The following is a 115,343-nucleotide window of genomic DNA, read 5'->3' as shown; positions in this document are numbered from 1 at the left end:
GACACGCAACCCCGCATTGCTCTCAAACACCGTAGGGCCGGCATGATCGAGAAAACACCAGGCGCCAATAGTGCGCCGCTGCCTGGAGGGCATCAGCCGATTGATCGCAATCCCACCGCCCACCTGTGCAGTGCGCGCCGTAATACGCTGAATCTCGCGAACACCCTCAGCCCTCGGGCAATCAGATGACGTGGACAACTGATTGAATGGCTCCTGATTACTCATAGCTGCTCCTTTACCGCCAATTGACTTCGGATGCTGACACTGGCGCTCAGCAATTTATAAATCGGGCAAGTATTGGGGACCGCCAACAAGACTGATAAAGCTCTGCGTGCAATTCGATGCGGCGCAGGATTTGCGCAGCGCGCGGCTCCTGCACAACACGCCACTCGACATTAACTCTTTCTATCGAGTGCCTTCTTTCAGGCCCAACAGTTGCCACTCCCAGCGCAACCCTTGACCAAAGGCACCGCCCAGCTCAGCAAAGAGCTTGGCCACCTCACCTGCCGTTTCTTCATGGGACCAGTCGCGTTGCAACTCACTGATGTAGACCGCCGCCGTCAGCGGCCGGGCACCGGCTTGTACCATGCGTTGTACACCCCGCTCATGGCCTTCGGTGCTGCCCCCGCCCGCGGCATCGGTGACGATATACACCTCATACCCCGCCGCCAGTGTGCTCAACACCGCGAAGCTCAGGCAGACCTCAGTCCACAAGCCCGCAATCACCAGCTTTTTCTTGCCGGTGTCCTCGACCCACTTGCGCACCCGCGGGTCATCCCAAGAGTTGAGGCCAGTACGGTCGATCGGTTGCTGTTCGGGAAACACCGCCTGCAGCTCCTGGAAAATCTCCTGGCGCTCGGCGTAGGCCGTGGTCAATAGCGTGGGAACATTGAAGATCTTCGCGCCCTTGGCCAACAAGGTGGTATTGGTGACGACCGTATCCGCCGAGTGAGAACGCACTGCCAACAGCTGAAGGTACTGATGGTCAATCAACAGCAATGCGTGATTGTCAGCGTTCAATAGCGGGTCATTGGCTGGAATTTGGTGGTGTTTTTGCATCTGGACGCTCCTCGTCTCGGGCTGAAGTGGAGGCCGCCTCTCGCAGCGCAGCCCCCACGCCTGGGCTTACTTGCCCTCGGTCAACGCGTTGTAGCTGGTGAACAGGTTGCGATAGTCCGGGATGTGGTTGGAGAACAAGGTCCCCAGGCCTTCGATATCGTTGCGCCAGTCGCGGTGCAGCTCGCACGCCAGGCCGAACCAGGTCATCAGTTGGGCGCCGTTGGCGGTCATGCGGGCCCAGGCCGATTGCTGGGTCAGTTCGTTGAAAGTGCCGGAGGCATCGGTCACCACAAACACGTCATAGCCTTCGGCCAGGGCCGACAGTGCCGGGAACGCCACGCACACCTCGGTCACCACGCCAGCGATGATCAGTTGCTTCTTGCCGGTGGCCTTGATGGCCTTGACGAAGTCTTCGTTGTCCCAGGCGTTGATCTGCCCAGGGCGGGCAATGTACGGCGCGTCCGGGAACAGGGCCTTGAGCTCGGGCACCAGCGGGCCGTTGGGGCCGGTTTCGAAGCTGGTGGTGAGGATGGTCGGCAGCTTGAAGTATTTGGCCAGGTCAGCCAGGGCCAGGACGTTGTTCTTGAACTTGTCGGGCTCGATATCGCGGACCAGTGACAGCAAGCCAGCCTGGTGGTCAACCAGCAGGACAGCTGCGTTGTCTTTGTCCAGGCGAACGTAAGGTTTAGACATCATGATGCTCCTGATAAAAAAGGTGCTTGCCCAAATGGACCGCACCGGGGAAGGTCAGCCGTATTTACTTGCGCTGGGAGTCTAGCTCTTCGTGATTGTTTGCCACTTCCTGGGCCTTGATGTAGCTCTCGATCAGCAGCTGGTAGTGCGGCATGGCCTGGGTGTAGACGTTCGCCCACTCCTGGGCATCCGGACGGTTCCACGAGCCTTGCAGTTCCGACAGGGTGCCCATGATGTCGATCGGCACCACGCCGGCCTGGGCCAGGCGCGCGACGGTCAGGTCGGTGGCCAGTTTCGAGTGGTTGCCCGACGCGTCGACTACGGCGAACACCTTGTAGCCTTCATGCACCGCCGCGATGGACGGAAACGCCAGGCACACGCTGGTCAGGGTGCCGGCAATCACCAGGGTCTTCTTGCCGGTGGCCTTGACCGCCGCGTGGAACTCGGGGTTATCCCAGGCATTGATCTCGCCGCGCCGGGCCACGTACTGGGCATGGGGCGCCGCCTCGTGGATCTCCGGGATCAACGGGCCGTTCGGCCCCTGGGGCACTGAAGCGGTGGTGATGACCGGGATTTTCAGCAGAGTCGCGGCCTTGGCCAAGGCAATGGCATTGGCGCGCAATTGAGGAACATCAATGTCCTTGACGATCTGGAACAGGCCACTCTGGTGGTCGATCAGCAACATGGCGGTGTCGGTGGGGTCAATCGTCGGCTTCTGACCATTAAAGTTTGCAGCGTTACTTGAAGCGCTCATTTGCATTTCCTCTTGCGTGGATGAACCTCCCTGGCATTACTGCCTGCCAAATGCCCGGCAGGCTCTGCACGTCCTGTGCAGATATGAATGGGTTACGACTCGCCTGGTTAGTTCGCTTTCGGACCTCAGGCCTCGAAGCGCCTGGCAACAGCTGACAATTCCAACAATGGAACGCCTGCGCACAGCAATTTTTGTTAGCGCAAGGCGATCATTTTTTGCATTCCTGCAGATCTACCCCCAACGGAGCCAACGCTCATGGACCACCCGAGCCAGTCCAGCCCACCGAGTGCCAGCCCATATGCCCCCTACCGCTACCGTCATTCACTGCGCGTGTGTGGCCTGAAACAAACAGCGGCTCCACCTTAGTCATCACTCTAGGTGTTCGGTAGTGGTTGAATTAGACTTCACCATCTCAAAATTGGAACGATGCACATGTTCGACCTGAATGAACTCTTCCTCTACGCCAAGGTGGTGGAGCATGGTGGCTTCGCGGCGGCCGGTCGGGCACTCAACATGCCCAAGTCGACCTTGAGCCGCCGGGTCAGCCAGTTGGAGGCGCGGCTGGGGGCACGCCTGATACAGCGCTCGACCCGGCAGTTCCAGGTCACCGACATTGGCCTGGCCTATTACCGCCACTGCGTGGCGATGACCGCCGAGGCGGAGTCGGCCGAGGACCTGATCGCCTTCAACAAGGCCGAGCCGCGTGGGGTGATTCGCCTGAGTTGCACCACCGCCCTGCTCAATTACTGGGTGGCGCCGATGCTGGGCCAGTTCATGGCGCAGTGCCCCAGCGTCGAGCTCAACGTGAAGAGTTTCAACCGTAAGGTCGATGTGATCAGCGAGGGCTATGACATTGCGCTGAACCTGTGCTTCCCACCGTTGGAAAGCAGCGACCTGGTGATGAAGCTGCTCGCCAGGAGCACCCAGGTGCTGGTAGCGAGCCCGGGGTTTTTACAGGAGCATCCACGGCCCCTGGTCCCTGCCGATTTGTCAGGACTGCCGACCATCTGCTGGGGCAACCCGACAGCGCAGTACGTCTGGGGCCTGACCGGGCCAGCAGGCGAGACGGCCGAGATCTGCCACGCACCACGGCTGATCAGCGATGACATGCCCACCCTGAAAAGCGCGGTGCTCCAGGGCGTGGGTGTCGCCAACCTGCCGCTGGCGGTGGTCGAGGATGAGATCAGACACGGGCGCCTGATCAGCCTGCTCCCCGATTGGCACCCCACCGAAGGCGTGATCACCGCCGTCTTCCCTTCAAGGAGGGGGCTGTTGCCGTCGGTGCGCACGTTGATCGACTTTCTGGCGCAGGCGTTTGCCGCGCAGCAACAGCAGCACAGCTGAGGCCGCGCCCAAGGTGACGAAGTGTGACCGCGACCACCAACCGTGTTTCCAGGCCCCCTGCTCGGCCCACATCCTGCGTACCTCCCACGGCGTGAAAAGCACTGCACCCCGGGCAACCTCCCTTGATCGCCCCCGGCGTCTGTGACTGGACGCCAGTGGGGGGAATTACATCAGCGCAATAAACGTTATGTATAACGACCAGTTAACCATGTCGCGCATTCTGTAGGATAAGTCGTCTATCCCCCGCTTTACACCATCGTAGTTACCGAACAAGAATGAACACCCCACGCAGTACCATTAACTAATTCAACCAGAAAAACATTTTTCCGGAGAATACAGAATGGCCAGCGAAAACTATGCAAGCAATGGCGTCGCAACTGCCCCATTAACTTCCGTGAATCAGGCACTCAACTTTGGTCGTGACTATTCGCGTCTAAAGAACTACTACGAGACCTGGTCAGCCGATTATGACAATGATGTCTCTGAAGAAAATTACTGCGGCCCCAGCATGCTCGCAGATCTCTTCGACTCATTGCGCCGAGCCCCGCGGGAGCGCCAGTCGCTGCGTATCATGGATGCCTGCTGCGGCACTGGCCTGGTGGGTAAAGAGCTGATGCTACGGGGGTTTGCGCCGGTAGACGGGTGTGACCTGTCGCCGGCCATGACCCACCTGGCGCACAAGACCCAGGCCTACGCCAGACTGTATGGCGGGGTGGACCTTACGGAATACAATCCATTGATTGCAGATAACCAGTATGACGCGACCTTTTGTTGCGGTGCGTTTATCCAGGGCCACTTACCCATCGAGGCGATCCATGAACTTATGCGCATTACCACTCAGGGTGGAGTGATTCTGTTCAGTACTCGCTGTAGTTTTTATCAAGACGAACACTTTGACAAATTCCTGGACAAGTTAACCGCCTCTGCACAACTTTGTGCACTGCCCTCCTTTATGAACGCTGCTTACTTAAACGACGTGCAAGCCCACTACTTGGCGTTCGCCGTCAACAAATAATCAGGAGTCGAACATGGATGTGCTCAAAAGTATCTCCCTTGAGCGCCTTGCATCGACCCAAGCAGATTATGAAGTCAGCCGTTTGCGCGATTGTTGCGTCAATGATGGATTCTTCTACCTGGCCGATCATGGTATCCGGCTCTCGTTGATAGAGGATGCCTTGGCCACGGCGCGCCAGTTCTTTGCGCTGCCACTGTCGATCAAAAAGCAGTTTGGCCAGGACCGCCAAGTAGTCAGCCCCAAGACGTGCCGTGGGTATGTCGATACGTTTGGCGAGACCCTGCATGCGCCCACCGGCCCCGACCGCAAGCAGCATTTCGACATGGGCCGGGAAGCACCGGCCTGCGACTTGCCTTTTACCGGGCCGAACCTGCTGCCCAGCGACGACCAGGCGCCCGGATTTGCCATGGCCATGCTGGCTCTGCAACACGAAGTAATGAGCCGCGTAGTGCCCGCGCTATTGCGCGGCCTGGCCCGGTCCCTGGGGCTGGATGGCGAATTTTTCCAGGGCTTTTTTTCCGACCCGGTGTTGATCCAGCGCGCCCTGTATTACCCGCCGTCGGGCAGCGGCGCGGGCAAGCACACCGATAACGGCATGTTTACCTTGCTGTTCCAGGACCCGCGAGATGCCTGCGCCCTCAGTGCGTTTTCCCAGGGGCGCTGGATCGACGTGCCGTGCCGCAAACACGAGGTGGTGGTCAATCTCGGCGATATGTTGATGAAGTGGAGCAACGGCCTGTTCATCAGTACACCGCACCAGGTCATCCACCGCGCCAGCACCGCCAGAGTGTCGTTGCCGTTTTTTGTGTACCCGAACATCGATGCGGTGTTCACGCCCCTGGGCGGCGACGCAACGGTCGCCTGCCAACAGGTGATGCTCGACAACTTTAATTCCATCTGGGTGTCCGGCCAGGGTGCCGGCAGGGCGCGCGAGTTCGCTTGAAGCAGCCCCACAGGAGAAGCGATATGGACAGCGCAACGCCAAGCAAAATCGCCTTCATCGGCGTCGGAAATATGGGCCGCCCCCTGGTGGAGCGCCTGCTGCACGCCGGCTACGCCGTGCAGGTGTATGACATCGACGCGGCACACGCACGCTCGGTGATCGCCGCCGGTGCCTGCTGGAAGGCCACCCCGGCACTGTGCGCCAGTGGCTGTGAGGTGGTCGTGACCTGCCTGCCTCTGCCCCATCATGTACTGGAAAACATGACCGGGCCGCACGGCGCGCTGGCCGGGATGGCGGCGCATTCGGTGTGGATCGACACCTCCACCACCGACTACCACAACACCCGCTACATCGCCGGGCTGGCCCGGCAAAAATCCATCTACAGCCTGGAAGCCCCGGTCAGCAACCTGTCGCACATGGGGGTGGATTTCGCCAACGTGTGCTTTTACATCGGGGGCGATGAGCGCGGTTATCAATTGAGCCGCAACGTGTTGGAGACCATGGGCCGCAAGGCGTTTTACGTGGGCGAGATCGGCGCCGGGCAGTCCGTCAAGCTGCTGACCAACCTGCTGTTCTACGCTGCGACCGCCGTGTGGGCCGAGTTACTGGTATTGGCCAGGGCCCATGAGATCCCGCTGCATTGGCTGTGGGATTTCGTCAAGACCTCCCGTGGCAACTGCTTTGTCAGCAACCAGTTGACTCCCTTTATGCTCGACGCCAGCTATGACCATTCCTGCACCCTGGAGATCACGGTCAAGGACATGAACCTCACCGAGGCGCTGGCCGATGAGCTGGGAGTGGCGATGCCGTTGGGGCGCATCGTCGCTGAGCGTTATCGACAGGCAGGCGCACAGTTCGACAGCCAGGACAATCACGTCAAGATCGCCGCCTTGAGCGAACAGGAAAATCGCATTGCCCTTGCCCTGCCGGGCTTCCAGGCGCCCTCGCCCTACGGAGCCAATCGCGCCTACCGCCATAGCGGCGCCTTTACCGAGGATGCCTTCGGTCGCATCACCCCCACCCTGCCGCACGCGTTCCATTGCGGCATCACCTTTACCGACAATCAGAAGATCAAGCTGGCGGCGCACCTGGTGGAGTTTCTCGCTTGCATCAACCGGGTCATCCTTGGCGAAGCGGCTGAGATCGGCAGCGCCATGGGCCTGTCACCGACGCTGATCACCCAGGTGGTCAACTGGAGCTGTGGCCCCAGCTGGGTGGCCGAACACCTGGACAGCTACGAGCCGTGTTTCGACAGCATCGCGGTGGTCGAGCAAAAACGCCACGCGCTGCAACTGAGCGTGATCAACCGGATCTTCCAACAATCGATCCTGGATGCGGCCATCCCACGCCGGATACCGGGCCTGGCCCTCGCCGAGGGGGTATGTGCGCCATGAAAATAACGTCGATCAAGGTCTATCAGTTCGATGTGCCGCTCAAGGAAAAATACAGCCTCAGCGGCGGGCGCCTGCACTATGCCGCGCTGGACTCCACCGTGGTGGTGATCGGCACCGACAGCGGCTTGCAGGGGGTGGGAGAAAGCTGCCCATGGGGCGCCACCTACCTGCCGGCCTATGCCAAAGGCGTACGGGCGGGGATCGCGGAACTGGCGCCGCACCTGCTGGGGGAGAACCCGCTGTACCTGGAGCAGATCAACGAGCGCATGGACGTCATGCTGCCCGGGCACCCCTATGTAAAAGCGGCCATTGACCTGGCCTGCTGGGACATTCTGGGCAAGCACTGCCAGTTGCCGGTGTATGCCTTGCTGGGAGGCAAATTCCAGGCCTCGATTGCCTTGCAGAGCAGCATCCCCACAGGTGATCCCGAGCACATGGCAACGCACCTGCAAGCCGCCCGCCAGCAGGGTTATCGTACCCATTCGTGCAAGGTGGGTACCGGTGTCGTGGAGGATGTCGCGCGGATCAACAGCCTGATCGAGCAACGCCTGCCGGGCGAGGTGATCACCTTCGATGTCAATCGCGCCTGGACGGTGGCCGATGCCGTCGCGGTGATGAACAGCGTGCAGGATCCCACGGTGTGTTTCGAACAGCCCTGTGAGTCCATGGACCAATGCCGCGCCGTGCGCGAGCTGACCCGCAACCCGATCATCCTGGATGAGTCCATCGTGACCCTGGCCGACCTGGTGTACGCCCAGCGCCATAACATCACCCAGGTCATCGGGCTGAAAATCGCCCGGGTCGGCGGCTTGACCAAGGCCCGGCAACTGCGCGACTTCTGCCTCCATCACGGGATCCAGATGAACATCGAGGACGTCGGCGGCACGCTGGTGTCCGACAGCGCCGTCATGCACCTGGCCACCGCGACGCCGGCGCGTTTTCATCGTGCGAGCTGGAACTGTTGCCGCCACCACGATGTGCAACTGGCCACGGGCGGGTTCGATATTCGCCAGGGCCGCGCCTATGTGCAGGACAGGCCGGGGCTGGGGCTTGACCTTGACCCCCGGTGTTTCGAATCGGCGCTCGCCCAGTACAGCTGAGCCCCCCACCCCTTTATCCCCGTTGATCCATGGAGGTTCCATGTCCAGCGCCCCATCGTCCCCGCACCTGGCTCGAGGCTTTGCCGCCGACCCCTTTGCATCCTTCACCTTGCCCAGCGAACACTATGTGGACAGCGGGCTGTTCGAGCAGGAAATGCAGCTGATTTTCTGCAAGACCTGGCAGTACGTATGCCACGTGTCAGCCCTGGCCCAGGTCGGCGACTATTACGTACGCGACCTGGGCCGCCAGAGTGCCCTGGTGGTCAAGGACCAGGATGGCGCCTTCAAGGCCTTCCACAATGTGTGCCAGCACCGTGCACATCGGCTCGTGGAGGGCCGCGGGCATGTGCCCGGGCTGCTGACCTGCCCTTACCATGCCTGGGCCTACAACACCCAGGGCCAACTGATCAGTGCGCGCAAGTCCGAACACGTCAAGAACTTCAGCACCGCGCAGGTGCAACTCGCACCCGTCCGCCTTGAGGTATTTTGCGGGTTTATCTTTATCAACTTCGACAGCCACTGCGCCTCCATGCAAACCCTGCTGCCCGGCCTGGAGGACTCCATCCGCGCGTTCGCCCCCGCACCGGAACGCTTGGTCCATGCCTACTCCAAGGACTACAGCGTGCAGTCGAACTGGAAGGTTTCGGTGGAGAACTATTCGGAGTGTTATCACTGCCCGATGTGCCACCCGACGCTGTCCATGGCCACCCTGGACCTGAAGAGCTACCACTTGGCGATCCATGAGCATTACCACGCCCATGTCAGCCACGACAGCGGTGAGAACCAGGGATATACGATGAAGCAGACCTCAGCCCAGTCCCGCCAGTTTGGCGCCTGGTACCTATGGCCGAATTTTTGCCTGGAGGTTTACCCAGGAGGCTATATGAATGTGCTGCATCACATCCCGCTCGCGGTGGATCACACCGTGCAGGTGGTCGAATGGTTCTGCGAGGCGGCCACCCCCACGCGCGAAGAACAGGAAGTCATCGACTTTGTGGCGGTGATTCGTGAAGAAGATGTGCCGCTGTGCGCCAGCGTGCAGCGCGGCTTGAGCAGTGATGGCTACCAGCAGGGGCGCTTTATCGTCGACCCAGGCCTGGGCGCCAACAGCGAACACGCCGTGCATGACATCCAGAAAAAAACCCTGGCAGCCCTCGGCCTGCTGCTCGCCGAAGATCGCTAAGCCCCGTGTAGGCCGATGCCCCCTGACTGAGCCGGCTTGCCGGTTCAGCCAGGGCACAAACGCTCCCCCCATGTGCTGGGCAGCGCTTAGCCTCAGTCGGCGAACGACGACTTCAACCATTCCAGCAACTGCCGGGCTGCCGGGCCCAGGTTGGCGTCTCGCCACTTGTAGACGCTCAGGGCTTGCGGCAAGTGGGTCGATTGCGCAAAGGGCCGCACCAGCTCACCGCTGGCCAGCATTCTTTCAGTGGTCCTGCGCCACCCCAGGGCAAAACCGAAGCCCGCGACGCAGGCCTGCATCATCACCGGATAGCTGTCGAAGAACTTGCCCTTGGGGTCGCCCAGCTTGATGCCGTACTCCAGCAACCAATCGTTCCAGGTGCTCCAGTCCTGCGGCACCGCGACATGGTGCAGCAGCGGCAGGTTGGCCAGGTCTGCCAGGGCCAGCGATGTACTGCCAAAGGACGCGAGATAACGGGGGCTGCACACCGGGTAGATTTCGTCGCTCAAGGTAAACAACCGCGTGTGGTCACCAGATGCCCGGCCCGAGGTCTGGATGGCGATATCAAATTTATCCGCGGTTTCGGTAATGGGCTGGGTCGATGCGTTAAGCCGCACCTCGATCTCGGGGTGCTTGTTGTGCAACGCGGGAATATTGGGAGTCAGCCAATAAAAGGCTTCGCACAGTTGCGCTACCAGCACCACTTCGCTGTTGTCCCGGCCTTTTTTCAGGTCTTCGGCTTGCGACGCAATGCCCAGGAAGGCGGTGCGCACGGTATCGCGAAATTCGACCCCCGCCGCCGTGAGGAACACCGCGCGGTTTCTACGGGTAAACAAAGCAACACCGAGAAATTCTTCGAGGGCACGGACCTGTTTGCTGATGGCTGCCTGGGTCAGGTGCAACTCTTCTGAGGCTTTGGAAAAGCTCTCAAGTCGCGCCGCCGCTTCAAAAGGCACAAGGCTGGACAGTGGAGGCAGTGAGCGTTTGAAATTATCCATAATTTTCAGTCCTTCTGCGTAACCATAAGTCACTTTAAATACAACCAGTGCTCACCCAGAATCCTTACTGCAGGCCAATCAAGGAAAACTCATGTCTGGAAGCACTACGATAACCGCCACCGATAACCGACAAAGCATTCTTATCGTGGTGGGTTCGGTATTTTTGCTGTCGGTGTCAGACGCCATCATCAAGGCGACCAGTCCCGATACGTCAATGTGGCAATTGTATGTGATCCGCTCCGTCCTGGCCTGCGCCATTCTGCTGGCGTTAGTGGTGCACATGCGCGGCGCCGCGCAGTTGCGCCCACTGTCCCCGCTGTGGGTGGTGATAAGAAGCCTGCTGCTGTCGTTGATGTGGATCGCCTTTTACGGCGCCCTGCCCTTTATCAGCCTGACCATCGCTGCCCTGGCAATCTACACCACGCCCCTGTTCATTGCGTTGTTCGCGGCCCTTTCATTGAAGGAAGACGTGACCCTGCGCAAATGGCTGGCGATCGGCCTGGGGTTTGTCGGGGTCTTGATCACCCTGGCGCCGAGCACCGAAGAATTCAATACCTATGCCCTGCTGCCGGTACTCGCCGCCATCCTGTACGCCCTCGCCGTGGTGGTGACCAAGGGCAAATGTGCCGATGAGGACCCCATGCTGCTGGCACTGGCCATGAATGCCGCGCTGCTGGTGATCGGTGTGCTCGGCAGCCTGGTGGTGATGCAGACCGGCCCGCATTTCCCGAGCAATGAAGGTTGGCGCTTCCTGATCGGCGGCTGGTCGACCATGGGCCAGGCCGACTGGTGGATCATGATCGTATTGGCGGTGTTGATGGTGCTGGTCAGCATCGGGATCGCCAAGGCCTATCAAATTGGCGAGACCTCGATCATCGGCGCGTTTGACTACACCTACCTGATTTTCGCCATCGCCTGGGGCGCCCTGCTGTTCAACGAAATGCTCAACGGCCGAACCGCCACCGGCCTGGTCCTCATTCTGCTCTCGGGTTTCCTTGCGCTGAAAAAACCCGCTGGCGAGCTGTAGATACCTCACGTGCACAGGCCCTGCCCAGGAGCTGTTTATGCTGACGTCATCTCATCTGCCCAATGTGATTGTGTGGGCCGTTTCCAGGAGCCGCTCAACCGCCTTCGAGCGCGCCGTGATGCAACACCCGGGCGTGAAGGTGCTGCATGAACAACTGTCGGAGCCGTTCCTGGCCCGACACTTCCCGGCAAAGCATGCGCTGATCGAGCGCAACCGCCAGGCCGCGCAAGGCCCTGCGGGCATCACCCACTACAGCCAGGCGCTGGCCCTGCTGAGCCAACGTCCGGCCGAACCCCAGCACCTGCAATGTGCCAAGGAGATCGCCTATTTCTTCGACTTCCAGGCCATCGATGGCGCCTGGTTGACCGCATTCAAGCATGTGTTCCTGGTGCGCCAGCCGCTGGCGGTCATGCAGTCGCTGTATCGCGTCAGCCAGGGCGGCGGCACCACCTATTTCGATGCCGACGAGTCGGGTTTCGATGAACTGGCACGCATTCATGGCCTGGTGCTGGAGCATTGCCCCAGCGATCACGTGCTGTACCTGGACAGTGACGCCGACTTGATGGCAGACCCCCAGGGCACCCTGCTGCGCTTCTGCGATTTTGCCGGCATCGAGTATTCCCCAAGGCTGTTGGCGTGGCAGCCGGAACAGGTCGCGCAATGGCAGTTTTTCAAGGGCTGGCATGATGACGCCGAGCGCTCGTGCGGGTTCGCCCAGGTGACGCACCCGGCCATGGATTTCCCACCTATCGTCGAACAGACGGCCCGGGACAAGCAGGTGACTTATCGGTTTTTCCAGCTGTGCGCCACCTGGCAACGCCAGGCTGATACAGCCGATCACCTCAAGTGCCTGCATGAACCCGCCACCACGCGGCTCCAGGTGCTGTTACTGGCCCACACCGACGAGCAGTGCCAGCGCGCCCTGCAACTGGCGGCGCATTTGCCCGACGACTATGCCCTTTGGCTGCTGGACAGCGCCAGCCACACCCTGAGCGACCAGACCCTGCGTGAACTGGCGCTGTTGCAGGACGGGCCGCTGGTGCTGCTGACGGCCAACGAGCACTTGACCTATTGCTCGCCCGAGCAGGCGCGCCAGCGGTTCCTGTGCCTGGTGGCCCCGGATACGGCCTCGGCCAGGGCCCTTGGCCTGCCACTGATTACCCTTGAGCCAAACACCCCTGCTGCACAGGGGCCGCGAATCAGTGCTCAGTTGGCCACCCTTGCGCGCAACGCAAGCCTGCACAGCCGCGCACGCCAAATCGCCAGCAACCGCTACGCCAGCGCGGCCATCGCACCGGGCCTGTCGTGGCAGCAACATTTCTTGCGCCTGCTGGAGCAGGCTCCCGAAAGCCTGGTCGCGATGACGACCCACAGGCAGCTAAATGCGCGGCAGCTACACGCCCATGCCGTGACGCTGGCCGAGCGCCTGTCGAGCCAGTGTGCCCACGGCGGCTGGGTGGCGATCCGCCTGGACAAGGACCTGCGCAGCCTGATCAGCATGACCGCGTGCAGCCTGCTGGGCTGGCCCTACCTCGACATCCCCCATTGGTACGGGCTGGAGGCCACTGCCAAGGCCCTGGCCAATCTGCGGCCGGTGGTGGTGATCGGCGACAGCAGCAGCCTCAATGACCTGCCGCCCGGCTACCCCAGCCTGGTGTTCGATGAACTGCCCGCCACGCCCGCCCGGCCCGCCACCTTGCCCCACCGGGTACCGGGGACAAATGACCTGGCCTACGGCCTGCTCACGTCCGGCACCACCGGCACGGCGAAGATCGTCACCATCGGCGAGCACGGCCGCCTGGACTCCCTGGCGTTGTGGCAACAGCACATCCGCCCGGGTGATCGGGTGGGCCTCAACGCCTGGATGGCCGGGTATGTGTATTACCCGATTTTCAGCGGCGCCACCGTGTGCCTGATTCCCGACGCCATGGTGCTCGACCCCCAGGCCCTGCGGGCATTCGTCGAGCATGGCCAGCTCAGCCAATTGATGATCACCCCCAGCCTGGCCGCAGGCCTGATGCACGATGAGCCCGCGTTCAAACAGGCCTTTGCCGGCGTGCGGTGCCTGTGGCTGAGCGGCGAACAACTGCCGCCGTCCACGCGGCAGAACCTGGTGCGCTGCCTGCCCAATTGCCGGGTGATCGACCTGTATGGCTCCAATGAAGCGGGCGACGTCGCGTTAGTCGCCCTCGACGGCCATCTGCAATGGACCCCTGGCACCCAGGCCTACGTGCTCGACCCGGCCCTCGATTGCACCCCACTGGGTGGCCACGGCGAACTGTACGTGCAGACCCCGGGGCTCAGCGTCGGCTACCTGGAGGACGATGCGGCCAACCGCAGCGCATTCGTGGCCAACCCACTGGCCCAGGAGTGCCCAGCGCTGGCCCCGCGGCTGCTGCGCACCGGCGACAGGGTCCGCCTGGACGAGGCCGGCGAGGTCTACCTGATCGGGCGCGCGACCACCCACCTCAAGGTGCGCGGCTTCAAGATCTTCAGCGCCGACGTCGAGCGCGTGTTGATGGCCCATCCCGAGGTGCGCAGCGCCCTGGTCACCACCCGTGGCGAAGGCCCGGACTTGCAGCTGGTAGCGTTTATCTGCGCCGTGGACTCCGGCAAGCCCCCCACTGCCGGCGCCCTGCGCCAGTGGGCGGGCCAGCACCTACCCGCCTTCAGCGTGCCGCTGGGGTATTTTTTGGCCGCCTCGATTCCGGCAGGTGCCAGCCAGAAGCGCCTGGGCGCCCAGGCCCTGCTGCAACAGCCACTGACACCGCTGGCCGACGAGCAACCGCCGTTGACGCCGCTGCAAACCCGCCTGGCCCGGTTATGGGCGCGCTGCATGAACCTGCAAGGCGTCACCCTGGGGCCGGACAGCGACTTTATCGAGATTGGCGGCAGCCTGTTGCTGCTGGACTTGATCAATCGCATCAACCGCGCGTTCGACACCGACCTGACGATTGCCGACATCACCCGTGACTCGACATTGGCCGGGATCAGCCGGCAGTTGGCCCATCGGCTGCAAGGCGCGCCGCTTTTGGAAGTGGCCTTTTCGGTCGCGGCACACGCCAAGCGTTATCTGGCGCACTTGAACACGGCCGTGGCGAACCTGCCCCAGGTGCCACCCCGCCTGGCCCGACGCACGCTGCTGGTCACCGGCGCCACCGGGTATCTGGGGCGCAGGGTGGTTGCCGAGCTGCAACACAGCGCCGGGGTGCAGACGGTGTTGTGCCTGGTGCGCGCCGATGATCCGGCCCAGGCCCAGCGGCGCATCGCCGAACTGGGCCTGACACCTGGCAGCGCACGAGTCGTGGGCCTGGCCGGGGACCTGGCGCAACCACGGTTGGGCATGTCGAGCGCGGCCTATCAAAGCCTGTGCCAGGAGGTGGACTGCATCATTCACTGCGCCGCCGACGTCAACTGGCTAAAAAGTTATGAACGCCTGGCCCAGACCAACGTCGGTGGCGTAGTCGAGGTATTGGGCCTGGCCGCCGCCAGCGGTGCGGCCGTGGTGTTCGCCTCGACCCTGCCAGAGCCGGTCCCCTCCACCGGCTATAACCGCGCCAAGCTGGTGGCCGAACAACTCGCGCTGGGTTTTTGCCAAAGCCGTGGGCTGTGCCTGAACATCCTGCGCTGCGGTGACATCAGCGCCCCCGCCAACCCGGGCAGTGGTTCATCGATCAACCAGGAAGACTATGTGGGGCTGCTGATTCGCAGCTGCCTGGCGCTCAAGGCCTGGCCTGACGAAGCCCATTGGTCGCTGAACCTGACCCCCGTGGACTATGTCGCACAGGTGTTCACCCACACCGCCCTCCACGGCCAGGCCCTGGGTTTGCCGCCGCTCCAGCACCTGTACAACCCCGCACCGAACCTGCCCTGGACGCAGCTATGCGCCTGGATGCAAACGCTGCTGGGCCACGCGCAGTTCGCGCCCCTACCCCTGGCGCAATGGCAAGCCCGACTCAAGGCGCAGGCCCCGGGCCAGGCCGTGCTGCAACGCACGCTGCTGATCCTGGCAATGATCATCGACGACTTCAGCCACTTCCACCCGCCACCGCCGCTGCTGCTCGATCACCTCAAGTGCCCGGCAATCGACGCCGAATGGACCCAGCACTATCTCGCGGCCTTAACCCTTACACAGGAGTGACCCCATGACACGCACCACCCACGGCTGGGCCGCCTATGGCCCGGGCTCGCCACTGGAACCTTTCACCTACCCGCGCCCGGACCCGGGGGCCAACGACGTGGAAATCCAAGTGACCCATTGCGGCGCCTGCACCAGTGACCTGCACCTGATTGAAGGCCATTGGGGCGAAGCCTCCCAATACCCTCAAGTGTGCGGCCACGAGGTCGTGGGGCGGGTGGTGCGTTGCGGCTCGGCGGTCACCCACCTGGCTGCCGGCCAGCGCGTTGGCGTGGGCTGGTACAAGGGCGCCTGCCTGGCGTGCGAATGGTGCCTCAAGGGCGAGGAGCAACACTGTGCGGCGGTGGTGGCGACCTGCGCCGATGGGCAAAAAGGCGGGTTTGCCGACTTCATGACCTGCGACAGCCGGTTCGTGTTCCCGATCCCCGACAACCTGCCCTCCCATGTGGCTGCGCCGTTGTTCTGCGCCGGGCAGACCGTGTTCACCGCGCTGCTGCGCGGCACCCGCCCGGGCATGCGCGTGGGGGTGCTGGGCATCGGTGGGCTCGGCCACCTGGCCATCCAGTTTGCGGCCAAGTTCGGCTGCACCGTCACCGCACTGTCGAGTTCCACCAGCAAAAAAACCCAGGCCTTGCAGTTGGGGGCCCGTCATTTCCACGGCCTGGACCCGGCCACCTTGCAGGCCCAGGAAAACACCCTGGACTTCCTGCTGGTCACCGCCTCCAACGACCAGGACTGGGAGCGCGCCATCGCCCTGCTGCGCCCCCACGGCACCCTGTGCTTTGCCGGGATGCCCGGCCCGGTCACGCTGGATATTGCGGCCATGACCTACAAGACCCTGACCGTCAGCACCGCCAATGTCGGCGGGCGCCACGACATGCTCAAGATGCTGGAATTTGCCAGCGAACATCATGTGTGGCCCCTGGTAGATATTTTTCCCACGGCGCAGATCAACCAGGCCCTCGACGCCCTACGCAACAACACCGTGCGCTACCGCGCGGTGATCGAGTTTTGACTGGCGTGCGCGCCCCCAGGAGATGCCCCTGATGCCTCCCTTCGCTCGCCCCCGGGAAACCCCGGACCTGGTGCCCCACCCGTTCGATGTCGAGCGCCAGGCCCAATGCAACCTTAAAGGGCATCGCTCATTGCTGTTGTGGTTCACCGGGATGTCGGGCGCCGGCAAGTCCTGTATTGCCAATTGCGTGCAGGCCAGCCTGCACGCGAAACAGCTGCACACCTGCCTGCTCGACGGCGACCGCCTGCGCCAGGGCTTGACCGCCGACCTGGGCTTTGCCGACAGCGACCGCAAGGAAAACATCCGACGCACCGCCGAGGTCGGCAAGTTGATGGTGGATGCCGGGGTCATCACCCTGGTGTGCCTGATCTCGCCCTTCGAGCAGGAAAGACGCATGGCCAGGGCGCTGTTCGCCCCTGGCGACTTTATTGAAATCTTCATCGACGCGCCGCTGCCGGTCCTCGAACAGCGCGACCCCAAGGGCCTTTATGCCAAGGCCCGCAAAGGCTTGATCAAGCACTTCACCGGCATTGACTCACCTTACGAGCGCCCGGTAGCCCCCGACATCGTGATTGACAGCGCCAACACCTCGATCGAACACGCCGCCCACACCATCGAGACGTTTGTCCTGCGCCAACGGCTGTGGACTTGACCCACCAATGGCCACCCCTGCCAACTGAGGCGTATTGACCCTCGCCTGGTGTTTGAGACCGGTCTTATGGTCGCCGTGGCCATGGTCACGATGAACCGCGCCAACTGGCGTAACTCGCGAAAGAAAAACACCACCATGACACTTTACGCACCGCAAATAGAGGTCAGTTGATTGGGGGCGCAATAGGAGTTAGAAGGGTCGGGGCAACCCCTAGGACTTGTCTCAGTCCGGCCCAAGGGCCGGCTTGAATCGACGAACGGCCCCCCCCAGTGCAGGAGCTGGCTTGCCAGCGATGGCGTCCGGCACGCCAGGTACCTACAGGCCCGTCACCTGCTCCAACAACCATTGCTTGAACGCCTGCATCGCCGGGGTTTCGGCGCGTGATTGCAGGCGCGTCAGCCAGTAGCTACCCGTGGTGATGCCCACGTCGAACGGCTGGCGGATCACGTCCTGGGCCAACTGGCGGGAGAACATCAGTGCCGGCGCCAGGGCCACGCCATTGCCCTGCAAGGCCGCTTCCATCATCGCCAGGGACGAGTCGAACACGATGCTGCGCGGCACCAGGGTGTCGGCGGGCAAGCCCGCGGCCTGGAACCACAGGCTCCATTCATCCGCCCGGTAAGAGCGCAACAGCGTGTGCTTCAACACATCGCCCGGGCCTTGCAATTGGCGGGCAATCGCCGGTACGCACAGTACGGTCAGCGGCGCCGCCAGCAACTCACAGGCGTGGGTGCCATGCCACGCGCCGGCGCCGAAGCGGATCGCATAATCCAGGCCTTCAGCCGCCACATCCACGCGGTTGTTGTGGGTCGACAAACGCAGGTCGATAAACGGGTAGCGCGCCTGGAAATCCGCCAGGCGCGGCAGCAACCAGCCCACCGCAAACGTGCCCACCGCGCCCACCGTCAGCACCTCGCGGTAATGCCCGGCCTGGAACTGGCCCAGGGTCTGGGCGATGCGATCGAAGGACTCGCGCAATACCGGCAACAGCGTCTCCCCTTCGCGGGTGAGCATCAGGCCACGGGGCAGACGCTTGAACAGGGTGACGTTGAGTTGGGCCTCCAGGCTCTTGACCTGGTGACTGACCGCCGCCTGGGTCACGCACAACTCGATGGCCGCCCGGGTAAAGCTCAAATGCCTGGCAGAGGCTTCGAACGCGCGCAGTGCGTTAAGGGGTAAATGGGAACGCAACATGGTCTTAACCCAAATTTTTCTAATGACTGGTGCGAGATATCATCGGTTGTCCGGGACCGGCAAACTGCCTATCTTGGCGGCGCCTGCGCAGGCCGTGATTCCCCCGACAATCCTCAAGGAAGCGACCTCATCATGTACCAACACGTGCGCAACGTCACGATTCTCAGCCTCTTGCTCGGCGCCGGCAACTGCCTGGCCGCCACCGACCTGCGCCAGGTGGTGGACGCCACCGTCAAGCCGCTGATGCAGCAGCAGGCAATCCCAGGCCTGGCTGTCGCCATCGTACAGGACGGCAAGGCCCGATACTTTAACTACGGTGTCGCCGCGCAGGACAGCCAGCAGCCCGTCAGCGAAAACACCCTGTTCGAGATTGGCTCGGTCAGCAAGACCTTCACCGCGACCCTGGCCGGCTATGCCCAGGCCACCGGTAAGTTGAAGCTCTCTGCCCCGGCCAGCGACTACTTGCCAGCCTTGCGCGCCAGCCAGTTCGAGCACATCAGCGTACTTGACCTGGGCACCTACACCGCAGGCGGGCTGCCGTTGCAGTTCCCCGGCGAGGCGGACAATGCGCAGCAGATGATCGGCTACTTCCAGCACTGGAAAGCCACTTTCGCCCCCGGCACCCACCGCCAGTATTCCAACCCCAGCCTGGGCCTGTTCGGCTATCTGGCGGCGCAGAGCCTGCAGCAACCGTTCGACGTGGCGATGGAACAGACCCTGCTGCCCAAGCTCGGCCTCAAGCACACCTATCTCAAGGTGCCCAAACCCCAGATGGGCTTGTATGCCCAGGGCTACGACAAGGCCGGCAAGCCGGTGCGCGTCAGCCCCGGAGCGTTGGACAGCGAAGCCTATGGGGTGAAGACCAGCCCGGCAGACCTGGCCCGCTACATGGCGCTGAACATGGACCCGACATCGCTGGAGCAGCCGCTACAACAGGCCATCGCTACCACGCATACCGGTTACTACACCGTGGGCACTACCACCCAGGGCCTTGGTTGGGAGATGTACGCCTACCCGCTGAGTGTTGACGCCTTGGTCGACGGCAATTCCACCCCCATGGCCATGGAGCCGCATCCGGTCCACTGGCTGACCCCGGCACAGCCGTTGCGCGCCAATACCCTGGTGAACAAGACCGGCTCGACCGGCGGTTTTGGCGCCTATATCGCTTATGTACCGAGCAGAGGCATCGGCGTGGTGATCCTGGCGAACAAGAACTACCCCAATGCCGAGCGGGTGAAAGCCGCCCACGCGATCCTGCGGGCCATGGAGCAATAGCCCAGCTTTTTTGAACCCGTCATCTTCCCAATGTGGGAGCGGGCTTGCTCGCGAAGACGTCGGCCCAGCAAACATTGATGTTGACTGACACACTGCTTTCGCGAGCAAGCCCGCTCCCACAGGGGATCTGCGCTTGACTGACTGGCATTAGGGCTTGCCCACTCCCACAGGGGCGCAGCTACGTGGGCTTGATCTTCAGGCGGCCAGGCCCTTGCCGGCTCGTTCCAGGTTGCGCCACAACCAGGGCGGCAACACGTCTGGGTCGAGGCTGTCGATCAGATTCTTCAGGCTCAAACCCAGCTCCGTGTCACCCTCGATCACCAACCGCCGGCGGAAGAACAAGGTATCCGGATCCTCCTGGCGGCTGGCCAATAACAGGAACTCGCGCCAGTTGCCGCTGATGGTCACCTGGGCCTGGGCCTGTTCGGCGATGCGCAGTCCGTCGCGGCCCAGGGTCAAGTACCAGCGCAAGCCCAGGTCGGGAATGCGCAGGCACATCCAGCGCCCGCGCAGCAGTTCAAAACCGCCATCGCGCAAAGGTTCGGCCAGGCAGCGGTTCAGCGCCTGTTGCAAGGCCAGGCGCTGCACCACGAACGGCACCTTGCGCATCAACGGCAGTAAGCGGTCGGCGCCCTTGAGCAGCCATTGCTTGCGATTCAGCACAGTCCCACCTCCTCGACCCGCAACATCCCGGCCTGGCCATGCCAGTAGCCATTGCAGCCTTCGACAAACACCGGCGGCGTGGCGCCCTGGCGGACCCGGTCAAAGGCTTCGACGATGCCCACCATGCCTTGCGCCCGTGGGCTCAGGCGCAGCAGATCGGCGCCGCAACTGATCAGCCCCGGGTAGTCGGCCAGCAGGTTGGTGACCTCCGCCGACAGAGTCTGGATACCATTCAAGGTAAACAGCGCCTGCCCTTCCTGGCTGGTCAAGGCCATGCCATCGGGGTAGTTGAGGCAGCAGAACTGGCAGTCATCCTTGGGCCGATTTTCCGCCCGCGCCGTAAAGCAGCGCGCCGAATAGGCCAGGGGCAGATGCCCATAGGCGAAGACTTCGACTTGCGGCAACGGCCGGCCCAGTTCACGCACCTGCTCCAGCACATCGCCAATCAGCGCCGCCGAACACTCCACCGGCGGCACCCAGCGCATCATCCCGGCATCCAGCAGTTGCACCAAGGCATGGCCGTTATACAGATTCAACGCCGGCCCACCGACAAAGGGCAGCTTGCGCTCGGCGAGCAGTTGCACGGCGCCCATGTCATTGGCCTCGACCAACACCTCGCCGTTGTCACACAGGCGACGCAGGCTCGACAACTCCGAGGCGGCCTCGATCAGGGTCAGGCTCGACAGCACGATTTGCGCATGGCCCGCCGACTGCAATTCGCGGCCCAGGCCCAACCACTGGTCGAGGTTGAACGCGCGGCGCTTGGAGCACACGGTTTCCCCCAGGTAGATCACATCCAGCGGCAGGCTGGCCATCTCGCTGTAGAACTGCCCCAGTTGTTGCTTATCCCAATAAAACAGCACCGGTCCCAGGCTGAGTTTCATGTACGGCTCCTCATTGCCACGAACGATGGTAGGCGCCCAGGGTGGTCTGGCTGCCTTCGGATAGACCGGCCAGCACGCTGCGCCACTGGTCCTTGACCACAAAGCGTTGCGGCGCGCTGCGGTGCGCGTCCAGTGCCGCACGCCAGACCCCGGTGACTTGCTCGACATACGCCGGGCTGCGCTGGCGGCCTTCGATTTTTACCGCTTCGACGCCCATGGCGATCAACTCGGGGATCAAGTCCAGGGTGTCGAGGCTGGTGGGTTCTTCGAGGGCATGGAAGCGCTTGCCATCGACCATGAAACGGCCCTTGCACAGGGTCGGGTAGCCCGCCGGTTCGTCCGGTGTGTAGCGGTCGATCAGCACTTCGCTCAGGCGCGCGCTCAGGCCGTCGGCATCTTCGCTCCAGCGCACCGCCTTGGCCGGCGAGCACACGCCGCACAGGTTCGGTGACTCACCGGTGATATACGAAGACAGGTGGCAACGGCCCTCGGCCATGATGCACAGGCTGCCGAAACCGAAGACTTCGATGGGCACCGAACTGCTGGCGGCTACGTGTTTGACCTGGGCCAGCGACAGCACCCGGGGCAACACCGCGCGGCGGATGCCATAGCGCTCGGCGTAGAACTGCAACGCCGCCGCATGGGTCGCCGAACCCTGCACCGACAGATGCAAGGCCATCTGCGGATGGCGGCTGCTGGCGTACTGCAGCACCCCCGGATCGCCGGCAATCAGGGCATCCACGCCATGGTCGGCAGCACGGTCCACCGCCCGTTGCCAGCGCTCCCAGCCCTTGGGCTGCGGGTAGGTGTTGACCGCCACATACAGCTTGCGCTGGTGCTGGCGGATGTGGGCGACGGCGCCGTCGAACTGCTTGTCGTCCATGTTCAGCCCGGCAAAATGCCGGGCGTTGGTGTCATCGCGAAAACCCACATACACCGCATCGGCACCTTGGCGCACGGCGGCTTTAAGCGCAGGCAGATTGCCTGCCGGGCAGACCAGTTGCATGGTTGATCCTCATCAGAAAATTCATCATCAACACCGCATATCCCTTGTGGGAGCGGGCTTGTGTGGGAGCGGGCTTGCTCGCGATTACGGTGTGTCAGGCAATTTAAATGTTGACTGATCCACCGCTATCGCGAGCAAGCCCGCTCCCACATTGACCATCACCACCATCGGCACCGCCGGCAGTTATTGCATCAGTTCGGCAAAAGACACGAACCGCACCAGCCCGCCCTTCTCCACCAACTGCTCACGCTCCACAATCGCCAGGCCATCGGCCCAGCACGCTGCGCTGAGCATCGCCGAGCTTTGCCGGGGGTGCAGCGTGACCCGCGCCTGGCCGTCGATGCCCGGGGTCAGGCGTGCACGCAGGTATTGGCGGCGGCGGTTGCGCTGGGCCCAGGTAAAATCGGCGGGCAGCAGCATCGGCACCGGGGTGACGTCAGTCACACCCTGGGCGCGCAACAGGAACGGGCGCACCACCACCAACGCGGTAATCAGTGCCGCCGAAGGGTTGCCGGGCAAGCCGATCCACGGTTTGCCGGCCACATCGCCAAAGGCCAGGGGTTTGCCCGGCTGGATTGCCAGGCGCCAGAAATCAACGCGCCCCAGCTCCTTGATCGCCTGCTTGAGGTGATCTTCCTCGCCCACCGACACCCCGCCAGACGTCAGCAGCAAGTCGCATTCCGAGGACGCCAGGGTCAACGCATCGCGGCTGACGGCCAGTTCGTCGGCCATCACCCCATAGTCATGTACCTCCACGCCCCAGCCTTGCAGCAGCGCGGCCAGGCAATGGCGATTGCTGTTGTAGATTTGCCCCGGCGCCAGATGATCGCCCGGCTCGCGCAGTTCATCACCACTGCTCAACAGGCACACCCGCAACGGCCGATAGACCTTGACCTGGGCCAGCCCGGCCGCCGCCAGCAGGCCCAGCTCCTGGGCGCGCAGGCGCTTGCCGGCCGGCAGCAGCAAGGCGCCCTGGGTCACTTCTTCACCCTGCTTGCGCACATGCTCGCCCGTGCGCATCGGCGGGCACCAGATGCGTTGGCCGTAGACCCGGCAACGCTCCTGGGGCACCACGGTGTCAGCCCCGGCCGGCAAGGGTGCGCCGGTAAAAATGCGCATGGTCTGCCCACTGCTCAACGCTGTGGCTGCGCCCTCGCCAGCGGCGATGCGCCCGGCCAGGCGCAGGTAGCCGCCCTCGGCCGGCAGGTCGGCGGCGCACAGCGCGTAGCCGTCCATGGCACTGTTGTCCCAGGCCGGCAGGTTGACCGGGGAAAAGATATCGCTGGCCAGCACCCGGCCCAGGGCCTGGGCGGTTTTCACCTGCTGGGTGGACGGTGGAGGGGGTGCCTGGGCCAGCAGGCGTTCGATGGCCTCGTCCACCGGGATCAGTTCGCCGCTTTCACACACCGAGGTGCTCATGACCGCGCCTCGCAGGGTTCCAGCGCTTGCGCGGCCTGGGCCTTGAGGTGCGGGGCGAAGTTGCACGGCCCGGTGCGGCTGTCCAGTTGCCCCAAGAGGATCTTGTCCCAGCCCGTGCGGCAGGCGCCGGGCGAGCCGGGCATGCAGCACACCAGCACGCCGTTGCTCATGCCGGCCAGGGCACGCGATTGCAGGGTCGACATGCCGATCTCTTGCAGGGACACCTGGCGAAACAGCTCGCCAAAGCCTTCGACATGCTTGTCCAGCAATGGCAGCACCGCTTGCGGGGTGTTGTCGCGCGCGGTAAAGCCGGTGCCGCCGGTGGTGAGGATCACTTGCACCTGGGGATCGGCAATCCATTGCGAAATCCGCGCGCGGATCTGGTAGATGTCGTCCACCACCAGGGCCCGGTCGATCAGCGCATGCCCGGCCCCTTGCACGCGGTCGCACAGGGTTTGCCCGGAGGTGTCGTTGTCAAAGTTGCGGGTATCGCTGATGGTCAATACGGCGATATTCAGTGAGACAAAATTGCGTTGAGTCAGATGTGCCATGGTGAAAATCCCGGGATAAATGAGCAATGGCCCCAGCCTGCACCGCAAAGGCCGGCGGGCCTATTCCTCCGAGGAGGTACCTCTAGGCGGATTCAGGGGGCCAGGCGGCTGCGCTGCCAGGTGCCGTCGTGCCGGCGATAGTCGAGGCGGTCGTGCAGGCGGTCGGGGCGGCCTTGCCAGAACTCCACGCGCTCGGGTTGCAGGCAATAGCCGCCCCACTCTGCCGGGCGCGGCGGTGATTGCCCGGCAAAGCGTTGGGTGACATCACGCAGGTGCCCTTCCAGCTCGGCGCGATGGGCCAGGGGCTGGCTTTGCGGCGACGCCCAGGCGCCGATCTGGCTGGCCAGCGGCCGCGAGTGGAAATACTCGTCGGACAGCTGTGGCGCCAGGCGTGCGACCGTGCCTTCGATGCGTACCTGGCGCTCCAGGCCGGGCCAGAAAAAGGTCATGGCCGCGCTGGGGTTGCTCGCCAGTTCCTGGCCCTTGGCGCTCTGGTAGTGGCCGAAAAAGGTAAAGCCCTCGGCACCAAAGCCCTTGAGCAAGAGGATCCGGCAATGGGCGCGGCCCTGGGCATCGACCGTGGCCAGGGCCATGCTGTTGGCCTCCACCGGCGCCACTTCGGTCTTGCGCGCCTGCTCCAGCCACTGGCCGAACAACACGAGGGGATCGTCCTGTACCAGGTCATCCCGCAAACCGTACAGGGTGTAATTGCGGCGCATCTGTGCCAGGGAAAGGGGCATGGGGCGAACCTCCGGTCAATTCGCCACAGTCTGATCAGCCGACGCCCTGCGCACCTTGATCGCGATCAACTGCGCGCCGCGGCATGGGGTCGCAGCCCGGCTACTTGAGCCCCAGGCGCCGCGCCAGTTTGTGCAGGTTGCTGGAGTCCAGGCCGAGCATGCGCGCAGCGCTGGCCCAGTTATCGCCAGACAGGCTCAACGCCTGGCGCACCTTCTGGCGCTGGCAGTCGTCCACCGCATCGCTCAAGGTCTGGAATGCCGGCGCCGGCACTTCAGGCACAGGGGCCTGGGCCAAGGTGGCGCTGTCGAGATCCAGCAGCTCGGCTTCCAGGGTCATGATCTGGTTGCGATTGCCGCCACGGCTCAACTGCTTGAGGGCAGCGCGGCTGATCACGTGTTCCAGCTCGCGCACATTGCCCGGCCAGGCATAACCAAGCAGGCTCTGCTCGGCTGCCGGTGACAGGCGCAAGCCGCGCAGGCCCAGGCGCGCGCGGTTGAGCTCCAGGAAGTGCCCGGCCAGCAGCAGCACATCGTGGCCGCGCTCGCGCAATGCCGGGATCGGCACCGGGTACACCGACAGCCGGTGGTACAGGTCGGCGCGAAACAGCCCTTGGCGAATGCTCTCGGGCAGGTGGCGGTTGGTGGCGGCGATGATCCGCACATCCACATGCAACGGCTTGTCGGCGCCCAGGCGCTGGATCTCACCGTTCTGCAAGGTGCGCAGCAGTTTGGCCTGCACACTCAACGGCAACTCGCCCACTTCATCGAGGAACAGCGTGCCGCCGTTGGCCGCGTCAAAACGCCCGGCACGGTCGCTGGTGGCGCCGGAGAACGCGCCTTTGACATGCCCGAACAACTCGCTCTCGGCCAACGACTCCGGCAGCGCCGCGCAGTTGACCTGGATCAGCGGCTTTTTACTGCGCCGCGACAGGCGATGCAGGCGCCGCGCGAACAGCTCCTTGCCGACCCCGGTTTCACCAAGCAGCAACACCGGCAGGTCCGAATCGGCGAGCACATCCAGCTCGTTGAGCAACTGGTGCAGGACCGGGCTCTGGCCGAGGATTTCGCCATCTTCGACCCTGGGCAAACCCGCCAACGGTTCATGGCGTGACAGGCGCAGGCTGCGGTTCTCCTGCTCCAGCCGCGTGACCCGCACCGCAGCCTCGATCTGCAACGTACAGCGCTTGAGTTGCTCGCGGGCATTGGCGTCGAAGGTCCCGGCGTGCAGGGCATCCAGGGTAATCGCGCCCCAGGGCCGGCCTTCGACGAACAGGCTCACGCCCATGCAGTCATGCACCGGCAGCGGTTCGCCGACCTGAGTGTCCAGCAGCCCGTCGTACGGGTCCGGCAGGCGGCTGTCGGGCTCGAACCAGGTCGGCTCGCGGGACGCCATGATCGCCGCCAGTCGTGGATGCTGGGCAATCACAAAACGCCGGCCGAGGGCCTCATGCACCAGCCCCACCGTGGCCACCGGACGCAGGCTGTCGTCGCCATCCAGGCGCAACAGGCCCACGGCGCCGCTATGGAAATATTCGCGCAGGGTCTGCACCAGGCGTTGCAGGCGCACCGCGTTGGGCAATTCGACAATCAGGTCGGCCGACAGACTTTCACGCAACATGGTCATTACTACCCTTGTATGGTCGGTTCTACCGTGCAGCATCAGGGTGATCCTGACCACTACAAAAAATTAAATGCGGTTTTTCAATGGGTTGGCAATGGCACACGGCATGCAATCAGCGGTGTATCTGTTCACTTGATGAGGAAAGCCGATGAACACCATCGCCCCGGACAGCCTGCCCCAGGCGCAACTGATCGAACATTTGCTGGAGCGCTACCACGCTCGCCACCGCGAGCAACTGCCGGAACTGATCCGCCTGGCCAGCCGTGTGGAGCAGGTCCACGGCCATCACCTGGCGTGCCCCAATGGCCTGGCCGACCTGCTGCGGGATATCGAACAGGAATTGGAGGGCCATATGCTCAAGGAGGAACAGGTGCTGTTCCCGATGCTGCAAATGGGCATGGGCCCCCAGGCCGCGCCGCCGATCCAGGTCATGCGCTATGAACATGAACAACACGGCCAGGCCCTGGAGCAGTTGCTGGCGCTGACCCATCGCATCCAGCCGCCCGCTGACGCGTGCAATACCTGGCGTGCCCTGTATCACGGGCTGGAGGTGTTTCATGGGGATTTGCTGGAGCATATTCATCTGGAAAATGACGTGTTGTTTGTTCGTGCGCTAACAGCCTGACCCCTGCCTGTAGGCGCGAGCTTGTTCGCGCCTACAGGACTCAGCGCAGCATCAGCTTGGCCAGGATCACGATCAGCACCATATGCCCAAGGATGCTGCGGCGGATCCACACCGCCCGCAGCGGGCTCAGGCGTTTTTGCGTCAGCCAGTACGCGAGCAACAGGTAATGCCCGATGATGCTCAGCGCCAACACGATCTTCAGGCTCAACATCGCCGAAAACTGGCTGGCCCAGGGCGCGCCCAGCACACCGCGGTAATGCCAGGCCAGGCCGATGCCCGCGCCATACAACAGCACCACCACGCCATGCAGCACCTGCCGCGAACGCCGGGCAATCGCCTGGTCGCTGGTGAACTGCGCCGACCACGCCAGCTCGTCACGAGCGCGGTGCCAGATAACCACCTCAAAGAACAGCGTGCCGATAAAGGCGATGGCCGCCAGCAGATGCACGATCAATAACCACGAATAGAGCATTCCCGTTCTCCTAGCCCGGATGGCCGTCAACCCGCGCACGCCACAGCATTGGGGCATAGCGCCATAGATACACACCCAGGCCCAGGGTCCAGCACAGGCCCGCCAGCCACAACGCGGCATACGGCCAGATCAGCACCAGCAGCACCCGGCTCAGGCAGGCCAGGTTCAATAGGCTGAAGGCCAGGGTCATGCCCTTGGGTGGCGTCAGTGGGCGGCCGGTATGGCCCAGGCTGACCCGCGCGATCATCGCCAGGATCAACCCGCCCATCGCCCCCACCGTCAGCGCATGCACCGCCAGGCTCGGGTTCAGCGGCACGCCGAAATGCCACAGCGCCATGCCCAGGCAAGCCACGGCCAGCCAGGCATAGGCCAGGTGCAGCGACCACAGCAGCGGCACGCGCCACAGGCCTGGGTCGTGCCAGCGCACCAGGCGCAGCAGATGACCGAGCCCCAGCAGGGCAAACACCAGGCCAACCCAAAGGCTGGGCATCAGCGCCACACCGCTGGCATACAGCAGCGCCACCAACGCCGAGCCTGCCAACAGCAGGTAATCCAGCCACGGCCAGGGCTTCACTGCTTCAGTGCGCCCCAGGCCGCGCTGGGTGAAGAACGGAATCACCCGCCCGCCGATCAAGCCCATCATCGCCGCCACCAGCCACAACCCGGTCAACACCGCCTGGCGCTGCCAGCCTTCGTCACCGCGCAGCAGGCCATACAGGGACAGGCCATCGGCCAGGGTCAACAGCAGCAGGACCAGCACAATCGGGTAGTTGCGTTGTTGCCGCACTTTCCACAGGGTCCAGCCCATCAGCCCGGCGACCGCCAGGGGAAAGCTCAGTTCCAGCACAGCCAGCAACGGCCATGGCAGGTTGAACAGCCACGCCAGGCGTGCGCCCAGCCATAACCCGGCCAGCACCGCGAGGGGCGCGCCACTGATGCCGGGGCGGCCGGTCCAGGTCTGCACCGCCGTCAGCAGGAACCCGCCGATAATTGCCAGGGCGAAACCGAACAGCAACTCATGGCGATGCCACGCCAGCCAGCCACCCGCCGGCTGCCAGCCCGCATCGCCGGCCAGGGCCAGCAGCCACAAGGGAATCGCCAGCAGCGCCAACAGGCAGCCACCGAGGAAAAATGGCCGGAAAGCCAGGCGAAACAACGGGGTTATCGACATGGCCTTGCGTCGATCCAGCACGTGCATACCACCACTCCTCAAGTCATTGCCGGCCCGATCATCCGGGATTGCCCGCCCCTGGCCCTTGTCGCAGATCAAGCAGGGCTCCTGGGCGGAGCAATATCCTTGGGGCCGTCGCGCAATCAGTGTTGCAAAGGCCGGGCCGAATTCCCCGGTGCGCCGCCCTACACCTGTAGGAGCTGGCTTGCCTGCGATGCAAACACCTCGGTCTGGTGGGTACACCGCAGCGATGCCATCGCTGGCAAGCCAGCTCCTACAGGAGGTTAGCGTTGCCTAGGAGGGTTTAAATGACCATTAGAGGGTTATTTAAACCCACAAAGGCAGGGTCATTTTGACCATGTAGGCGCTACAGCCCAGGTTTTACACGGCCCGTGCCTTGGCCCAGCTCTTGCTCTAGCCGGTTATCCCTTATTACTGCCCCCACGGAGTCCCCATGAAAAAAGTCATCCAGCCCCTGGCCTGGTTCGTGATTCTCGGTTCGATGATGGCGGCGGCCAGTGGCCTGTCGTTGTGGCTTGTATGATCAGCGACACGCCGAGGGTCCTGCACCGCGTGCATCATCAGATCCTGCGCAGCCATCACCTGTTCGAGCCGCTCAACGAAGAGCAGATGGACGAGCTGATGGCCAGCAGTCAGTTGCTCAGTGTCGACAAGGGCGAGCCGCTGTTCCGCCAGGGCGAGCCGGCCGATGGCTTTTACTTTGTGATTGCCGGCGCGGTGAAGATCTACCGCCTGACCCCGGACGGCCAGGAAAAGGTCTTTGAAGTGATCGGCGAGCGGCAGACCTTCGCCGAGGCGATGATGCTGATGGACACGCCCAACTATGTGGCCTGCGCCGAGGCGGTGTGCCCCACGCAGTTGTATCGCCTGTCCAACGCCACCTATATGCGCCTGCTCCACAGCAACAGCCGCCTGACCTTCGCCCTGCTGGGCAAGTTGTGTGTGCGCCTGCACCAGCGGGTCAACGAGATCGAGACCCTGTCCCTGAAAAACGCCACCCACCGCGTGGTGCGCTACCTGCTGACGCAACTGGTGCGCCTGCACAGCGTCGACAGTTCGTTCGAACTGCCCATGGCCAAGCAGTTGATCGCCGGGCACTTGTCGATCCAGCCGGAGACGTTCTCGCGGATCATTCGCCGGCTGATCGATGAAAAAATCATCACCCAGGACGGTCGGCAGATCGCCATTCTTGATCGCCTGCGCCTGGAGCAATTTGAATGAGCGCAGCGCGAGTCTGCCTGTATTGCCAGCATGCCAACCCGCCACCCCACGCGGCCTGCGAACGCTGCGCCATGCCCCTGCCCGCCTCCACCGCCAGCCTTGAGGCGCGGCGGCTCAAGCGCTTCCAATGGTTCTGCCTGGGGCTGGCGGTGTTCTGCATCACGATGTTCTTCTGGCTGCCCCGGGACTTTTACTGATCTTCGGTCAACTGCCGGTAGAGCTGCGGCAAGCGCAGCGGCAGTTGCTCCGGCTGGCGGATCAGGGTGTAGCCGTGGGCGCCGAACATGTACGGCAGGTACTCCCCGGCCTGTTTATCGATCGTGATGCAGAACGGCACCAGGCCCTGGCGCCGCGCTTCTAGCACGGCCTGGCGGGTGTCCTCCACGCCATAGCGGCCCTCGTACAGGTCCAAGTCATTGGGCTTGCCATCGGTCACAATCAGCAGCAGTTTGCGCCGTTGTCTACAGGCGCCCAGGGTCTGGGTGGCCTGGCGGATGGCGGCGCCCATCCGTGTGTAGTAACCCGGTTTCAGGCCCTGGATGCAGCCGCGGGTGTGGTCGTCGTAGGGCTGCTGGAATGACTTGAGCTGTTGCAGGCGCACCTGCTGGCGACGCAAGGACGAAAAGCCATACAAGGCAAACGCATCGCCCAGGCCCGCCAGGCTTTCGCCAAACAGCAGCAGGCTGTCGCGGATCACGTCGATGACCTTTTGCGTATCGTTCAAATGGGCGTCGGTGGACATCGACAAATCGGCCAGCAGCAAACAGGCCAAGTCGCGCCGGGTGCGGCGCTGCTCCTTGAACAGGCCGCGCTCGGCGCATGCGCCGTGCTGGCGCTCGACATAAAAATCCAGCCACGCCTGCAGGTCCAGTTCCGCGCCCTGGGGCTGTTGGCGCAGCCATTGGCGGTCGGTGCGCAGTTGCTGGAACTGGCGGCGCAAACGCGCGGCCTGGGGCAGCAGGCGAGCCGGCAGCGGCTGGGGCGCGCTGTCGCGGGGTTGCAGCAGTTGCAGGTTGACGAAGTTGTCTTGCAGGCGCTGCTGACGGTAGTCCCACTCTGGCAGCTTGATGCCTGCGCCCAGGGGGATGTCATCGACATCGGCCGGCGGCAAATCCAGGTGCAGCTTGAGCCCGCCGCTCTGGCGCACGCGCTGGCGTGACAGGCTCAACTGGTCGAGGTCTTCGGCGACCCGCGCGGCATCTTCGTCTTCGGAGTCGTCGGCCCAGCGGTCCAGATCGACGTGCTCGGTCCAACTGAACAGGTTTTCCAGGCGCACCACCAACAGGCCACCGTCGCGGCTGTTGTCGTCGACCCGGTTGGCCTGCTTGGGCGCGCCCTGTTGTTCGCCAGGCCGCGTCGTCAGGTCGTCGCCCTCGTCGTCCTGATCTGCGGCCTGTGGGCTGTGCAGGTGCAAGGGTGGATACAGCCACAGCGGCAACGGCCAGGCGGCGCGCTCGCTGCGGGGTAGCTGGCGCACGCTGCCGGGTTCAAGCAGGGCCTTGCGCAAGGCCTTTTCCACGGCGGCTTCGGCGGGGTTGAGGGTAGCGGGATCGGGGCGCAATTGCAGGTGGGCGTCCACCAGGCGCTGATAGCTGGGGAGCATGGCCGGGTAACGCTGCAACAGCAGCCAGGTCCAGCGCTGGTTATCCCGGGCCCAGTGGGTCATCGGCCCGGCATGGGCGGCCAGCAGCGCCAGCCAGCGGTACAGCTCCAGGTTCAGGGCCACCGAGGGAAACACCGCCAGGCTTGCCGGCAGGCGCAGGCGATGGCCGTCGCACGAGGCCAGGGGCGCCTGCCGGCAGGTGCCGGCGATGCGCATCAACAGGTTGCGGCGCAGCAGCAGGTCGCGCTCGCTGGCGGCTTCCACGGCTATCCCATGGGCACCGCCCAGGGCGCGGAACAACAGGGCCAGGCTGCGCTGGCGGTCGACCAGATCGACCCGCGCCTCGGGGAAGTCGGCACTGGCGCGACGGGTGATAAAGCGGTGCCAGACACTGCCGACCCACTCTTCCAACTCAAGGGTAAAGGCCATGTGAAGTGCTCCAGACGTAAAACGGCCCGCAGTACCTGCCGGGCCGCCCTCTTGGGGATTAACGTTGACCGCTCAAGCGGTCACGGGGGTGGCAGAGTCCAAGCCTTTGCCCCGCTGCCGGAAGCTCCACAGGTAGCAGAGCAGGCCCAGCAGGAACACCACGCCACTGGCCAGCCGTGCCCAGAACAGCACCGTCAGGTGGTCCATGGTGGCCATGAACGGCAGCGCCACACCGTCCACTTGCCAGCGTTGCAACCAGACCTGCACGGCACCGGCAGCGGTGAGGAACAGGGTGATCATCACCATCGACAGGACCATCATCCAGAAGCCCCAGATCTCCAGGGTCTGGGAGCGTGCATCCGGTGCTTCACCGATACCGCGCAGGCGGGGCATGGCGTAGCTGATCAAGGTCATGACGATCATGGCGTAGGCGCCGAAGAACGCCAGGTGGCCGTGGGCGGCAGTCAATTGGGTGCCGTGGGTGTAGAAGTTGACCGGTGCCAGGGTGTGCAGGAACCCCCAGACCCCGGCGCCGAAGAACGCGGTGACCGTGGTGCCCTTGGCCCACAACGTGGCCGCCCGGTTCGGGTGCTGGCGCCGGCGCTGTTTGACCATGGTGAAGGCGAACATCACCATCGCCAGGAACGGCAGCGGCTCCAGGGCCGAGAAGATCGAGCCGACCCACAACCACACCTCGGGCGCACCGATCCAGAAGAAGTGGTGACCGGTGCCGATGATCCCGGTGATCAGGGCCATGGCGATGATCACGTACAGCCATTTTTCCACGACCTCGCGGTCGACGCCGGTGACCTTGATCAGCACAAAGGCGAGCATCGAGCCCATGATCAGCTCCCACACGCCTTCAACCCAAAGATGCACCACCCACCACCAGTAGAACTTGTCCCGCGCCAGGTTGCCGGGGTTGTAGAACGAGAACAGGAAGAACACCGCCAGGCCGATCAGCCCGGTCATCATCACCATGCTCACCGTGGTCTTGCGGCCCTTGAGCAGGGTCATGCCGATGTTGTAGAGAAAGCCCAGGCACACGACCACGATGCCCATCTTGGTGATGGTCGGCTGCTCCAGGAACTCCCGGCCCATGGTTGGCAGCAACTCGTTGTGGGTCAGCTTGGCCAGGGCCGCATAGGGCACCAGCAAGTAGCCGAGGATGGTCAGCACGCCGGCGGCGGCGAACACCCAGAACAGCAGGATTGCCAGCTTGGGGCTGTGCAACTCGCGGTCGGCCTCTTCCGGCACCAGGTAATAGGCGGCGCCCATGAACCCGAACAGCAGCCAGACGATCAGCAGGTTGGTGTGGACCATGCGGGCCACGTTGAAGGGGATCAACGGGAACAGAAAGTCGCCGACCACGTATTGCAGGCCCATGATCAAACCGAACAGCACCTGGCCCAGGAACAGGATCAGGGCGAATACAAAGTAGGGTTTGGCCACGGCCTGGGATTGGAATTTCAGATATGGATTGACGGTACGCATCCCTTAGCCCTCCTTGTTTGGCGGCCAGCCATTGGTGTTGATCTTCGAGCTCCATTTGAGGAACTCGGCCATATCGTCCACCTCCTGGTCGCTGAGGTTGAATTGCGGCATCGCACGCCGGCCGGGAACGCCCAAGGGTTGCATCTTCATCCAGGCGTGCAGGAATGGCTTGAACGCTTCCTCGCCGCCGCGGCGGTTGAACACATTGCCCAACTCCGGCGCAAAGTACGCACCCTCGCCCAGCAGGGTGTGGCAGCCGACGCAGTTGTTGCGCTCCCAGACGCCCTTGCCGCGTACCACCGATTCGGTGAGTTGGTCCTGGTTACTGCGCGAGGGAAAGGTTTGTTCGGTGTGGTAGGTCAGGGCCAGGAATATCAGGAAGAAGAACACGCTTCCTCCGAAGTAGATATTCCTGGCCATGCCCTTGGTGAAGGTCTCTGACATGGTCGCTTCCTCATTGCTTGGCAGGGGCCATGATAGAAAGCTGGGGGGTAAAAGCTGCTTGATGGCGATCAAGAAATGCCGATGGTTTTGGTCGGGTATTGATTGTCGAGACGTACGTGCCCCTGTAGGAGCCGGCTTGCCGGCGATGGCGGCGGCCCAGTCAATACCTGTGTCGACTGATACACCGCCATCGCTGGCAAGCCAGCGCCGACAAAAGTTTTGTGCTGCCCGCTGAACAGCCACTGCTGCTCAGGTGTTGCTACAGACGCAATCCCCACATCGCTCCTGCCCCCCATCCGCAGGCATCCCCCCGCCCGCAGGGGCCGCAGCCGCCATGGCATGGCCGTTGCACTCGCTGCTGCAACAGGTCCTCGCACCTTGCATGACTGAATCAGGAGCACCCATGAGCACTGAATTTTTCTGGCGCCTGCCGCTGGGCACCGATGGTCCGCAGTTGACCACTGACAAACACAACCGGGGCAATGCGCAATACCGCCCCGGCCATATCGCCCCGGGGCGCTTGCCCAATGGCGAGCCGGACGGTTTCACCTACATCGACTACATCGCCCAGGTGGCCAAGGCCGCCGAGTTGGCCGGCTTCGAAGGGGCATTGCTGCCCACCGGGCCCGAGCCATGGATCGTCGCGGCCGCGCTGGCCCGGGAAACCCGGCGTATCAAGTTCCTGATTGCCTTCCAGGCCACCTGGACCCTGCCCGCCTACGCCGCGCAGCAAGCAGCGATCCTGCAGAACCTGAGCCGGGGCCGCCTGGACTGGAACATCATCACCGGTGGCAACCCGGCCAGTCAGCGGGCCAATGGGGATTTCCTCGAACACGACCTGCGCTACAAACGTACCGGGGAGTTCCTCGACATCATCCAGGGCCTGTGGGAGCAGGAAAAGTTCTCCTATGACGGTGATATCTACCAGTTGGAAAACGGCGCCCTGCCCCCTGGCCTGCACCATGAGCGCAAACCGGGGGTGTACTTTTCCGGGTTCTCCGATGCCGCTCTGGACGTGGCCGCCAGGCATGCCGATGTGTACCTCAATTGGGCCGAGCCCATCGACAAGCTCAAGCCGCATATCGAGCGGGTGCGTGAGTTGGCCGACAAACAGGGGCGCAGCGTGCGCTTCGGCCTGCGGGTCGACCTGTTTGCCCGGGAGACCGAAGAGCTGGCCTGGAAAGACCTGCGCCGCCAGTTCGACAAACTCGAAGGCCAGGGCAGCGTGCTCGCCAAAGGTTTCACCAACGGTTCGGATTCGGTGGGTGCGGCGCGCCAGACGGCCTATCACCAGAATGTCGACCGCTTCGACGACCTGATCATCGGCCCCAACCTGTGGGCCGGGTTTGCCAAGGCCAAGCCGGGGCCCACCGTGGGCCTGGTGGGCAGTCACGAGAACATTGCCGAGCGCCTGGTGGAGTACCGCGACGCCGGGTTCTCGACCTTTATCCTCGCCGGCAACCCGCACCTGGAAGAGGCCCTGCGCATTGGCCAGGAAGTCTTGCCGCTGGTGCATCGACAGGCCGCCACCCAACCTTTGCGCGCCAGCGCCTGACTGCTGCGGGAGACCCTGAATGAGCCAACACCTCGATACCCTCTGGTACACCCGCTGCCCGGTGCCCACCGGGCTGGGGATTGCCGTGCAAAAAGGCTGGCTGCAAGAGACCGTCGGCGCCCTGGGCGCCGAGGTGCAGTCGCTGCGCGAGTCCAACGACCAGGCCGTGCGCGAGTCGCACTTTGATCACAGCTTGCGCAACTCGGTGCGCCATGGCGGCAATATCCCGGCGATCTGGGCCCGTGCCCAGGGCCGCGAGACCCGGGTAATCGGCTTGTCCTGGGCCGATGAAGTGCAATTGATCCTGACCCGCCGGGGCAGCGGCATCCAAACGGTCAAGGACCTCAAGGGCCGCACTTTCGGCCTGCCCGACTGGTCCGGCGCGCAGATCGATTTCACCCGCGCCCAGGCCTTGCGCGGCCTGGAAAATGCCCTGTCGCTGGAAGGCTTGCAGGTCGGCGATGTGAAGCTGGTGAACTTCCGGTATGGCGGCACTTTCAGCGACAGCCCGGTGCGCAACATCGCCGGCACGCAGGTCTCTGCGCCGCTGGCCGAACGCAACCTGGAGTTGATCGGCCTGCTGCGCGGCGAGGTGGATGCGATCTTTCTCAAGGGCGCCAGCGCCGCCCAGCACGCCCATGACTTTGGCCTGCACACGGTGATCGACACCGGTTCGCACCCGGACCCGCTGATCCGCAGCAACAACGGCACGCCGCGCACCCTGGCGGTGGACCTGAACCTGTTGGACAACCACCTGGATGTGGCCACCGGTATCCTCGATTCGGTATTGCGCGCCGAGCAATGGGCCCACACCCACCCGCAAGAAACACGGCGCTACCTGGCCCGGGAAACCAACAGCAGCGAATACTGGGTCACCGCCGCCTATGGCGAGGATGCCCACCTGCGGCTGCATACGGCCCTGGATGAACAGGCGATTGCCGCGCTGCAGGACTTTGTGCAGTTCCTGCACCGCTGGCGCTTTATCCCCAACAGCTTTGATGTGCGCGCCTGGATCGATGCGCGGCCCCTCAACCACCTGACATCGTTGTAGGAGCCCGGCTTGCCGGGTTCCTACAGGGCATAGGGATTTGAACGAAGACCTTTATGAGCAAACCACTCGATACTCTCTGGTACACCCACAGCCCGGTGCCCACCGGGCTTGGCATTGCGGTGCAGTCCGGGCGACTGGCCGAAGCCTTCCAGCCATTTGGCACCAATATCCAATCCCTGCGCGAGTCCACCGAGCGCGAAGTACGCGAAGCCCACTACGACCACCACCTGAAGAACTCGGTGCGCCACGGCGGCAATATCCCGGCCATCTGGGCCTACTCCAGCGGGGTCCAGACCCGTGTGCTGGGGCTGTCGTGGAGCGATGAGGTGCAGTTGATCCTGACCACCGCCGAAAGCGGCGTGAGAAGCGTGCGCGACTTGAAAAACCGGCGCTTCGGCCTGCCCAAGTGGGCCAACGTGCAGATCGACTTCACCCGCGCCCAGGCCCTGCGCGGCCTGGAAAACGCGCTCAAGCTCGAAGGCCTGAACGTGGCGGATGTGGAGTTGGTGGACTATCCCTACGGCGGCACCTACAGCGACAACCAGACCCAGTACGTGTACGGCACCCCGGCCAGCCTCGGGGTGAGCCGCTTCAGCCGGCGCAACAACGAGCTGATCGGCCTGCTGCGCGGCGATATCGATGCGATTTTCCTCAAGGGCGCCCACGCCGTACACCTGGCCAATGAGTTCGGCTTGCATGTGGTGGTCGATACCGGCTCCCACCCTGACCCGTTGATCCGCAGCAACAACGGCACGCCGCGTACGCTGACGGTAGATACCCACCTGCTGCACGAGCATTTCGATGCCAGCGTGAAGATTGTCGATACGGTATTGCGCACCGAGCAATGGGCCTGGGCCAATCCCGACGAGACCCGGCGCTTTCTCGCCCAGGAGCTGAACACCAGCGAGTACTGGGTGACGGCGGCCTATGGCGAGGATGCCCATCGGCGGCTGCGCACCACCCTGGACTCCCGCTCGATCGAGGCCTTGCAGGACTTCACCGATTTCCTGCATCGCTGGCACTTCATCCCACGGCATTTCGATGTGCGCGACTGGATCGACTTCAGCGTGCTGGAAAAAGTCATCGGCTCCACCTCCCGCGTCGCAGTCTGACCCCCTCAACCCCTGTAGGAGCCGGCTTGCCGGCGATGACGCCCCTGAGTGATGCAGTGCTTTCAAGGGCGCCATCGCCGGCAAGCCGGCTCCTACAGTGTTGGCCACGCAGCACTTTCTGTGCTGCTCCAGCAGCACTGGCCACGCAGTTTTTGCTGGATCCTCGACAGCCCGGATTCGCCGCGTTTAATCACGTCCAAACAAAAACTTTTTATCCTTAAATATCAATAACATAAATACACGTATCGGGATTGGCACGATCTCTGCTCTAGCCCCTTCAAGGACACTTTTCCGGGGGAGATTTACATGCACAAACTTAATCCAATCACCAAGGGCTTGTGGCTCGCATTGCTGTTCACTGGCAGCGATTACGTGCTGGCAGCCGACACTGAAAACGAGCCGGCACTCAAGACCGTCACCGTCACCGCGCAACACCGGGAGCAGACCTTGCAAGAGGTGCCGGTGGCCGTGTCGGCGGTCCAGGGCACCAGCATCGTGGCCGACGGCGTGCGCTCGATGGGCGACATCACCACTTTCATTCCCAACGCCTCGGCGAAGAACCCCGACGGCGACGGCCGCCCACGCTGGTACATCCGCGGCCTGGGCACCGGCGACACCGGGGCGGCCACGGTGTACCCAGTGGGCATTTATGCCGATGACGTTTACCTCAACGCGCCGATTGCCGGCGGCGGCCCGCTGTTTGACCTGGAGCGCATCGAGATCCTGCGCGGGCCCCAGGGCACCCTGTATGGCAAGAACACCACGGCGGGCGCGGTGAATATCATTTCGAAAAAACCCGCGTTCGACACTGACGGTTTCGGCACCATCGGCTTTGGCAGCAAGAATGAAAGGATCCTCAGCGGCGCCCTTGGCGGCGCGCTGGTGGACGAAAAACTCGCCGCGCGGATCTCGCTGTACTCCGAGGAGCGCGACGGCTTCCAGAAAAACCTGGTGGACGATCACACCTACGGCGACGTCAACAAAAAGGCCGTGCGCCTGCAGTTCCTTGCCCAGCTCAACCCGGACCTGGACGCGCTGCTGAAGATCCACAGCCGCGAGTTCAAGGGCGACGGTTCCAACGGGGCGCTGACCCTGGGCCGCTACTACAACGTCGGCTACCAGCGCCCCGAAGGCCGTAATATCGCGCTCAACGTCAAGGACGATTCCAAGCTCAACCATGACGGCACGTCCCTGACCCTCAATTGGCACCTGGGCGACTACACCCTCACCTCCATCAGCGCCTATGACTACATTCGCGGCCAGTCCAGCAGCGATGCCGACTACACGCCCTATGAGGTCAACGGCACGTCCACCAGCGATAACAAATACACCCAGTATTCCCAGGAAATCCGCCTGGCCTCGCCGCAGCAGGAAACCTTGCGCTGGCTGGCCGGTGCGCACTACTTCCACGAAGACCTGGACAGCAGCGGCGGACGTTTCATTGCCCCCGGCCCGACGCCCAATGGCACCGGTTCCAACCAGATCAATGGCGCGACCGACCTGCGGGATCTCAATTACGACCACAAGACCAACAGCTACGCGCTGTTTGGCAACCTGACCTACGACCTCACCGACAACTTCACCGTGACCGGCGGCCTGCGCTGGACCCAGGAAAAGAAAGACATCGATCTGAACCTCACCCAACTGACCCGCAATACCGCCAACGGCCCGCTGGTGCCCTTGGCCGGCAGCGGCACCAATGGCAGCCGCCAGGAGAACAAGACCTGGGAAGCCTGGACCTACGATGTCACGCCCGAATACCGGATCAATGACAACGTACGGGTGTTCTTTCGCTATGCCCACGGCTTCCGTTCCGGTGGTTTCAACACCGGGCTGTCCACCAGCCTGGCGCAGTTGACCACGGTGGACCCGGAACAACTCGACGCCTATGAGTTCGGGGTCAAGTCCGAGTGGTTCAACCGCCGCCTGACCGCCAACGCGAACATTTTCTACTACGACTATTCGGATATTCAGGTCAACCTGCTGACAGTCAACAACGGCGTGCTGACCACGGCCCTGACCAATGGCGCCAAAGGCAAGGTCAAGGGCGCCGAGCTGGAACTGGAAGGCCAGCCCACCGACTCCCTGCACCTGCGGGCGGCGGTGTCGTTCCTCGATACCGAATACACCGACTTCAAGAACACCAACCCCAACACCGGCGCGGTCACCGGTGACTACAGCGGCAACAGCTTTGTGCGCTCGCCGCGCAATGTGGTGTCGGTGGGTGGCGACTACACCATCGCGCTGCAGATCGGCGGCAAGTTGGTGGCCGGGGCCGACGCCAGTTTCCGCGACAAGGAATACTTCCTCGCCGACCGCCAGAGCAGCGCCGACAAGACCCTCAGCCAACCCCACTACACCCTGGTCAATAGCCGCCTGAGCTGGTACAGCGCCGATGAAAAACTCAGCGTCACCGGCTTCGTCAACAACCTCACTGACCGCCGCTACCAGGTGCATGGCCGGCCAAACGGTGGACTGGGGCAGTACGTGATCACCTACGGCGACCCGCGCACCGTGGGCGTGAGCGTGACCAGCCGTTTCTAAGCCCAAGCCCCTCTCCCAAACAACACAGACCCACTGTAGGAGCCCGGCTTGCCTGCGATAGCGTCCTTGAGCTCGCCATCGCAGGCTTGCCGGGCTCCTACAGGTGATCTGCATTGTTTGGAGGGCCAGCCTTGTTTGAAAGGAATACGTTTATGTTCCAGCACACTCCACTGGCCGGCGCCATCGCGCTGGTCCTGGGCAGCCTTGCCGTGCCCGCCATTGCCGCACCAATCCAACCCACGGCCAAGACCGACCACCTCGACACCGTGGTGGTACTGGGCACCCGCCGCAGCGACCTGACCGCCCTGCAAAGCGCCGCGCCGGTGGATGTGCTGTCCGGCGAGCAACTGCAAGAGACCGGCGCCAGCGACCTGTCTGGCGCGCTGACCGCCCTGTCGCCGTCGTTCAATTTCCCGCAGTCACCCCAGGGTGCCTTCGCCGGCTCTATCGCCCAAGGCGCATCGCTGCGCGGCCTGGCGTCGGACCAGGTGCTGGTGCTGGTCAACGGCAAGCGCCGCCACAGCAGCGCCAATATCACCCGCCAAAGCCTGGTCAATGGCCGGGGCGCAGCGGCGGTGGATTTGAGCCTGATCCCCCTGAGTGCGATCCAGCGCGTGGAGATCCTGCGTGACGGCGCGGCGGCGCAATACGGCTCGGATGCCATCGCCGGGGTGATCAATATCGTGCTCAAGGAAAACGACGACGGCGGCAACGTCGGCTACCGTTTTGGCGGCTATGACAAGGGCGATGGTATCCAGCGCAAACTCAGCGGCTGGAAAGGCTTCAGCCTGCCCAACGACGGTTTCCTGACCCTGAGCTTCGACGCCGGCAGCCAGGATCCGGCCAGCGACACCAACCCCGACAACCGGATCTTCTACCAAGGCTCCACCAGCATCAACACGCCCCGGGAACAGAACAACCGCTACCGCACCTGGCGCTGGGGCTCGGGCAATGTCTCCGACCAGTACAACTTCGTGGCCAACAGTGAGATCGGCGTCGGCGACGGCCTGACCGCCTATGGGTTTGCCACCTACGCCCACAAGAACACCGACGCCGAAGGTTTCTTCGACCCGCCGACCACCCTGCGCAGCAACTACGGCAGTACCGCGTTGCAGCGTTACCCCGACGGGCGCCTGCCGGTGACGCGCTACAGCCTGCAGGACTATGCGGTGACCGGCGGCCTGCGCTACGAGCACGAGCAACTGGGCAAGTTCGACCTGGCGCTGAACCACGGTAACAACACGCTCGAATCCACCGATCGCAATGCGATCAACCCCAGTTGGGGCACCAACAGCCCGTCGAATATCTACACCGGCCAGCGCGAAAACGAGCAGACCAACCTGACCCTGGACTGGGTGCGCGACTTCCCCACCGACCTGCTCTTCAAGCCGCTGACCCTGTCCGCCGGCCTGGCCTGGCGCAAGGAGAACTACCAACTGAGTGCCGGTGATGCGGCGGGCTGGCAGAACGGGCCGCTGTTCAACACGGTCGACCCGATCACCGGGCGCCGCATCCCTGGGTATTACTCGGGCATCACCCAGGTCGATGCCGCGTCCCTGGAGCGCAAGGTGCTGGGCGCCTATATCGATGTCGAAGGTCAGGTCACCGAGAAATTCCAGGCCGGGGTGGCAGTGCGTACCGAGCACTATTCGGACTTCGGCGACACCACCAACGGCAAGCTGTCGCTGCGCTACGACTTCACCCCACAGATCGCCGCGCGCGCCACCGCCAGCACCGGCTACCGCGCGCCGTCGCTGGTGCAGAGCGGCATGTCGTCGTTCAGCGTGCAGGTGGTGGAACAGCCGCCCGGCAGCGGCAACTATGTGGAAGTGCAGCAACGCACCCTGCGCGCCGACAGCCAGGAAGCGCGGTTGCTGGGCGGCAAGGCACTCAAGCCCGAGGAGTCCACCAACTACTCCCTGGGCCTGGTATGGCGCCCGCTGGACAACGCCTCGGTGACGGTGGATGCGTACCGGATCAATATCGACAACCGCATCACCCTCTCCGACCAACTGCCGTCTGCGGTGGTCACGCCGATCTTTGCCGGCACGCCCTACGCCAATATCCAGAGCGCGGCGTTCTACACCAACGTCGCCGATACACGCACCGATGGCATCGAGCTGACCGGCAACTATCAGTGGAACCTGCAGCAATGGGGGCGCCTGAACCTGAGCAGCGGCTTTGCGAAGAACCGCACCACAATCACGGCGTTGCGCGACGTGGGCAATATCAAGGGATCGCAGATTGTCGGGCGCAACACCCAGGGCCTGATCGAAGAAGGCACGCCAGAAACCAAACTGACCCTGAGCGCCAACTGGCTGTATGAGAACTGGGGCCTGACGGTTGCCCAACGCCGCTATGGCCAATGGATCAGCCGCAATGCCACCAACCCCAGCCTGGACCAGACCTACAGCCCGCAGTGGGTCACGGACGTGGACCTGTCGTACACCTTCGACAAGGGCCTGAAGGTCTCGGTAGGCGCGATCAACCTGTTCGACAGCCACCCGGACAAGGCCGATGGCGCGCAGTTGTACGGCGTGCCGATCTACTCGATCACCAGCCCAGAAGGTGCCCAGGGCGCGTTCTACTACACCAGCGTGAGTTACGACTTCTAGACGCGACTGCTGAACGGGTGTTGCCACAGCAGCACCCAACCACCATTTCCCCCTGTCGGAGCCGGCTTGCCGGCGATTGCGGCCTCATGCCCTGTGCATGGCAGAAGGGCGCCATCGCCGGCAAGCCGGGCTCCTAAAGGGTTTACGGGTTTATGGCACATGTCTTGCGATGGTGGCTGGGTACTTCGCTGAAATAAGACCTGCCATGCGCCTGAATCACTTACTGAACCCTCTTACCTGGCTGATCTCCCCCCTGGCCTTGCTGGCGGTGTGGGCATGGGTCGCGCACCTGGGGCTGTTCCCGCGCAACCTGCTGGTGCCGCCCGCGCAGGTGCTGCAGACCTTTGCCGATCTGCTGGCCAGCGGCGAGTTGCAGGAACACCTGGGCAACAGCCTGTCACGGCTGGGCATTGGCTTTGCTATCGGCTCGCTGTGTGGCCTGGGCTTTGGCGTGTTGATGGCTTTGTCGAAAACCGTCGAGGCTTATTGCGGGCCGCTGTTCCATACCCTGCGCCAGATCCCCAGCATCGCCTTGATTCCGATGTTCGTGCTGCTGTTTGGCATCGATGAAACCTTCAAGATCATCATCGTGGCCAAGACCGCGTTTTTCCCGGTGGCCCTGGCGGCCGGCGAAGGGGTCAAGGGCATCCCGCGCAGCTACTTCGAGGTCGCCGACGTGTACCGCCTGCGCTGGCCGAGCTTTGTGCGCCTGGTGGCCCTGCCCGCCGCCGCGCCGCCGATCATCACCGGTTTTCGCATCAGCCTGACCCGCGCCTGGGTGGTGCTGGTGGCCACCGAGTTGCTGGCGGCCGACAGCGGCCTGGGGCAGATGATCGAGATGGCCCGGCAGATGCTGCGCATCGACATTGTGATGGTCGGGGTGGTGGTCACCGGCGTGATCGGCTTTGCCATCGACTACCTGTTGCGCCATATCGAACAGCGCCTGTTTCGCTGGCAGACGCGCTAGGAGCCCTCTATGACGAACCTGTTGAAAAAGTCCCGCGGCCTGTTGCTCCCGCTCCTGCTGATCCTTGCCTGGGAATACGCCTCGCGCCAGGGCGCGGCCGGTGCCTATGCGTTCGTGCCGCTGTCGGCGATTGGCACGGCCTTGCTGGATATGCTCGGCAACGGCGAGTTGCTGGTCAACCTGCTGGCGAGCCTGGCGCGCACCAGCAGCGGCCTGGCCCTGGGCATTGTGTTCGGCGTGGCGTTGGGGGTGCTGATGGCGTTGTCCAGCGTGGCCAACCGCTTGATCGGGCCGCTGTTCCATAGCATTCGCCAGGTGCCGATGCTTGGCTGGATCCCGCTCATTGCCATGTGGTTCGGCAATGGCGAGTTCTCCAAGGTGCTGATCGTCAGCCTGGCCGCGTTTTACCCGATGGTGCTGAACACCTGGCAGGGCTTTACCCATGTCGAGCAGCGTTACCGCGAAGTGGGCCTGGTGCTGGTGCTGAGCCCCGTGCAGCGCTTCACCCAGGTGCTGCTGCCGGCCGCGCTGCCGAGCATCGCGACCGGCGTTTTGCACGCCCTGGCCTTTGCCTGGGTCACGACGATTGGCAGCGAGTTATTCCTGTCTTCCGCAGCGGGCCTGGGCAACTTGATGATGAATGCCGAGGCCGGCTCACGCATGGAAGTCATCGTGCTCTGCGTGTTGTGCATCGGCCTGCTCGGCTACCTCATGACCCTGTTGTTTAACCGCCTCGTGCGCCACCTGCTGCGCTGGCGCCACCTTCGTTGAAAGGCCCTGACATGAATGCAATCGCTCACCACGCCTTACACCAGCACCTGCAAACCGGCGCCTTGCAGATTCGCGGCCTGAACAAGGCCTACCGGATCGAAGGCCGCTCGTTGCCGGTGCTGCACAATATTCACCTCGACGTGCAACCCGGCGAGTTCGTCAGCATCGTCGGCGCCAGTGGCTGCGGCAAATCCACCTTGCTGCGCCTGATTGTCGGCCTGGAGGCCGAGTACGAGGGCGATATCCTGCTCGATGGCAAACGCATCGCGGCCACCAGCCTGGAGCGCGGCATCGTGTTCCAGGACCACCGGTTGTTCCCGTGGATGACCGTCAGCCAGAACATCGCCCTGGCCCTGAAAAACCATGACCTGCCCCAGGCCGAGAAAAACCGCCAGGTGGCCGAGCACATCGCCCTGGTCAACCTCAGCGGTTTCGAGAATGCGTACCCCCATCAGTTGTCCGGCGGCATGGCGCAACGCGCCGCGATTGCCCGGGCGCTGATCAACAAGCCCAAGGTCCTGCTGCTGGATGAACCGCTCGGCGCCCTCGACGCCCTGACCCGCGTGCACCTGCAACGGGAACTGCAGCGCATCTGGGTGCAGCAGCGCTGCACGGTGCTGATGGTCACCCATGACATCGAAGAAGCACTGTACCTGGGCGACCGGGTGATTGTGATGGACGCCCATCCGGGGCGGATCAAGCACGAGATCCGTGTCGACCTGCCCCATCCACGGGATCGTGCTTCAGCGGTGTTGCAACAGCACAAGCGGCAACTGCTGGAGGAGCTGACAGGCCACTGAGGTCAGCCCGCCGCAACCTTCAGGCGCTGGATCTGTGGCGTGCCTGTGGATGATCCCGGCTTGCGCGGGTCAATGACACTCATCATCACCCCATCGCTGGTGATGAATACTGGCCGTGACTTGCCTTGGTCTTTCGGGTCATTGGAAAAGGCCCCCTTGAACTCGACGGACCGGCGTTGCTCGGCAGTGCCGCCGTCCAAGGTCACCTTCAGATCCCCCGCGGGCGTCACCTGCCAGTCCGAGATTTGGGCGTCGGTGTAGTCCAGTTGAACGGTACTGCCCTGCAGGTCTTCTATGTGAACACTGCCTGACCCCTTATTGATGATGTACGTATTGCTGCCGCCTTCAGCGACCACCCTGGCCCCCCCATTGATCACCACGACATCGGCCCCCTTGCCTGTGCGGGCAATGTCCTCGCGGCCATTGAGGGTCAGCAAATTATTCTGATCATCACCTTGAACATAACTTTCGCCGTTCTTCACCGTGGTGACATTGGAAAAGTTCTGCACACTGGCGATTTTTTTCACCCCCTCGGTGTTGGATTTTTCAGTTTTTACCGAGACGGTATGGTCTTTCAGATTAATGACATGCCCTACGTAGCTGACACTTTCTTTCTTTCCAACATCGTCGCGTGGCGAACTTAATTCTCCAGAAAAAACCAGGGTGTTACGTCCCTCGCCACCCTCCAGGGATATTTGCCGGGGACTGAAGTCTTTGTTTCCCGTTTTCTCGACCTCACGCGCCCGCTCCAGTGTCTGGCGTGCATCGGCATTCATGACCACCGTGTCATCAGCGCGCCCGCCACTGACCACCTTCTTGCCGGTACCTAGCAAGAAGACGTTGGGTTTGTTTTCCACCCCTCTTACATAATCATCACCACCACCCAGGTCCCATAACGTGGCTTTTCCATCACCCAACTCGCCTTCAACCTGTTTGACCGGTTTGCCGTTAAATGATGAATAGCTTTCATCCACGCCTACCCGGTCAGTGCCATCACGAACCGCCACCGACGGGACCCTGCCGGGTACTGGAATCAGATTCAGCAGCCAGGTGACCGGCGAAAACCAGACTCTTGGCGTCAGTGGGACTTTGCCGTCCACTTGCTTGACCTCAACCTGCGACGAGCCGTAGACCACCCGCTCGAAGGTGTTCTTTGCATCACCGCTCAGGAACGCTTTATAGCGAGCTTGGCGTTGCTCATCGATTTCGTGGGTGTATTGGGTCTGCAGGTAAGGCTTGAGCACATCGAATCCAGGCTCCAGACCCAGGAACGCCCTCACACCGGTGACGGCCTTTTGTTCGCCCGAAAGCGGCGTGACCTTATCCAGGTCTTCCACGCTGCGCACGGAGTGGTAAATCATCTGGCTCATCATGAGCGTCCCGGCCACGACCAGGCCCACCGGCCCAGCCGACGCCGCCCCCATCATGAATGCGGCGCCCAACGTTACCGAGGTCGCGGCGTTGGCCACCGCGAAAGCACCGTCAACATAATGGTCCTGGGCTTGAGCACCGCTGCTCTTACTGGCCTTTTTAAAGGAATCGACAGCACTGTAGATATCAAACGGCACGCTGACCGCCGCACCCGCCCCGGTGCCGACTTTGCCAATCAGTTGCCCAACACTCGACGCTTTAAATCCCATGATCGAAGGCGCAGCCTTATGAATGACACTTTGCCCCAACTTGTTGAGCGAAGCCCCAATCGCGTCGCCCCCGTACTGGGCAGCCACTGCACCTAAACTGATACTGCCTTGGGTCACGTCTCCATTGTGAAAAGACTCTATCGCGCTGCGCAGCCCCTGGAATGTACTGAATGCCTGGAAACCCAAGCCCGCAGCCCGCGTTTTTCCAAACTTGTCCACCCCACCTGCATCAAAGAAATTCGCAGGCATCGCTTGTTTAGTGCGAACCATCTCTTGAATCTGAGCCGAAATCTTGTGCACTTGCTGCATCTGCTTTTCGAAGTTGTCAGGCACCTTCGAAACTTCGGTACTGGGGATCAGCGGTCCAGCGGACGGATCACGATGAATCGCAATTTCAAAGAACAGCTTGGTTGCCTGGTCACTGAACCGAACATCACCGGAACCAGACCATGCCTTGAAACGCGCAAAATCAATTTGCAGGTTATTGGCCAACAGCTTGCCATTCGGGTCACCTGCAGGCTGGGCAACTATCGGCTTGCCGTGGATATGGATGCCCATTTTGTAAAGATCGACGCGACTGATATCCAGGGTGCCGATACGGATCGGCGCCTGGCTGTCATCGAGGGCCTGAAGGCGCTGCACTTCCCCCGTATTGCTGATGACAGCGGGTGCAGCCATCCTGGCAAGAGGCGTCCCCCCCTGGTGTGTGGCAAACAACTGGCGATCGCGCTGCATCTCTTTGTCGATGTACGGATAACCGGGAGGTGGGGTTGCTTGGGCTAAGGTGCGCAGCAACTTTTGCTCAAGCCCCTGCATGCTGCCAATGTACGGGGAGCCGGGGTACTGTTTTATAAAGCCCTGAACGGTTTTCAATGAATCGAAGGTGGCGTGATACTGGGCCATACCTTTCTTGGCATGTATGTTGTCCACGCTTTCCAGAACATTTTGATAAACCGCAGCTTCCATACCCGCAACAGGCCTTGCATGTTTTCTAAAATCAGCCGAGGAAGGCAGGTGCGCACTATCAACTACTTTTATCGTATCAAGATCGGCCAAGGGCGCATTATATGCCAGTTGCATCCGCGTGGACGTCGGTCTAATTCCCGAGACATGCTCTGGATTAAATACGCTGAACCTGTATTTAGGATTATCCAGATCGTTGTTGTATGGCCTAATTAACTTTTTCAGATCTGGATCGGTAAAGATTTTTTTCATTCCGCTTTCAAATGCCTTGGCAGAAGAAAACCTGACCAAGCCAATATTGGGGTCGGCGTAGTAATAGGTCCGTTTACCGTCCGCTCCCGCCGTCACTCCTGCCGATAGACGATGCCCACTGGCGGAAATAATCAACGTCGTCGGGGCTGGGGCTTTGAGGAGCTGCGCTACGATTGACTTGTAAGACCCGAGCCTGTCAGTGGCCGGATCATGAGCCTTGTCGGCATACCCGGCGTACTTCTGGGCCCTGGCAATTGCAGCAAAGAATGCTTGAGATTCAGGCGTATCAGGAGAAGCCAGCGCCTGGTAAATATTACCCAGGAAAATATCAGCCTTGCCCTCCCTTGTCGCCAAGGACAGCAGGTGCGATATGCCTGCACACTCTCCGTCGCTCGATTGGTTAATCATTGCCAGATAATAACTTTGCGGCATGGGTGTCAACTTAGTTTCTTTACCCGAAACTACGTTCGAAAACTCCATCACCCTTTCTTGTGTTTTGATAATAGTGCGCTTTTCGGCCAAGTGCTTGAGCATGCCTAGTTGCTCATCGGTCACCCCGGGCTGCAATGCCATTTTATAAAACTCGGAACTACTCATCAAATCCGAATAACCAGCCGGCAGCGGCACGGACCCCGGTGAGTTATACCCTCGCATATAGGCCTCTCGGCCCTGGCTTTGTTTGACACTTTCTACTTTTGAAAAAAAATCATCTGCGCTGCCCGTCTCGCGAACAGCTGCCGCCGGTACTCCCCTACGCAGGCGGCGCTTGTCTGGCACATCGTTCTGCGTCGTCAGTTGCCCCGGTGATGGTTCTCGACGTTCTTCATGGGAAGTTGGAGGGGCGGTTTGAGCGGACTGATTTTGTCTAATGAACGACAAGGTATTGGGCAGGGACGATACGTGCATAATCACTCCAGCTAACAGGTTTTGTTCATTCAATATCCTTTTATGTGAAGGGCTCCTGGAGTGATAAAACCTAGCACCAGACGCAATACCACCCTGACAGACAAATCCGAGAGCAAACCACAAGGTATTACCAAATGCAGCGCGCCTCTCACTACAGAATGCGCGCCATCTTGATGATCTCGATAGACACCGGGCTGTTGCCACGGCTGAAGGTGCCTTCGCCAATCTTGCGAAAACCGCACGCGGCGTAGAATTTTTCGGCGGTCAGGGTCGCTTCCAGGTAGGCGCTGGTATGCCCGGCTGCGGCGATCTGCTGCAAAGCCTCGGCCAACAGGCGCTTACCCACCCCCTGCCCGGCCGCCTCGCCACGAATAAACAACTTGCTGACTTCCAGACCCTCGATCTCCACGAAGCCCTGGAGCACATCGCTGCAGGCCAGCCACAGGTTGCCGGCGGCGATGGCCGGGCGGTAAGTCTCAGGGGAGCGGCCATCAAGCCACATGGCGATCTGTTCGGCACCATAGTCGGCGGTGCACAGGTTTTCGACGGAGTTTTTATGCACCTGGAAGATGCTCTCGGCGTCGTCCTGGGTGGCTGGGCGGATCAGTAGATTTTTCATTCCTTTGAGTTTCCGAGCAGGGCCAATAAACCCAGGCGTTATAGCTGATCTTGCGCCGGGCAGCGACCGAAGACCGCACATCTTGTGCGTTGACCAGCTTTCCTACACACCATATAGTGTGCCCACACACGCAGCCGACCACTACATAGTGTGCGATGCCGGCAACTATCAAGTTTTTTGGACGGCCTCACACACCGTCAGAACAGACCAGGAAGGAGTATTTCATGCTGAGTTGGGATGAAGTCGACACCGAAGACACCGGTGCAGCCGTGATCCGTGGCGCCAACGCCGGCCACGCCACCGAAGCCAACATGGACCGCCTCGACGGTGCCGGTGCCGCCGCCGCCATCGAGGCCCGCGCCGTCACCGCCAATGACTCCGCCGCCATCGTGCGCGCCAAGGCCGCCCTGGACAAACTCGACGTCGCCGAAGGCCTCGCCGAGTTGGAAGGCGCCTCCGCCCGTGTCGCCGTTGACGAAAAACGCATGATCAACTGCCGCGCCGACCTCAACCAACTCGTGCCCTTCAAGTACGACTGGGCCTGGCAGAAGTACCTCGACGGCTGCGCCAACCACTGGATGCCGCAAGAGGTCAACATGACCGCCGACATCGCCCTGTGGAAAAACCCCGAAGGCCTGACCGACGACGAACGTCGCATCGTCATGCGCAACCTGGGCTTCTTCTCCACCGCCGATTCCCTGGTCGCCAACAACCTGGTGCTGGCCGTGTACCGCCTGATCACCAACCCGGAGTGCCGCCAGTACATCCTGCGCCAGGCCTTCGAAGAGGCGATCCACACCCACGCCTACCAGTACTGCATCGAATCGCTGGCCATGGATGAAGGCGAGATCTTCAACATGTACCACGAGATCCCGTCGGTCGCTAAAAAAGCCGCCTGGGGCCTGAAATACACGCGTTCGATCTCCGATCCGAAATTCGAGACCGGCACCGTCGATACCGACAAAGAACTGCTGCGCAACCTGGTCGCCTACTACTGCGTGCTGGAAGGCATCTTCTTCTATTGCGGCTTCACCCAGATCCTGTCCATGGGCCGACGCAACAAAATGACCGGCGTGGCCGAGCAGTTCCAGTACATCCTGCGCGATGAGTCGATGCACCTGAACTTCGGCATCGACGTGATCAACCAGATCAAAATCGAAAACCCACACCTGTGGGATGCCGAGATGAAGGAAGAAGCGACCCAGATGATCCTGCAAGGGACCCAGCTGGAGATCGAATACGCGCGCGACACCATGCCGCGCGGCGTGTTGGGCATGAACGCGGCAATGATGGAGGACTACCTCAAGTTCATCGCCAACCGTCGTCTGTCGCAGATCGGCTTGAAGGAAGAATACCCAGGCACCACCAACCCGTTCCCGTGGATGAGCGAGATCATGGACTTGAAGAAAGAGAAGAACTTCTTTGAGACCCGGGTGATCGAGTATCAGACCGGTGGGGCGTTGAGCTGGGATTGATCGCAGGCCATCGCCGGCTTGCCGGCGATGGCGCACGCATCAGTTGGAGACTTGCTCAAGAAAGATCAGCTTCAGAGGTTCCAGCAGCAAGTCATCCGCCGTGGCGGCAAAGCGCTGGAAGTACGGCATCGCAAAATGCGCATCGAGGGCCGCCTGGTTCTTGAACGCTTCACGCATATAGAACGTGCCCGGCTCATCACGCAGTTCGAACAGCACGTAATCCAGGTTGCCTGGCTCGGTGCGGGTCGGCTCGACCAAGGCCAGCAGGCCGGCCTTGAGCGCTTGTTCCTGGCCCGGCTTGGCCTTGAGTACGGCGATGGATATCAGGGGTTTGCTCATGCTGGCGACTCCATTGGTAGGTTGGCTGGCGCATGCGGCGAGCATTACGCACAGCGATAAGCCCAGGGCTTTGATCAGGGTGTTCATTGGAAATCCTCAAGCACAATCTTGCCCCGCGCCTGGCCGCTTTCCACCAGGGCATGGGCGCTGCGCATGTTGGCCGCGTTGATCGCACCAAAATGCGCACCGAGAGTGGTGTGCAACACGCCTTGGTCGATCAACTGCGCCACCCGGTTGAGCAGGTGGTGCTGCTGGATCATATCCGCCGTTTCAAACAGCGAGCGGGTGAACATCAGCTCCCAGTGCAAGGACAGGGATTTGAGCTTGAGCGGCATGACGTCCAGGCTGTCCGGGTCATCGATCAACCCCAGCCGCCCTTGGGGGCGCAGCACTTCGACCAATTGCGCCAGGTACTCCTCGGTATGGGTGAGGCTGGCGACATGGCTGACCCCATCGACCCCCAATGCCTGGAGCTGGGCCAGCATGGGCTGGCTATGGTCGATCACATGATGGGCGCCCATGCGCTGGACCCACTCGATGGTCTCCGGGCGCGAGGCGGTGCCGATCACGGTCATTTTGGTGAGTTGGCGGGCCAGTTGCACCAGGATCGACCCCACGCCACCACCGGCCCCGACCACCAACAGCACATCACCCTCGCCTGCGCCTTCAGTCACACCAAGGCGGTCGAACAGCAACTCCCAGGCAGTGATCGAAGTCAGCGGCAAGGCAGCGGCGTGGGCCGCGTCCAGCGTGCGTGGCCGGTGGCCAACGATGCGCTCATCGACCACCTGGAATTCGCTGTAGCTGCCTGCGCGGATCAAAGAACCTGCGTAGTACACCGCATCGCCTGGCTTGAACAAGCTCACGTCGCTACCGACCTGGCGCACGATACCCGCTGCATCCCAGCCGAGGATTTTCGATTCCTGGGCGTAGGTACCAGCGCGCACCTTGGTATCGATCGGGTTGACCGCCACAGCCTGCACTTCCACCAGCAGGTCCCGAGGGCCTGGCTGGGGGGCGTTGATGTTCACGTCGATCAGCGAACGTGGGTCGTCGATGGGCAGGCCATGTTCGGTAAAGGTGATTGCTTTCATGGGAACTCACGAGTGATGAGGGACGATGGCCCTCGATGGCGTGCATTTTTACCGTTCCCAGGACGAAGAAAAATCGACAAAATGCAGCAACACTTTCATTTCTGGAGTGAAAATGATCCGCATCGATGATCTCGGGCTGTTCCTGCGCAGCGCCGCCCTGGGCAGTTTCACCGCCGCTGCGGTGGAGGCCAACCTGTTGCCGGGCCAGGTCGCGGCAGCGATCAAGCGCCTGGAACGCGAGCTGGAAGTACGGCTGTTTACCCGCACCACCCGCAGCCTGCGCCTGAGCGCCGAAGGCGAACAGTACCTGCCCACCGCCCGCAGCGTGCTGGAGCAGTTGGAGCTGGGCCGCGAACGCTTGCGCGGCGATGACGCGCCGCTGCGGGGCACGTTGCAGATCGCCGCGCCGTCGGACCTGGGGCGCAACATCCTGCTGCCGATGCTCACCGAGTTCCGCCGCCTGCATCCAGAACTGACCTTGCGCTTTTTGGTGTCGGACCAGGTCACCAACCTGTTTCGCGACCCGGTGGACGTGGCCCTGCGTTATGGCTGGAACGAGGACGCCAACTACATCGCCCTGCCCCTGGCGCCCTGGAACCGCCGGGTGCTGGTGGCCTCGCCGGACTACGTGGCGCGCCACGGCGCCCCCGCGTCCACCGACGAACTGACGCACCACCCGTGCCTGCTGTACCTGCAAAACAGTCGTCTGCATGACCGCTGGGAGTTGGGCGGGCAGACCGTGCAGGTCGCGGGCCCCTTGTTCAGCGACGACGCCGATGTGGTACGGCGCTGGGCCGTGGCCGGCGAAGGCATCGCCTACAAGACCTGGCTGGATGTGTACGCCGATGTCCAGGCGCAGCGCTTGGTGGTGCTGCTGCCAGAGATTGCCGGGGATGTGTACCCCTTGAGTTTCGCCTGCCCCCATCGTGGGCAGATGTCGCGGGCGGTCACCCAGTTGTATCAATGGTTGAACCAACAGTTCAGCGCCATGGAGCGCCCGTGAACCCTTTTGCAGTGGATTAGGAAAGACGCGGTTTTTATGTCCAATCAAACCATCAAGACGCCGTGCGTCGGCCTGTGTTCCACCGTGTATGGCGACCTGGTGTGCCGTGGCTGCAAGCGCTATCACCATGAAGTCATTCAGTGGAACGGCTACAGCACCGAGGAAAAACAAGCGGTCTGGCTGCGCCTCGAACAGTTGCTGGTGCAGGTCATGGCCAGCAAGCTGGAGGTGTTTGATCCTGCGCGCCTGCGCCAACAGCTGGAGGAGCGCAAGATCCGCTTTATGCCGCACCAGTCGCCGTATTGCTGGGCCTATCAGTTGATTGCCCGAGGCGCACGGGTGATTTCCCGGCTGGATGCGTACGGGTTGGTGTTACTGCCCGAGTTTCGTGAGCGGCACCTGGCGGATTTGCGTGATGCGATTGATCGGGAGTTTTTCCTGCTATCGGAGGCGCATTACCAGCGCTATATCGCGCCGGATTTTTTGCGTGAGGCGTTTGGGCCTCAGTTGATAGCCACTCTCTAAGGCACACCACAAACCCTGTGTGCGGGCTTGTGTGGGAGCGGGCTTGCCCGCGATGGCGGTGGGTCAGTCACCTATGCATCAACTGACACTACGCCATCGCGGGCAAGCCCGCTCCTACAATGAGTCCTCATATACCTTGAGGTGTCAGTGGGTCCACGACGCCGCACGCTCGGTGTGCAGGCCGTAACGTTCAATCGCCTGCTGGCACACCTGCGCCTCCAGGCTGCCCTGCTCCACCAGGGCGGCCAGCGCGGCAAGCACGATGTGGTGGCGGTCCACCTCGAAGAAGTCGCGCAACGCCGCACGGGTGTCGCTGCGCCCGAAGCCATCGGTGCCCAGCACGGTGTAGCTGGAACCCAGGTAGGAACCGATCATCTGTGGCACGGCGCGTACGTAGTCCGACACTGCAACCACTGGCGCACCCTCGGGCAGGCAGGTCGCCAGGTGGCTGCGCTGCGGTTCTTGTAGCGGATGCAGGCGGTTCCAGCGCTCCACCTCGCGCGCATCGCGGGCCAGTTCGCTGAAGCTGGTCACGCTGAACACCTCGCTGGCGATCTGCCAATCGTCTGCCAGCAACTGCGCGGCGGCCTGGGCCTCGCGCACCAGGGTGCCGGAACCGAGCAGGCGCACCTTGGCCCCGGCGCTGCCATCGAGGCGGTACATGCCCTTGATGATCGCCGCCTCGACGCCCTCGGGCAGGCTCGGCTGCGGGTAGTTTTCGTTCATCAGGGTCACGTAGTAGAACTCGTCCACATCGTGCTCAAGCATCTGGCGCATGCCATGGTCGAGAATCACCGCAAATTCGCCGGCGAATGCCGGGTCGTAGGCGCGGCAGTTGGGCACGGTCGCCGCCATCAGATGGCTGCTGCCGTCCTGATGCTGCAAGCCCTCGCCGCCCAAGGTGGTCCGCCCTGCCGTGGCGCCGAGCAAAAAGCCCCGGGCGCGCTGGTCGGCGGCGGCCCAGATCAGATCGCCCACGCGCTGGAAGCCGAACATCGAGTAGTAGATGTAGAACGGCAGCATGCGCAAGCCATGCACCGAGTAACTGGTAGCCGCCGCGACCCAGGAACTGATAGCACTGGCTTCGCTGATGCCTTCCTCAAGGATCTGCCCGTCGGTGGCTTCGCGATAGCTGAGGATCGAGCCGATGTCCTCGGGCTCGTAGCGCTGGCCGACGCTGGAGTAGATGCCGATCTGCTTGAACAGGTTGGCCATGCCGAAGGTACGTGCCTCGTCGGCGACAATCGGCACGATCCGCGGGCCCAGGGCCTTGTCCTTGAGCAAATTGCTGAGCATGCGCACAAAGGCCATGGTAGTGGACATTTCCTTGCCTTCGGCCTGGGTCGCGAAGCCGCCGTAGCCACTCACCGGCGGCACAGGCACCGGCTCGGCGTGCTGGCTGCGGCTGGGCACATAGCCGCCGAGGGCGGCGCGACGCTGGTGCAGGTAGCGTATCTCTGCGCTGTCGGCGGCGGGTTTGTAGAAGCTCAGGGATTCGGCCTGCTCGTCGCTCAGGGGCAACTGGAAGCGGTTGCGAAAGGCGATCAGCGCATCACGGTCGAGTTTTTTCTGTTGGTGGGTGGTCATCTTGCCCTGCCCGGCTTCGCCCATGCCAAAGCCTTTCTTGGTCTGGGCCAGGATCACCGTGGGGCGCCCCTTGACCCGCCGCGCGGCGTGATAGGCCGCATGGATTTTCAGCATGTCGTGGCCGCCGCGCTTGAGACGGTCGATCTGCTCGTCGCTCAAGCCGGCCACCAGTTCGGCCAGGGACTCACTCTGGCCGAAGAAGTGCTCGCGGTTATAGGCACCGTCCTTGGCGGCAAAGGTCTGGAACTGCCCGTCCACGGTCTGGGACAAGGTGCGTACCAACGCACCATCCTCATCCTTGGCCAGCAAGGCGTCCCAGTCCGAACCCCAGACCAGCTTGATCACGTTCCAGCCAGCACCGGCAAACAGCGCCTCCAGTTCGTCAATGATCCGCCCATTGCCACGCACCGGGCCATCGAGGCGCTGCAGGTTGCAGTTGACCACCCAGGTCAGGTTGTCCAGGCCTTCGCGGGCCGCCAGGGTCAGGGCCGACATGCTTTCCGGCTCATCCATCTCGCCGTCGCCGAACACGCCCCAGACGTGGCGGTCGGTGGTGTCCTGCAAGCCACGATGGTGCAGGTAACGCATAAAGCGCGCCTGGAAAATCGAACTGATCGGGCCAATCCCCATGGAGCCGGTGGGGAACTGCCAGAAGTCCGGCATCAACCACGGGTGCGGATAGCTGGACAGTCCACGGGCACCGGCCTTGACGGCGCCCAGCTCCTGGCGATAGTGGGCCAGGTCCTGCTCGCTCAAGCGGCCTTCAAGAAACGCCCGCGCGTAAATACCAGGCGCGGAATGCGGCTGGTAGAACACCAGGTCGCCGCCGACGTTGTCGTGGCGCGCACGGAAAAAATGGTTGAAGCCCACCTCGAACAGGTCCGCCGCGCTGGCATAGCTGGCGATATGGCCACCCAATTCGCCATAGGCCTGGTTGGCGCGGACCACCATGGCCAGGGCGTTCCAGCGCACCAGCGAGGCCAGGCGCTCTTCGGTGGCCAGGTCGCCGGGAAAGTGCGGCTGCTGGGCAACGCTGATGCTGTTGATGTAGGGCGTGCCATGGCGCGGCTTCCAGCCGATGGCCGGGGTGTTGCCGGCGTCGGCCAGCATATCGAGGATCTCCCGCGCACGTTCGGGGCCTGCGTGGCGTACCAGGGAGTCCAGGGCTTCGCGCCACTCGGTGAGCTCTTGCTGGTCAATGGCTGTTTGATTGACTGTCTTTACGAAACCGTTCATGGGCACCTCCGAGCTGTTTTTTCCAGTTTATGTCTGCCCAAAAGGATTTTTTGACTGTTCTGGCCAGGTGGCGCGGCGATTTGCAGCACAAAACGCTTAAACACAGCTGATTAAAAGCACGTTGTGCTCCAACCACCTGAAACACCGCAATTGTGTTTAAAATGCCGCCCGTTTAATGATCGACGCTGCCCGATGACCCCAGACGCCCTCGCCCTGCTCCATTCCCTTTTGCTCGAAGCCCTGCGCGACGTGCCCACAGAAACCCGGCGCCTGTTCCACGGCCGGGGCCGCTGCTGGCCGGGCCTGGAACAATTGACCGTGGATTGGCTGCAAGGCGTGGTGCTGGTCTCGTTGTTCAAGGAGCCAGAGCCTGCGCAGTTGCAAGCCTTGCAACACCAGTTGCGTGAGCTGTGCGAAAGCGGCGAATGGCAACAGGCCGGCGCCCACACCCTGGCCCTGCAACATCGCTACCTGCCGCAAAGCACCACCGAATGGTTGTGGGGGCAGATGGTCGACGAATTGACCATCACCGAAGGCGGCCTGCGTTATCGCATCGACCTGGGCAAAAAGCAGAACAGCGGGCTGTTTCTGGATATGCGCTACGGGCGCAACTGGGTGCGCGAGCACGCCCATGGCCTGCGGGTATTGAACCTGTTTGCCTACACCTGCGGGTTTTCCGTGGCCGCCATCGAGGGCGGCGCCGAGCATGTGGTCAACCTGGATATGGCTCGTGGCGCCCTGAGCCGGGGTCGCGACAACCACCGGCTCAATGGCCATGACCTGGGCAAGGTGAGTTTCCTGGGGCACGACTTGTTCAAGTCCTGGGCCAAGGTCACCGGCAACGGCCCCTATGACCTGGTGATCATCGATCCGCCGTCCTTCCAGAAAGGCAGCTTCCTGCTGACCAAGGATTACCAGCGCGTACTACGCCGCCTGCCGGACCTGCTGACGCCCCAAGGCACGGTACTGGCCTGCATGAATGACCCGGCGCTGGGCGAAGATTTCCTCATCGAGGGCGTCACCCGCGAAGCACCGGGGCTGCGCTTTGAGCAGCGCCTGGCAAACCCGCCGGAATTTCCTGATATCGATCCGCAAAGTGGCTTGAAGGCCCTGGTGTTCCGTCAGGGCTGATGCCGAATCCGTCAACGCTTGCTACCCTAGACCTAACGCCGTGGTGGTGAACCTTATCCCCACCTTCCCGGTCGATACTTGCATCCCTTGGCCAGATTCGACGCTAACTCGCCGTCGGCTGCCCTGTTTCACCTTTTGGAGAACGCCCCTGTGATATCGACCCTGCATGTAGCCAGACTCAAAGCCTGGGGCGCCCATGGTTTTACCGCCACCGGCGTGGTGCTGGCCTTCCTCGCGACGCTGGCGCTGCTGGAGAACCAGCCCAAGGCCTGCCTGCTGTGGCTGGGCCTGGCGTTGATCGTGGATGGCGTGGACGGGTCGCTGGCGCGGCGGGTCAATGTGCAGACCGTGTTGCCAAGCTTCGATGGCTCGGTGCTCGACCTGGTGATCGATTACCTGACGTATGTGTTTATCCCGGCGCTGTTCATCTACCGCTATATCGACCTGCCGGACTTCACCCACCTGTTCACCGTCTCGGTGATCCTGCTGTCATCGCTGTTCTGCTTCTGCAACGTCAATATGAAGAGCAAGGACAACTACTTCCAAGGCTTCCCGGCGGCCTGGAACGTGGTGGCGCTGTGTGTCTACATCATCGATCCGGACGCCTGGATCACCCTGGCCACGGTGATCGGCCTGGCGCTGCTGACAGTCACGCCGATGAAGTTCCTGCACCCGTTCCGGGTCAAGCGCTTTATGCCGATCAATATTGCGGTGACCACGGTGTGGCTGCTGTGCAGCCTGTTGCTGGTGATCGACCGGCCGTACACCAACACGTTGACCATGGGCCTGTGGTTGTTGATGTCGGCGTATTTCCTGGGGATTTGTATCTGGCGTACGGCAGTGGAGTGGTTGGATAAATCGCGTAAGGCATGATGTGCGGCGCCATCGCTGGCAAGCCGGCTCCTACAAAAGCACAATCCCTTGTAGGAGCTGGCTTGCCAGCGATAATCCTCAACGATAACGCTCGGTACCTGACACCCTGCGATCGATAACAGAGTGTGGGCAGGGTCAGAACGCCAGCTTGAAACCAATCAACCCCAGCATCACCGCCAGGCACGGGCGCAGCAGTTCGTCCGGCACCCGGCCTGACATGTGGCTGCCAACGTAGATCCCCGGCAGCGAGCCCATCAGCAAGAACCCCAACAAATGCCAGTCCATGTTGCCCATGCTCGCGTGCCCTAGGCCTGCGACCAGGGTCAGCGGGACTGCGTGGGCGATTTCGGTGCCCACCAGGCGTTTGGTGGCCAGGAACGGGTACAGGATAAACAGCGCCACGGTGCCCAGGGCGCCGGCACCGATGGACGTCAGGGCGACCATGGTGCCGAGGATCGCACCGGTGAATACCGTCAGCCCGTTGAGATTGCGCGGGCTCATATGGTAGTGGTCGCCTGCATGGTGCTGGGCAAAGGCCAAGAGTTTTTTCTTGAACAGAATCGCCAGGGCCGTCAGCAACAGCACCACACCCAGGGCTTGCTTGATCACCTCGTTCATCGCGCTCGGATCGGTGTGCAGGCTCTTGAGGAACCACAACGTCAGCAACACCGCCGGCACGCTGCCCAGGGTCAGCCAGCCGGTGATGGTCCAGTCGATATTCTTGTTCTTGCCATGCACCAGCACCCCGCCGGACTTGGTGATGGCTGCATACAGCAGGTCGGTGCCCACGGCCGTGGCCGGGTTGATGCCAAACCACAACAGGATCGGAGTCATCAGCGACCCACCCCCGACGCCGGTCATACCGACGATAAAACCAACGATCAGGCCTGCAACTACAAAACCAAAATTACCCACATCCATTACAACTACCTGCGGCCTTATAAAATTCTGGCGGCAGCATAGCGATTTTTCTTATAACGACTTATATCAATACGATCTGACTTTATTCCTTTTTCAGCTCACAGATTTATTTGTCGCGCCGTGCATCCAGTCAGCCGCGCCATGAGTAGTACAGGAAGTAGCCCTTGCGCTGCTTTGCTGTTCACCCTTATGGAGAGACACCAATGAACACTAAACCCCTGCTCTGCCTGACCTGCCTGCTTATCGCCGCCCCAACAGCCTTTGCCCAGGCCACCCTGCCCGACAGCATCAAAGTGCCGGATGGCCACAAGGTGACCATGCAAACCACGGGTGTCGGCGAAATCACCTACGAATGCCGCGACAAGGCCAACGCTGCCGGCCAGACCGAATGGGTGTTCGTCGGCCCCAAGGCAGTACTCAATGATCGTAGCGGCAAACAGGTGGGCACCTACTTCGGCCCGCCCGCCACCTGGCAGGCCCAGGACGGTTCGAAAGTCACCGGCACGCAACTGGCCGTAGCGCCGTCCAGCGCGGGCAACCTGCCCTATCAACTGGTCAAGGCCAACCCCGCCGAAGGCAAGGGTGCAATGAGCGGTGTCAGCTATATCCAGCGCGTGGCACTCAAAGGTGGCGTGGCGCCGAGCACCGAATGCAGCACCGCCAACAAGGGCAAGCAGGAAGTGGTGAAGTACCAGGCGGACTACATCTTCTGGGCGGCCAAATAATGCGCCTGGCAAAAAAACTCGTCTAAGCTGCTGCGCTAGCACCCCGGCCATTCGCGGCCGGGGATTGACCCTGAAAAGGCGGCCCCAGTCCTTGCCCGAACCTCTGTTTGACTATGAAGCCTGCCTGTTGGCCTGCGCCCGCGGCGAACAGCACGCCTTGCGTCAGTTGTACGAACAGGATTGCGCCCGGCTGCTCGGCGTGGCCAAGCGCATTGCGCGGGATACCGCGCTGGCGGAGGACATCGTGCATGAGGCGTTTATCAACATCTGGAACGGCGCCGGCGGCTTCGACCCGCGCCGGGGTTCGGCCCGTGGCTGGGTGTATAGCGTGACCCGGCATATGGCGCTCAACGTCATGCGTAAAACGGGCCGTGAAGTCGCACTCAGCGACGAGCATGAACACACACTGGTGGCTGAATCCAGCGCCGCGCATTTCGAATACCGCGCCCGTAGCGCCAAGGTTTACCAGTGCCTGGAACACCTGGAGCCGTCGCGCCGCAGTTGTATCTTGCATGCGTATGTCGACGGCCTGTCCCACAGTGAAATCGCACAGAAACTGGGCACCCCGCTGGGGACTGTCAAAGCCTGGATCAAACGCAGCCTCGCGGCCTTGCGTGAGTGCATGGCATGACTCCCGACGAATTGGACGAACTGGCCAGCGAATACGTGCTGGGCACCCTGGCAGCCGAGCAACGCCTGCACGTGCAGCAACGGCTGGAGCACGATGGGCCCTTGCGGGCAGCGGTGGATGCCTGGGAACAGCGCCTGTTGCCGCTGACCGAACTGGCCGCGCCGGTGGCGCCGTCGCCCTACCTGTGGCGGCGCATTGAGCGCAGCCTGGGCCATCGCGCGGTGGGCGATACGCCGTCGGTGCCGTGGTGGAACCTGCTGGCGCTGTGGCGTGGCCTGGCCGGTGCTGGCTTGTTGGCCAGCCTGGTCCTGGCCGCGCTGCTGCTGGCCCGCCCCGCTGCCGTCAACCCTACCGCCTACGTGGTGGTGCTGATGGCCCCGCAAAGCCAGGCGCCCGGCTGGGTGGTCCAGGCCAGCGACAGTCAGCAAATCCAACTGATCCCCCTGGGCGTGATGGAAATACCGGCAGACAAGGCACTGGAATTCTGGACCAAGGGTGAGGACTGGCAAGCCCCGGTTTCCCTGGGGCTGGTCAAGCCGGGGCAGAGCCTGTCGATCCCATTGGACAAACTGCCACCGCTGGCGCCGAACCAGTTGTTCGAGATGACCCTGGAAGGCCCCAATGGCTCGCCGACCGGTAAGCCGACCGGGCCGATCCAGGCGATTGGCCGCGCGGTGAAGGTGATCTAGCACTGGATTAAAACGCCGACTCGCGCCATCCTCCGCGTTTTACGCCGCCTTAACTGCGGCGCTTGACGCTCAAAGGATATGTTCATGCACGACCAAGCCCTCGCCCCTGCCGATTTCGAGTTCATCGAAGACATTCTGCTCAAGTACGGCGACGACAACTCGGTGTTGAACCTGGCCGAGCTCGATGGTTACTTCACCGCCCTGGTGTCCGGCCCGGTGCCGGTGGAGGTTGCCATCTGGTTCCCGGCCATCTGGGGAGGCCAGATCCCGGCATGGGAAAGCAAGGAAGAGCTGGGGCAGTTCATCGACCTGTGCACCCGCCATCTCAATAGCATTGCTCTGCAGTTGGCCACCGATGCCGAGGGTTTCCAGGCGCGTTTTGAACAAACCGAACACCAGGGCCTGCCGTTGACCCTCGCGGAAGAATGGTGCTTTGGCTATATCCGTGGCGCCGCGATCAGCGAATGGCCGCCCCTGCCGAGCGAACAGGCGGCACAGTTCGAAGCCATCTCCTGGTGCGCCGAGCAGGACAACTTCGAATTGCCGGCCGACCTGGATGTCCCGGCCCACCAACAACACATCGCGCGCATCGAACCGGCCGCCAGGGCCTTGCATGCCTATTGGTTGAGCCAGCACGGTTAAACCTGCGCCACGATTTGACCCTGCCGTGCCGGATGGTCGATTATTCGTCTCCGCCAGCCGGCCACTCCCAGCCACCGCGCCTTGAATCAGGAGCCTTGTACCTTGAGTTCGCAGAAAACCGTGACCGTGACACCGCCCAACTTTCCATTGCACGGCAAGGTAGCGCCTCCCGGCTCCAAATCCATTACCAACCGCGCCCTGTTGCTGGCGGCCCTGGCCAAGGGCACCAGCCGCCTGAGCGGCGCGCTGAAAAGCGACGATACCCGGCATATGTCCGTGGCCTTGCGCCAGATGGGCGTGACCATTGATGAGCCGGATGACGTGACCTTTGTCGTCACCGGCCACGGCAAGCTACAACTGCCGGCGCAACCGTTGTTCCTGGGCAACGCCGGCACCGCGATGCGCTTTCTCACAGCCGCCGTGGCGACCGTGGACGGCAGCGTGGTACTGGATGGCGACGCGTACATGCAAAAGCGCCCTATCGGCCCGCTGCTGGCGACCCTGAACCAGAACGGCATCCAGGTACAAAGCCCCACCGGCTGCCCGCCCGTGACCGTGCATGGTCGCGGCAAGGTGCAGGCCAAGCGCTTCGAGATCGACGGCGGCCTGTCCAGCCAGTACGTGTCGGCGCTGTTGATGCTCGCGGCCTGCGGCGAGGCCCCGATCGAGGTGGCCCTGACCGGCAAGGACATCGGCGCCCGTGGTTATGTCGACCTGACCCTCGATTGCATGCGCGCGTTTGGCGCCCAGGTGGAAGTGGTCAACGACAGCACCTGGCGCGTGGCCCCGACCGGCTACACCGCCAATGATTACCTGATCGAACCCGACGCTTCTGCTGCCACCTATCTGTGGGCCGCCGAAGTGCTGACCGGCGGCAGCATCGACCTGGGCGTCGCCGCACAGGATTTCACCCAGCCCGACGCCAAGGCCCAGGCCGTGATCGCCCAGTTCCCGCAGATGCCGGCCACGGTGGTCGGCTCGCAGATGCAGGACGCCATCCCGACCCTGGCGGTGCTGGCGGCGTTCAACAATACGCCGGTGCGCTTCACCGAACTGGCCAACCTGCGGGTCAAGGAGTGCGACCGCGTCCAGGCGCTGCATGACGGCCTCAACGAAATTCGCCCGGGCCTGGCGACCATCATCGGTGACGACTTGCTGGTCGCCAGCGATCCGGCGTTGGCCGGCACTGCGTGCACCGCGCTGATCGACACCCACGCCGACCACCGCATCGCCATGTGCTTTGCGCTGGCGGGGCTGAAAGTCTCGGGCATCAAGATTCAGGACCCGGACTGCGTGGGCAAGACCTATCCTGAGTACTGGAACGCCCTGGGCAGCCTGGGCGTGCAACTGACCTACTGAGCCGTCAGCACCAGCGTGGGGAGGGAGTGATCATGACAATTCGCCAGCCCTGCCCACCTGCTGTATGTGACTGCGAGCGCGAGCAACTGCTCGAGGCGCCCGGCACCGACCAGCGCATCCTGCAACTGACCCGCCAGGAAGAAAAAAAGCTGCTCGAACGCCTGGAAAACCTGCAAAGCCTGGCCGACCTGGAACGCATGCAACAGCTGATGCACCAGCAACTGGGCATCCGCGTGCACATAGCCCCAGGGCATACCGAAGTCAAAAGCATGCGCGGGATCCAGATCGTCATCGACGAACTGCCGGGCCTGTGTCGCAAGACCCGGCAGTCGATTCCGGCAGCAATCCGCAAAGGGATGGAGAAGCGGCCGGAGATTGCCTATCGGCTGCTGGATGCCCACGACCTTTTCCGCGACAGCCCAACCCTGTAATGCCATTCAGTTAAGCGAACGCAATGCTCAAAGCAGCGCAGATCAAATGTGGGAGCGGGCTTGCCCGCGATAGCGGAGTGTCAGTCGACAGATATACCGACTGACATGACGCCATCGCGGGCAAGCCCGCTACCACAGGGGATCTGCGCTTAACTGAACGACATTACGGCTTGCCGTCTCCTACAGGGCGCAGCGGGTTTGCACAAACAACTGGGCCTTGCGCGTCAGCTGGTCAAAATGCCGGTCACGCTGTTTCTCGGCATCGATCATCGCGCGCTTGCCGTGTTTGTGTAGCAGGTAGGTGTGGATTTGCCGCACCTCCAGCGAACTGTAGATCGACGCCACATCCAACACGCCCATCAGGCCATCGGTGCTGTAGTCGCGGGTGTTCATCAACACCTGGGTGCCACGCACGCCGCGCACCTGGAAACCCATGGCTTCGAACGCCGGGACTTTTTCCACCGCGCAGGTCAATTCGCCATGGGGGTAGCGGCCGAGCATCTCGTCCATCATCGCCCGCGCCACGCCCTGGCGGCGGTGGCTAGCATGCACGGCCATATAGGCCACACCGCAGGCCTCGGGATCGTCCTTGACCGGCAGGTACAGCAAGAAGCCGATGACCTTGGCCGGGTCCTGCTCATCCCTCGCGACGATCAGCTCGACCGCAATGCCCTTGGCCCCGCCCACCGCCTCCAGGTACAGGTGCACTTCGTAGCCGATTGCATACTGGTAGACGTTGTACAGCAGGTTGCTCGGCGGGATGGCGACCATGCTGATATCAGTCAGGTAGTCGACCACCATCTGCAGGATCTGGCTGTTGACGGGCTCGGGGCATGGGCTGGCGTAGTGGGTAAGGGTGAACATCGAATTTCTGTTTCCTGGTCTTTCGCAATCAAGGCAGAGGGGATTGTACCTGTTCTGCGCCACACACCTCGCGCAAACAGCCGCGCAACCAACGATGCGCGAGGTCGGCATCCAGGCGTGGGTGCCAGAGCATCGCCACGCTGAACTCAGGGACTTGCACCGGCAGGTCAAAACTGTACAGGCCATCGCGCAGGACGCGGGTATAGCGCTCGGGAACGCTGGCGATCAGGTCGGTCCTTTGCGCCAGGGCCACGGCCGTGGAGAACCCGGTGACGATGGTCGCCACGTCCCGCGTGAGGTGCAAGGCCTCAAGGGCATCGTCAATCTGCCCACGCTCGCGCCCGCGCCGCGACACATAGATATGCCGGCCGGCGGCGTAGCGCGCGGTGGTGATGGGGCCCTGGCTCAGTGGGTGGCCGGCGCGTACCACGCCGATAAAACGGTCGCGAAACAGCAACTGGGTCAGCACTTCCGGGTTGGCCGTGCTATCGACCACACCGGTTTCCAGGTCCACCCCACTGTCGCGCAGCGCTGCACCGGGCTTGTGCACAAAGTGCAGGCGCACCCCGGGTGCCTGTTCGGCGACTCGGGCGATCAGCGCCGGGCCGAAACTTTCGACAAAACCTTCGCTGGTGCGCAGCACAAAGGTGCGCACCAGGCCCTTGAGGTCCAGGACCTGCAGCGGCCGCAACAGCGCTTGGGCATCCTGCACTAGTTGGCTGACCTGCTCGCGCAGTTGCAGGGCGCGTGGCGTCGGCACCAGGCCACGGCCGGCGCGCACCAGCAAGGGGTCGCCGGTGGTTTGGCGCAGCCGCGCCAACGCGCGGCTCATGGCCGAGGGGCTCAGGCCCAGGCGCTGGGCGGCACGGGCGACGCTGCCTTCGGTGAGCAGTACGTCCAGGGTAATCAGCAGGTTGAAGTCAGGCAGCGACACGGTGGCAATCCTCATCAGGCGTTTGACGCATGTATAGAGTGCAACCGATGCGTCTTCCGCCATGTTAGGCGACGCCGTAGATTGCGGGCAACGGCCACGGTGCAGCACGAGGACATCCCATGACATCCCCTACCCCACGCGGCGCACTCGCCGGTTTGTCGCTGTGCATGTTGTTGGCCTCGCTGGGCACCAGCATTGCCAATGTCGGCCTGCCCCAGATGGCCGAGGCCTTTGCTGCAACCTTTGCCGCGGTGCAGTGGGTGGTGCTGAGCTACTTGCTGGCGACCACTGCCGTGCTGGTAGGCGTGGGCCGTCTGGGCGACCGCTTCGGCCATCGCCGCCTGCTGCTGGCGGGCCTGTTGGTGTTCGCCGTGGCCTGTGCCCTGTGCAGTACCGCGCCGTCCCTGGGCATGTTGGTCGCGGCGCGGGCACTGCAAGGGTTTGGCGCGGCGATCATGCTGGCAATGACCATGGCGCTGGTCGCGGCCACCGTCCCCAAAGAGCAGACCGGGCGCGTCATGGGGTTGCTGGGGACCCTGTCGGCGGTAGGCACCGGCCTGGGGCCGGCCATTGGTGGCGCGCTGATTGCCGCGTCTGGCTGGCGCGCGCTGTTTCTAGTGATGCTGCCGTTGGCCGCCCTCGCTTGTGTGCTGGTAAGAGGCACACCGGCCGATAGCGATCCACAAGCCTCGGGCGCTGGCCGCTTCAGTGTATTCGCGACACTCCATGACCGCGCCCTGGGCACCGGGCTTGGCATGAGTACGCTGGTGGCGGCGGTGATGATGACCACCCTGGTCGCCGGGCCGTTTTACCTGAGCCATGGCCTCGGACTCGACCCCGCGCAAATGGGCCTGGCCATGGCCGTCGGCCCCTGTAGCGCGGCGCTGGCGGGTGTACCGGCCGGGCGCCTGACCGACCGCTGCGGCAGCTACGCCACCACGCTGGGTGGCCTGCTGTGCATGCTGGCCGGCAGCCTGGTGCTGGCGTTGATGCCCCTGGACGCCGCCGGTTACATCGGCGCGCTGGTGATTCTCACCCTGGGCTACGCGCAATTCCAGGCGGCCAACAACACGGCGGTGATGAGCAATGTGTCGGCGGGTCGACGCGGGGTGATTGCAGGCTGGCTGAACCTGTCGCGCAATCTGGGCCTGATAATCGGCGCGTGGGCACTGGGTGCAGTGTTTGCCTGGGGCACGGGCGATATCCATTCTGCCCTGCCACCAGCGGTCGGCCAGGGCTTGCACATGGCCTTCGGGGTGGCCTCGGGGCTGGTCGTGCTGGCGCTGCTGTTGGCCTTCACGCGCCGGGTAAAAACGCTGCAAGCCAGCACGGCGCCTTGACAAGGGAAAATCGTAACGGCTATTGTCTGACAACCTGATTACCTAGGTTTTGCCATGCTTGAGCTCCAGCGTCCAGATTCCCTCGTCGTGCGTGTTGTCAGCGCCATACGGGCCGAGATTGACTCCGGACAACTAGCGCCCGAGTCGCGCCTGCCTACCGAGCAGCAGTTGGCGGAACAGCTGAATGTCAGCCGTTCGGTGGTGCGCGAGGCGATTGCCCAGCTCAAGGCCGATGGCGTACTGACCGCCCGGCGTGGCCTGGGCTCGTTTATTTCGCAGACCCCGGCCGGCACGGTGTTCCGCTTTCCGGAAAAGAACGGCCGGCGCCCTGACCTCGCGCAAATGTTCGAGGTGCGCCTGTGGATCGAAACCCAGGCGGCCTCCATTGCTGCCCAACGCCGCGACGCGGGCGACCTGCAGCGCATGAAACGCGCCTTGCAGGAAATGCACGACAAGCGCGCCGACTTTGAAGCTGCAGCGCTGGCCGACGTGGAGTTTCACCGGGCCATCGCCGACGCCAGCAAAAACGAATACTTCGTCGCCTTCCACGACTTTTTGCGCAGCCAGTTGGCCAGCGCGCGCAAGACCGCCTGGGAAAACTCCGCCTCGCGCTTTGCCAGCGGCTCGGCCGATGCCACCCAGGAACACCAGGCGCTGTACCAGGCCATCGTCGACGCCGATCCCCAAGGCGCCGCCGCGGCCGCCGAAGCGCATTTGCGCGCGGCCGCCAAGCGCCTGCAACTGGAGCTGCCCGCTACCCACTGATCGACCCAAGACCGATAAAGCGTGCCTGCGGGCGCGCCGTTTTTTTAACAAAAACATTAGTCTGACAACCTGATAAGCAGACTGAAATGTACTGATTTAGGTAGCCCACATGATTTATGACTTTTGCATCATCGGCGGCGGCATTGTCGGCCTGGCCACCGCGATGGAGCTGCTCAAGCGCCAGCCCAACGCGTCCCTGGTGATCCTGGAAAAGGAAGCGTTGCTGGCCAAGCACCAGACCGGCCACAACAGCGGCGTGATCCATGCCGGCATCTATTACGCGCCGGGCAGCCTCAAGGCCGACCTGTGCAAGCGCGGCGCCGAGGCCACCAAACAGTTCTGCCGCGAACATGGGATCAAGTTCGAGGTGTGCGGCAAGTTGCTGGTGGCCTCCACCGCCCTGGAAGTGCAGCGCATGGAAGCGCTCTATGCGCGCTCGCAACTCAACGGGATGAAGGTCGAGCGCCTCGACGCCGAGCAGTTGCGTGCCCGCGAGCCGAACATTGTCGGCCTTGGCGGGTTGTTTTTGGATGCCACCGGGATTGTCGACTACCGCCAGGTCTGCGAAACCATGGCCGGGGTGATTCGCCGCAATGGCGGTGAGATCTGCCTGGAAAAAACCGTGACGGCGATTGCCGAAGACAGCGACAAAGTCACCGTCAGCACCCACGACGGTGCCTGGCAGGCGCGGCACCTGGTGGTGTGCGCCGGCCTGCAATCGGACCGCCTGGCAACCCTGGCCGGGATCGATATCGACCACCAGATCATCCCGTTCCGGGGCGAGTATTTCCGCTTGCCCGCGTCGAAAAACAACATCGTCAACCACTTGATCTACCCGATCCCCGATCCGGAACTGCCGTTTCTGGGGGTGCACCTGACCCGCATGATCGATGGCAGCGTCACCGTCGGCCCCAATGCCGTGCTGGGCCTGGGCCGGGAGAACTACAAGAAGTTCTCCGTCAACTGGAAGGATGTGGCCGAGTACGCGCGCTTCCCCGGGTTCTGGAAAACCATCTGGCAGAACCTTGGCTCCGGCAGCGTGGAAATGAAGAACTCGTTGTTCAAATCCGGCTACCTGGAGCAATGCCGCAAGTATTGCCCGTCCCTGGAACTCGACGACCTGCTGCCCTGCGAAGCCGGGATCCGCGCCCAGGCGGTGATGCGCGACGGCAGCCTGGTGCACGATTTCCTGTTCGCCCAGACGCCGCGCATGTTGCATGTGTGTAACGCGCCCTCACCGGCAGCCACCTCGGCCATTCCGATTGGCGAAATGATCGCCGACCGCATGTTCAGCCCCAACTAAATACCCCCTGTAGGAGCTGTCTCGCCCCGCGAGGCTGCGATAGCGGCGGCACAGGCAACCAATATATCGCCTGAACCACCGCCATCGCAGCCTCGCCAAGGCTCGACAGCTCCCACATTTGAGCGCGTTCGCAACACCCTAATAAATATAATGACTGAGAAGGAAGTACAGCATGACGGCAAAAGCCCACAACCCCGCCACGGTGGAAACCCCGGCACAAACCAAGAAACGCCTGCGCAAGGTCGCTGCCGCCACGATCTTCGGTTCGATGCTGGAGTGGTACGACTTCTACCTCTACGCAACCATGGCGGCGATTGTCTTTTCGAAGATCTTCTTTGATAACAGCGACCCGAAGACCGCGACCCTGATGGCGTTCTCCACCTTCGCCATCGGCTTCATCGCCCGCCCTTTCGGCGGCATTCTGTTCGGCTACCTGGGTGACAAGTTCGGTCGTAAACATGTGCTGGTGTTGACCTTCTGCATGATGGGCGTGTGCACCACGCTGATCGGCCTGATCCCCAGCTACGCCTCGATTGGTATCTGGGCGCCGATCATTCTGGTGTTTATCCGTATCATCCAGGGCCTGGGTGCCGGCGCCGAGTTGTCGGGCGCGGCAGTCACGTCCTACGAGCATGCGTCAGAAGGCAAGCGCGGCAGCCAGGGTGCCTGGCCGGCGCTGGGCTTGAACCTGGGCCTGCTGCTGTCATCGCTGACCGTGTACCTGCTGACCATCAATGGCAATGAGTTCCTGCTGGCCGGCGGCTGGCGCATCCCGTTTATCTGCAGCATCGCCCTGGTGGGCGTGGGCCTGTGGGTACGTAACAGTATCCCGGAAACCCCGGAGTTCAAGGAGCTGAGCAAGGAGCCGGCCAAGGCCAAGGTCTCGCCGCTCAAGGCACTGTTCAAGAACGACCTCAAGGGCCTAGCGGTGGTGTTCTTCGTGGCAATTGGCTACAACGCCCTCAGCTACATCTTCAAGACCTTTTCCCTGGCCTACCTCACCCAGTTCAAGGGTGTGGATGTGCACGTCACTTCGCTGTCGGTGACCATCGCCAGCCTGGTGGCGATTGTCGCCGTGCCGTGCTTCGGCTGGCTGTGTGACAAGTGGAGCAGCAAGTCGGTACTGGTGCTGGGCGGCGTGCTGTCGCTGCTGTTCGCCTACCCGTTCCTGGCGCTGCTGAACACCGGGGAAAGCCTGATGATCTACCTGGCCATCGGGATCGGCACCGGGATCCTCGCCCCCATGATGTTCGCGCCACAGGGTTCGTTCCTCAGCCGCCAGTTCCCGACCCAGACCCGCTCTTCAGGCTTCGGTACCGGGCGTGAAATCGGTACGGCCATCGCCGGTGGCCTGGCGCCGCTGGGTGCCTTGTCGATGGTGGCCGCCTCGACCACACACTCGACGGATGGCGTGGTGATCATCCTCGCCATCGCCTCGGTGCTGGTGGTGGTGTTTGCCCTGTGTGACCAGGGCCGCAAGCACTCGGCATTCAAGAACTAGGGGCAAAATGTTGTCCAAGGGGTGCATCTGCGCCCCTTGATCGCGCATCATGGGCACTTTCATGCTCAAGGGAAACGTCCATGCGCGTTCTGTCATTGATGATGGGTGTTACCACGCTGGCCGCCAGTCTGGCGTTTTGCGCCACGGCGTCGGCGAGCGAAGAGAGTCAATTGATCGACTCGATCAACCAGTACCGCAGCCAATTGCAGCGCTGCGCCGACCAGGGTTCCCAAGAGTTGCCGCCGCTGGCGGTCGACCCGCGCCTGGTACTGCCGGTCAATAATGTCGGCGATTTGCAGCAGGACCTGGCCCAGGCGGCCTACCCGATGGTGAATGTGCAGGCGATCAGCCTGTCCGGCCCGCGCGATGCGCAATCGGCGATGAAAGCGGTGCGCGAGAGTTTCTGCCGGGTAGTGCTGGACCCGCAATTCGTCGATATCGGCGTCAGCAACAATGGCCAGGACTGGCGCATTGTCCTCGCCCGCCCGTTGTTGAGCCGGGGCCTGGCCAGTTCCCAGGAGGCCGGCCCGCAGCTGCTGGAGATGGTCAACGCCGCCCGCAAGCAACCGCGCCAATGTGGCGAGAAGGCCTTCGCAGCCACCACCCCGCTGGCCTGGAACGCGCAACTGGCGAGCGCCGCCGACAGTCATGCACGCAACATGGCCAACCATAACTTCTTCGACCACCTGGACCGTGACGGCCGAACCCCCGGCGACCGCGCGGAACTGGCCGGTTATGCCGCCCAGCAGATCGGCGAAAATATTGCCGCTGGCCTTGATACGCCGCGCAAAGTGGTCGATGGCTGGCTCGCCAGCCCCGGGCATTGCGCCAACCTGATGAACCCGCAATTTCGCGAATTGGGCGCGGCCTATGGGCTGGATCCAAAAAGCGACGCAGGAATTTACTGGACCGCGCTGCTAGGCGTGCAGTAGCGCTGAACTGCCGGGCATTGCCCGGGTCTGTTGTTTGATATTGCGGTGCCATATCGCAGCGTGGGACGAACTAGGTGTTGAGTAGATGACAGACTGGCTACAAGGCTGCGGTGAAATGGCCGAACGGGTTCGCCGCCATGACTGGGCCAGCACCCCTCTGGGGCCAATGGACCAATGGCCGGATGTGCTCAAGACCACCGTGTCACTGAGCCTTGCTTCGCATTTTCCCCAGGCGGTGGTCTGGGGGCCGGGTTTGGTTACCCTGTACAACGACGCGTTCCTGCCGATCCTCGGTAACAAGCCCGACGCACTGGGCCAGCCCTTCAGTACCATCTGGCAGGAAGCCTGGAGCCAGATCAGCCCGATCGCCGACGCCGCATTTGCCGGGCACGCTACGTTTATCGAAGATTTCCCGCTGATCATCGAGCGCGGTGACGCACCGGAACAGGCCTATTTCACCTTTTGCTACAGCCCGATCCGCGATGCCGGCGGCACGGTCGTGGGCATTCTCGATACCGTCACCGAAACCACCAACTCCGTGTTCATGGCCCGCCGCCTCGCCGTGCTGGATGCAATCAGCAATGGGGTGGCCAATGCCACCGATCCGGCGGCGATCATGGCCGCCACCACACGGATCCTGGCGACCCACCTGAACCTGTCCAACTGCGCTTATGCAGACATGGAGGCCGATGAAGACGGCTTTACCATCCGCGACAACTGGGCCGCAGAAGGCTCGCCGAGCATCGTCGGAAATTACCGCCTGGCCGACTTCGGCCAATTGGCGGTCGAGCGCCTGCAGGCCGGCGAGCCGTTGATCATCAACGACAACCTGACGGAACTGACGCCCGAGGAAGCCGCGACCTTCCAGGCCATTGGCGTGACGGCGACAATTTGCATGCCCTTGATCAAGTCCGGGCGCTTGACCGCGCTGATGGCCATTCACGACCGCATCCCGCGCCGCTGGTCTTCCTACGACCTGGCGCTGCTGGGTGAAGTCACCGAACGCTCCTGGGCCCATATCGAACGGGTGCGGGCCGATGCCATCGTTCGCGAGGGCTTGTCGGCGCTGGCCGATTTGAATGCGACCCTGGAGCAGCGGGTGGTGGAACGCACCACCCTGCTCAACCAGACTGAGGCGGCGTTGCGTCAGTCGCAAAAGCTGGAAGCCATTGGCCAGTTGACCGGTGGTGTGGCCCACGACTTCAACAACCTGCTGACGATCATTCGCTCCTCGGTCGACTTCCTGCGCATGCCCAACCTGCCCGAAGAACGCCGCCAGCGTTATATGAGTGCCGTGACCGATACCGTAGAGCGTGCCAGCAAGCTGACCAGCCAATTGCTCGCCTTTGCCCGGCGCCAACCGCTGAACCCGCAAGTGTTCAATGTCGGCGTGCGCGTAAAGAACATCGGCGACATGTTGGAGACGGTCACCGGCGCGCGGATCCATGTCAGCGTCGAACTGCCTGAACTGGCCTGTTATGTCTGCGCGGACTCCAGCCAGTTTGAAACCGCCCTGATCAACATCGCCCTCAACGCCCGGGACGCGATGGACGGCCAGGGCACGCTGGTGCTGCGCCTGGAAAGAGACCAGCCGCTGCCGTGCATACGCGGGCATGGCGGCTCGAGCAAAGCCTTTGTCGCGATCTCCCTGGCGGACACCGGCAGCGGGATTGCCGGGGCGACCTTTGAACGCATCTTCGAGCCGTTCTTCACCACCAAGGAGGTTGGCAAAGGTACCGGGCTTGGGTTGTCGCAGGTATTCGGGTTCGCCAAGCAATCGGGAGGCAACGTCGATGTCGCCAGTGTGCTCGGCCAGGGCACCGTGTTTACCTTGTACCTGCCGCAGGTGGAGCCCGAAGCGATCCACGACTGCACCCTCCAGCCGCCCCTGGAACTGGACCCGGACGCCGTGCGCCGGCGCATCCTGATCGTGGAAGACAACCTGGAAGTGGGCCGCTTCGCCAACCAGATCCTGCAGGACCTGGGCTACCAGACGGTGTGGGCCACCCATGCCGAAGAAGCCCTGGAGATGATCGGCCCGGATGCCCGGGCGTTCGACGGGGTGTTTTCCGACGTGGTGATGCCGGGCATGGGCGGCGTGGCACTGGCCAGGGAATTGCGCCGGCGCCGGCCCGAGCTGCCGGTGATCCTCACCTCCGGTTACAGCGAAGAGCTGGCCAAGTCCGGCTATGACGGCTTTGAGTTCCTGGCCAAGCCCTACTCCGCCGACCAGATTTCACGAGTGCTGGCCAGGGCGATGGGCAAGGATTGAGGCTAGGACGCGACCGCCACCTGGTTGCGCCCCATGGCCTTGGCGCGGTACAGGGCCTTGTCGGCGCTGTTCAGTAAATGCTGCAAGTCGTCACCCACGGCATGGGTCGAGGCCACGCCCAGGCTCGCGGTCAGGTCCAGCCCAGGGTCGGTAGTCAGGCCCGCAATGGCCAGGATCAGTTGCTCGCCGATCTCCCGGGCCACTTCCAGGGTGGTGTCTGGCAACAACACCGCAAACTCCTCGCCCCCCAGGCGCCCGTACACGTCAGCCTGGCGGAACGACGCCCTGATCACCTGGCCAATCTGCCGTAACACCCGGTCTCCAGCCTGGTGGCCGTAGGTATCGTTGATCGTCTTGAAGTGATCCATATCCAGCATCAGCGCGCTCAGTGGCTGGTGCGTACGCTTGCATTGGTCATACAGCACCTGGGCCTGCTCGAAAAACGCCCGGCGGTTCATCAGCCCGGTGAGTTCGTCGGTCTGGGCGGCGCGCGTTGAAATACTGTGGGCCCGCTCTATTTCGCGGGTCAGGCGAAACGCCGTCTCCAGTGCCTGCGACAACTTGCGCGAGGCGCCCACGACAAATGACGAGAACACTAGCACCGCGACCGCCATGCCCGTCTGCATCTTGGACGGTTGAAGCAGCAGCCACAGGGTACAGGGCAACAACACCAGGGCCATGGACACTATGGTCATGTACCGATAGGCCGAGTAGCACGAGACGGCGCTGACCGACATGCCCACGGCAAAGAGCATGACCAGCGCCTGGGTCAACCGGTCATCGGCGGGCATCACCGCAAAGGCGCCCAGCCCCCAGATTCCAGCCGACAGCACCAGGGTGAGCCAATAATGCCGCTCCCAACGTTGCGGCGTGCGCTCATTTTTGGGGCTGCGAAAATACTGGAGGAACATCGACAAACGCAGCAGCGACGAGCCGGCCAGCAATGCCAGCCAGCCGATCATCAGGCGCGGTTCAAGCCGGTCCCAGCACAGCCAGCACAGCATGCCAGCGGCCAGATAGCTGCCAAAAACCGCAGAAAAGGATTGGCGAAACAGCTGATGCAAGCGGTCGGTACGCACCTGCTCTTCGATAAACAAATCCTGGTCCTGCTCACGCCCAAGGCCATTCATTTGATTCGCCTGATCCCTAGTGCTGCGACAAAATGGCATTGTGGCACCCTGCCAGCACGCAGAACAGCAAAATCACCTGCCTGTGTCGCGGCAAACACCGGTGTTAAAGCCTTTGGATTATCACCATCACTGGCAAGCCAGGTTTCGCAGTTTAGTCTATGGGGCCTCAATCCTGAGCCATGGCCAACGAGCCTGATAGCTCTTGGCCTTGTGCTCGAACAGCTCTGGCTGCGGGGTGATGGGGTTGAGTCGAAGTATTCCCTGCCCGATGTCGGCCAGGCCGTAGGGCGCATAGATTTCGCCAGTGTCCACGGCCAAGGCGATACAGGTGCCCGCCACCAGGTAGCGATCCACCCCGCCACGGGCTGTGTGCAACTGCGGGTAAGGCATGCCGAACCGCTGTGGATACCACAGGCGCACGCGCGCCTGGTTCCTCACTTCAATGTTCGCATCCAGGTCGCGCAAGAGTTCGCTGGCGCGCTCAATCACCTCATTCTCGGCTTCCCAGGACATATCGGTGTCAAAGTAGAACACGTCGTAATCCTTCACCCCCCAATCGGGGCTGAGCCCGGCCTGATGATTCCATACCGACTGGAACAGGCAACCCGCCGTCAACAGGCATTGGTCCAGGCCAAGGGCTGGCAGACGCGCGGTCAATTGAGCGTTGATGGGGTTGGCCATCGCCAGCTCGACCAGCCTCTGGGCCGTCAGTTTCATCTGCATTCCCTTGCCGTTCCTGTATTGAAAACGCACGTTATACCAGGGTTTCATCAACCCTTGAGCGCCGCCTCGATGCCCGCGATGTCGATTTTCACCATGCCCATCATTGCACCGAATGCACGCTTGGCCGCCGCGGGGTCGGGATGGATGATCGCCGCCATGAGCATGCGCGGGGTGATTTGCCAGGAAAGACCCCACTTGTCGCGGCACCAGCCACAGGCAACTTCCTCGCCGCCATTGCCGACAATCGCTTGCCACAGGCGATCCGTCTCAGCCTGGTCGTCAGTGGCCACTTGGAATGAAAACGCCTGGTTGTGCTGGACACCCGATCCGCCATTGAGGCCCAGGCATGGGATGCCCATGACGGTGAACTCCACGGTCAGCACATCGCCCTGCTTACCCGCGGGATAGTCGCCCGGCGCCTTGTGTACGGCCTCGACTGTGCTGTCCGGGAATGTGGCGGCGTAGAACCTGGCAGCCTCCAGTGCGGCGCCGTCAAACCAGAGGCAGATGGTGTTTTTATGGGGCATCTGGAGTCTCCAAAAAGGAAAGTGAGCCCTTGAGTCTAGCCCCTGTTTTCCAACATCAGCGCGTGCTGCGGGACGCCGACCTCATCTCCAGCCACGAGAGCGCACGCGCGGCGCTCATGGGCCGCGCGCAGAGATAGCCCTGGCCCTGATGGCAACCCAACTTGAGCAAGCGTTGGCGCTGGCTTTCGTGCTCTACGCCTTCGACCACGACCGCCATATCCAGCGCTTCAGCCAAGGCCAGGGTGCTGCTGATCACCGCACGGTTGCGGGGGCTGCGGTCAAGGTCGCGAACGAACCGCGCATCGAGCTTGATTTCGGTGAACGGTAACTGGCACAGGCGCTCCAGTGAGGAGTAGCCGATACCAAAGTCATCGATGGACAGGCCGGCCCCCATCATCCGCAGGCGGATCAAGGTTTCGAGCACCCTGGGAGAGACTTCCAGCAGGCCGCTTTCGGTGATTTCGAAAGTCAGGCGCGACGCAGGTATGGCGTAGCGCTCCAGCGCCTTGCACAGCTGTGGCAGCAGTGACTCATTAGACAGTTGCTCGGCCTCCAGATTAAACGCCAGGGACAGCACGTGCCCTTGTGCCTGCGCCGTTTGCACAAAGGCCAACGCCTGTTCCAGCAGGGCAAAAAACAAAGGGTCCATCAGCCCGAACTGGCTGACCTGCGGCAAGAAATCCGCCGGGCATAGCACGCCGTACTGCGGATGCTCCCAGCGCGCGAGCACTTCAAGGCTGCCGACTTCACCGCTCGCCAAATTGAACTTGGGTTGAAAGAACGCCTTGAGCTCATGCCCTGCAATGGCCTGTTCCAGGCCGGCCTGGCTGGCGAGCGTGTGGCGTGCCTTCTGAGCGGCATGCCCGGGGGCGACAGTGGTTTCCAGGTATCGGCTTAAGAGCGGGGTGATCGCCCCTGCGCGCACTGGCACATCGACATACCCGAGGACACTGACCCCCAGCATGCCGACCATACGGTCGATGGCGTCTTGCAGGTCGGGGGCAAGCACGCTGCAAATGATGAGCGACTTGACCCGGCGGGTACGGCTGAGCAATTCGAGCGTAGTGAGCCCCTGCATGCCCGCCTCGTCCAAGGCACAGAGCACGATATCCACCGGTCCTGCGTGGTCCAGCAACTGCAGCGCAGCCTTCACGTCGGCCACGCCCTCCACGCTGTCACAGCCGGCGTCCTTGAAGGCCTGAATGGCAACGAGCTGCTTGAAGGGGTGCTCTTCGAGGACCAGAACACGAATCGGTAGAAAGGACATGACACATCACAGATGAGATAGAAGTGCGCTCATTCTCACGACATCTCCTACCGACGTATTTAGGAAAGCTCTTAAATGGAAAGCGAAAAATCCATGGTTTGAAAACGCCGCCAATCAACTGTGGGAGTTGACTGGCCAGCGAATCATTACCCTACAGGTCGTAGCGCAACGCCAGGCCCACTGTGCGCGGTGCGCCCACATCGACGATATCGCCGCTGCGGTTGTTGGTGATGTATTCCTTGTCGAAGGCGTTTTTCACGAAGCCGGAGACCGCGACATTCTTGGTGACTTTGTACTCGGTGTTGAAGTTGACCAGCCAGTAGTTGTCGCTGCGGCGCTCGCCCGTGACTTTGCCTGCAGTATCGAACTCATACTCCGACGGCGCGGTGCTCTGGTACACCAGGTCGGTGTTCAGGGTCAGGCGCTCGTTCCAGCGGTAGAGGCCGCCCAGGGACAATTTGTACTTGGGCGAATAGAGGAAGTCCTCGCCGCTCATATCGCGGCCATCACCGGTCACGAAGTCCTTGTACTTGCCTGCGGTGATCGAGCCACCGGCAGTCAGGGTCAACTGCGCGCCAAGGTCTTTCTCGACAAACACTTCCAGGCCCTTGATATCGCTGCTGCCGGCGTTGAACACCTGGACGAAGTCGGTGTTGCGCTCGAGCACGCTGACCTGCTGGTCTTTCCAGTCGGTGTAGTACAGGTTGGCACGGGTCCGCAGGGTTTTGTCGAAGAACGAGCCACGGTAGGACAGCTCGTAGTTGGTGGTGTATTCCGGGTCGTAGCCTTCGTGGCCGCCACCGGCACGCACGTTGACGCCGCCACCGCGATAGCCTTTTTGCACCATCACGCCAAGGTACTGGTTAGCGGCCAGTTCGTAATCGAGCCCCAGTTTCGGCAGGAGCGCATCAAACGACTTGCTGACCTTGCCAGGGCTGGAGAAATCGTCCTGTTTGATGTGGGTGTCGTTGGTTTCGTGGTCGTAGCGCAGGCCGGTGATCAAGGTCCACTGCGGGGCGAATGTCCAGTTGATTTCACCGAACACAGCCTTGCTTTCAATGGTGGTCTCGCCCTTGGCGGTGCCGAACAGGACGTTATTGAACAACAGGCGGTCGTGGAAGTTGTTGGTGTTGTGGCCGTAGTAGGCGCCGACAAAACTCTTGAGCGTGTCGCCGCTGTAGTTCAGGCGCAGTTCCTGGCTGAACAGGTCGCCATCCTGGGTGCGCAACACCACTTGGTTGGCGTCGGCGGACTGGTCGAAATCCAGGCGCGCGTCGTAGTCGGAACGGGTATTGGCGGTCAGGCTGGTCAGCGACCAGTTGTCGTCCAGGCGGTAGTCCACCTTGGCGCTGAGCGTGTCCTGCGCGAGCTTGTCATAGGCCTTGGTGTTGGACGTCATCTTGTAATAACGGATCTTGTCGTTCTGGCGCATCGCCGAGTTGTCACCCTTGCGGCTTTCGCCATGGGCGTAGGTCAGCAGCACATCCAGATCGTCGTTGGGCAGGATCAGCAGCTTGCCCCGGGCATTGGCGGTGCGGTTAGGGTTGGCGTCGTCATGCAGGGCGACGTTGTCGATGTAGCCATCGCCCTCCTGGTAATCCACGGCAATGCGCCCGGCGATCTTGTCATCGACCAGCGCGCCGCCACCGGCCACCGCTGCACCGCGCTCGCCATAGGTGCCCATGTTGGTGCGCGCGGAAAAACTTGGTTCGAAGGTCGGGTTGCGGGTCTGGATCACCACCGCGCCGGCCAGCGAGTTACGGCCCTGGGTGGTGGATTGCGGGCCGAGGAACACTTCGACCTGGTCGACGTCCCACAGCGGCATCGGGCTGAGGGTCAGGGCGCGGTTCGGTTGCACGGCGCCGTCGACGAATACCGACACCGCACCGTTGAGCGTGGCCGGGCCCTGGTCGTCGAAACCGGACACGGGCACGCCGCGAATCCCCCAGTTTTCATTGCCGGACTGGTTGTACACACCTGGCGTACGCGCAAACACATCCACCAGGTCACGGTCGTGCTTTTCACGCAGTTGCTGGTCGGTCACCACCACCACGCTGGTCTGGGTCTGCTCCAGGCTACGGTTGATCTTTTCACCGGTGACGGTGATCGGCGCAATCTCCAGAGCACTCGCAGGTTCTGCGGCCCACGCAGCGTTGCACAGGCAGATCGCCGAACCCACTGCCACCGCCATTGTCGTTTTGTTGAAATTCACGCCCTGCTCCCCTACGCCTGTTTTTGTTTTTTCTGATGCCCAGAACGCTGTTTGTGCCCAGCGGGCGCGAGTCTAATCCAATCTTGAATTTAAAGAAATACAATTGATAACGACTCTCATTCACTTGCAGCGATCACGTTGTATCGCTACCGATACTCACGGATTCATGGCGCCTCTGCCCTGTTGACCGATCTAAAAGGTGCCGTTAACATCCGCACAACCTACCGACCGGTAGGATGTTTTAGTATCTGGAGTCTGTATGAATTCGCAACCCACCCCCGGGGTTCCCCTGAGGCTGGCTATCGGCCTGGGACTGATCGGCGCCCTCGGCCCGTCGGCTGTCGATATGTACTTGTCGAGCCTGCCCGAAATTGCCCGCGAGTATCAGAGCAGCTTCGCCAGCGTGCAGTTGACCCTGACGTTCTTCCTCCTGGCCATGGGCGCTGGACAGTTGATCTTCGGGCCCATCGTCGACGCCTACGGACGCCGCCGGCCCCTGCTGGCCGGCCTTGTGGTGTTTACCCTGTGCTCGTTGGGTGCGGCGTGGGCGCCGACCCTTGAAACCTTGATCGCCCTGCGCTTCGTCCAGGGACTTGGCAGCGCACTGACGCTGGTGGTGATCATGAGCATGGTGCGGGACGTCAGCGAAGGCGTAGCCGCGACCAAGCTCTTTGCATTGCTGATGACCATCGAAGGGGTTGCGCCGATCTTCGCCCCGGCACTGGGCGGGGTGATCGATACCCACTACGGTTGGCGTGCGGTGATGCTGGTACTCGCCGCCTTTGGCCTGGCAGTGCTGGGCAACAGTTGGCTGTCGCTGCCGGAAACCCTGCCCGCCAACCACCGGGAACCGCTGCGCCTGGGCGCCGCATGCCGGACGTACCTGGCGATTGCCAGGGACCGGCACTTCCTGCGCCCGACCCTCGCCGTGGCCGCAGTGTTCTTCTTTCTGTTTGCCTACATCGGCGGCGCAACCCTGGTCTACCAACAGACCTACGGCCTGAGCCCGCAAGCCTTTGGCATGCTGTTCGGGGTGACCGGCGTAGCCATCCTGATCGGGGCGATGAGCGCCGGGAAGCTGGTCAGCCGCCTGGGCTTGAACCGTCTGTCGATGATCGGCGTGACGTGCATGGCCGCAGGTTCGGCAATCGCGGTGGTTTGCACCCTGACCAACCTGGGCCTGCCCGGTATAGTGGCAGGCATGGCCATCGCCCTGTTTGGCCTGGGCATCGCCGAATCCACGCTGATGTCGCTGGTCATGTCTTCGCAAAAGCGCGCGCTGGGCTCAACCGCCGCACTGCTGGGCGCGTTCCAACTGTCGATCTCCGCCAGCGCAACGCCGCTGTCGGCATTGGCCCTGAACCATGGACCGGTGGCCTGGGCCACGCTGCTGTTGGCCAGTGCGTTGCTGACCTGCCTACTGACAACGCTCAGCCTCCCCCGGGGTGCAGGCGCAGCCTATGACCTGACCGGGCACTGATTGAGGAACCCCACCATGACATCCAACACCCTGACCTCGGCCGCCGAACGCATCGCGTACCTGGCGCTGGACCAATTTGCCGAGCACGGTTACGATGCGGCCTCGCTGAATGACATCGCCGTACGCGCGGGCATCAAGAAGGCCTCGCTGTACGCCCACTTTGCCAGCAAGGACGCGCTCTACGGGGTCGTACTCGAACTTGCCTTGCAGGCCGAGCGCGACTACGTGCAAAGCCAGTTTGCAAAAAACGCCCGTTCGATCAAGGCCCCCGGCGAGGTCTACATCGACAACCTGCAGCGCCGCTACAGCGCCCATGCATCCCTGCGGTTCTTGTTGAGGGCCGCGTTTTACCCACCGGCGCCGCTGAGGGGCGTGGTCATGTCCGGATTCAATGACTATATGGCCATGATCCGCAGCCACTTCCAGCAGGGGCTACTCAAAGCCTATCCGGCCGTAGACGAACAGACCGGGGAAGTACTGGCGCAGGCCTACCTGGTGATGATCGACAGCCTGCATGTAGAGCTGACCTACGGTGATGCACAGGCCTACTCGCGCCGACTGGAGGCGCTGCAACGGTTGTCACGGGCGGTGGGTTACGCTGAGATTATTCGTCGGTTGCGTGAGTAAGTATCTGATAGGGCTTGGCGAACATCTCGCACAAGCCCCCTCGGTTTACTTGTTCACCTGCCTGTCTCGTTCAATGCGTATCGAATGACACTGGGGACACAACAACCCCAACCGCACCGCACGAGTGAATCGGTGCTCACACTTCTTGCAACGGAAGAAGTACGGAGGGCCGTCGATAAAACCACTCATGACTGTTTCTTTTTAAGGACCATTTTTCCCTTCTCAAAGGAGATCTCCTCGTAGCCTTTGAACAGGGCGATGATCAGACCTAAGCCAAGAGACGCAGCAGTGATAATGGCTGCTATCTCAAGTCCCGTCAGTGCCGCGATAGGTGCCGCCGCCGCCATCGATAGCCCGCCGGTAAAAGGCACAGCCGCCAGTGCGGCAGTCAACAACCCAACGGTGATCGTTCCCGCTACCGCGATCTTCTTGGACGACTTGAGCTTGTCTGCAAGCTCACCTTGGACAGTGATCTGCTCGTAACCGGCATTCTTGGCAGATTCAAGTTCCGTTTTGGTTCTCACCGTGATGACGCGCATGTCACTACCCTACTCGATTGATCTAAACGTAGATGATCGCACAATGCCATGCGCTAAACAGCTGCTACAACGCCTGCGCGATGCCAGCCTTGAAAGTGCGCCAGGGCGTCGCATGCCCCTCCAGGAAAAATGTAGACCACTGATATAGCGGGCTTTTTTTCAAAGCTGACACGCCCGATCGAACAGAAAAAGAGCACATGCAAACTTGCGCCAAGGTGCCTGGATCTATATATTCCCTAGCCTGCTGCACCGCTCAAGCGCTTTGTTCGACAAAGCCTATTGAGTTGCTTCATCGCGCTGCCGCCCGAATGGCGAAACTGGTAGACGCATGGGACTTAAAATCCCCCGCTCGTAAGGGCGTCCCGGTTCGATTCCGGGTTCGGGCACCATAGATATCAAGGGCTTGCATGATGAACTTCATGCAGGCCCTTATCTTTTTTGTTCCGCAATTTTAGGCCCTGCTCCGCAATTCTCCTCCCGACGTCCTGCCGACAGCTCACAATCCACCACCAAGCAACCCAACTGCTACGCTGTTCACTCCAACGAGGAACACCGATGCAGAACTCAGATCTGCTCCCTTCCCTGTTGTCCAAAATCAACGAAAACCAACTCGCCCTTGAGGCAGCCTCACGGGGTTTACGAACTGGGTTGAGCAGCAAGGTGGCACAGAAATAGCCGACAACGCTCGCGACGCGTTGGATTCATGTTCGACCAGTTGCTGGGAACAGATTGTTACAGCAAGCTCAATCCGCTCGCCCCACCTGAAGGAACTGAAATCACATGAAGGATCAACCCAGCCCTATCCCCCTGGTTATCCTTGACGTTCAGGACGCCATTGACCGCCCGAATTGGGACGGAAAAAATAATCCTGGGTACGTGGCGGTAATCCAACGCCTTCTTGATCTATGGCGATCAAACGACTGGCCAGTTCTGCACGTGAAGCACGATGAACAAACTCCTACATCTAGTTATTACGTCCATGGCCCGTGGAATGGCATCAAGGAAGTCGTTGCCCCGATAAAGGGAGAAGTCGTCATCATCAAACATGAAAACTGCGCCTTCATTGACACCGAGTTGGACGCCACTCTCAAAGGGATGAAAGCAAAGCAGTTGGTGCTAACGGGGGTCGTCATTCATAACAGCATGGATGCCACGGTCCGTGCGGGCAAAGCACTCGGATACAGCATCATTCTTCCCTCAGACGCCACAACTGCTGTGCCCGTCGTCGGGGCGAATGGAAAGACCTGGGACGCCAAAACTGTTTACGACCTGACCTTGGCAATACTTGGTGATGAATATGCCGATGTTATGTCATCGGACGAAGTGATCGCACAGTTCACGTAAGGCTAAGAGGCTTCCTTAACCACTCAGCCTCAGTATGAGGCACCCATTGATGCGATAACAGTCGATAGCGCCAGATGCAAAAAGCCCGGCGCTAGTTGGGCGGTTGGCTGCCACAGCGCAACTCGAAAGCTACTGATATCTCGAATGCTCGCACGCTGCCTTCAATCGTTGCATCGCATCCGGCGCCATAGGCGCGGTCATCATTGACCTGTAGGTCATGCACTCTTGAGTTTCGTGGGGCTTTGGAATATCAACGTGACTCGAAGCGCACCCCGCCAGCAGCACCACCGCTACCGCCGCTATCAAAATCCGCATGTCGTTCCCTCTATGGTTTGGCGGGACTGTAGCACTTCTAGGACTGCGTAAAAGCTCAGCCCCTAGTCGTGTTTTACCAAGCACATGGATGTCCAGTAAGCTGCTCATTCAAACTGAACAAGGACGACTCGCGTGTAGCTACGGGTATTCATCACGCCCAGCAAAAACAGCGTCCTTTCTGCTGAGCCGCACGGGGTGTTGCCCGGCAGTCGATCCTCGATATGCGCAGAGAGCAGCATTTTTTCCATAAGCTGGAAGTTTGAAATTTCTATACCTCAAGTCACGCAGATTCTACTACCAAGTCTGTTAATGGAACCGCACAGCAGGTCAAGACATGATTGCTCAGTTGTTCTTCTGCAGATAACGCTGATGCACTTTGTTGGTCAACGAATCCAGAAATGACTCTAACTTTACATTGCCTACAAAACCCTGCCCGACATCCATAAGGTAATTGCACACCCGCTTGCTCAGCTTGAAGCAATAAAGGCTGCTGATTATCGCCTAAGAAGGCGACTCCATTGACCATCAGGTTAACGGACCTAAACTCAGCTTGAGGAACAATAGCAATATTGAACGTTTCTTGATGATAATGTGACTTAGGCACACCGAGTATCAATAATTCACGCTTAGCATATTTCATGAATCCATCAGGACCACAGGCAAATACCTGCCGCTCGTTTACCTTAGGAATCCCCTTGAGCAACTGAGTATCTAAGCGTCGCTTTGGCCCGCCCCAGAACTCATCAGGCCGGGTTAATGCGATAATAATTTTTAGATTGGGGTTAACGCTCTGAAGATAATCAATCTCTGATTTAAAAGCTATGTCTTCCCGAGTACGGCATTGATAGTAGAGATAAATATCAATATGCCTTTTATTATCATAGAGGTAACGCAGCATAGAAATCATTGGTGTGATACCGCTGCCCGCAGCAAGCAATAAAAGCTTATCAGCAGTAATATCGAGATAGAATTCACCGCCAGGTGATTCGATAGCTAACTTGTGCCCCACCTGCAAGTGGTCATGTAACCAGTTCGAGACACGCCCACCGGGTGCTCGTTTTACCGATATTGCATATAGTCCCGCGCGTGAAGGTGTTGACGATAGCGTATAGCGACGCGTGAAATACTGACCGTCTATTTTAAGTGTTATAGGAAGATGTTGCCCTGGAAGGTATGAGGGGAGTAAATTGCCGTTTCCAGATTCAAACCAGAAAGTACAAATATCGTGAGAGACGTTCTCCCGCTTAACACAAATCAGACTTAGGCTTTTAGTGGTACTGGCGTTAAATACCTCCCGGGGCTTCTCTTCTAAAACCTCAATAAAATCTCCTACTCTAATCACTCCTTCGTTGAGGGCAACAAGATTATGCCCGAATTTAATATTTCCTTGTTCATCGCTTCTGAATTCAGACAGTGTTTTTAACGGCTCTTTTTTTGCATCGAAGGTTGTGCTTTTCGGATCAATCGTTGTGAGAATACATCGCGTGCAGGGTTTAACTCCCTCAAAGATAACGTCACCAATACGAATTCGCTTCCAGCTATCTTCATCGAAAGCATTCGTTCCACTGACCACTAGATTAGGTCTAAAATGGGTCATTGAGACATTCTCAATGCTGCGCTCATTCAGCGCGGCCAAAGAGGCCTCACTGATGATAAGCAAAGGGTAACCGTCAGCGAAACTGATGTTAAATGGAATAGCCTCACGCGTTCTATTTGATTGTTCACCGGTATAAAGCAGTTGCACCGGGGCACTCAAAATAGCCGAAAACCATTGATTCGCCTCATCGGTAGTAGTAAAGGCAATAAAGTTATCTTTGAACACATTGGTACCAGCCTCAAGCATCATAAAGTCTGAATACTTTAATACGAGACGTTTACATTGCGCATAGGTTAAATATAACCCCTGCGCAAATAGCGTAGCGGTTATATTAAGTAACTGCGGGAACTCACGGGCCGTTATCATCTCGCCATCTTCACGCGCCACCATAAAGCGGCGATCGAACGCAATCCCCTGCTTCTCAACCCACACTTGTGATTGGCTGATTCCACCAGTCGATTTAACAGGATAAAATGTTATCTCAGTTAAATAAGGTTTATTCATCAAGACCACCTGATCCTCCGGATATTTTTAGGCCGATTTGAAATCTTCAGATCGAAGAGTAGTTTTCCAAGCTATATCCGCAGGATATGATTTCTTTCCTGAGCGCTAGGGAGGTCAAAACATCAACTTCTTTAATTCGGGGGTAGCAATATGAACTCTTTAGAATGACCTCGTCTAAAAATGCGGGGTGACACATTATCTCAAGACTCATATCACCTCTCTTATCGGCATTCTCTAGTATTTGCAGGATAAGCGCCTCTGAAACGGCTTCTCCATAAAAACTGGAATCGAAATAATTGGTGGAGCGGGAAGTGTTTACTTGAATATTAAATTTTTTAGCCTCAGTGCGGTCTATCCGCAAAGGCAATGATTTACTGCTTGCGAAGCTCTCAACCACGGGATAAATTTCTGGCAGCATATGAACAAAATGATGGCTGTCCAAATGTGTAGGGACCTTCCCAAAAACCTCTATAAACTTCTCAAATTGCGCATTTAATTCGACTGCTATCTCTGCGGGTTTCAGCATTCCCTTTTCTGCATATTCCCACAACCATTTACCTAGATCCCCGGCTTCATTAACCAGACTTTTCATAGCCGTTAACGGACGTCCATAGGTCAAAACAAAGTGAAGCCCGACGCCTAAACCTGGGTTTTTCTGACTCAGTTCAGCTGCGTGTAACGCATAAGGAGAGGTAACCATGGCGGTTGTCGAAGTGACGATGCCGTTATTATAGGACTCAACTATCCCGTAGTTCTGGCCTTTGCTCATGCCAAAGTCATCGGCATTAACAATTAAGATTTTTTTCATTTTGCTCCTCTCGTCATTTTCAATACTCCTCTGAATAGCGGGCTAAAGCAGAGAAGCGGAGCCTAGGGAGGCCTTGACTTATCAGGGGTCAACAGCTGATTTTTTGCATAAATCAACGTCTCCCTAAGGGAGATCTGAAGTAGTCCGCGTTTTTGATGCCGTCGTTGATTGAGGTCAAAAAAACGCTGCAACGCCATCCGATCTCAAAACACGCATTTATAGGCCCGACGGAAATTTCGGCGGTTTCCCTTTAAGCGCCCGCCCCGGTCTGCTGAGCACCGACCAAGTACTCAAGCGCCTCACCCAAGCCTGTGGCCTTGTCACCAATCAACAAGTGCCAAACACCGCTTTCCAGTTGGCTGACACCTTGGCAACCCAGCGCAGTGAGATCAGCTTCGGACAACCCCGATTCATCCCCCAACTCCACCCGCAACCGCGTCATCGCCACCGCTTCCAACTGCCGCACATTCCCCCTGCCACCCAAAGCACTCAGCCATTTCTCGGCTTCCTGCACAGTCACCGCCACCTGCTTATCCAAGGGCACGACCGACACAGGTGCTCTGGCAACAAACGAAGGCATGGCCAACCGAATTTCATCAGCAATGCAATCCGCCATCGGCCCGACCACCACCTGCAAACTCCCGCCGCTCCCTGGCCGCACAACAGCTATCGCGCCGAGTGCCTTCAGCTCCGCGTCCACCGCCTTGTTGCGGTCGACCATGTCCAGGCGCAGACGGGTGGTGCAGGCGCCGACGCTGAGCAGGTTGGCGGCGCCGCCCAGGGCGCGGATATAGGCACTGGCCCGCTGGTTATCACTCATCGCTTCGGCCTGTACCACCTGGATATCTTCACGCCCCGGCGTCTTCAGGTTGAACCGACGAATGCAGTAGTTGAACACGCTGTAGTAGATCACCGCGTAAGCCAACCCCACAGGAAACACCAACCAGCCATTGGTGGACTTGCCCCAACCCAGCACCATGTCGATAACCCCTGCGGCGAAGGTAAAGCCCAGGTGGATATCCAGCATATTGGTGACAGCCATCGACAGGCCCGTCAGCACCGCATGGACCAGATACAGGAATGGCGCGAGGAACATGAACGCGAATTCAACCGGCTCAGTCACTCCGGTCAAGAACGAGGTCAGCGCCATCGACAGGAAAATCCCGCCCATGACTTTGCGGCGTTCAGGCAGGGCGTTGCGGTACATCGCCAAGCAGGCAGCGGGCAGGCCGAACAGCATCACCGGGAACATGCCGGTCATGAACTGGCCGCCTTTGGGGTCGCCCGCGAAGTAGCGGGCGAGGTCGCCAGTGACCACGGCGCCGGTCACCGGATCGGTAAAGGTGCCGAACACAAACCACACCATATTGTTGAGGATGTGGTGCAGGCCAGTGACGATCAGCAGGCGGTTGACCACCCCAAACACAAACGCGCCGAGGCTGCCGCTTTCCATCAGCAGCACGCCGAAGCTGTCAATACCGTGCTGGATCGGCGCCCAGATCAAACCAAAGATCACCCCCAGTCCAACCGCACTGAACCCCGTGATAATCGGCACAAAACGCCGCCCGCCAAAGAACGCCAGGTACTCCGGCAACTTGATGTCCTTGAAGCGGTTATACAGCCCGCCTGCCATCAAGCCACTGGCGATACCCGCAAGCATGCCCATGTTGATGGAGGTGTCCATCCCCTTGAGGGTGGAGACCATCACCAGGTAACCAATCGCACCGGCCAAACCCGCCGTGCCGTTGTTGTCACGGGCGAACCCCACGGCGATGCCGATGGCGAAGATCAGCGCGAGGTTGGCGAAAATTGCCTGCCCGGCGTCGTGCATCACCGCGATGTTCAGCAGGTCGGTGTCGCCCAGGCGTAGCAGCAGGCCGGCGATCGGCAGGATCGCGATCGGCAGCATGAGTGCCCGGCCCAGGCGTTGCAGGCCTTCGATGAAATGTTGATACATGGCATGTCTCCTTTTGTTGTTGTTATCAGCTCAGCGGCCAGTGGTGTTGACAGGCTTGGCGGACGGCTTTGGCACTGCTCAGGTCGAGCAGGCCTTGGCTCAGTTGCCGGCATTGCGCCGCGTCCAGGTGGCGGACGCGGTCCTTGATTTCACCGATCTGCGGCGAGCTCACCGACAGCTCGCTGACGCCCAGACCGACCAGCACCGGGGTGGCCAGCGGGTCGGAGGCGAGGGCTCCGCACACGCCGACCCAACGCCCGTGCTTGGCCGCACCGGCACAGGTCTGGGCGATCAGCCGCAGCAGCGCCGGGTGCAACGCATCGACCCGCGCGGCGAGGCCGGCGTGGTCGCGGTCCATGGCCAGGGTGTACTGGGACAGGTCATTGGTGCCAATGGACAGGAAGTCCGCGTGCTTGGCCAGTTGCTCGGCCATCAACGCAGCGGCGGGCACTTCGATCATCACTCCTAGTTCGGGGCGCTGGGTCAGTTCCAGCTCTTTGCACAGCTCATCGAAGCGCTGGCGGATGTGCAGCAACTCGTCGACTTCGCTGACCATCGGCAGCAGGATGCGGCAACGCGCCAGCGGGCTTACTTGCAGCAGGGCACGCAGTTGCTGGTCGAGCACCTCAGGGCGGACCTGAGCCAGGCGAATACCGCGCAAGCCCAACACCGGGTTGGTTTCAACCGGCAGCGGCAGATAATCAAGCTGCTTATCGCCGCCCACATCGATGGTGCGGATGATCACGGACTTGTCGCCCATGGCATCCAGCACAGCTTGGTAGGCCTGGCGCTGTTCCTGCTCATCCGGCGCGGTGCGGCGGTCGACGAAGAGAAATTCGGTGCGCAGCAGGCCGACGCCATCGGCGCCGCTCTCAAAAGCAACCTGGGCTTCGGCGCTGGAGGCAACGTTGGCGGCCACTTCGATGGTCGTGCCATCAATGGTGTTCGCCGGCTGTTGGGCCTGGGCCTGTTGCTGTTGGCGACGCAGCTTCTGTGCGTCGCGAATCTGGTGCACTTCGGCGCGGCGTGCTTCGGTGGGTTCCAGTTCCAGGCGCCCGTTGACGGCGTCGAGCACCACCCGTTGGCCTTGGGAAACATCGAGTACTTCGGCGCCCAGCGCTACCACACACGGCAAGCCTTTGCCACGAGCCAGAATCGCCACATGGGAAGTCGCACCGCCTTCGGCCATGCAGAGGCCGGCAGCCTTCTGGGCACTCAATTGCAGCAGGTCAGACGGCGTCAACTCGTGGGCGCTGACGATCGCGCCGGCAGGCAATCCGAATTGCCAGGCTTCACCGAGCAAAGCTCGCAATACGCGTTGTTGCAGATCCCGTAGATCGTTTGAACGCTCGGCGAACAGTGGTTTACCCAAGGCCAGCAACACCCCGCATTGCGCCTGGATCGCATCGCGCCAGCCGTGGGTAGCGGCGCTGCCGTTTTCGATGGCGCCGGTAGCCGCCTCCAGCAGTGTTGGGTCCTCCAGCAAGGCGAGATGCGCCGCGAAGATCTCCTCTTCCTCGACGTTCTTACGCTGGCGGGCATGCTTCAGTGTCGTGCGGATTTCGCTGCGCACTTGATCCAACGCTGCGTTCAGGCGTTGCAGTTGTTCGTCGGCAGAATGGTTGCCGGTGTCGGCCGGCAGTTCGATACCAGTCAGGCGAAACAGCGGCCCGTAGACCAGTCCCGGCGCAGCACACACACCTTGCAACACACCGGCTTCACTGTTTGCCCGGCGTGGAGCGACGATGGCCGGGACGTGGTGTTCTTCTTTAATGACGACGGATAAGGCCGCGACCAATGCCTGTAACGCCGCGTCGCAATCCTTGCCCAGGCAGGTGACCTGTACCTCGTCCTGCTCACCAATACCCAGCCCCATCAACCCGATCAGGCTGTCGCACGACGCCGAGTTGCCGGCGAAATGCAGCTGCGACAGGCTGCTGAAACCCTGGGCGGTCTTGCGAACCAGGGCTGCGGGACGCGCATGCAGGCCGCCGCGATGGGTAATGCGCACGCTGGCGCTGGCATGTGCCTGGGAGTTGTCGGACACAGACTGCACGGCGGCAGGCTGGCGCGCGACGATGCGCAGCAGGGCTTCGCCGACCTTGACCGTATTGACGGCCACCGGGCGCAACTCGAACTGCTCGCCGTTGGTGAGGATGATCAGGCTGACCAGGCTTTTGCACTGGCGGGCGATGCGGTCCAGGTCAAAACGCACCAGGGGCTGCCCGTTGCTGACCCGCGCGCCTTGCTTGACCAGCAGGGCAAAGCCTTCGCCATTCAATTGGACGGTATCGATGCCCACGTGCAGCAGCACCTCGGCGCCATTGTCGGCGCGGATCGTCAGGGCGTGGCCGGTACGGGCGACGTGGATCACTACCCCGGCACACGGCGCATGCAGGCAGTTGTTGAGGGGGTCGATGGCAATCCCGTCGCCCATGGCGCCACTGGCGAACACGTCGTCAGGCACGTTGCCCAGGGTCAGCACCGGCCCGCTGAGGGGGGCGCTGAGGGTGAGGTCATTATTATTGTCGGGCATGGGCACGGTACTCATCAGGAAACGACAGAAACCAACTCAGTGGGTGCGGGTGACTTTGCTCAGGTGGCGGGGTTGATCCGGGTCCATGCCCCGGGCCTGGGCCAGGCCTGCAGCCATCACATAGAAACTCTGGATTGCCAGGATCGGGTCCAGTGCCGGGTGCTCGGCGCGGCTGAGGGTCAGGTCGCGTTCGGCAATATCGTCGGGCGCGGCCAGCAGCACCCGGGCCCCGCGTTGGCGCATTTCCGTGGCCAGGGTCAGCAGGCCCGGCTGTTCGGCGCCGCGCGGGGCAAACACCAGCAGCGGGTAGTTGTCGTCGATCAGCGCCATCGGCCCGTGGCGCACTTCGGCGCTGCTGAAGGCTTCGGCCTGGATCGCCGAGGTTTCCTTGAGCTTGAGCGCGGCTTCCTGGGCGATGGCAAACCCGGCGCCACGGCCGATGACCATCAGGCGCTGGCAATCGCGCAGGGCGTCGATGGCCAGGCTCCAGTCCTGGGTCGCCGCTTCGCGCAGGCCGGCAGGCAGGGCGTGGCAGGCTTCGAGCAGGCCGTCTTCCTGGTTCCAGTGCCCGACCAACTGGGCGCTGGCGCTCAAGGTGGCGATAAAACTCTTGGTCGCGGCCACGCTGCGTTCGGGGCCGGCGCACAGCGGCACATGGAATTCGCAGGCGGCTTCCAGGGGCGAATCTTCGGCATTGACCATCGACACACTCAAGGCCCCGCGCTTGCGCAGCAGGCGCAGGCTGTTGACCAGGTCCGGGCTCTGCCCCGACTGGGAGAAGCCAAAGGCCGCCTGGCCGCTGACTTTCAGCGGCGCCTGCGCCAGGGTCACCACCGACATCGGCAGCGACGCCACGGGCACGCCCACGTGCTGCATGGTCAGGTAGGCGAAGTAGCTGGCGGCGTGGTCCGAACTGCCACGGGCGACGGTCATCGCCACTTGCGGCGGCTGGCGGCGCAGGCGGCCGGCGACCTCGGCCAAAAGCGGGTCGAGGCATTGCAGCTGGGCCGCGACGGCCTCACAGGAGGACAGGGCCTCTTCAAGCATTTTTGAAGTCAATGGTTTCTCCTTCGACCATTACGTCGGTGAGGTGCAGGGAGCGGTCCAGGCGCACGCCGCCCAGGCGTTTGGTCACGGTGTGGCTGCCCACTTTGTATTCGCCGTCGGGCATGCCGGCGGTGCCGGGAGCGAAGCCCACCAGCTTGGCGGACTCATTTGAGGCGTTGATTGCCTGGATGTGCTGCGGGGCACGCACCACGGAGGACGCTGTCAAAGTTGTTTTTTTGAATATTAACTTTTCGCTGTTCCTCACCATTACTGTAATCACCCATGACCATTAGTTTCAGTGGCAATTCGACTTTCTTCTGAGCACTACCGATGTGCAGGTCTAGCGTTATATTGACCCGCGTCTTTGGCACTTCATTTTGGAAACCATTTGAAGTCATACCCCCTCCCCTCCAGGCTTTTTTGCAGCAGCAAGTGCTGAAGCGAAACCAATACTGAAACCAGTGCATATAGCAGGCGCGTCAACTAGCACACCCGCCACAACACATTAAATTCCATTCTTAAAGAGGGCATAAAGCGCTTACACGTTGCTCGCTTTTTCCCGCCCAACACCATGGTGAATAATTTCAAATGGTGATTACTAGCCTACACAGCGCGCCAGGGATCATTCAGAACAAAAATCAGGAATTATCCTACAAATAAACCTATTAAAGTTCGGGAACCCGCTCCGCACTTGTAGGAGGGGTATGACTCACCCACATGGGTTACAAATCAGTTCACGCACATAGGTAACAGTTACTAACTGGCATGCAATTACTGATCGTCGGATACCTTCAACTACCTACAAGACACCGACCAAAGCTGAAAGGAGAAAATTTGAACAAGAAGCCGTATCGTTATTTGGTGCCCTTGATTTTTTGGAGCGTTGCTCTCTGCGTCCTTGTTTGTTACATGGCATAGCCATATTTACTCCCAAGCCTTCCTCAAGCCAGATCTACAACAAAGCTACCTTATCGTCTCATCAGCACTAGCATTCATAACTTCGCTTGGCATGTTATTCTTTAAAGCAAACATCACACCAGGTAACACCTTCAAAAATATAAAAATCATTATCTGCACTCCAATAGCCTCACTTATAGTATGTATTCTTATATTAAGCATTCCATTTTCACTTTCGATCTACCTTTCCACTGGAACTCAAAGCAGCTACACGACTGCCTGTAAAAAACTTCAGGCGGCAGAAGAAGCTGTAGTGGGATTTAATTCTTCGAGCCAGAACTAAATAAAGAAATCAAAACATGCCGATCAAACGTTATCGACAATACTGGACAGGTAAGAGTTTACAAAACCAGTACTCATAACGGCATAGTCATAATAGGCACAAAAATTTAATGGTGTTCTTAGGCAGAGGGTTAATATTTTAGGGAGCTGTAAACTATCCCCTCCCCTATCCGACAGGGTGAACACCTGGCCCTGGGCCCAGTCAGTCATGCCTCAGTAGATCGCCGAGATGTCACGCAGCAGCGACCAGGCATCAGCCTTGCTCTGCAGGTTCAGGTTGCAGATGAAACGCAGCTCCAAAGGCCGAGACTTTGACCGGCCTGCCATCACCCGCAATGACAGGAAAACTTCACGAAAAACCGAGCATGAGTACAACAATCAGTTTGCGCAAAACTCCACCTGTCGACCCAGTACTGCTCACCCTCCTCCTCCCGGAGCCCCAACACCCTGCAAGCTCGTGAACTCCAGAGCGACGGTAAAACGCTGCTGCTCAAGAATCACATCAATCTGCCAGCCCAGTTTTGCGCACAGCTGCCGCATCAACTGCAGCCCCAGGCCGTAGCCGTAATCGCTGGATTCCTCCCTCGGCTTGGCCTCCCTGATGTGGTTGGCAATTACCAGGCGCGGGTAGTTGAAGCTGATTTCTACCTGGCCCTCTTCCGCGTATTGCAGGGCGTTGCGCAGGAAGTTACCGATCACGATGCGGCACGCGGTGGGGGGTAGTCGGCAGGGTTCGCTGTGGATGTCGACAAGCAGCTCGATATCACGATTGCCGATCAGGTAGCGATGCTTGTTAATCAGCTCGCCGACCAACGCGCTCAGGTCGATGTCTTCTTCGGGCAGCGGTTCGGGACGTTCGCGGCTCATCCACAGCAAGGTCTCGGCGATAAGCTGCATGTTCAACACCGAGCGTTCGATACGCTGCAGGGAGGATGGCAGGACACCGCCGGCCTGCAGGGCCAGCAGTTCTATATTGGCCTTGAGCACCGCCAGCGGGGTTCGCAGTTCATGGCTGGTGTAGCGCAACAGGCGGCCTTCACGCTGGCTGGCGGCCTGTACTTGCTCGACACTCTGGGCCAGGGCGTCGGCCAGGGTATTGAACTCCTTGAAGCTGAAATCCGGGCGCGCGCTGGCCATTGCGTCAGGGTTTTTCAGGGTGCTGGACCATTGCGCCAGGCGCCCCAGCGGCCGCACCAGCCACCAGACCAACAGGGCGATGATGATCAGCGCCGGCACGAACACCGCCAGGCTGACGAACACCACGCCTTGCAGCACCTGGTCAAAGTAGGCATCGGACAGCGGCGTCTCGACCTCGCCGCCCTCTTCGTGGTCATGGTCGATGTCATACATATAGAGGGTCTTGCCGTCACCCAGGTCTTGGGAGAGAACCGCCCGGACCTCGGCGTCGTCGTCATCGGAGTCGGTATCACCGAACACCTGCACGGCACCGAAAGACATGCTCGGCGGCGCCTTGAGCAACTCACGCACGCTCGCCGGCAAGGCTTCCTTGCCAATGACGCCCTCGAAGAAGTAGTTGTGCGGAGGGGGCGTGGTCGGGTCCTTTTTATAGTGCCTGATGAAGTACTGCGCCTCTTCTTCCATCATCGCACTGGCGGTGTAGAGCAGGCCGCGCACGGTGTATACCGGCAATAGTTGACTGTAGATCAATAACACCACGGCAATCAGCAGCAAGAAGCTGCCGCTGATCACCCACTTCAAGCTCAAGCCGTTACGCATGGGGTTTTACCTGGATACCGACCCCAGGCAGGGTGTGGATCAACGGCCGGCCGAAGGGTTTGTCTACCGCCTTGCGCAGTCGATGCATGTGCACTTTGAGGGTATTGCTGTCCGGCGGTTCGTCGCCCCAGACTGAAGTTTCCAGGCGTTCCCGGGGGACGGGTTCAGGGCTGGCGCGCATCAGGTATTCCAGCAAGGTCCAGCAGATGGGTGACAAATGCAGCGCCTGCCCGGCGCGACTGACTTTGCGGGTGGTGAGGTCCATCACCAGATCGTCTACCTGCAGGCGGCTGGTCTGGCTGCTGCGGCGCATGCTCAGGGCGCGAACCCTGGCCACCAGCTCGGCCAGCTCGAATGGCTTGACCAGATAGTCGTCAGCGCCCGCTGCAAAGCTGGCGAGCTTGTCCGAGAGCGCGTCCAGTGAAGTGAGCATGAGGATGGGCGTCTGGATGCCTTGCTGGCGCAACCGCTCGCACACCTGCTGGCCGTCGAGGCGCGGCAACATGATGTCCAGGAGAATGACGTCGTAATGCTGGGCGAGTGCCAGGTTAAGGCCAGCCTGGCCATTAGTGACGTGGTCGCAGACCATGCCGCTGATCTCCAGGTACTCGATGACGGTGGTGGCCAGATCCAGGTTGTCCTCGACCAGCAGCAGGTGAATATGCACTAAAAAGTCCCCTCGGACGGGTGTTGCGCAGAGGAGTGAAGGATAACGGAAGTCGAGCGATTTCCAGCGGATGTTTACCTCGCGTTAACCCGGCACTCTCTAAGCTGGGGCTCTTCAAATCCTGAGGTCAGCACCGTCATGAACCTTTATGCGATCGTCAAAAGAGTCCTGTTGGCCCTGATTTTATTCGCCCTGATGGCCAGCGTCCTGCCTTCGCGGGGGCAGCTGGTCAACCTGGGGGGCGGTAGCGGGTTCCTGGTGGGCCAGAGCATCGAGCAGGCAGCTGCATGCTGTGTCGCCAGTGCATTGCGATAAGGCGGGGGCCAGCTACACCTGGCAGTTGGTGCTATGCCTGGGGCTGATTGTGGGCGTGTCGCTTGCCATGGGGGCCTACATCGTCCAGTTGAATGCGCGCGTTGATAAGCAACGAGAACTGTCGCCGGTATACCTGCACCAATGTGGCAGCGGGCGCGGCGGTTTTATTGTGTACCGCGACGGCAGGCGCAGCAGTGATGACTGCTACCCCATCGATGAAGCTCAATCGCCGGGCATCGAACAGATGCGCGACCAGCCAGGCCCGCACCGCGCGCAGTGGTTCAAATACATCCTGCCTGCCGTCGAAAGCCTGCGCCGGCTGGACGCCAATCCCAGGCGCGCTAAAGTTGCCCGGACAGTCTGATCGGCACCTCCACGCCCCAGCCGAAACCTCGGTACAGCAGCGTGCAAGCTGCATCTGATACGCTTTTTTCTTTAACACCTGCATCTGTACCGAACAGACCACAACCGTGACAATGGCTCATCGGCAGGAACTCTCCAGCCGCCCTTCTTCCTTTTGGAGGCCCCATGGCTAAGATGGCATTTTTTCTTCTCGGGTTTCTGGCACTGACCGTTGGAATCGGCCTGCTGGCTACGATCTCGCCGGTCTGAAACCCGGGTCAAGGTGCGCGTGATACACCGCTGTACCCAGCGCACGATTTGGCGTGTTTAACCGCTAGTTGATCAACTCGGGATGGACGTTCATCAGGCTGTCTGGCTTGTCCTTGAGGCCATTGCAACAGACGTAGCCATTATGCAGATAGAGCCCCGGGTATTTTTTAAAGCTCACGGGGTCGAGGGTCACGTATCTCGCATTACTCCAGCCCGAATAGGCGTAGAGGTAGCTGCGGTCGGTAAACGAAAGATACTCTGCAGTATCGACCGTCATAATGTACCAATTCCCGTCGCCATAACTGATAACCAGGAATTTCGAGGCCTGGTTAATATCCTTGGTGGTCATGACGTATCCGCTGGACATCATCAAGTACCTGGCTGGGTTAACCGAGTTGTCTTTGAGATAGGCCAACTGAGAGGGCGGGGCTTTGAACCCCTCTGCAGAACCTCCGGCTTCGGGATGGGGTTGCAACGCGTCCGCGCCCGGCGGGCTGATGAGTTCCTTAGACATTGGGTGACACTCCATTGACTCAAGATTGATGGTTTAACGACGCCCCAAAAACAACATTCGTTGAAAGGCTCGAAAACCGTGGACAGCAATTGATAGTGGGCAAGCCACTGACTGTCCGATACTGTCAATTCTCACAGTTCATTAGAGTCATTCACGATAGCCCCAAGGTTTGATATCCCGAACCTGTCACCCGAGGAAAAACATCGGGTACAACGACAACACCAACAACCCCGCCATCGACCAGTTGAATAGCTTCAACCAGCGCGGCTCACGCAAGACATTGCGCAAACCGGTGCCACACCCGGCCCACACGCACACACTCGGCAAGTTGACCACAGCAAACACCACGGCAATGATCAGCACGTTGGTGAAGTAACCTTCCGCCGGCGTATAGGTGGTGATCGCCCCCAACGCCATGACCCAGGCCTTGGGGTTGACCCACTGAAACACCGCAGCGGCGAGAAAGGTCATGGGCTTGCGCTTGCCGTCCGTGTCATCCGACATCGCGCTTGAAGTCGCGATCTTCCACGCCAGGTACAACAAATACGCCGCGCCGATGTAACGCAATGCGGTGTAGGCCCAAGGCCACGCCTTGAACACTTCCCCCAGGCCTAGGCCGACCGAAATCACCAACACCATAAAACCCACGCTGATCCCCAGGGCATGGGGAATCGAGCGGCGAAAACCGAAGTTCACTCCCGACGCCAGCAACATGGTGTTATTGGGCCCAGGGGTAATCGAAGACACGAAGGCAAACAGCGCAAAGGCCGACAGCAGGCTGGTGGACATGAACATGGGGCGTTATCCAGGCGATTTATTGTTGCACTGACAGTAGAGGGTTCTGTGGCGCCTCGCCCCGTACAGCTGGGGGCAGATCGAGAGATACAATTCCCGATCAACGATGCTCCATCCTCGTGCCCTGCCCCCGCACAAATGGCACGATCGCTATTTAGCGCTGGCGTAGAATCAAGCCAACGTCACGATCATATTCAGGGGACTGCGGACAATGCTCAGTGCTGATAATCGCGGCCGATGGCTATAGCGCAGGTGCTGATTAGAAAGTAATTGATTGAGCTGGATAGAAGAGCATATTGAGCACAAACAGAATCATCCAGAAGCCGATCTCCAGGGTTTCAGTAATAGGCTGGATACGTTTCAAAGCCCCGTACACATGCACCACAAACATCAATGAGAAAACTACGAACAGCATATCGAACGCATAACTAAAGCTGGTGCCCGTAGTTGCCGAGCGCAACATCGCCACTTCCACCACCAGGATAAACGCCCCCAGGCAGCGCCCAAAATAAATGGCCAGATGCTGATGCTCGGGAATCGTCCAGCGCATCGCCCGGGCCCAGGCAATCGGCGCGATAAAGATCGGCAAGGCAAAAAACAGGGTGGTGAAGAGCATCAGCGTGGTGATGTAATACTGGCTGTAGTGCGCATAGTAACCGAGCATCAGGCGATTCCTTATCCTTGAGAATAACCCCTTTGGGGTAGAGCCCAAGAATTACAGCCAGCAATACCGGTGTCCAATGTAAGCAGGTCGCGCAACACCAAAGAGAATGGACTTGGGTAAAGGGGATTACTACCTAAGATGCACTGTGTAATCCCCTACGCTGCCAAGGCGCCCCGGACGACAACAAAGTGTATAGCCTGCATCGCGGCGATATATGAGCCAGCTTGCGGGCAATAGCGATCTGAAGATCGTCATGGTCTGCAAGCCGACTACAAGGCGGGGGTTACCAGAAGCGCTGTTGGGTCAGGCGGCTCCACCAGGTCAGCAGTACCCGGTCTACCGAGCCGCTGGCCGCCAGGCCCACCCGCTCTTGCAGGCTTTTGCGCTCGGCATAGTGCAGGTGGAACAGTTCGGCGGTCTTGGCCCTGGTGGCCAGGTATTCGTCACTGGTCTGCAAGGCGTCCACCAGTTGCTTGTCCAGCGCCGCGACGCCCAGCCAGACTTCGCCGGTAGCCACTTCGTCAATGGCCAGTTGCGGGCGGTAGCGCGACACGAAGTTCTTGAACAGTTGATGGGTGATGTCCAGGTCTTCCTGGAACTTCTCCCGGCCCTTCTCGGTGTTTTCGCCAAACACCGTCAGGGTGCGCTTGTACTCGCCAGCAGTGAGTACTTCAAAGTCGATATCGTGCTTTTTCAGCAGGCGGTTGACGTTGGGCAACTGGGCCACCACGCCAATCGAGCCGAGGATGGCAAACGGCGCGCTGATGATCTTCTCGCCGATGCACGCCATCATGTAGCCGCCGCTGGCCGCGACCTTGTCGATGCACACCGTCAAGGGCACGCCCGCCTCGCGGATCCGCGCCAATTGCGAGGACGCCAGGCCATAGCTGTGGACCATGCCACCGCCGCTTTCCAGGCGCAGCACCACTTCGTCCTTGGGTGTGGCCAGGCTCAGCAACGCGGTGATTTCATGGCGCAGGCTCTCGGTGGCTGAGGCCTTGATGTCCCCGTCAAAATCCAGGACAAACACCCGTGGTTTGGCCTCGGGGGTTTTCTTCTGTTTTTTCTCGGCCTTGCCCTGGGACTTGCGCAGGGCCTTGAGCTGATCCTTGTCGAGCAAGGTCTGCTCCAGGCGCTCGCGCAGGCCTTTGTAGAAATCATTGAGTTTGCTGACCTGCAACTGCCCGGCATTCTTGCGCCGGCCCTTGCTGCGCAACGCCGCAAAACTGATCAGCACCACCAGAATGGCGACGACCAACGTAACGGTTTTAGCCAGAAAACTTGCATACTCAGCCAAAAACTCCATGGGACTCCTTACAGAAACGGTGCGCCAGGCGCGGATTGCCCCAGCATACCGATGGGACTGCCGGTGAGCCAGAGCTGAAACCCCTTGAAGCGGGCCTCTAACGAGCTTTTAAAACAAGCGTATGTTTTTTCATTGACAGCTTCCCGGCATCCTCATAACCTCGCCAGACTTTCAACGTACCGGGTGAACGGACGTGGGCAGCATCTATTTGATTCGACATGGCCAGGCCTCCTTCGGTGCAGACGACTATGACGTCCTGTCGCCCGTCGGTGTGCAGCAGGCCCAGGTACTGGGCAGCCACCTGGCGGACCTGGGCCTGACGTTCGACCGCTGCGTATCGGGCGACCTGCGCCGCCAGCAGCACACGGCCAACGCCGCGTTCGAAGCCATCGGCGCCCAAGGCTTGCCGGTGCCGCCCCTGGAAATCGACAGCGCCTTCAACGAATTCGACGCCGACGCGATCATCCGCGCCCTGCTCCCAGACCTGCTCGACAGCGAGCCCGAAGCCCTGGAAATCCTGCGCAACGCCCCACACAACCGTGGCGAGTTCCAGCGCATCTTCGCCCTGATCATCGAGCGCTGGCTGAGCGGTACCTATGACACGCCCGGCCTGGAAAGCTGGCTGGGCTTTGTCGAGCGCGTCCAGGGTGGCCTGCAGCGCCTGCTCGAGACTGCCGACAATTCCCACAAGATTGCGGTATTTACCTCTGGCGGCACCATCACCGCCCTGCTCCACCTGATTACCCGCATACCTGCCACCCAGGCTTTCGAGCTGAACTGGCAGATTGTCAACACTTCGCTCAACCACTTGAAGTTCCGTGGTCGCGAAGTGGCACTGGCTTCCTTCAACAGCCATACCCACTTGCAACTGTTGAAGGCGCCGCAGCTCATCACTTTCCGATGACTGCGGCCAACCGTGACCCCAAGGTCACTGGCACCACCCATAAAAGGATCGAACCATGACTGACGTAGCTAAAGCCGTAGAAGCAATGAAAGCCAAATTCAACCCAAGCGCTGCTGCCGGCGTGGACCTGGTGTTCGGTTTCCGTATCGACGACACCCAGAACTTCTCGCTGATCGTCAAGGACAGCACTTGCGAATTGCAAGAAGGCGAGAACCCTGACGCCCAGGTGACTCTGGTGATGGATGCTGAAACCATGAAAGGTATCGTCAGCGGCGAAACCGATGGCATGCAGGCCTTCATGGGCGGCAAGCTGCGCGCCGAAGGCGACATGATGCTGGCAATGAAGCTGAGCGAATTGTTCCCAGGCTGATCCAGGGCAACCTGGGTTGACCAATCCCGCCTACCCAGGCGGGATTTTTGTTTATGCCTGTGGCGCTCATTCATTTGCAGAATGAAGTCCAGAGGAATCTTCGTTTGCACCCAAGGGCACCGCCCAACAAAATCTGGCTCACGGCCCATACCACCGTTATCGCAGCCAGGAATTTTTCTATGCCTACCCCTCGCCATATCAGCCCCGACGACATCCGCAAAGACTTCTCCAGGGCCATGTCCGACATGTACCGCGAGGAAGTACCGCTGTATGGCGCGCTGCTGGAGTTGGTGGCCCAGACCAATGCCCGGGTACTGGCCAGCGATACCGACCTCGCGCAGCAACTGCAGCGCACCGGTGAAATCCAACGCCTGGACATGGAGCGCCACGGTGCCATCCGCCTGGGCAGCGCCTATGAGCTGGCAACCATCCGCCGCCTGTTTGCGGTGATGGGCATGCAACCGGTGGGCTACTACGACCTCACCCCGGCCGGCGTACCGGTGCATTCCACCGCCTTTCGCGCGGTGCATGAAAGCGCCTTGCAGGCCAGCCCGTTCCGGGTCTTTACCTCGCTGCTGCGCCTGGAACTGATCGAAAACCTTGAACTGCGAGCCTTTGCCGAAGCCGCCCTGGCCAAGCGCTCGATCTTCACCCCACGAGCCCTGGCGCTCATAGAGCAAGCTGAAACCGACGGCGGCCTGAATGCCAGCGATGCCCAGGCCTTTGTCCAACAAGCCCTGGAAACCTTTCGCTGGCACCACACCGCCACGGTCAGCGCAGCCCAGTACCAGCAACTCAGCGACCAGCACCGGCTGATTGCCGATGTGGTGGCCTTCAAGGGCCCGCACATCAATCACCTGACCCCACGAACCCTGGACATCGACCGCGTACAAGCCGACATGCCCGGCAAAGGCATCACCCCCAAAGCCGTGATCGAAGGCCCGCCCCGCCGCCAATGCCCGATCCTGCTACGCCAGACCAGCTTCAAGGCCCTCGACGAAGCCATTGCCTTTACCGATGCCAAGGGCAGCCACAGCGCACGCTTTGGCGAAATCGAACAACGTGGCGTGGCCCTGACGCCCAAGGGCCGGGCGCTCTATGACCAACTGCTCAACGCCGCGCGGGACGAACTGGGTGCCTTTCCCAATGAAGCCAACGCCCAGCGCTATACCGAACTGATGGCACAGCACTTCCAGGCCTTCCCGGATAACCATCGGGCCATGCGCGAGCAAGGGTTGGCGTTCTTTCGCTACTTCGTGACCGACACGGGCCGCGCAGCCGACAAGAGCCCGCAACCCAATCTGGACGCACTGCTTGCGGCCGGCTGCGTGGCAATCGAACCATTGGTGTACGAGGATTTTCTGCCGGTCAGCGCGGCGGGGATTTTCCAGTCGAACCTGGGCGATGCGGCGCAGAGTCACTACACGGCCAACGCCAACCAGGCCGAATTTGAACAGGCCCTGGGCCGCCGGACCCTTGATGAATTGCAACTGTATGCAGACACCCAGCAGCGCTCGATCGACGCTTGCCTACAGGCGCTGCGCACCTAGAAAAGAGAGTTCGCCCGACACCACAGCGCATTCCATGCGCAGTCAACGTGCCCCAGGGTCGGGCGAACGGTTGGGATAATAGGCAGTGGAGGGGCTGCTGTCCTTCGGTCAATTCTGAACAAATATGGACACCCCCGCTCCCAACGTTGGCTAGTGCCCCTTGGTCTGTTCCAGTTGTTCGACGATTTTATCTTTGATCAACAGGCGTTTCTTTTTCAGGTTCTCTACATCATCGTCATTGGCACTTGCGGATTCTGCTTCCAGCACCTCCTTGTCGGCGACGTCATACTGGGTGAGCAATACATCTAACCGATGGTGGCTTGCCCGACGCTGCTGAACGTCTTCCTTGCTCAACCCCAAATCCTGATAAAGATCATGTTTCACTGGCATGAAGTACCTCCGCAAGTTAATCAATGACTGGTACACCTTGAAGCTAGCCCATCCATGGGCCTCTTGTCATGCCCAAGGTCAATTCCCCTGGCCCAGTTCCCGTGCGAGGAACGGGGCGGTGCGGCTGGTTTTGTTCTGGGCGAGGTGTTGGGGCGTGCCGCTGGCGACGACTTTACCGCCACGGTCGCCGGCGCCTGGGCCGATGTCGATGACCCAGTCGCTCTGGGCCACCACGCGCATTTCGTGTTCGACCACGATCACCGTGTGACCGGCGTCCACCAGGTGGTTGAGTTGCAGTAGCAGGCGGTCGACGTCACGAGGGTGCAGGCCGGTGGTCGGCTCGTCGAGCACATACAAGGTCGCGCCCCGCGCGGTGCGTTGCAGTTCGGTGGCCAGCTTGATCCGCTGGGCCTCGCCGCCGGACAGTTCGGTGGCCGGCTGGCCCAGGCGCAGGTAACCCAGGCCGATGTCGCGCAGGACTAGCAACGCACGCAGTACGCCCGGTTGTTCGGCGAAAACGTCCACCGCCTGCTCGACGGTCAAGCCCAGCACCTGGGCGATGTTCAGGCCCTGCCAGGTAATCGCCAGGGTCTGGGGGTTGTAGCGCGCGCCGTGGCAGATGGGGCATGGTGCGTAGACGCTGGGCATAAACAGCAATTCGACGCTGACAAAACCCTCGCCCTCGCAGTTCGGGCAGCGGCCCTTGGCGACGTTGAAGGAGAACTGCCCGGCATCGTAGTGGTGTTTTTTCGCCGCCGGGGTGGCGGCGAATAGCTTGCGCACGTTATCGAACAGGCCGGTATAGGTCGCAAGGTTGGAGCGCGGGGTGCGGCCGATCGGCTTCTGGTCCACCTGCACCAGGCGGCGGATCTGCTCCAGGCCCGCGCGGATGCGCCCGCCGCTGGTTTGCGGTGCGTCTTCCAGGTCGGGCTCGTCGTCGCTGACCACCACCCGCCCCAGGCCCTCCCCCACCAGGTCCAACAGGGCCTGGCTGACCAGGCTGGATTTACCCGAGCCGGAAATCCCCGTCACCGCGGTAAAACAGCCCAGGGGGAAGTCCACGCTCACCCCGTCGAGATTATTGCGGCTGACCCCTTCCAGGCTGAGCCAGCCACTCGGCGCACGGTGCGAGGTGTTCAACGGGCGCGGCTCGGCAAACAGGTACTCGCGGGTCTGTGACGCTTCAATCTGTGCCAGGCCCGCCGGTGGGCCGCTGTACAGCACCTGGCCGCCTTGCTCGCCGGCTGCCGGGCCGACATCGATCAGCCAGTCGGCGCGGCGCATGGTTTCCAGGTCGTGCTCCACCACAAACAGCGAGTTGCCGGCGGCTTTCAGGCGTTCCAAGGCAGTGAACAGGGCCTCGCCATCGGCCGGGTGCAAGCCCGCCGACGGTTCATCCAGCACGTAGATCACGCCGAACAACTGCGAGCCCAATTGCGTCGCCAGGCGCAGGCGCTGCAACTCGCCAGAGGACAGGGTCGGCGTGCTGCGCTCCAGCGACAGATAGCCCAGGCCCAGGTCGGTCAGGGTGCTGACCCGCTCCAGCAAATCCTGGGCGATGCGTTGGGCGGCCAGGCGTTTTTCCACCGAGAGTTTTACCCGCCCCTTGCCCTCGGCCACCGGGCGTAAAAGCTGTGCCAGTTGCAACAACGACAGCTGCGACAACTCGCCAATATCCACTCCGGCGAATGTCACCGACAGCGCAGCCTTGGTCAGGCGCTTGCCCTCGCACAAGGGGCACGGGCTGCCTTGCATGAACTGCGCGACACGCTTTTTCATCAGCGCACTCTGGGTGTGGGTGAAGGTGTGCAGGATGTAGCGCCGGGCGCCGCTGAAGGTGCCCTGGTAACTGGGCTCGAGTTTGCGCTTGAGGGCGTCGCGGGTTTGCGCCGGGGTCAAGCCGGCATACACCGGCACCGTGGGCGTGTCCTCGGTGAAGAGGATCCAGTCACGCTGTTTTTTCGGCAGCTCGCGCCAGGGGACATCGACGTCATAGCCCAGGGTCACGAGGATGTCCCGCAGGTTTTGTCCTTGCCAGGCCAGCGGCCAGGAGGCGACGGCGCGTTGGCGAATGGTCAGCGAGGGATCGGGCACCATCAGCGCCTCGGTTACCTCATACACGCGGCCCAGGCCGTGGCACTGCGGGCAGGCGCCCTGGGGCAGGTTGGGCGAGAAGTCTTCGGCGTACAGCATCGGCTGCCCCGGCGGGTAGCTGCCAGCGCGGGAATAGAGCATGCGGATCAGGCTGGACAAGGTAGTCACGCTGCCCACCGATGAGCGCGTGCTCGGCGTGCCCCGCTGCTGTTGCAAGGCCACGGCGGGCGGCAGGCCTTCGATCGAGTCCACATCCGGCACGCCCACCTGGTCGATCAGGCGCCGGGCATAGGGCGCCACCGACTCGAAGTAACGCCGCTGCGCCTCGGCGTACAACGTGGAAAACGCCAGGGACGACTTGCCCGACCCCGAAACCCCGGTGAACACCACCAGGGCATCCCGTGGGATGTCCACATCGACATTGCGCAGGTTGTGTTCCCGGGCGCCCCGCACCCGGACAAAACCGGGGCGCGCGGCAGGCAGATCGGTGGCAGGCGGCAAGTGGCGCTGTGAAGTCATGGTCAACCTTATAGGAGGCGGCAAGTCCAGTGGTGGATCCGGCACCCTGGCAAACGTTCAATCGCAGTGGTTTATCCGCGCGGTCAGCACCGAGCGTACCTGTTGCGTCAGCTCTTCGGGGCTGTAGGGTTTGCCCAGCAGATGTATTTCGCTGCCCAGCAAGTGGTCGCTGGAAAGAATGTCACGGGTATGCCCGGAGGTGAACAGTACCGCAACCGGCGGCTGTTGCGCCTTGGCCCACTCGGCCAGGTCGGTGCTCTTGATTCGCCCCGGCATCACCACATCTGTGAAGATCAGGTCCGGCCGCAAGCCGGTGCGCAGCATCAGCATCGCATCATCGCCATCCTCGGCGGTGAGCACTGTGTAGCCGGACTGTTGCAGCAACTCCACGGCCGCGCCGCGTACACCTTCGTTGTCCTCCACCACCAGGATGGTTTCCCGGCCGCCTTCTTGCAGTGCCACGGCGGCAGGTGCCTCCTGGCTTTCCGGCTCAAGGCTGTGGGGAAAGTACATCTGCACCACGGTGCCCTGCCCTGGCTCGCTGCTGATCTGCACGTGCCCGCCGCTTTGCTTGACGAAACCAAACACCATGCTCAAGCCCAGGCCGGTGCCGTGACCGTCCGGCTTGGTGGTAAAGAATGGCTCGAAGACCCGCCGCAGCACCGCCGGCGGCATGCCCGCCCCGGTGTCACTGACCGACAGGCGCACATATTCACCGGGGGCAATCCCGTTGCGGCTGCCATCCTCGGGTGACAGGGTGATGTTTTCACCGGTGATGCGGATCACCCCCTCGCCCTTCATGGCATCCCGGGCATTGATCGCAAGGTTGAGCACGGCGTTTTCCAACTGATTGCGATCGACATGGATGCACCATGGATCTTGCGGTAATTGCACATCGATCTGGATGGTTTCCCCCAAGGCCCGCTGCAGCAATTCACCCAGGCCTTCATAAATGCGCCGGGGGTTGAACACCGCCGGTGACAGGGGCTGGCGCCGGGCAAAGGCCAACAGTTGCGAGGACAGCTTGGCGCCGCGCTCGACAGCCGCCAGGGCGGCACCGACGCGCCGTTGTACCTGGGGATTGTCCCGTTCATGGCGGGCCAGCAAGTGCAGGTTGCCGGCAATCACCTGCAGCAGATTATTGAAGTCATGGGCCACGCCCCCGGTCAGCCCGCCAATGGCCTCGAGCTTTTGCGACTGGCGCAACTGGTCCTCGGCGGCCGAGCGCGCCTGGACTTCGGCAGCGACGCGCTGCTCCAGGTTATGGGTGAGTTTGAGCAGGGATTCTTCGGCAATCTTGCGCACATGGATATCAATGATCACCCCCGGAAAACGCAGCGGCCGCCCGCCCGCATCCAACTCGCAACGCCCACTGGCCAGTACCCACAGATAGCTGGCGTCAGGGCGCCGCACGCGAAACTCGACGTTATACGACCCACCGGTTTCCAGGGTGCGGGCAATCAGGCGGTTGACCCGCGCCAGGTCATCGGGGTGGATGATCTGGGTGGCAACGGCAATGGACAGGCCCTGCTCCACGTCATCCATAGACAGGCCCAGGGTGCGGGCAAAACGCTCGTCGCCCGACAGCCGATCCGGCAGCACATCCCAGACAAAGGAGCCCAGCAGCGCCCCGGCATTGAGCGCCAGTTGCAAGCGCTCGTCCGCCACGCGGTAAGCGCCCTCGGCTTCCTGGCGCAAACGCTCGGACAGCACATGCGCGGTGGTTTCCACGACAATCGCCAGCACCCCGGCCGGCTGCTGGTCGTCACCGGCCACCGGGCTGTAATAGAGGTCGAGCCACAAGTCTTCGGGGCTGCCATTGCGCAGCAGCATCAAGGCCTTGTTGCGATAGGACAAGGTGCCGCCAGCCAGGCAGGTGTCCATGACATGCCGGTTGAAGTCGGCCACTTCCGGCCAGCCTTGCTCCACCGGCACGCCCAGCAGAAACGGGTGGCGCCCGCCGGCGAACACTGAGTAACTGTCGTTGTAGATCATGTGCCCGGCGCGCCCCCAGAGCATCACCATCGGCACCGGCGAAGCCAGGAGCATCTGCACGGCGCAGGTCAGGCTGGTGGACCAACTGTCAATCGAGCCCAGGTCCGTGGTCGACCAGTCAAAGGCACGAATCCTTTGGGCCATTTCACCGCCCCAGCCGTCACAACCATGGGTATTGGATAAAAATTGCATGGATCAACTCGGTGCAGAGAGAGGGCAGTCGCCAATGTTGGAGCATAGCCGGACGCGATGGTTTCACTGCATCTGCGAACCATTGCAGGAGCAAGCTTGCCGGCGATGGTCGTTAACCATGGCGTGGGCCCTAGGTGTTCTTGCTGGCAAGCCTGCACCCACAGAGGATAGCGCTCCGCGCGCAGGCTCTGCCCGTTACACCACGATGGCCGCAGGAAGGTTGCCCCCCTCAGCGGAAATCCCGGCTACGCACGCTGATCCCCGCCAACAGCGGCGTCAGGTCGCTCAAGCGGCCAGCGATCAAATGGCGCACTTCGCCTACCGCTTCCCAGCGCCCATCCACCTTGAGCAGCCGTGAGCCCACCAGCACCTGGCGCTGACGCTCGGCCAGGTCGCGCCAGACCACCACGTTGATGTTGCCAAACTCATCTTCCAGGGTCACGAAGGTCACGCCGCTGGCGGTGCCCGGTCGCTGGCGCCCGGTGACCAGGCCGGCAACGCTGACATTGCGCCCATGCTCCACCGCCTGTAGCTCCTGGGAACTGCGACAGCGCCGTGCGCGCAGTTGATCACGCAGCAGCGCCAAGGGATGGGGCCCCAGGGTGGTGCCCACGCTGGCATAGTCGGCGTACAGGTCTTCGCCGACGCTGGGGGCCGGCAGTTGCACCGCCTCTTCCTGCGGGCTCGACACCCCGGCAAACAAGCCCAGCTGTTTTTCCACCCCGGCCACGTCCCAGCGCGCCCGATGCCGGTGCCCGGCCAACTGGCGCAAGGCCCCGGCATCTGCCAGTAGTTCCTGGGCCCGGCTGTCCAGTTGGGCGCGTTCACCCAGGTCGGCGATAGTCGCAAACCTGGCGCCCTGGCGAGCTTTTTCGATACGCCGGCCCTCTTCTTCGCGAAAGCCGCTGATCATGCGCAACCCCATGCGAATCGCCGGTTGCTGGCCGTCGATGGGTTCCAGGCTGCAATCCCAGTCACTGGCGGTCACGTCCACCGGGCGAATCTGCAATTGATGGCGGCGTGCGTCCTGCAGGATCTGGTCCGGGCTATAGAAACCCATGGGCCAGCTGTTGATCAGGGCACAGGCGAATGCCGCCGGTTCATGGCATTTGAGCCAGCAACTGGCATAGGTCAGCAAGGCGAAACTGGCCGCGTGGGACTCCGGAAAACCGTAGCTGCCAAAACCCTTGATCTGCTCGAACACCTGGGCGGCGAAGGCCTCGCTGTAGCCGTTTTTGAGCATGCCGGTGCGCAGCCGCTGGCGATGGGGCTCCAGGCCGCCATGGCGCTTCCAGGCCGCCATCGAGCGGCGCAACTGGTCTGCTTCGCCAGGGGTGTAGTGCGCCGCGACAATGGCGATCTGCATCACTTGCTCCTGGAACAGCGGGATACCCAGGGTGCGCTTGAGTACCGCCTCCAGCTCGGGCGACGGATAGGTCGTAGGCTCTTCCTTGTTCCGCCGCCGCAGATATGGATGCACCATGCCGCCCTGGATCGGCCCGGGGCGTACGATGGCCACCTCGATCACCAGGTCATAGAACGTCTTGGGCCTGAGCCGGGGCAGCATGGACATCTGCGCCCGCGATTCGATCTGGAACACGCCTATCGTGTCGGCGCGGCTGATCATTGCGTAGGTTGCCGCATCGTCCGGGGGCACTGTCGCCAGCGTCAGGTCGCGATGGCGATGGCGGCGCAGCAGGTCGAAGCAGCGGCGGATCGCGCTGAGCATGCCCAGGGCGAGGATATCCACCTTGAGTAGGCCCACCGCGTCCAGGTCGTCCTTGTCCCACTGGATGATGGTGCGCTCGGCCATGGCGGCGTTTTCCACCGGCACCAACGTGTCCAGCGGCTGCTCGGAAATCACGAAGCCGCCGGGGTGCTGGGACAGATGGCGCGGAAAGCCGATCAGTTGTTGGGTCAGCCCCAGCACCCGCCGCAATACCGGGCTGTCCGGGTCGAAACCACCCTCGCGCAAGCGTTCCAGGGGCGGCGCCTCATCGCTCCAGCGCCCACAGCAATCGGCCAGCGCGTTGACCTGATCCGGTGGCAGGCCCAGGGCCTTGGCCACATCCCGCACTGCGCCGGCACCGTGGTAGCTGCTGACCACCGCGGTCAAGGCCGCGCGACGCCGGCCATAGCGCTGGAACACGTATTGCAGCACCTCTTCGCGGCGTTCGTGCTCGAAGTCCACGTCGATGTCCGGTGGCTCGTTGCGTTCGCGGGACAGGAAGCGTTCGAACAGCATGTTCATCCGCCCCGGGTCGATCTCGGTGATGCCCAGGGCAAAGCACACTGCCGAGTTGGCCGCCGAGCCACGGCCCTGGCAGAGGATCGAACGGCTGCGGGCGAAGCGCACGATGTCGTGCACCGTCAAAAAGTAGCTTTCGTAGCCCAGTTCGCTGATCAACTGCAGTTCATTATCGATCTGCTCCAGGGTCTTGGCTGGCGCGCCCTCGGGCCAGCGATGGGCGATGCCCTCTTCGGTCAAGGCACGCAGCCAGGATTGTGGGCTCTGCCCTTGCGGCACCAACTCCCTGGGGTATTGATAGCGCAACTGGCTCAGGTCGAAAGTGCAACGGCTAGCAATGTGCAGCGACTCCGCGAGCAAGTGCGCCGGGTACAGCGCGCGCAGGGCCTCCAGGCTGCGCAGGTGCCGCTCGCCATTGGGGTGCAGGCGCTGGCCGGCCTGCGCCACCGGCAGGTGGTGGCGGATGGCGGTCATGGTGTCTTGCAAGGCGCGCCGGCTGCGCACATGCATATGCACATCGCCACAGGCCACGGCCGGCAGGTGCAGGCTGGCGGCCAGTTGCAGGCGCTGCGCCAGGCGGCGGGCATCGTCCTGGGCGCAATGCAGCTCTACCGCCAGCCATAGCCGCCCGCTGAAGGTCTCGCACAGCCACTGGCCGTCGGCAGGCGTATCGCCCTCCTCGGCCAGCCACAGCACCAGCAACCCCGGCAGCGGGTCGGCAAAGTCTTCGCGCAACAGGCGGTACTGGCCTTTTTCGGCACGCCGCCGGGCCAGGGTGATCAACCGGCACAGGTGCTGATAGCCCTGCAGGTTCTCCACCAGCAACACCAGTTTCGGGCCGTTTTCCAGGCGCACCTCACTGCCGACGATCAACCCCAGCCCGACCTCCTTGGCCGCCTGCCAGGCGCGCACGATACCGGCCAGGGTGCATTCGTCGGTGATTGCCAAGGCCTGATACCCCTGCTGTTTGGCGCGCTCGAACAACTCGCGGGCACTGGACGCGCCACGCTGGAAGCTGAAGTTGGACAGGCAATGCAGTTCGGCGTAGCCCTCCATCATGCAAACCAGCCTTGCAGCCACAACCCGGCGCTGTCGCCCACGGTGCGATAGGCCCAGCCTTGCTGCCCGGCGCGAGTGCGCACCAGGTAGTAATCGCGGCGGATATCGGCGCCATCCCACCAACCGGATTCGATACGCTCCGGGCCCAGCAGGATCTGGATGCCCTGCTCGGCCAGCAAGGTCGGTTCGTTGAGCAGCCAGCCAGGGCGTTGCACCGGGCTCAAGGCTGGGCAGGCGCGGCTGTCGGCGCCCGGCAGCCAGGCACACTCGGGGCGGTGGTCAGCATTAAAGCGCAGGCCCTGCACCGCCTCATCCCCCAGGCGCGCCCGCAGACGTTCGCGCAATTGCACCCACGGCAGGGTTTGCTGCGGGCGCTCATCGAACAGGTCCTGGCGCTGTGGCACAAACACCGGCAGGTCCTCGGCCAGCAGGCGCAGGCCACGCACCGGTGCGGCCACTTGCACCTGCTCCAGGCGGCCACGGGCCAGTTCAAACAGCATCGAGGGTTCGCGCTCAGCACTCAGCAGGCCCACCGTGATCACGCTGTCTGGCGCCTCGGCATGCTCCAGGTGCAGGGCAAAACGCTGCACGCCACTGTCGCGGCCACAGAGAAACGCGGCGAGGTCGCCAGTCAGGCGCCGCAAGGGAAACAGCAACGCCTGGTGGGACTGCACATCGAAATTCAATTCGATGCGCAGGTCAAACCGATCCGGCGGCTGATAAAAATCCAGGCCCAGCGGCCGCAGCCCGGTCAAGGCATCCAGGTGCTTGAGCAACCCGGCGTCGAAGCGCCTGGCCAAGGTATGCCGGGGCAACGCCTGGACCTGGGCCAGGGTCCGCAGGCCCATGCGCGACAAGGCTGTGGCGGCTTGCGGGTCGATGCCGACGCGATCGATCGGCATCGGCCCAAGGGCTTGCTGGAGCGCCTCGGCATCGGCCACCGCCAGGCCATCGTAGGCATTGGCCAACACCCGCGCGGCGGCCGGGTTGGGGGCGGCGACGATACGGTGGCGAAAGCCCAGGTCGCTCAGTTCCTCGCGCAAGCGTGCTTCCAGCAGCGGCCACGGCCCGAACAGGCCCAGGCTCGATTCGATTTCAAACAACAAGGCCCGTGGATAGAACACGCTGACCTGGGAACTGAAACGGTAGGCCCAGGCCGCGAGCAGTTGTTGGCAGCGCTCGATATCCACCGGGTCGTATTCGACGCAGGCAAAGGCCTTGGTCAGGGCATGGGCCGCCGTCAGGGATAGGCCGGGGCGCAGGCCCAAGGCACGCGCGGCGCCATTGACGGTTTGCAGCACCCGGCGTTGCGGCGGGCCGGCCAACAACGCCAAGGGTTGCTCGGGCTCGGGACGTCGACGCAAGACCCCGTCCAACGCCAATTGCGGGAAGACAATACACACCCAGCGCATATCAACCTCAGTGCCCGCTGGCCAGGGCAATGGGTGCGGGATGGGCCAGGCCACCGCGGCACTTGAGCACCCGCACCTGGCTCGGCTCGACGGCCAGGCGCAGGGCGGCCGGTGACGGGTTGATCGCCTCGCCCATGGCCCGCCAGGCAAACGCCAGGGTCTGGCCGGTCTCGGCGGCCACCTGCAAGCGGCGCAAGGCCCGGTCATCGGCCTTGCGTGGCCAGCACAGCACCGCGCCGCAACTGCCGGAGCGCAGGCACTGCTCGGCCGCCCACAAGGCATCGCGCTCATCGGCCTGGATCACCGAGAGCTGGCGCAGGTCCACCCCGGCGTTCTGCCAGGCGTGGGGGTATGGGGTATACGGCGGCGCCACCAGCACAATGCGCTCGCCGGCCGCCGACAGCCGCGCCAGGGTCGGCCAGACCAGTTGCAACTCGCCCACGCCCTGCTGGGCCACGAGGATTTCACTCAAGGCCGCCGCCGGCCAGCCACCGCTGGGCAACACCGCATCCAGGGCCACCAGCCCGGTGGGATACACACTGGCCGGCGGCGCGGCCGGCCGCCCCTTCCACACCCGCCCGCCATTGAACAGCGAGTCCAGTGCAACCACGGCGCCCATCACCCTTGCCTCACCAGGCCACAGAACACGCCTTCGATGGCCAGGTCCTGGTCGGCACGGACCACGATAGGTTGATAGGCCGGGTTGCGCGGCAACAGGCGCACGCTGTGGCCCATCCGCTCGAAGCGCTTGATGGTGACCTCGCCGTCCAGGCGCGCGACCACGATCTGCCCGTTCAGCGCCTCGGCACTGCGGCGCACGCCCACCAGGTCGCCATCGAGGATGCCGTCTTCGATCATCGAGTCACCCTGGACCCGCAGCAGATAATCCGGGACCCGGGCAAAGGTCGCCGGGTCCAGCATCAGCCGCGCATGCACTTCGGCGTCGGCGCCGATGGGCAGGCCGGCGGCCACGCGGCCCAGCACCGGGACCTCCAGCCATTGCGGGCGTGCCGGTTGATTGAGCAGGCGAATACCCCGGGCCTGGTTCGGGTTGACCTCGATAAACCCGGCCTCGGTCAGCGCCAGCACGTGTTTGCGCGCCACACTGCGCGAAGCAAAACCGAAGGCCTCGGCGATCTCGGCGAGGCTGGGGGACTGACCTTGCTGCGCGATACGTTCGCGGATGAAGTTCAGGATGGCGGAGCGGCGGGGAGTGAGAGTCGTCATGGAGTACATTTGTACTCCTGTGGGAAATTTCTGACAATAGCCGCCAGTCAGACAAACACCTTGGCGGCTCCGACAAGGGTGGGCGGGGTCAGGGCTTGCGCTGCAACACCCGATCCATGATGCGGTCGGTCTTCAAGGCCTCGATCGCCAGTGCCGGGTGTACGCTCTCGCCACGGATATGCGCGTTCATGCCCAGCACGTGATGCCACTGGATATGGGGGTGATGGGCAATATGCAGGGTCTGGCTGACCTCGGCCTCAAGGTGCAACGGCTGCTCGTCGAACACTGCAAAGCTGATCCGCCCTGTGCTACCGATCAACTCGACCCGGTCTTCACGCCGGTCCGCCACAAAGTTCCAGCAGCCCATCCCCAGCGCGCCCGAGCTGAAGCTCCAGCAGGCGGTGAC

General features: G+C 61.7%; 97 protein-coding genes, 1 tRNA gene and 3 pseudogenes (2 of these 101 running past the window's edge). 48 read left to right on the top strand and 53 right to left on the bottom strand.

Annotated features, from left to right (window positions below):
- The 4 genes from ACO77H_RS13075 to ACO77H_RS13060 form a co-directional block, all read right to left on the bottom strand.
- Positions 1–225, bottom strand: the 5' end (the start) of a protein-coding gene (locus tag ACO77H_RS13075; protein ID WP_170041564.1) for a pirin family protein. Its footprint begins 723 nt before the window's first position; 225 of the gene's 948 nt are visible here — the first part of the coding sequence; the start codon lies at positions 223–225; its stop codon lies beyond the left edge, outside the window.
- Between the two features lie 180 nt (positions 226–405).
- A complete protein-coding gene (locus tag ACO77H_RS13070) occupies positions 406–1,059 on the bottom strand; it encodes a hydrolase (RefSeq protein WP_170041565.1) in 654 nt (217 codons plus the stop codon).
- A 66-nt stretch (positions 1,060–1,125) separates the two neighbouring features.
- Complete coding sequence (gene ycaC, locus ACO77H_RS13065) at positions 1,126–1,752, bottom strand: isochorismate family cysteine hydrolase YcaC (RefSeq protein WP_032861405.1); 627 nt, start codon at positions 1,750–1,752, stop codon at positions 1,126–1,128.
- Positions 1,753–1,816: 64 nt separating this feature from the next.
- Positions 1,817–2,506 carry an isochorismatase family protein gene (locus ACO77H_RS13060; RefSeq protein WP_432755645.1) on the bottom strand — a complete coding sequence of 230 codons (690 nt, stop codon included), beginning with the start codon at positions 2,504–2,506 and terminating at the stop codon, positions 1,817–1,819.
- Positions 2,507–2,938: 432 nt separating this feature from the next.
- Here ACO77H_RS13060 and ACO77H_RS13055 point away from each other — a divergent pair, with 432 nt between their 5' ends.
- From ACO77H_RS13055 to ACO77H_RS13030, 6 genes are all read left to right on the top strand, one after another.
- A complete protein-coding gene (locus tag ACO77H_RS13055) occupies positions 2,939–3,850 on the top strand; it encodes a LysR substrate-binding domain-containing protein (RefSeq protein WP_432755644.1) in 912 nt (303 codons plus the stop codon).
- 340 nt (positions 3,851–4,190) lie between these two features.
- Positions 4,191–4,865 (top strand): class I SAM-dependent DNA methyltransferase, encoded by a 675-nt coding sequence (locus tag ACO77H_RS13050; protein ID WP_432755643.1) that lies wholly within the window; start codon positions 4,191–4,193, stop codon positions 4,863–4,865.
- Between the two features lie 13 nt (positions 4,866–4,878).
- A complete protein-coding gene (locus ACO77H_RS13045; protein ID WP_432755642.1) occupies positions 4,879–5,808 on the top strand; it encodes an isopenicillin N synthase family dioxygenase in 930 nt (309 codons plus the stop codon).
- Positions 5,809–5,831: 23 nt separating this feature from the next.
- Positions 5,832–7,202, top strand: a complete 1,371-nt coding sequence (locus ACO77H_RS13040; RefSeq protein WP_169955270.1) for an NAD(P)-dependent oxidoreductase — start codon at positions 5,832–5,834, stop codon at positions 7,200–7,202.
- Positions 7,199–8,302, top strand: coding sequence for a mandelate racemase/muconate lactonizing enzyme family protein (locus ACO77H_RS13035; RefSeq protein ID WP_170058041.1), 1,104 nt, complete (start codon positions 7,199–7,201; stop codon positions 8,300–8,302). The genes ACO77H_RS13040 and ACO77H_RS13035 overlap by 4 nt, the downstream gene beginning before the upstream one ends.
- Positions 8,303–8,342: 40 nt before the next feature.
- On the top strand, positions 8,343–9,485 hold the full coding sequence (locus tag ACO77H_RS13030; protein WP_432755641.1) for an aromatic ring-hydroxylating oxygenase subunit alpha: 1,143 nt from the start codon (positions 8,343–8,345) through the stop codon (positions 9,483–9,485).
- A gap of 92 nt (positions 9,486–9,577) precedes the next feature.
- On the opposite strand, the gene ACO77H_RS13025 is transcribed toward ACO77H_RS13030, so the two are convergent.
- Positions 9,578–10,483 (bottom strand): LysR substrate-binding domain-containing protein, encoded by a 906-nt coding sequence (locus ACO77H_RS13025; RefSeq protein WP_169955273.1) that lies wholly within the window; start codon positions 10,481–10,483, stop codon positions 9,578–9,580.
- A gap of 91 nt (positions 10,484–10,574) precedes the next feature.
- Between ACO77H_RS13025 and ACO77H_RS13020 the strand changes: the two genes are divergently transcribed.
- From ACO77H_RS13020 to cysC, 4 genes are read left to right on the top strand one after another with little or no spacing between them, the layout of a single operon-like run.
- Positions 10,575–11,510 carry a DMT family transporter gene (locus ACO77H_RS13020; RefSeq protein WP_172314818.1) on the top strand — a complete coding sequence of 312 codons (936 nt, stop codon included), beginning with the start codon at positions 10,575–10,577 and terminating at the stop codon, positions 11,508–11,510.
- Between the two features lie 37 nt (positions 11,511–11,547).
- Positions 11,548–15,651, top strand: coding sequence for an SDR family oxidoreductase (locus tag ACO77H_RS13015; protein ID WP_432755640.1), 4,104 nt, complete (start codon positions 11,548–11,550; stop codon positions 15,649–15,651).
- A gap of 4 nt (positions 15,652–15,655) precedes the next feature.
- Entirely contained in the window at positions 15,656–16,663 is a 1,008-nt protein-coding gene (locus tag ACO77H_RS13010) for an NAD(P)-dependent alcohol dehydrogenase (protein ID WP_169955276.1), read from the top strand.
- A gap of 31 nt (positions 16,664–16,694) precedes the next feature.
- The gene (gene cysC, locus ACO77H_RS13005; RefSeq protein WP_172314822.1) at positions 16,695–17,315 is read left to right on the top strand and encodes an adenylyl-sulfate kinase; all 621 of its coding nucleotides are present in this window, start codon (positions 16,695–16,697) and stop codon (positions 17,313–17,315) included.
- 315 nt (positions 17,316–17,630) lie between these two features.
- Here the strand turns inward: cysC and ACO77H_RS13000 are convergent, their stop codons facing one another.
- Complete coding sequence (locus ACO77H_RS13000) at positions 17,631–18,509, bottom strand: LysR family transcriptional regulator (protein ID WP_170041575.1); 879 nt, start codon at positions 18,507–18,509, stop codon at positions 17,631–17,633.
- A 132-nt stretch (positions 18,510–18,641) separates the two neighbouring features.
- Between ACO77H_RS13000 and ampC the strand changes: the two genes are divergently transcribed.
- On the top strand, positions 18,642–19,784 hold the full coding sequence (ampC, locus tag ACO77H_RS12995) for a class C beta-lactamase (protein WP_432755639.1): 1,143 nt from the start codon (positions 18,642–18,644) through the stop codon (positions 19,782–19,784).
- A 195-nt stretch (positions 19,785–19,979) separates the two neighbouring features.
- Here ampC and ubiT read toward each other — a convergent pair whose 3' ends face one another.
- The 7 genes from ubiT to norR form a co-directional block, all read right to left on the bottom strand.
- Positions 19,980–20,447, bottom strand: coding sequence for a ubiquinone anaerobic biosynthesis accessory factor UbiT (gene ubiT, locus ACO77H_RS12990; protein WP_169955280.1), 468 nt, complete (start codon positions 20,445–20,447; stop codon positions 19,980–19,982).
- Positions 20,441–21,331 carry a U32 family peptidase gene (locus ACO77H_RS12985; protein WP_169955281.1) on the bottom strand — a complete coding sequence of 297 codons (891 nt, stop codon included), beginning with the start codon at positions 21,329–21,331 and terminating at the stop codon, positions 20,441–20,443. The genes ubiT and ACO77H_RS12985 overlap by 7 nt, the downstream gene beginning before the upstream one ends.
- 10 nt (positions 21,332–21,341) lie before the next feature.
- A complete protein-coding gene (gene ubiU, locus ACO77H_RS12980) occupies positions 21,342–22,337 on the bottom strand; it encodes a ubiquinone anaerobic biosynthesis protein UbiU (protein WP_076960737.1) in 996 nt (331 codons plus the stop codon).
- Positions 22,338–22,520: 183 nt separating this feature from the next.
- Complete coding sequence (locus tag ACO77H_RS12975) at positions 22,521–23,756, bottom strand: molybdopterin molybdotransferase MoeA (protein WP_169955282.1); 1,236 nt, start codon at positions 23,754–23,756, stop codon at positions 22,521–22,523.
- Complete coding sequence (gene moaB / locus ACO77H_RS12970; RefSeq protein ID WP_169955283.1) at positions 23,753–24,307, bottom strand: molybdenum cofactor biosynthesis protein B; 555 nt, start codon at positions 24,305–24,307, stop codon at positions 23,753–23,755. Before moaB ends, ACO77H_RS12975 begins: the two co-directional genes overlap by 4 nt.
- A 92-nt stretch (positions 24,308–24,399) precedes the next feature.
- Positions 24,400–25,047 (bottom strand): pyridoxamine 5'-phosphate oxidase, encoded by a 648-nt coding sequence (pdxH, locus tag ACO77H_RS12965; protein ID WP_432755638.1) that lies wholly within the window; start codon positions 25,045–25,047, stop codon positions 24,400–24,402.
- A 100-nt stretch (positions 25,048–25,147) separates the two neighbouring features.
- The gene (gene norR / locus ACO77H_RS12960; RefSeq protein WP_169955285.1) at positions 25,148–26,665 is read right to left on the bottom strand and encodes a nitric oxide reductase transcriptional regulator NorR; all 1,518 of its coding nucleotides are present in this window, start codon (positions 26,663–26,665) and stop codon (positions 25,148–25,150) included.
- A 178-nt stretch (positions 26,666–26,843) separates the two neighbouring features.
- On the opposite strand from norR, the pseudogene ACO77H_RS12955 reads away from it, so the two are divergent.
- Positions 26,844–27,293: pseudogene (locus ACO77H_RS12955) on the top strand (hemerythrin domain-containing protein); the annotation flags it as partial.
- A 40-nt stretch (positions 27,294–27,333) separates the two neighbouring features.
- Here ACO77H_RS12955 and ACO77H_RS12950 read toward each other — a convergent pair.
- On the bottom strand, positions 27,334–27,765 hold the full coding sequence (locus ACO77H_RS12950; protein ID WP_169955287.1) for a hypothetical protein: 432 nt from the start codon (positions 27,763–27,765) through the stop codon (positions 27,334–27,336).
- 10 nt (positions 27,766–27,775) lie between these two features.
- Positions 27,776–28,963, bottom strand: coding sequence for an NnrS family protein (locus tag ACO77H_RS12945; protein WP_170041582.1), 1,188 nt, complete (start codon positions 28,961–28,963; stop codon positions 27,776–27,778).
- 513 nt (positions 28,964–29,476) lie between these two features.
- On the opposite strand from ACO77H_RS12945, the gene ACO77H_RS12940 reads away from it, so the two are divergent.
- Both ACO77H_RS12940 and ACO77H_RS12935 read left to right on the top strand, forming a co-directional pair.
- Positions 29,477–30,178 carry a Crp/Fnr family transcriptional regulator gene (locus tag ACO77H_RS12940; RefSeq protein ID WP_170041583.1) on the top strand — a complete coding sequence of 234 codons (702 nt, stop codon included), beginning with the start codon at positions 29,477–29,479 and terminating at the stop codon, positions 30,176–30,178.
- Positions 30,175–30,375, top strand: coding sequence for a protein DnrP (locus ACO77H_RS12935; RefSeq protein ID WP_170058035.1), 201 nt, complete (start codon positions 30,175–30,177; stop codon positions 30,373–30,375). Before ACO77H_RS12940 ends, ACO77H_RS12935 begins: the two co-directional genes overlap by 4 nt.
- Here ACO77H_RS12935 and ACO77H_RS12930 read toward each other — a convergent pair.
- The 3 genes from ACO77H_RS12930 to ACO77H_RS12920 form a co-directional block, all read right to left on the bottom strand.
- Positions 30,369–32,210 carry a nitric oxide reductase activation protein NorD gene (locus ACO77H_RS12930; RefSeq protein WP_432755637.1) on the bottom strand — a complete coding sequence of 614 codons (1,842 nt, stop codon included), beginning with the start codon at positions 32,208–32,210 and terminating at the stop codon, positions 30,369–30,371. The genes ACO77H_RS12935 and ACO77H_RS12930 overlap by 7 nt on opposite strands.
- A gap of 72 nt (positions 32,211–32,282) precedes the next feature.
- Entirely contained in the window at positions 32,283–33,704 is a 1,422-nt protein-coding gene (locus ACO77H_RS12925; RefSeq protein WP_432755636.1) for a cbb3-type cytochrome c oxidase subunit I, read from the bottom strand.
- Positions 33,705–33,707: 3 nt separating this feature from the next.
- Positions 33,708–34,148: a c-type cytochrome gene (locus ACO77H_RS12920; RefSeq protein WP_154842703.1), complete on the bottom strand. Its 441-nt coding sequence runs from the start codon at positions 34,146–34,148 to the stop codon at positions 33,708–33,710.
- A 403-nt stretch (positions 34,149–34,551) separates the two neighbouring features.
- Between ACO77H_RS12920 and ACO77H_RS12915 the strand changes: the two genes are divergently transcribed.
- The 8 genes from ACO77H_RS12915 (at position 34,552) to ACO77H_RS12880 (ending at position 45,563) form a co-directional block, all read left to right on the top strand.
- Positions 34,552–35,703 (top strand): LLM class flavin-dependent oxidoreductase, encoded by a 1,152-nt coding sequence (locus ACO77H_RS12915; RefSeq protein ID WP_169955292.1) that lies wholly within the window; start codon positions 34,552–34,554, stop codon positions 35,701–35,703.
- Positions 35,704–35,722: 19 nt separating this feature from the next.
- Entirely contained in the window at positions 35,723–36,754 is a 1,032-nt protein-coding gene (locus tag ACO77H_RS12910; RefSeq protein ID WP_172314834.1) for an ABC transporter substrate-binding protein, read from the top strand.
- Between the two features lie 53 nt (positions 36,755–36,807).
- A complete protein-coding gene (locus tag ACO77H_RS12905; RefSeq protein WP_169955294.1) occupies positions 36,808–37,866 on the top strand; it encodes an ABC transporter substrate-binding protein in 1,059 nt (352 codons plus the stop codon).
- Between the two features lie 306 nt (positions 37,867–38,172).
- Complete coding sequence (locus ACO77H_RS12900) at positions 38,173–40,410, top strand: TonB-dependent receptor (RefSeq protein ID WP_170041588.1); 2,238 nt, start codon at positions 38,173–38,175, stop codon at positions 40,408–40,410.
- A 152-nt stretch (positions 40,411–40,562) separates the two neighbouring features.
- Positions 40,563–43,025 (top strand): TonB-dependent receptor plug domain-containing protein, encoded by a 2,463-nt coding sequence (locus ACO77H_RS12895; RefSeq protein ID WP_172314838.1) that lies wholly within the window; start codon positions 40,563–40,565, stop codon positions 43,023–43,025.
- A gap of 205 nt (positions 43,026–43,230) precedes the next feature.
- Positions 43,231–43,992, top strand: a complete 762-nt coding sequence (locus ACO77H_RS12890) for an ABC transporter permease (protein ID WP_169955297.1) — start codon at positions 43,231–43,233, stop codon at positions 43,990–43,992.
- A 9-nt stretch (positions 43,993–44,001) separates the two neighbouring features.
- On the top strand, positions 44,002–44,763 hold the full coding sequence (locus ACO77H_RS12885; protein WP_432755635.1) for an ABC transporter permease: 762 nt from the start codon (positions 44,002–44,004) through the stop codon (positions 44,761–44,763).
- 11 nt (positions 44,764–44,774) lie between these two features.
- Positions 44,775–45,563, top strand: coding sequence for an ABC transporter ATP-binding protein (locus tag ACO77H_RS12880; RefSeq protein ID WP_169955299.1), 789 nt, complete (start codon positions 44,775–44,777; stop codon positions 45,561–45,563).
- Between the two features lie 2 nt (positions 45,564–45,565).
- On the opposite strand, the gene ACO77H_RS12875 is transcribed toward ACO77H_RS12880, so the two are convergent.
- Both ACO77H_RS12875 and ACO77H_RS12870 read right to left on the bottom strand, forming a co-directional pair.
- Positions 45,566–49,324, bottom strand: a complete 3,759-nt coding sequence (locus ACO77H_RS12875; protein ID WP_432755634.1) for a hypothetical protein — start codon at positions 49,322–49,324, stop codon at positions 45,566–45,568.
- Between the two features lie 151 nt (positions 49,325–49,475).
- The gene (locus tag ACO77H_RS12870) at positions 49,476–49,943 is read right to left on the bottom strand and encodes a GNAT family N-acetyltransferase (protein ID WP_169955301.1); all 468 of its coding nucleotides are present in this window, start codon (positions 49,941–49,943) and stop codon (positions 49,476–49,478) included.
- Positions 49,944–50,167: 224 nt separating this feature from the next.
- Between ACO77H_RS12870 and ACO77H_RS12865 the strand changes: the two genes are divergently transcribed.
- Entirely contained in the window at positions 50,168–51,418 is a 1,251-nt protein-coding gene (locus ACO77H_RS12865) for a ribonucleotide-diphosphate reductase subunit beta (RefSeq protein WP_169955302.1), read from the top strand.
- Positions 51,419–51,457: 39 nt separating this feature from the next.
- Here ACO77H_RS12865 and ACO77H_RS12860 read toward each other — a convergent pair whose 3' ends face one another.
- Positions 51,458–51,757: a putative quinol monooxygenase gene (locus ACO77H_RS12860; protein WP_169957065.1), complete on the bottom strand. Its 300-nt coding sequence runs from the start codon at positions 51,755–51,757 to the stop codon at positions 51,458–51,460.
- An 83-nt stretch (positions 51,758–51,840) separates the two neighbouring features.
- On the bottom strand, positions 51,841–52,851 hold the full coding sequence (locus tag ACO77H_RS12855; RefSeq protein WP_432755633.1) for a zinc-binding alcohol dehydrogenase family protein: 1,011 nt from the start codon (positions 52,849–52,851) through the stop codon (positions 51,841–51,843).
- 112 nt (positions 52,852–52,963) lie between these two features.
- Here ACO77H_RS12855 and ACO77H_RS12850 point away from each other — a divergent pair, with 112 nt between their 5' ends.
- Together ACO77H_RS12850 and ACO77H_RS12845 are read left to right on the top strand one after the other, a co-directional pair.
- On the top strand, positions 52,964–53,854 hold the full coding sequence (locus tag ACO77H_RS12850; protein ID WP_170043230.1) for a LysR family transcriptional regulator: 891 nt from the start codon (positions 52,964–52,966) through the stop codon (positions 53,852–53,854).
- 36 nt (positions 53,855–53,890) lie between these two features.
- On the top strand, positions 53,891–54,379 hold the full coding sequence (locus ACO77H_RS12845; RefSeq protein ID WP_172314947.1) for a DUF1289 domain-containing protein: 489 nt from the start codon (positions 53,891–53,893) through the stop codon (positions 54,377–54,379).
- A gap of 144 nt (positions 54,380–54,523) precedes the next feature.
- Here the strand turns inward: ACO77H_RS12845 and mdeB are convergent, their stop codons facing one another.
- Entirely contained in the window at positions 54,524–57,202 is a 2,679-nt protein-coding gene (gene mdeB, locus ACO77H_RS12840; protein WP_432755632.1) for an alpha-ketoglutarate dehydrogenase, read from the bottom strand.
- Positions 57,203–57,394: 192 nt separating this feature from the next.
- Here mdeB and ACO77H_RS12835 point away from each other — a divergent pair, with 192 nt between their 5' ends.
- Positions 57,395–58,333: a class I SAM-dependent methyltransferase gene (locus ACO77H_RS12835; protein ID WP_170043227.1), complete on the top strand. Its 939-nt coding sequence runs from the start codon at positions 57,395–57,397 to the stop codon at positions 58,331–58,333.
- Positions 58,334–58,483: 150 nt separating this feature from the next.
- Positions 58,484–59,206 (top strand): phosphatidylcholine synthase, encoded by a 723-nt coding sequence (pcsA, locus tag ACO77H_RS12830; RefSeq protein ID WP_432755631.1) that lies wholly within the window; start codon positions 58,484–58,486, stop codon positions 59,204–59,206.
- 135 nt (positions 59,207–59,341) lie between these two features.
- Here the strand turns inward: pcsA and ACO77H_RS12825 are convergent, their stop codons facing one another.
- Complete coding sequence (locus ACO77H_RS12825; protein WP_169957057.1) at positions 59,342–60,127, bottom strand: sulfite exporter TauE/SafE family protein; 786 nt, start codon at positions 60,125–60,127, stop codon at positions 59,342–59,344.
- 203 nt (positions 60,128–60,330) lie between these two features.
- Between ACO77H_RS12825 and ACO77H_RS12820 the strand changes: the two genes are divergently transcribed.
- The 6 genes from ACO77H_RS12820 to ACO77H_RS12795 all read left to right on the top strand — a co-directional run bounded on the left by ACO77H_RS12820 (position 60,331) and on the right by ACO77H_RS12795 (position 64,604).
- The gene (locus ACO77H_RS12820) at positions 60,331–60,852 is read left to right on the top strand and encodes a DUF3455 domain-containing protein (protein WP_170043226.1); all 522 of its coding nucleotides are present in this window, start codon (positions 60,331–60,333) and stop codon (positions 60,850–60,852) included.
- A gap of 91 nt (positions 60,853–60,943) precedes the next feature.
- A complete protein-coding gene (locus tag ACO77H_RS12815) occupies positions 60,944–61,483 on the top strand; it encodes a sigma-70 family RNA polymerase sigma factor (protein WP_169957055.1) in 540 nt (179 codons plus the stop codon).
- Positions 61,480–62,172 (top strand): anti-sigma factor, encoded by a 693-nt coding sequence (locus tag ACO77H_RS12810; RefSeq protein ID WP_169957054.1) that lies wholly within the window; start codon positions 61,480–61,482, stop codon positions 62,170–62,172. The genes ACO77H_RS12815 and ACO77H_RS12810 overlap by 4 nt, the downstream gene beginning before the upstream one ends.
- A gap of 84 nt (positions 62,173–62,256) precedes the next feature.
- Positions 62,257–62,814 carry a UPF0149 family protein gene (locus ACO77H_RS12805; RefSeq protein WP_432755630.1) on the top strand — a complete coding sequence of 186 codons (558 nt, stop codon included), beginning with the start codon at positions 62,257–62,259 and terminating at the stop codon, positions 62,812–62,814.
- A 102-nt stretch (positions 62,815–62,916) separates the two neighbouring features.
- Positions 62,917–64,173 (top strand): 3-phosphoshikimate 1-carboxyvinyltransferase, encoded by a 1,257-nt coding sequence (gene aroA / locus ACO77H_RS12800; RefSeq protein ID WP_169957052.1) that lies wholly within the window; start codon positions 62,917–62,919, stop codon positions 64,171–64,173.
- A 32-nt stretch (positions 64,174–64,205) separates the two neighbouring features.
- Positions 64,206–64,604 (top strand): hypothetical protein, encoded by a 399-nt coding sequence (locus tag ACO77H_RS12795; RefSeq protein WP_170043224.1) that lies wholly within the window; start codon positions 64,206–64,208, stop codon positions 64,602–64,604.
- 180 nt (positions 64,605–64,784) lie between these two features.
- Here ACO77H_RS12795 and ACO77H_RS12790 read toward each other — a convergent pair whose 3' ends face one another.
- A complete protein-coding gene (locus ACO77H_RS12790) occupies positions 64,785–65,468 on the bottom strand; it encodes a GNAT family N-acetyltransferase (protein ID WP_432755629.1) in 684 nt (227 codons plus the stop codon).
- 28 nt (positions 65,469–65,496) lie between these two features.
- Positions 65,497–66,396, bottom strand: a complete 900-nt coding sequence (locus ACO77H_RS12785) for a LysR family transcriptional regulator (protein WP_170043236.1) — start codon at positions 66,394–66,396, stop codon at positions 65,497–65,499.
- Positions 66,397–66,521: 125 nt separating this feature from the next.
- Here ACO77H_RS12785 and ACO77H_RS12780 point away from each other — a divergent pair, with 125 nt between their 5' ends.
- From ACO77H_RS12780 to ACO77H_RS12755, 6 genes are all read left to right on the top strand, one after another.
- On the top strand, positions 66,522–67,742 hold the full coding sequence (locus ACO77H_RS12780) for an MFS transporter (protein ID WP_432755628.1): 1,221 nt from the start codon (positions 66,522–66,524) through the stop codon (positions 67,740–67,742).
- A gap of 54 nt (positions 67,743–67,796) precedes the next feature.
- The gene (locus tag ACO77H_RS12775) at positions 67,797–68,507 is read left to right on the top strand and encodes a FadR/GntR family transcriptional regulator (RefSeq protein WP_029295107.1); all 711 of its coding nucleotides are present in this window, start codon (positions 67,797–67,799) and stop codon (positions 68,505–68,507) included.
- Positions 68,508–68,616: 109 nt separating this feature from the next.
- The gene (gene lhgO / locus ACO77H_RS12770; protein WP_432755627.1) at positions 68,617–69,810 is read left to right on the top strand and encodes an L-2-hydroxyglutarate oxidase; all 1,194 of its coding nucleotides are present in this window, start codon (positions 68,617–68,619) and stop codon (positions 69,808–69,810) included.
- A 172-nt stretch (positions 69,811–69,982) separates the two neighbouring features.
- Complete coding sequence (locus ACO77H_RS12765) at positions 69,983–71,311, top strand: MFS transporter (protein WP_090290982.1); 1,329 nt, start codon at positions 69,983–69,985, stop codon at positions 71,309–71,311.
- An 80-nt stretch (positions 71,312–71,391) separates the two neighbouring features.
- Positions 71,392–72,243, top strand: a complete 852-nt coding sequence (locus ACO77H_RS12760) for a CAP domain-containing protein (RefSeq protein WP_169957046.1) — start codon at positions 71,392–71,394, stop codon at positions 72,241–72,243.
- An 85-nt stretch (positions 72,244–72,328) separates the two neighbouring features.
- Positions 72,329–74,515 carry a response regulator gene (locus ACO77H_RS12755; RefSeq protein ID WP_432755626.1) on the top strand — a complete coding sequence of 729 codons (2,187 nt, stop codon included), beginning with the start codon at positions 72,329–72,331 and terminating at the stop codon, positions 74,513–74,515.
- Positions 74,516–74,517: 2 nt separating this feature from the next.
- Here ACO77H_RS12755 and ACO77H_RS12750 read toward each other — a convergent pair whose 3' ends face one another.
- The 5 genes from ACO77H_RS12750 to ACO77H_RS12730 all read right to left on the bottom strand — a co-directional run bounded on the left by ACO77H_RS12750 (position 74,518) and on the right by ACO77H_RS12730 (position 80,374).
- Positions 74,518–75,645 carry a GGDEF domain-containing protein gene (locus ACO77H_RS12750; protein WP_169957045.1) on the bottom strand — a complete coding sequence of 376 codons (1,128 nt, stop codon included), beginning with the start codon at positions 75,643–75,645 and terminating at the stop codon, positions 74,518–74,520.
- Positions 75,646–75,801: 156 nt separating this feature from the next.
- On the bottom strand, positions 75,802–76,362 hold the full coding sequence (locus tag ACO77H_RS12745; RefSeq protein WP_432755625.1) for a nucleotidyltransferase family protein: 561 nt from the start codon (positions 76,360–76,362) through the stop codon (positions 75,802–75,804).
- 53 nt (positions 76,363–76,415) lie between these two features.
- Positions 76,416–76,895 carry a VOC family protein gene (locus ACO77H_RS12740; RefSeq protein ID WP_169957043.1) on the bottom strand — a complete coding sequence of 160 codons (480 nt, stop codon included), beginning with the start codon at positions 76,893–76,895 and terminating at the stop codon, positions 76,416–76,418.
- Positions 76,896–76,950: 55 nt separating this feature from the next.
- Entirely contained in the window at positions 76,951–78,162 is a 1,212-nt protein-coding gene (locus tag ACO77H_RS12735) for an EAL domain-containing response regulator (RefSeq protein ID WP_170058018.1), read from the bottom strand.
- Positions 78,163–78,313: 151 nt separating this feature from the next.
- Positions 78,314–80,374 (bottom strand): TonB-dependent receptor, encoded by a 2,061-nt coding sequence (locus ACO77H_RS12730; protein ID WP_432755624.1) that lies wholly within the window; start codon positions 80,372–80,374, stop codon positions 78,314–78,316.
- Positions 80,375–80,633: 259 nt separating this feature from the next.
- On the opposite strand from ACO77H_RS12730, the gene ACO77H_RS12725 reads away from it, so the two are divergent.
- Positions 80,634–81,854 (top strand): multidrug effflux MFS transporter, encoded by a 1,221-nt coding sequence (locus ACO77H_RS12725; RefSeq protein WP_170058017.1) that lies wholly within the window; start codon positions 80,634–80,636, stop codon positions 81,852–81,854.
- Positions 81,855–81,869: 15 nt separating this feature from the next.
- Complete coding sequence (locus ACO77H_RS12720) at positions 81,870–82,481, top strand: TetR/AcrR family transcriptional regulator (RefSeq protein WP_432755623.1); 612 nt, start codon at positions 81,870–81,872, stop codon at positions 82,479–82,481.
- A 185-nt stretch (positions 82,482–82,666) separates the two neighbouring features.
- Here ACO77H_RS12720 and ACO77H_RS12715 read toward each other — a convergent pair whose 3' ends face one another.
- Entirely contained in the window at positions 82,667–83,020 is a 354-nt protein-coding gene (locus ACO77H_RS12715) for a hypothetical protein (protein WP_432755622.1), read from the bottom strand.
- Positions 83,021–83,322: 302 nt separating this feature from the next.
- Between ACO77H_RS12715 and ACO77H_RS12710 the strand changes: the two genes are divergently transcribed.
- Positions 83,323–83,409 (top strand) — tRNA-Leu (locus ACO77H_RS12710).
- Positions 83,410–83,800: 391 nt separating this feature from the next.
- The gene (locus ACO77H_RS12705) at positions 83,801–84,364 is read left to right on the top strand and encodes an isochorismatase family protein (RefSeq protein ID WP_432755621.1); all 564 of its coding nucleotides are present in this window, start codon (positions 83,801–83,803) and stop codon (positions 84,362–84,364) included.
- Positions 84,365–84,959: 595 nt separating this feature from the next.
- Here ACO77H_RS12705 and ACO77H_RS12700 read toward each other — a convergent pair.
- The 9 genes and pseudogenes from ACO77H_RS12700 to ACO77H_RS12660 form a co-directional block, all read right to left on the bottom strand.
- The gene (locus ACO77H_RS12700; RefSeq protein WP_432755620.1) at positions 84,960–86,780 is read right to left on the bottom strand and encodes an MOSC N-terminal beta barrel domain-containing protein; all 1,821 of its coding nucleotides are present in this window, start codon (positions 86,778–86,780) and stop codon (positions 84,960–84,962) included.
- A gap of 46 nt (positions 86,781–86,826) precedes the next feature.
- Complete coding sequence (gene chbG, locus ACO77H_RS12695) at positions 86,827–87,588, bottom strand: chitin disaccharide deacetylase (protein WP_432755619.1); 762 nt, start codon at positions 87,586–87,588, stop codon at positions 86,827–86,829.
- A 250-nt stretch (positions 87,589–87,838) separates the two neighbouring features.
- Positions 87,839–89,545 (bottom strand): N-acetylglucosamine-specific PTS transporter subunit IIBC, encoded by a 1,707-nt coding sequence (gene nagE / locus ACO77H_RS12690; RefSeq protein WP_432755618.1) that lies wholly within the window; start codon positions 89,543–89,545, stop codon positions 87,839–87,841.
- Between the two features lie 25 nt (positions 89,546–89,570).
- Positions 89,571–92,081 (bottom strand): phosphoenolpyruvate--protein phosphotransferase, encoded by a 2,511-nt coding sequence (gene ptsP / locus ACO77H_RS12685; protein WP_432755617.1) that lies wholly within the window; start codon positions 92,079–92,081, stop codon positions 89,571–89,573.
- Positions 92,082–92,117: 36 nt separating this feature from the next.
- Positions 92,118–93,140, bottom strand: coding sequence for an SIS domain-containing protein (locus tag ACO77H_RS12680; RefSeq protein ID WP_169956649.1), 1,023 nt, complete (start codon positions 93,138–93,140; stop codon positions 92,118–92,120).
- Positions 93,121–93,258 (bottom strand): annotated as a pseudogene (locus tag ACO77H_RS12675) (hypothetical protein); the annotation flags it as partial. The gene ACO77H_RS12680 and the pseudogene ACO77H_RS12675, both read right to left, overlap by 20 nt.
- A gap of 64 nt (positions 93,259–93,322) precedes the next feature.
- Positions 93,323–93,526 (bottom strand): annotated as a pseudogene (locus ACO77H_RS12670) (type VI secretion system contractile sheath small subunit); the annotation flags it as partial.
- Between the two features lie 1,258 nt (positions 93,527–94,784).
- Complete coding sequence (locus ACO77H_RS12665) at positions 94,785–96,104, bottom strand: sensor histidine kinase (RefSeq protein ID WP_172314909.1); 1,320 nt, start codon at positions 96,102–96,104, stop codon at positions 94,785–94,787.
- A complete protein-coding gene (locus ACO77H_RS12660; protein ID WP_432755616.1) occupies positions 96,097–96,771 on the bottom strand; it encodes a response regulator transcription factor in 675 nt (224 codons plus the stop codon). The genes ACO77H_RS12665 and ACO77H_RS12660 overlap by 8 nt, the downstream gene beginning before the upstream one ends.
- A gap of 138 nt (positions 96,772–96,909) precedes the next feature.
- On the opposite strand from ACO77H_RS12660, the gene ACO77H_RS12655 reads away from it, so the two are divergent.
- Positions 96,910–97,086 (top strand): hypothetical protein, encoded by a 177-nt coding sequence (locus ACO77H_RS12655; RefSeq protein ID WP_169956971.1) that lies wholly within the window; start codon positions 96,910–96,912, stop codon positions 97,084–97,086.
- Positions 97,064–97,450, top strand: a complete 387-nt coding sequence (locus ACO77H_RS12650) for a hypothetical protein (RefSeq protein WP_170043215.1) — start codon at positions 97,064–97,066, stop codon at positions 97,448–97,450. The genes ACO77H_RS12655 and ACO77H_RS12650 overlap by 23 nt, the downstream gene beginning before the upstream one ends.
- Before the next feature lie 312 nt (positions 97,451–97,762).
- On the opposite strand, the gene ACO77H_RS12645 is transcribed toward ACO77H_RS12650, so the two are convergent.
- From ACO77H_RS12645 to sohB, 4 genes are all read right to left on the bottom strand, one after another.
- Complete coding sequence (locus tag ACO77H_RS12645; RefSeq protein WP_432755615.1) at positions 97,763–98,212, bottom strand: hypothetical protein; 450 nt, start codon at positions 98,210–98,212, stop codon at positions 97,763–97,765.
- Between the two features lie 186 nt (positions 98,213–98,398).
- Positions 98,399–99,007 carry a LysE family translocator gene (locus ACO77H_RS12640; protein ID WP_169956967.1) on the bottom strand — a complete coding sequence of 203 codons (609 nt, stop codon included), beginning with the start codon at positions 99,005–99,007 and terminating at the stop codon, positions 98,399–98,401.
- A 259-nt stretch (positions 99,008–99,266) separates the two neighbouring features.
- Positions 99,267–99,671, bottom strand: a complete 405-nt coding sequence (locus ACO77H_RS12635) for a hypothetical protein (RefSeq protein WP_169956966.1) — start codon at positions 99,669–99,671, stop codon at positions 99,267–99,269.
- Positions 99,672–99,954: 283 nt separating this feature from the next.
- Positions 99,955–100,977: a protease SohB gene (sohB, locus tag ACO77H_RS12630; protein WP_170043213.1), complete on the bottom strand. Its 1,023-nt coding sequence runs from the start codon at positions 100,975–100,977 to the stop codon at positions 99,955–99,957.
- Between the two features lie 193 nt (positions 100,978–101,170).
- Here sohB and ACO77H_RS12625 point away from each other — a divergent pair, with 193 nt between their 5' ends.
- From ACO77H_RS12625 to hglS, 3 genes are all read left to right on the top strand, one after another.
- Positions 101,171–101,881, top strand: coding sequence for a histidine phosphatase family protein (locus ACO77H_RS12625; protein ID WP_169956964.1), 711 nt, complete (start codon positions 101,171–101,173; stop codon positions 101,879–101,881).
- A gap of 55 nt (positions 101,882–101,936) precedes the next feature.
- Complete coding sequence (locus ACO77H_RS12620; protein ID WP_172314911.1) at positions 101,937–102,251, top strand: SCP2 sterol-binding domain-containing protein; 315 nt, start codon at positions 101,937–101,939, stop codon at positions 102,249–102,251.
- Positions 102,252–102,430: 179 nt separating this feature from the next.
- The gene (hglS, locus tag ACO77H_RS12615) at positions 102,431–103,801 is read left to right on the top strand and encodes a 2-oxoadipate dioxygenase/decarboxylase HglS (protein ID WP_169956962.1); all 1,371 of its coding nucleotides are present in this window, start codon (positions 102,431–102,433) and stop codon (positions 103,799–103,801) included.
- Positions 103,802–103,951: 150 nt separating this feature from the next.
- On the opposite strand, the gene ACO77H_RS12610 is transcribed toward hglS, so the two are convergent.
- The 8 genes from ACO77H_RS12610 to ACO77H_RS12575 form a co-directional block, all read right to left on the bottom strand.
- Positions 103,952–104,191 (bottom strand): DUF465 domain-containing protein, encoded by a 240-nt coding sequence (locus tag ACO77H_RS12610; RefSeq protein ID WP_032857259.1) that lies wholly within the window; start codon positions 104,189–104,191, stop codon positions 103,952–103,954.
- 78 nt (positions 104,192–104,269) lie between these two features.
- Positions 104,270–106,804 carry an excinuclease ABC subunit UvrA gene (locus tag ACO77H_RS12605; protein ID WP_169956961.1) on the bottom strand — a complete coding sequence of 845 codons (2,535 nt, stop codon included), beginning with the start codon at positions 106,802–106,804 and terminating at the stop codon, positions 104,270–104,272.
- Positions 106,805–106,861: 57 nt separating this feature from the next.
- Positions 106,862–108,991, bottom strand: coding sequence for a hybrid sensor histidine kinase/response regulator (locus ACO77H_RS12600; RefSeq protein ID WP_169956959.1), 2,130 nt, complete (start codon positions 108,989–108,991; stop codon positions 106,862–106,864).
- 229 nt (positions 108,992–109,220) lie between these two features.
- Positions 109,221–112,319: an error-prone DNA polymerase gene (locus ACO77H_RS12595; RefSeq protein WP_432755614.1), complete on the bottom strand. Its 3,099-nt coding sequence runs from the start codon at positions 112,317–112,319 to the stop codon at positions 109,221–109,223.
- Entirely contained in the window at positions 112,295–113,710 is a 1,416-nt protein-coding gene (locus ACO77H_RS12590; RefSeq protein WP_169956957.1) for a Y-family DNA polymerase, read from the bottom strand. Before ACO77H_RS12590 ends, ACO77H_RS12595 begins: the two co-directional genes overlap by 25 nt.
- 7 nt (positions 113,711–113,717) lie before the next feature.
- Complete coding sequence (gene imuA, locus ACO77H_RS12585) at positions 113,718–114,329, bottom strand: translesion DNA synthesis-associated protein ImuA (RefSeq protein WP_432755613.1); 612 nt, start codon at positions 114,327–114,329, stop codon at positions 113,718–113,720.
- On the bottom strand, positions 114,329–114,946 hold the full coding sequence (gene lexA / locus ACO77H_RS12580; RefSeq protein WP_169956955.1) for a transcriptional repressor LexA: 618 nt from the start codon (positions 114,944–114,946) through the stop codon (positions 114,329–114,331). Before lexA ends, imuA begins: the two co-directional genes overlap by 1 nt.
- Before the next feature lie 79 nt (positions 114,947–115,025).
- Positions 115,026–115,343: the 3' end of a Gfo/Idh/MocA family protein gene (locus ACO77H_RS12575; RefSeq protein ID WP_170043207.1), read on the bottom strand. Its footprint extends 651 nt past the window's final position; only the last 318 of its 969 coding nucleotides appear in the window; the start codon falls outside the window, past its right edge; it ends in the stop codon at positions 115,026–115,028.

Source organism: Pseudomonas sp. WMBT8 (genome assembly GCF_050916005.1).
In the GTDB taxonomy this organism is placed as follows: Bacteria; Pseudomonadota; Gammaproteobacteria; order Pseudomonadales; family Pseudomonadaceae; genus Aquipseudomonas.
This window is presented reverse-complemented; position numbering and strand designations above follow the sequence as displayed.

Bases quoted from the DNA above. Each gene is read 5' to 3' on its own strand.
- ACO77H_RS13070 (WP_170041565.1), bottom strand. From the start codon at position 1,059: ATGCAAAAACACCACCAAATTCCAGCCAATGACCCGCTATTGAACGCT.
- ycaC (WP_032861405.1), bottom strand. From the start codon at position 1,752: ATGTCTAAACCTTACGTTCGCCTGGACAAAGACAACGCAGCTGTCCTG.
- ACO77H_RS13060 (WP_432755645.1), bottom strand. From the start codon at position 2,506: ATGAGCGCTTCAAGTAACGCTGCAAACTTTAATGGTCAGAAGCCGACG.
- ACO77H_RS13055 (WP_432755644.1), top strand. From the start codon at position 2,939: ATGTTCGACCTGAATGAACTCTTCCTCTACGCCAAGGTGGTGGAGCAT.
- ACO77H_RS13050 (WP_432755643.1), top strand. From the start codon at position 4,191: ATGGCCAGCGAAAACTATGCAAGCAATGGCGTCGCAACTGCCCCATTA.
- ACO77H_RS13045 (WP_432755642.1), top strand. From the start codon at position 4,879: ATGGATGTGCTCAAAAGTATCTCCCTTGAGCGCCTTGCATCGACCCAA.
- ACO77H_RS13040 (WP_169955270.1), top strand. From the start codon at position 5,832: ATGGACAGCGCAACGCCAAGCAAAATCGCCTTCATCGGCGTCGGAAAT.
- ACO77H_RS13035 (WP_170058041.1), top strand. From the start codon at position 7,199: ATGAAAATAACGTCGATCAAGGTCTATCAGTTCGATGTGCCGCTCAAG.
- ACO77H_RS13030 (WP_432755641.1), top strand. From the start codon at position 8,343: ATGTCCAGCGCCCCATCGTCCCCGCACCTGGCTCGAGGCTTTGCCGCC.
- ACO77H_RS13025 (WP_169955273.1), bottom strand. From the start codon at position 10,483: ATGGATAATTTCAAACGCTCACTGCCTCCACTGTCCAGCCTTGTGCCT.
- ACO77H_RS13020 (WP_172314818.1), top strand. From the start codon at position 10,575: ATGTCTGGAAGCACTACGATAACCGCCACCGATAACCGACAAAGCATT.
- ACO77H_RS13015 (WP_432755640.1), top strand. From the start codon at position 11,548: ATGCTGACGTCATCTCATCTGCCCAATGTGATTGTGTGGGCCGTTTCC.
- ACO77H_RS13010 (WP_169955276.1), top strand. From the start codon at position 15,656: ATGACACGCACCACCCACGGCTGGGCCGCCTATGGCCCGGGCTCGCCA.
- cysC (WP_172314822.1), top strand. From the start codon at position 16,695: ATGCCTCCCTTCGCTCGCCCCCGGGAAACCCCGGACCTGGTGCCCCAC.
- ACO77H_RS13000 (WP_170041575.1), bottom strand. From the start codon at position 18,509: ATGTTGCGTTCCCATTTACCCCTTAACGCACTGCGCGCGTTCGAAGCC.
- ampC (WP_432755639.1), top strand. From the start codon at position 18,642: ATGTACCAACACGTGCGCAACGTCACGATTCTCAGCCTCTTGCTCGGC.
- ACO77H_RS12985 (WP_169955281.1), bottom strand. From the start codon at position 21,331: ATGAAACTCAGCCTGGGACCGGTGCTGTTTTATTGGGATAAGCAACAA.
- ubiU (WP_076960737.1), bottom strand. From the start codon at position 22,337: ATGCAACTGGTCTGCCCGGCAGGCAATCTGCCTGCGCTTAAAGCCGCC.
- ACO77H_RS12975 (WP_169955282.1), bottom strand. From the start codon at position 23,756: ATGAGCACCTCGGTGTGTGAAAGCGGCGAACTGATCCCGGTGGACGAG.
- moaB (WP_169955283.1), bottom strand. From the start codon at position 24,307: ATGGCACATCTGACTCAACGCAATTTTGTCTCACTGAATATCGCCGTA.
- pdxH (WP_432755638.1), bottom strand. From the start codon at position 25,047: ATGCCCCTTTCCCTGGCACAGATGCGCCGCAATTACACCCTGTACGGT.
- norR (WP_169955285.1), bottom strand. From the start codon at position 26,665: ATGTTGCGTGAAAGTCTGTCGGCCGACCTGATTGTCGAATTGCCCAAC.
- ACO77H_RS12950 (WP_169955287.1), bottom strand. From the start codon at position 27,765: ATGCTCTATTCGTGGTTATTGATCGTGCATCTGCTGGCGGCCATCGCC.
- ACO77H_RS12945 (WP_170041582.1), bottom strand. From the start codon at position 28,963: ATGCACGTGCTGGATCGACGCAAGGCCATGTCGATAACCCCGTTGTTT.
- ACO77H_RS12940 (WP_170041583.1), top strand. From the start codon at position 29,477: ATGATCAGCGACACGCCGAGGGTCCTGCACCGCGTGCATCATCAGATC.
- ACO77H_RS12935 (WP_170058035.1), top strand. From the start codon at position 30,175: ATGAGCGCAGCGCGAGTCTGCCTGTATTGCCAGCATGCCAACCCGCCA.
- ACO77H_RS12930 (WP_432755637.1), bottom strand. From the start codon at position 32,210: ATGGCCTTTACCCTTGAGTTGGAAGAGTGGGTCGGCAGTGTCTGGCAC.
- ACO77H_RS12925 (WP_432755636.1), bottom strand. From the start codon at position 33,704: ATGCGTACCGTCAATCCATATCTGAAATTCCAATCCCAGGCCGTGGCC.
- ACO77H_RS12920 (WP_154842703.1), bottom strand. From the start codon at position 34,148: ATGTCAGAGACCTTCACCAAGGGCATGGCCAGGAATATCTACTTCGGA.
- ACO77H_RS12915 (WP_169955292.1), top strand. From the start codon at position 34,552: ATGAGCACTGAATTTTTCTGGCGCCTGCCGCTGGGCACCGATGGTCCG.
- ACO77H_RS12910 (WP_172314834.1), top strand. From the start codon at position 35,723: ATGAGCCAACACCTCGATACCCTCTGGTACACCCGCTGCCCGGTGCCC.
- ACO77H_RS12905 (WP_169955294.1), top strand. From the start codon at position 36,808: ATGAGCAAACCACTCGATACTCTCTGGTACACCCACAGCCCGGTGCCC.
- ACO77H_RS12900 (WP_170041588.1), top strand. From the start codon at position 38,173: ATGCACAAACTTAATCCAATCACCAAGGGCTTGTGGCTCGCATTGCTG.
- ACO77H_RS12895 (WP_172314838.1), top strand. From the start codon at position 40,563: ATGTTCCAGCACACTCCACTGGCCGGCGCCATCGCGCTGGTCCTGGGC.
- ACO77H_RS12890 (WP_169955297.1), top strand. From the start codon at position 43,231: ATGCGCCTGAATCACTTACTGAACCCTCTTACCTGGCTGATCTCCCCC.
- ACO77H_RS12885 (WP_432755635.1), top strand. From the start codon at position 44,002: ATGACGAACCTGTTGAAAAAGTCCCGCGGCCTGTTGCTCCCGCTCCTG.
- ACO77H_RS12880 (WP_169955299.1), top strand. From the start codon at position 44,775: ATGAATGCAATCGCTCACCACGCCTTACACCAGCACCTGCAAACCGGC.
- ACO77H_RS12875 (WP_432755634.1), bottom strand. From the start codon at position 49,324: ATGCACGTATCGTCCCTGCCCAATACCTTGTCGTTCATTAGACAAAAT.
- ACO77H_RS12870 (WP_169955301.1), bottom strand. From the start codon at position 49,943: ATGAAAAATCTACTGATCCGCCCAGCCACCCAGGACGACGCCGAGAGC.
- ACO77H_RS12865 (WP_169955302.1), top strand. From the start codon at position 50,168: ATGCTGAGTTGGGATGAAGTCGACACCGAAGACACCGGTGCAGCCGTG.
- ACO77H_RS12860 (WP_169957065.1), bottom strand. From the start codon at position 51,757: ATGAGCAAACCCCTGATATCCATCGCCGTACTCAAGGCCAAGCCGGGC.
- ACO77H_RS12855 (WP_432755633.1), bottom strand. From the start codon at position 52,851: ATGAAAGCAATCACCTTTACCGAACATGGCCTGCCCATCGACGACCCA.
- ACO77H_RS12850 (WP_170043230.1), top strand. From the start codon at position 52,964: ATGATCCGCATCGATGATCTCGGGCTGTTCCTGCGCAGCGCCGCCCTG.
- ACO77H_RS12845 (WP_172314947.1), top strand. From the start codon at position 53,891: ATGTCCAATCAAACCATCAAGACGCCGTGCGTCGGCCTGTGTTCCACC.
- mdeB (WP_432755632.1), bottom strand. From the start codon at position 57,202: ATGAACGGTTTCGTAAAGACAGTCAATCAAACAGCCATTGACCAGCAA.
- ACO77H_RS12835 (WP_170043227.1), top strand. From the start codon at position 57,395: ATGACCCCAGACGCCCTCGCCCTGCTCCATTCCCTTTTGCTCGAAGCC.
- ACO77H_RS12825 (WP_169957057.1), bottom strand. From the start codon at position 60,127: ATGGATGTGGGTAATTTTGGTTTTGTAGTTGCAGGCCTGATCGTTGGT.
- ACO77H_RS12820 (WP_170043226.1), top strand. From the start codon at position 60,331: ATGAACACTAAACCCCTGCTCTGCCTGACCTGCCTGCTTATCGCCGCC.
- ACO77H_RS12810 (WP_169957054.1), top strand. From the start codon at position 61,480: ATGACTCCCGACGAATTGGACGAACTGGCCAGCGAATACGTGCTGGGC.
- ACO77H_RS12805 (WP_432755630.1), top strand. From the start codon at position 62,257: ATGCACGACCAAGCCCTCGCCCCTGCCGATTTCGAGTTCATCGAAGAC.
- ACO77H_RS12795 (WP_170043224.1), top strand. From the start codon at position 64,206: ATGACAATTCGCCAGCCCTGCCCACCTGCTGTATGTGACTGCGAGCGC.
- ACO77H_RS12790 (WP_432755629.1), bottom strand. From the start codon at position 65,468: ATGTTCACCCTTACCCACTACGCCAGCCCATGCCCCGAGCCCGTCAAC.
- ACO77H_RS12780 (WP_432755628.1), top strand. From the start codon at position 66,522: ATGACATCCCCTACCCCACGCGGCGCACTCGCCGGTTTGTCGCTGTGC.
- ACO77H_RS12775 (WP_029295107.1), top strand. From the start codon at position 67,797: ATGCTTGAGCTCCAGCGTCCAGATTCCCTCGTCGTGCGTGTTGTCAGC.
- lhgO (WP_432755627.1), top strand. From the start codon at position 68,617: ATGATTTATGACTTTTGCATCATCGGCGGCGGCATTGTCGGCCTGGCC.
- ACO77H_RS12765 (WP_090290982.1), top strand. From the start codon at position 69,983: ATGACGGCAAAAGCCCACAACCCCGCCACGGTGGAAACCCCGGCACAA.
- ACO77H_RS12760 (WP_169957046.1), top strand. From the start codon at position 71,392: ATGCGCGTTCTGTCATTGATGATGGGTGTTACCACGCTGGCCGCCAGT.
- ACO77H_RS12755 (WP_432755626.1), top strand. From the start codon at position 72,329: ATGACAGACTGGCTACAAGGCTGCGGTGAAATGGCCGAACGGGTTCGC.
- ACO77H_RS12750 (WP_169957045.1), bottom strand. From the start codon at position 75,645: ATGAATGGCCTTGGGCGTGAGCAGGACCAGGATTTGTTTATCGAAGAG.
- ACO77H_RS12745 (WP_432755625.1), bottom strand. From the start codon at position 76,362: ATGAAACTGACGGCCCAGAGGCTGGTCGAGCTGGCGATGGCCAACCCC.
- ACO77H_RS12740 (WP_169957043.1), bottom strand. From the start codon at position 76,895: ATGCCCCATAAAAACACCATCTGCCTCTGGTTTGACGGCGCCGCACTG.
- ACO77H_RS12735 (WP_170058018.1), bottom strand. From the start codon at position 78,162: ATGTCCTTTCTACCGATTCGTGTTCTGGTCCTCGAAGAGCACCCCTTC.
- ACO77H_RS12725 (WP_170058017.1), top strand. From the start codon at position 80,634: ATGAATTCGCAACCCACCCCCGGGGTTCCCCTGAGGCTGGCTATCGGC.
- ACO77H_RS12720 (WP_432755623.1), top strand. From the start codon at position 81,870: ATGACATCCAACACCCTGACCTCGGCCGCCGAACGCATCGCGTACCTG.
- ACO77H_RS12715 (WP_432755622.1), bottom strand. From the start codon at position 83,020: ATGCGCGTCATCACGGTGAGAACCAAAACGGAACTTGAATCTGCCAAG.
- ACO77H_RS12705 (WP_432755621.1), top strand. From the start codon at position 83,801: ATGAAGGATCAACCCAGCCCTATCCCCCTGGTTATCCTTGACGTTCAG.
- ACO77H_RS12700 (WP_432755620.1), bottom strand. From the start codon at position 86,780: ATGAATAAACCTTATTTAACTGAGATAACATTTTATCCTGTTAAATCG.
- chbG (WP_432755619.1), bottom strand. From the start codon at position 87,588: ATGAAAAAAATCTTAATTGTTAATGCCGATGACTTTGGCATGAGCAAA.
- nagE (WP_432755618.1), bottom strand. From the start codon at position 89,545: ATGTATCAACATTTCATCGAAGGCCTGCAACGCCTGGGCCGGGCACTC.
- ptsP (WP_432755617.1), bottom strand. From the start codon at position 92,081: ATGCCCGACAATAATAATGACCTCACCCTCAGCGCCCCCCTCAGCGGG.
- ACO77H_RS12665 (WP_172314909.1), bottom strand. From the start codon at position 96,104: ATGCGTAACGGCTTGAGCTTGAAGTGGGTGATCAGCGGCAGCTTCTTG.
- ACO77H_RS12655 (WP_169956971.1), top strand. From the start codon at position 96,910: ATGAACCTTTATGCGATCGTCAAAAGAGTCCTGTTGGCCCTGATTTTA.
- ACO77H_RS12645 (WP_432755615.1), bottom strand. From the start codon at position 98,212: ATGTCTAAGGAACTCATCAGCCCGCCGGGCGCGGACGCGTTGCAACCC.
- ACO77H_RS12640 (WP_169956967.1), bottom strand. From the start codon at position 99,007: ATGTTCATGTCCACCAGCCTGCTGTCGGCCTTTGCGCTGTTTGCCTTC.
- ACO77H_RS12635 (WP_169956966.1), bottom strand. From the start codon at position 99,671: ATGCTCGGTTACTATGCGCACTACAGCCAGTATTACATCACCACGCTG.
- sohB (WP_170043213.1), bottom strand. From the start codon at position 100,977: ATGGAGTTTTTGGCTGAGTATGCAAGTTTTCTGGCTAAAACCGTTACG.
- ACO77H_RS12620 (WP_172314911.1), top strand. From the start codon at position 101,937: ATGACTGACGTAGCTAAAGCCGTAGAAGCAATGAAAGCCAAATTCAAC.
- hglS (WP_169956962.1), top strand. From the start codon at position 102,431: ATGCCTACCCCTCGCCATATCAGCCCCGACGACATCCGCAAAGACTTC.
- ACO77H_RS12610 (WP_032857259.1), bottom strand. From the start codon at position 104,191: ATGCCAGTGAAACATGATCTTTATCAGGATTTGGGGTTGAGCAAGGAA.
- ACO77H_RS12605 (WP_169956961.1), bottom strand. From the start codon at position 106,804: ATGACTTCACAGCGCCACTTGCCGCCTGCCACCGATCTGCCTGCCGCG.
- ACO77H_RS12600 (WP_169956959.1), bottom strand. From the start codon at position 108,991: ATGCAATTTTTATCCAATACCCATGGTTGTGACGGCTGGGGCGGTGAA.
- ACO77H_RS12590 (WP_169956957.1), bottom strand. From the start codon at position 113,710: ATGCGCTGGGTGTGTATTGTCTTCCCGCAATTGGCGTTGGACGGGGTC.
- imuA (WP_432755613.1), bottom strand. From the start codon at position 114,329: ATGGGCGCCGTGGTTGCACTGGACTCGCTGTTCAATGGCGGGCGGGTG.
- lexA (WP_169956955.1), bottom strand. From the start codon at position 114,946: ATGTACTCCATGACGACTCTCACTCCCCGCCGCTCCGCCATCCTGAAC.